The 115,343-nt window shown below is 55.8% G+C and carries 100 protein-coding genes (1 of these 100 only partly in view); 38 read left to right on the top strand and 62 right to left on the bottom strand.

The genetic code is table 11. From position 1 onward, the window contains the following. The first annotated feature begins 2 nt into the window (after window positions 1-2). Together VNX88_11735 and VNX88_11730 are read left to right on the top strand one after the other, a co-directional pair. Window positions 3-2,090 (top strand): galactose oxidase-like domain-containing protein, encoded by a 2,088-nt coding sequence (locus tag VNX88_11735; GenBank protein ID HWY69332.1) that lies wholly within the window; start codon window positions 3-5, stop codon window positions 2,088-2,090. Between the two features lie 36 nt (window positions 2,091-2,126). Next, window positions 2,127-3,263, top strand: coding sequence for an aminotransferase class I/II-fold pyridoxal phosphate-dependent enzyme (locus VNX88_11730; GenBank protein HWY69331.1), 1,137 nt, complete (start codon window positions 2,127-2,129; stop codon window positions 3,261-3,263). Between the two features lie 11 nt (window positions 3,264-3,274). Here the strand turns inward: VNX88_11730 and VNX88_11725 are convergent, their stop codons facing one another. The 3 genes from VNX88_11725 to VNX88_11715 form a co-directional block, all read right to left on the bottom strand. Next, window positions 3,275-5,959 carry an ABC transporter permease gene (locus tag VNX88_11725; protein HWY69330.1) on the bottom strand — a complete coding sequence of 895 codons (2,685 nt, stop codon included), beginning with the start codon at window positions 5,957-5,959 and terminating at the stop codon, window positions 3,275-3,277. Between the two features lie 74 nt (window positions 5,960-6,033). Beyond that, entirely contained in the window at window positions 6,034-8,697 is a 2,664-nt protein-coding gene (locus tag VNX88_11720; GenBank protein ID HWY69329.1) for an ABC transporter permease, read from the bottom strand. Between the two features lie 236 nt (window positions 8,698-8,933). Continuing rightward, on the bottom strand, window positions 8,934-9,263 hold the full coding sequence (locus VNX88_11715) for a PadR family transcriptional regulator (GenBank protein HWY69328.1): 330 nt from the start codon (window positions 9,261-9,263) through the stop codon (window positions 8,934-8,936). A 214-nt stretch (window positions 9,264-9,477) separates the two neighbouring features. Between VNX88_11715 and VNX88_11710 the strand changes: the two genes are divergently transcribed. Next, window positions 9,478-10,281, top strand: a complete 804-nt coding sequence (locus VNX88_11710; protein ID HWY69327.1) for a hypothetical protein — start codon at window positions 9,478-9,480, stop codon at window positions 10,279-10,281. 171 nt (window positions 10,282-10,452) lie between these two features. Here the strand turns inward: VNX88_11710 and VNX88_11705 are convergent, their stop codons facing one another. Further along, a complete protein-coding gene (locus VNX88_11705) occupies window positions 10,453-10,818 on the bottom strand; it encodes a hypothetical protein (GenBank protein HWY69326.1) in 366 nt (121 codons plus the stop codon). Between the two features lie 197 nt (window positions 10,819-11,015). On the opposite strand from VNX88_11705, the gene VNX88_11700 reads away from it, so the two are divergent. After that, complete coding sequence (locus VNX88_11700; GenBank protein ID HWY69325.1) at window positions 11,016-11,321, top strand: metalloregulator ArsR/SmtB family transcription factor; 306 nt, start codon at window positions 11,016-11,018, stop codon at window positions 11,319-11,321. Then, the gene (locus VNX88_11695) at window positions 11,321-12,262 is read left to right on the top strand and encodes an NAD(P)H-binding protein (protein ID HWY69324.1); all 942 of its coding nucleotides are present in this window, start codon (window positions 11,321-11,323) and stop codon (window positions 12,260-12,262) included. Before VNX88_11700 ends, VNX88_11695 begins: the two co-directional genes overlap by 1 nt. Before the next feature lie 178 nt (window positions 12,263-12,440). Here VNX88_11695 and VNX88_11690 read toward each other — a convergent pair whose 3' ends face one another. The 3 genes from VNX88_11690 to VNX88_11680 all read right to left on the bottom strand — a co-directional run bounded on the left by VNX88_11690 (window position 12,441) and on the right by VNX88_11680 (window position 14,667). Continuing rightward, on the bottom strand, window positions 12,441-13,457 hold the full coding sequence (locus VNX88_11690; GenBank protein HWY69323.1) for a site-2 protease family protein: 1,017 nt from the start codon (window positions 13,455-13,457) through the stop codon (window positions 12,441-12,443). Between the two features lie 19 nt (window positions 13,458-13,476). Beyond that, window positions 13,477-14,229, bottom strand: coding sequence for a hypothetical protein (locus tag VNX88_11685; GenBank protein HWY69322.1), 753 nt, complete (start codon window positions 14,227-14,229; stop codon window positions 13,477-13,479). A 207-nt stretch (window positions 14,230-14,436) separates the two neighbouring features. Continuing rightward, the gene (locus VNX88_11680; protein ID HWY69321.1) at window positions 14,437-14,667 is read right to left on the bottom strand and encodes a DUF2007 domain-containing protein; all 231 of its coding nucleotides are present in this window, start codon (window positions 14,665-14,667) and stop codon (window positions 14,437-14,439) included. Between the two features lie 294 nt (window positions 14,668-14,961). On the opposite strand from VNX88_11680, the gene VNX88_11675 reads away from it, so the two are divergent. The 8 genes from VNX88_11675 (at window position 14,962) to VNX88_11640 (ending at window position 24,304) form a co-directional block, all read left to right on the top strand. Continuing rightward, window positions 14,962-16,461, top strand: a complete 1,500-nt coding sequence (locus VNX88_11675) for a tetratricopeptide repeat protein (protein HWY69320.1) — start codon at window positions 14,962-14,964, stop codon at window positions 16,459-16,461. Window positions 16,462-16,587: 126 nt separating this feature from the next. After that, window positions 16,588-17,664 carry a hypothetical protein gene (locus VNX88_11670; GenBank protein HWY69319.1) on the top strand — a complete coding sequence of 359 codons (1,077 nt, stop codon included), beginning with the start codon at window positions 16,588-16,590 and terminating at the stop codon, window positions 17,662-17,664. Between the two features lie 15 nt (window positions 17,665-17,679). Further along, the gene (gene rnc / locus VNX88_11665; GenBank protein ID HWY69318.1) at window positions 17,680-18,468 is read left to right on the top strand and encodes a ribonuclease III; all 789 of its coding nucleotides are present in this window, start codon (window positions 17,680-17,682) and stop codon (window positions 18,466-18,468) included. Then, complete coding sequence (gene lepB / locus VNX88_11660) at window positions 18,465-19,364, top strand: signal peptidase I (protein HWY69317.1); 900 nt, start codon at window positions 18,465-18,467, stop codon at window positions 19,362-19,364. Before rnc ends, lepB (VNX88_11660) begins: the two co-directional genes overlap by 4 nt. Window positions 19,365-19,389: 25 nt before the next feature. After that, complete coding sequence (gene lepB, locus VNX88_11655) at window positions 19,390-20,187, top strand: signal peptidase I (GenBank protein ID HWY69316.1); 798 nt, start codon at window positions 19,390-19,392, stop codon at window positions 20,185-20,187. Beyond that, complete coding sequence (locus VNX88_11650) at window positions 20,188-22,731, top strand: AsmA family protein (protein ID HWY69315.1); 2,544 nt, start codon at window positions 20,188-20,190, stop codon at window positions 22,729-22,731. Between the two features lie 71 nt (window positions 22,732-22,802). Then, window positions 22,803-23,483 carry a hypothetical protein gene (locus VNX88_11645; GenBank protein ID HWY69314.1) on the top strand — a complete coding sequence of 227 codons (681 nt, stop codon included), beginning with the start codon at window positions 22,803-22,805 and terminating at the stop codon, window positions 23,481-23,483. Between the two features lie 110 nt (window positions 23,484-23,593). After that, a complete protein-coding gene (locus VNX88_11640) occupies window positions 23,594-24,304 on the top strand; it encodes a TrmJ/YjtD family RNA methyltransferase (protein HWY69313.1) in 711 nt (236 codons plus the stop codon). A gap of 19 nt (window positions 24,305-24,323) precedes the next feature. Here the strand turns inward: VNX88_11640 and VNX88_11635 are convergent, their stop codons facing one another. The 12 genes from VNX88_11635 to eno form a co-directional block, all read right to left on the bottom strand. Beyond that, a complete protein-coding gene (locus VNX88_11635; GenBank protein ID HWY69312.1) occupies window positions 24,324-24,704 on the bottom strand; it encodes a YciI family protein in 381 nt (126 codons plus the stop codon). Window positions 24,705-24,720: 16 nt separating this feature from the next. Further along, window positions 24,721-25,257, bottom strand: coding sequence for a hypothetical protein (locus VNX88_11630; protein ID HWY69311.1), 537 nt, complete (start codon window positions 25,255-25,257; stop codon window positions 24,721-24,723). A 333-nt stretch (window positions 25,258-25,590) separates the two neighbouring features. Next, entirely contained in the window at window positions 25,591-25,800 is a 210-nt protein-coding gene (locus VNX88_11625; GenBank protein ID HWY69310.1) for a rhodanese-like domain-containing protein, read from the bottom strand. 38 nt (window positions 25,801-25,838) lie between these two features. Beyond that, a complete protein-coding gene (locus VNX88_11620) occupies window positions 25,839-26,066 on the bottom strand; it encodes a hypothetical protein (protein HWY69309.1) in 228 nt (75 codons plus the stop codon). Between the two features lie 134 nt (window positions 26,067-26,200). Beyond that, a complete protein-coding gene (gene carB / locus VNX88_11615) occupies window positions 26,201-29,479 on the bottom strand; it encodes a carbamoyl-phosphate synthase large subunit (GenBank protein HWY69308.1) in 3,279 nt (1,092 codons plus the stop codon). A 20-nt stretch (window positions 29,480-29,499) separates the two neighbouring features. Next, window positions 29,500-30,630 carry a glutamine-hydrolyzing carbamoyl-phosphate synthase small subunit gene (gene carA, locus VNX88_11610; GenBank protein HWY69307.1) on the bottom strand — a complete coding sequence of 377 codons (1,131 nt, stop codon included), beginning with the start codon at window positions 30,628-30,630 and terminating at the stop codon, window positions 29,500-29,502. Between the two features lie 294 nt (window positions 30,631-30,924). After that, on the bottom strand, window positions 30,925-31,449 hold the full coding sequence (gene lepB, locus VNX88_11605; protein HWY69306.1) for a signal peptidase I: 525 nt from the start codon (window positions 31,447-31,449) through the stop codon (window positions 30,925-30,927). Between the two features lie 106 nt (window positions 31,450-31,555). Then, window positions 31,556-32,539, bottom strand: a complete 984-nt coding sequence (locus VNX88_11600) for a D-2-hydroxyacid dehydrogenase (protein ID HWY69305.1) — start codon at window positions 32,537-32,539, stop codon at window positions 31,556-31,558. A gap of 441 nt (window positions 32,540-32,980) precedes the next feature. Then, a complete protein-coding gene (gene gpmI, locus VNX88_11595; protein HWY69304.1) occupies window positions 32,981-34,585 on the bottom strand; it encodes a 2,3-bisphosphoglycerate-independent phosphoglycerate mutase in 1,605 nt (534 codons plus the stop codon). A gap of 11 nt (window positions 34,586-34,596) precedes the next feature. Further along, window positions 34,597-35,127: a DUF2059 domain-containing protein gene (locus VNX88_11590; GenBank protein ID HWY69303.1), complete on the bottom strand. Its 531-nt coding sequence runs from the start codon at window positions 35,125-35,127 to the stop codon at window positions 34,597-34,599. 9 nt (window positions 35,128-35,136) lie between these two features. Continuing rightward, on the bottom strand, window positions 35,137-35,730 hold the full coding sequence (locus VNX88_11585; protein HWY69302.1) for a DUF2059 domain-containing protein: 594 nt from the start codon (window positions 35,728-35,730) through the stop codon (window positions 35,137-35,139). Window positions 35,731-35,787: 57 nt separating this feature from the next. Further along, the gene (gene eno / locus VNX88_11580; GenBank protein ID HWY69301.1) at window positions 35,788-37,092 is read right to left on the bottom strand and encodes a phosphopyruvate hydratase; all 1,305 of its coding nucleotides are present in this window, start codon (window positions 37,090-37,092) and stop codon (window positions 35,788-35,790) included. A 181-nt stretch (window positions 37,093-37,273) separates the two neighbouring features. On the opposite strand from eno, the gene VNX88_11575 reads away from it, so the two are divergent. After that, on the top strand, window positions 37,274-37,618 hold the full coding sequence (locus tag VNX88_11575) for a 4a-hydroxytetrahydrobiopterin dehydratase (protein ID HWY69300.1): 345 nt from the start codon (window positions 37,274-37,276) through the stop codon (window positions 37,616-37,618). A 58-nt stretch (window positions 37,619-37,676) separates the two neighbouring features. Beyond that, complete coding sequence (locus tag VNX88_11570) at window positions 37,677-39,044, top strand: amino acid permease (GenBank protein ID HWY69299.1); 1,368 nt, start codon at window positions 37,677-37,679, stop codon at window positions 39,042-39,044. Here VNX88_11570 and VNX88_11565 read toward each other — a convergent pair whose 3' ends face one another. Beyond that, the gene (locus VNX88_11565; GenBank protein ID HWY69298.1) at window positions 39,045-40,361 is read right to left on the bottom strand and encodes an amidohydrolase family protein; all 1,317 of its coding nucleotides are present in this window, start codon (window positions 40,359-40,361) and stop codon (window positions 39,045-39,047) included. Window positions 40,362-40,448: 87 nt separating this feature from the next. Here VNX88_11565 and VNX88_11560 point away from each other — a divergent pair, with 87 nt between their 5' ends. Both VNX88_11560 and uvrB read left to right on the top strand, forming a co-directional pair. Then, entirely contained in the window at window positions 40,449-41,159 is a 711-nt protein-coding gene (locus tag VNX88_11560) for an HAD hydrolase-like protein (GenBank protein ID HWY69297.1), read from the top strand. Window positions 41,160-41,262: 103 nt separating this feature from the next. Continuing rightward, entirely contained in the window at window positions 41,263-43,251 is a 1,989-nt protein-coding gene (gene uvrB, locus VNX88_11555; GenBank protein ID HWY69296.1) for an excinuclease ABC subunit UvrB, read from the top strand. A gap of 71 nt (window positions 43,252-43,322) precedes the next feature. Here the strand turns inward: uvrB and VNX88_11550 are convergent, their stop codons facing one another. From VNX88_11550 to VNX88_11475, 16 genes are all read right to left on the bottom strand, one after another. After that, complete coding sequence (locus tag VNX88_11550; GenBank protein ID HWY69295.1) at window positions 43,323-44,060, bottom strand: response regulator; 738 nt, start codon at window positions 44,058-44,060, stop codon at window positions 43,323-43,325. Next, on the bottom strand, window positions 44,061-44,825 hold the full coding sequence (locus tag VNX88_11545; protein ID HWY69294.1) for a DUF4388 domain-containing protein: 765 nt from the start codon (window positions 44,823-44,825) through the stop codon (window positions 44,061-44,063). Further along, window positions 44,822-45,271, bottom strand: coding sequence for a chemotaxis protein CheW (locus tag VNX88_11540; GenBank protein HWY69293.1), 450 nt, complete (start codon window positions 45,269-45,271; stop codon window positions 44,822-44,824). The genes VNX88_11545 and VNX88_11540 overlap by 4 nt, the downstream gene beginning before the upstream one ends. Then, window positions 45,268-45,795: a chemotaxis protein CheW gene (locus VNX88_11535; protein ID HWY69292.1), complete on the bottom strand. Its 528-nt coding sequence runs from the start codon at window positions 45,793-45,795 to the stop codon at window positions 45,268-45,270. Before VNX88_11535 ends, VNX88_11540 begins: the two co-directional genes overlap by 4 nt. Further along, window positions 45,792-46,937 (bottom strand): chemotaxis response regulator protein-glutamate methylesterase, encoded by a 1,146-nt coding sequence (locus VNX88_11530; protein ID HWY69291.1) that lies wholly within the window; start codon window positions 46,935-46,937, stop codon window positions 45,792-45,794. The genes VNX88_11535 and VNX88_11530 overlap by 4 nt, the downstream gene beginning before the upstream one ends. 2 nt (window positions 46,938-46,939) lie before the next feature. After that, entirely contained in the window at window positions 46,940-50,041 is a 3,102-nt protein-coding gene (locus tag VNX88_11525) for a response regulator (protein HWY69290.1), read from the bottom strand. Continuing rightward, window positions 50,038-50,907 (bottom strand): protein-glutamate O-methyltransferase CheR, encoded by an 870-nt coding sequence (locus VNX88_11520; protein ID HWY69289.1) that lies wholly within the window; start codon window positions 50,905-50,907, stop codon window positions 50,038-50,040. The genes VNX88_11525 and VNX88_11520 overlap by 4 nt, the downstream gene beginning before the upstream one ends. A 39-nt stretch (window positions 50,908-50,946) precedes the next feature. After that, entirely contained in the window at window positions 50,947-52,398 is a 1,452-nt protein-coding gene (locus VNX88_11515; protein HWY69288.1) for a methyl-accepting chemotaxis protein, read from the bottom strand. Window positions 52,399-52,436: 38 nt separating this feature from the next. Next, complete coding sequence (locus VNX88_11510; protein ID HWY69287.1) at window positions 52,437-52,958, bottom strand: chemotaxis protein CheW; 522 nt, start codon at window positions 52,956-52,958, stop codon at window positions 52,437-52,439. After that, window positions 52,959-53,318 carry a response regulator gene (locus tag VNX88_11505; protein ID HWY69286.1) on the bottom strand — a complete coding sequence of 120 codons (360 nt, stop codon included), beginning with the start codon at window positions 53,316-53,318 and terminating at the stop codon, window positions 52,959-52,961. It abuts the gene before it with no gap. A gap of 15 nt (window positions 53,319-53,333) precedes the next feature. Next, entirely contained in the window at window positions 53,334-54,041 is a 708-nt protein-coding gene (locus tag VNX88_11500) for a hypothetical protein (GenBank protein ID HWY69285.1), read from the bottom strand. Next, on the bottom strand, window positions 54,038-55,450 hold the full coding sequence (locus tag VNX88_11495; protein HWY69284.1) for a hypothetical protein: 1,413 nt from the start codon (window positions 55,448-55,450) through the stop codon (window positions 54,038-54,040). The genes VNX88_11500 and VNX88_11495 overlap by 4 nt, the downstream gene beginning before the upstream one ends. After that, a complete protein-coding gene (locus VNX88_11490) occupies window positions 55,447-55,827 on the bottom strand; it encodes a hypothetical protein (GenBank protein ID HWY69283.1) in 381 nt (126 codons plus the stop codon). Before VNX88_11490 ends, VNX88_11495 begins: the two co-directional genes overlap by 4 nt. Window positions 55,828-55,998: 171 nt before the next feature. Next, a complete protein-coding gene (locus tag VNX88_11485) occupies window positions 55,999-57,396 on the bottom strand; it encodes a sigma-54 dependent transcriptional regulator (protein HWY69282.1) in 1,398 nt (465 codons plus the stop codon). After that, window positions 57,393-57,782 carry a response regulator gene (locus VNX88_11480; GenBank protein HWY69281.1) on the bottom strand — a complete coding sequence of 130 codons (390 nt, stop codon included), beginning with the start codon at window positions 57,780-57,782 and terminating at the stop codon, window positions 57,393-57,395. Before VNX88_11480 ends, VNX88_11485 begins: the two co-directional genes overlap by 4 nt. 33 nt (window positions 57,783-57,815) lie before the next feature. After that, window positions 57,816-60,179, bottom strand: a complete 2,364-nt coding sequence (locus VNX88_11475; GenBank protein HWY69280.1) for a PAS domain S-box protein — start codon at window positions 60,177-60,179, stop codon at window positions 57,816-57,818. Between the two features lie 330 nt (window positions 60,180-60,509). Here VNX88_11475 and VNX88_11470 point away from each other — a divergent pair, with 330 nt between their 5' ends. The 8 genes from VNX88_11470 to VNX88_11435 are packed head-to-tail and all read left to right on the top strand — an operon-like array spanning window position 60,510 to window position 68,487. After that, window positions 60,510-60,842 carry an energy transducer TonB gene (locus tag VNX88_11470; protein ID HWY69279.1) on the top strand — a complete coding sequence of 111 codons (333 nt, stop codon included), beginning with the start codon at window positions 60,510-60,512 and terminating at the stop codon, window positions 60,840-60,842. A 34-nt stretch (window positions 60,843-60,876) separates the two neighbouring features. Next, the gene (locus VNX88_11465) at window positions 60,877-62,874 is read left to right on the top strand and encodes a methyl-accepting chemotaxis protein (protein HWY69278.1); all 1,998 of its coding nucleotides are present in this window, start codon (window positions 60,877-60,879) and stop codon (window positions 62,872-62,874) included. Window positions 62,875-62,894: 20 nt separating this feature from the next. Next, window positions 62,895-63,365 carry a chemotaxis protein CheW gene (locus VNX88_11460; GenBank protein ID HWY69277.1) on the top strand — a complete coding sequence of 157 codons (471 nt, stop codon included), beginning with the start codon at window positions 62,895-62,897 and terminating at the stop codon, window positions 63,363-63,365. A 58-nt stretch (window positions 63,366-63,423) separates the two neighbouring features. After that, on the top strand, window positions 63,424-64,329 hold the full coding sequence (locus VNX88_11455) for a CheR family methyltransferase (protein HWY69276.1): 906 nt from the start codon (window positions 63,424-63,426) through the stop codon (window positions 64,327-64,329). Then, complete coding sequence (locus tag VNX88_11450) at window positions 64,326-66,392, top strand: chemotaxis protein CheA (GenBank protein ID HWY69275.1); 2,067 nt, start codon at window positions 64,326-64,328, stop codon at window positions 66,390-66,392. Before VNX88_11455 ends, VNX88_11450 begins: the two co-directional genes overlap by 4 nt. Further along, complete coding sequence (locus VNX88_11445) at window positions 66,389-67,486, top strand: chemotaxis response regulator protein-glutamate methylesterase (GenBank protein HWY69274.1); 1,098 nt, start codon at window positions 66,389-66,391, stop codon at window positions 67,484-67,486. The genes VNX88_11450 and VNX88_11445 overlap by 4 nt, the downstream gene beginning before the upstream one ends. A 54-nt stretch (window positions 67,487-67,540) precedes the next feature. Beyond that, complete coding sequence (locus VNX88_11440; protein HWY69273.1) at window positions 67,541-67,984, top strand: response regulator; 444 nt, start codon at window positions 67,541-67,543, stop codon at window positions 67,982-67,984. 2 nt (window positions 67,985-67,986) lie between these two features. Then, on the top strand, window positions 67,987-68,487 hold the full coding sequence (locus tag VNX88_11435) for a chemotaxis protein CheX (GenBank protein ID HWY69272.1): 501 nt from the start codon (window positions 67,987-67,989) through the stop codon (window positions 68,485-68,487). 179 nt (window positions 68,488-68,666) lie between these two features. Here the strand turns inward: VNX88_11435 and VNX88_11430 are convergent, their stop codons facing one another. The 6 genes from VNX88_11430 to VNX88_11405 all read right to left on the bottom strand — a co-directional run bounded on the left by VNX88_11430 (window position 68,667) and on the right by VNX88_11405 (window position 74,847). Then, window positions 68,667-69,971, bottom strand: coding sequence for a YncE family protein (locus tag VNX88_11430; GenBank protein HWY69271.1), 1,305 nt, complete (start codon window positions 69,969-69,971; stop codon window positions 68,667-68,669). 418 nt (window positions 69,972-70,389) lie between these two features. Then, window positions 70,390-71,544, bottom strand: a complete 1,155-nt coding sequence (locus tag VNX88_11425) for a cysteine desulfurase family protein (GenBank protein HWY69270.1) — start codon at window positions 71,542-71,544, stop codon at window positions 70,390-70,392. A gap of 26 nt (window positions 71,545-71,570) precedes the next feature. Next, window positions 71,571-72,008 (bottom strand): PIN domain-containing protein, encoded by a 438-nt coding sequence (locus VNX88_11420; GenBank protein HWY69269.1) that lies wholly within the window; start codon window positions 72,006-72,008, stop codon window positions 71,571-71,573. Continuing rightward, window positions 72,005-72,265, bottom strand: a complete 261-nt coding sequence (locus tag VNX88_11415) for an AbrB/MazE/SpoVT family DNA-binding domain-containing protein (protein ID HWY69268.1) — start codon at window positions 72,263-72,265, stop codon at window positions 72,005-72,007. The genes VNX88_11420 and VNX88_11415 overlap by 4 nt, the downstream gene beginning before the upstream one ends. A 281-nt stretch (window positions 72,266-72,546) precedes the next feature. After that, window positions 72,547-73,680 carry a citrate synthase gene (locus VNX88_11410; protein HWY69267.1) on the bottom strand — a complete coding sequence of 378 codons (1,134 nt, stop codon included), beginning with the start codon at window positions 73,678-73,680 and terminating at the stop codon, window positions 72,547-72,549. A gap of 324 nt (window positions 73,681-74,004) precedes the next feature. After that, on the bottom strand, window positions 74,005-74,847 hold the full coding sequence (locus tag VNX88_11405; protein ID HWY69266.1) for an amidohydrolase family protein: 843 nt from the start codon (window positions 74,845-74,847) through the stop codon (window positions 74,005-74,007). 121 nt (window positions 74,848-74,968) lie between these two features. Here VNX88_11405 and VNX88_11400 point away from each other — a divergent pair, with 121 nt between their 5' ends. Together VNX88_11400 and VNX88_11395 are read left to right on the top strand one after the other, a co-directional pair. Beyond that, on the top strand, window positions 74,969-75,214 hold the full coding sequence (locus tag VNX88_11400; protein ID HWY69265.1) for an AbrB/MazE/SpoVT family DNA-binding domain-containing protein: 246 nt from the start codon (window positions 74,969-74,971) through the stop codon (window positions 75,212-75,214). Next, window positions 75,211-75,615, top strand: coding sequence for a type II toxin-antitoxin system VapC family toxin (locus tag VNX88_11395; protein HWY69264.1), 405 nt, complete (start codon window positions 75,211-75,213; stop codon window positions 75,613-75,615). The genes VNX88_11400 and VNX88_11395 overlap by 4 nt, the downstream gene beginning before the upstream one ends. 6 nt (window positions 75,616-75,621) lie before the next feature. Here VNX88_11395 and VNX88_11390 read toward each other — a convergent pair whose 3' ends face one another. The 5 genes from VNX88_11390 to VNX88_11370 all read right to left on the bottom strand — a co-directional run bounded on the left by VNX88_11390 (window position 75,622) and on the right by VNX88_11370 (window position 81,673). Beyond that, a complete protein-coding gene (locus tag VNX88_11390; GenBank protein HWY69263.1) occupies window positions 75,622-76,632 on the bottom strand; it encodes an FAD binding domain-containing protein in 1,011 nt (336 codons plus the stop codon). 280 nt (window positions 76,633-76,912) lie between these two features. Continuing rightward, on the bottom strand, window positions 76,913-79,468 hold the full coding sequence (locus tag VNX88_11385; protein HWY69262.1) for a molybdopterin cofactor-binding domain-containing protein: 2,556 nt from the start codon (window positions 79,466-79,468) through the stop codon (window positions 76,913-76,915). A 10-nt stretch (window positions 79,469-79,478) separates the two neighbouring features. Next, complete coding sequence (locus tag VNX88_11380) at window positions 79,479-79,991, bottom strand: (2Fe-2S)-binding protein (protein HWY69261.1); 513 nt, start codon at window positions 79,989-79,991, stop codon at window positions 79,479-79,481. 335 nt (window positions 79,992-80,326) lie between these two features. Further along, the gene (locus tag VNX88_11375; GenBank protein ID HWY69260.1) at window positions 80,327-80,647 is read right to left on the bottom strand and encodes a rhodanese-like domain-containing protein; all 321 of its coding nucleotides are present in this window, start codon (window positions 80,645-80,647) and stop codon (window positions 80,327-80,329) included. A gap of 117 nt (window positions 80,648-80,764) precedes the next feature. After that, on the bottom strand, window positions 80,765-81,673 hold the full coding sequence (locus VNX88_11370; GenBank protein ID HWY69259.1) for a CoA-transferase: 909 nt from the start codon (window positions 81,671-81,673) through the stop codon (window positions 80,765-80,767). Window positions 81,674-82,054: 381 nt separating this feature from the next. Here VNX88_11370 and VNX88_11365 point away from each other — a divergent pair, with 381 nt between their 5' ends. Further along, the gene (locus tag VNX88_11365; GenBank protein HWY69258.1) at window positions 82,055-82,423 is read left to right on the top strand and encodes a hypothetical protein; all 369 of its coding nucleotides are present in this window, start codon (window positions 82,055-82,057) and stop codon (window positions 82,421-82,423) included. Between the two features lie 19 nt (window positions 82,424-82,442). Here the strand turns inward: VNX88_11365 and VNX88_11360 are convergent, their stop codons facing one another. The 4 genes from VNX88_11360 to VNX88_11345 all read right to left on the bottom strand — a co-directional run bounded on the left by VNX88_11360 (window position 82,443) and on the right by VNX88_11345 (window position 86,021). After that, complete coding sequence (locus VNX88_11360) at window positions 82,443-83,219, bottom strand: enoyl-CoA hydratase/isomerase family protein (GenBank protein HWY69257.1); 777 nt, start codon at window positions 83,217-83,219, stop codon at window positions 82,443-82,445. 53 nt (window positions 83,220-83,272) lie between these two features. Beyond that, complete coding sequence (locus VNX88_11355) at window positions 83,273-84,025, bottom strand: CoA-transferase (GenBank protein ID HWY69256.1); 753 nt, start codon at window positions 84,023-84,025, stop codon at window positions 83,273-83,275. Beyond that, the gene (locus VNX88_11350; protein HWY69255.1) at window positions 84,022-84,831 is read right to left on the bottom strand and encodes an enoyl-CoA hydratase/isomerase family protein; all 810 of its coding nucleotides are present in this window, start codon (window positions 84,829-84,831) and stop codon (window positions 84,022-84,024) included. The genes VNX88_11355 and VNX88_11350 overlap by 4 nt, the downstream gene beginning before the upstream one ends. 173 nt (window positions 84,832-85,004) lie before the next feature. Further along, on the bottom strand, window positions 85,005-86,021 hold the full coding sequence (locus VNX88_11345) for a YncE family protein (GenBank protein HWY69254.1): 1,017 nt from the start codon (window positions 86,019-86,021) through the stop codon (window positions 85,005-85,007). A gap of 282 nt (window positions 86,022-86,303) precedes the next feature. On the opposite strand from VNX88_11345, the gene VNX88_11340 reads away from it, so the two are divergent. From VNX88_11340 to VNX88_11330, 3 genes are read left to right on the top strand one after another with little or no spacing between them, the layout of a single operon-like run. Continuing rightward, window positions 86,304-87,698: a sigma-54 dependent transcriptional regulator gene (locus VNX88_11340; protein ID HWY69253.1), complete on the top strand. Its 1,395-nt coding sequence runs from the start codon at window positions 86,304-86,306 to the stop codon at window positions 87,696-87,698. 38 nt (window positions 87,699-87,736) lie between these two features. Beyond that, a complete protein-coding gene (locus VNX88_11335; protein HWY69252.1) occupies window positions 87,737-89,608 on the top strand; it encodes an ATP-binding protein in 1,872 nt (623 codons plus the stop codon). A 2-nt stretch (window positions 89,609-89,610) separates the two neighbouring features. Then, a complete protein-coding gene (locus tag VNX88_11330; protein ID HWY69251.1) occupies window positions 89,611-90,264 on the top strand; it encodes a hypothetical protein in 654 nt (217 codons plus the stop codon). Window positions 90,265-90,353: 89 nt separating this feature from the next. On the opposite strand, the gene VNX88_11325 is transcribed toward VNX88_11330, so the two are convergent. The 5 genes from VNX88_11325 to VNX88_11305 all read right to left on the bottom strand — a co-directional run bounded on the left by VNX88_11325 (window position 90,354) and on the right by VNX88_11305 (window position 95,213). After that, window positions 90,354-90,791 carry a response regulator gene (locus VNX88_11325; protein ID HWY69250.1) on the bottom strand — a complete coding sequence of 146 codons (438 nt, stop codon included), beginning with the start codon at window positions 90,789-90,791 and terminating at the stop codon, window positions 90,354-90,356. Window positions 90,792-90,823: 32 nt separating this feature from the next. Continuing rightward, window positions 90,824-92,398, bottom strand: coding sequence for a PAS domain S-box protein (locus VNX88_11320; GenBank protein HWY69249.1), 1,575 nt, complete (start codon window positions 92,396-92,398; stop codon window positions 90,824-90,826). 128 nt (window positions 92,399-92,526) lie between these two features. Further along, window positions 92,527-92,913 carry a response regulator gene (locus VNX88_11315; protein HWY69248.1) on the bottom strand — a complete coding sequence of 129 codons (387 nt, stop codon included), beginning with the start codon at window positions 92,911-92,913 and terminating at the stop codon, window positions 92,527-92,529. 294 nt (window positions 92,914-93,207) lie between these two features. Beyond that, a complete protein-coding gene (locus VNX88_11310; protein ID HWY69247.1) occupies window positions 93,208-94,656 on the bottom strand; it encodes a radical SAM protein in 1,449 nt (482 codons plus the stop codon). Window positions 94,657-94,796: 140 nt separating this feature from the next. Beyond that, complete coding sequence (locus tag VNX88_11305) at window positions 94,797-95,213, bottom strand: response regulator transcription factor (GenBank protein ID HWY69246.1); 417 nt, start codon at window positions 95,211-95,213, stop codon at window positions 94,797-94,799. A 240-nt stretch (window positions 95,214-95,453) separates the two neighbouring features. On the opposite strand from VNX88_11305, the gene VNX88_11300 reads away from it, so the two are divergent. Next, window positions 95,454-97,076, top strand: a complete 1,623-nt coding sequence (locus tag VNX88_11300) for an MASE1 domain-containing protein (protein HWY69245.1) — start codon at window positions 95,454-95,456, stop codon at window positions 97,074-97,076. Window positions 97,077-97,212: 136 nt separating this feature from the next. Here VNX88_11300 and VNX88_11295 read toward each other — a convergent pair whose 3' ends face one another. Together VNX88_11295 and VNX88_11290 are read right to left on the bottom strand one after the other, a co-directional pair. Then, a complete protein-coding gene (locus tag VNX88_11295) occupies window positions 97,213-99,972 on the bottom strand; it encodes a hypothetical protein (GenBank protein ID HWY69244.1) in 2,760 nt (919 codons plus the stop codon). A 269-nt stretch (window positions 99,973-100,241) separates the two neighbouring features. Then, window positions 100,242-100,928 carry a hypothetical protein gene (locus VNX88_11290; protein ID HWY69243.1) on the bottom strand — a complete coding sequence of 229 codons (687 nt, stop codon included), beginning with the start codon at window positions 100,926-100,928 and terminating at the stop codon, window positions 100,242-100,244. A gap of 898 nt (window positions 100,929-101,826) precedes the next feature. On the opposite strand from VNX88_11290, the gene VNX88_11285 reads away from it, so the two are divergent. Continuing rightward, entirely contained in the window at window positions 101,827-102,849 is a 1,023-nt protein-coding gene (locus tag VNX88_11285; protein HWY69242.1) for an MBL fold metallo-hydrolase, read from the top strand. Window positions 102,850-103,954: 1,105 nt separating this feature from the next. Continuing rightward, the gene (locus VNX88_11280) at window positions 103,955-104,128 is read left to right on the top strand and encodes a hypothetical protein (protein HWY69241.1); all 174 of its coding nucleotides are present in this window, start codon (window positions 103,955-103,957) and stop codon (window positions 104,126-104,128) included. 893 nt (window positions 104,129-105,021) lie between these two features. Here VNX88_11280 and VNX88_11275 read toward each other — a convergent pair. Then, window positions 105,022-105,585, bottom strand: a complete 564-nt coding sequence (locus tag VNX88_11275; protein ID HWY69240.1) for a hypothetical protein — start codon at window positions 105,583-105,585, stop codon at window positions 105,022-105,024. A gap of 205 nt (window positions 105,586-105,790) precedes the next feature. Between VNX88_11275 and VNX88_11270 the strand changes: the two genes are divergently transcribed. The 4 genes from VNX88_11270 to VNX88_11255 all read left to right on the top strand — a co-directional run bounded on the left by VNX88_11270 (window position 105,791) and on the right by VNX88_11255 (window position 109,939). After that, window positions 105,791-107,698, top strand: coding sequence for a winged helix-turn-helix domain-containing protein (locus tag VNX88_11270; protein ID HWY69239.1), 1,908 nt, complete (start codon window positions 105,791-105,793; stop codon window positions 107,696-107,698). Between the two features lie 122 nt (window positions 107,699-107,820). Next, window positions 107,821-107,976, top strand: coding sequence for a hypothetical protein (locus VNX88_11265; GenBank protein HWY69238.1), 156 nt, complete (start codon window positions 107,821-107,823; stop codon window positions 107,974-107,976). 15 nt (window positions 107,977-107,991) lie between these two features. Further along, entirely contained in the window at window positions 107,992-109,119 is a 1,128-nt protein-coding gene (locus VNX88_11260) for a hypothetical protein (GenBank protein ID HWY69237.1), read from the top strand. A 268-nt stretch (window positions 109,120-109,387) separates the two neighbouring features. Then, window positions 109,388-109,939 carry a hypothetical protein gene (locus VNX88_11255; GenBank protein ID HWY69236.1) on the top strand — a complete coding sequence of 184 codons (552 nt, stop codon included), beginning with the start codon at window positions 109,388-109,390 and terminating at the stop codon, window positions 109,937-109,939. 40 nt (window positions 109,940-109,979) lie between these two features. Here the strand turns inward: VNX88_11255 and VNX88_11250 are convergent, their stop codons facing one another. From VNX88_11250 to VNX88_11240, 3 genes are all read right to left on the bottom strand, one after another. Then, a complete protein-coding gene (locus VNX88_11250; protein HWY69235.1) occupies window positions 109,980-110,237 on the bottom strand; it encodes a hypothetical protein in 258 nt (85 codons plus the stop codon). 53 nt (window positions 110,238-110,290) lie between these two features. Further along, complete coding sequence (locus VNX88_11245; GenBank protein HWY69234.1) at window positions 110,291-112,336, bottom strand: M13 family metallopeptidase; 2,046 nt, start codon at window positions 112,334-112,336, stop codon at window positions 110,291-110,293. 103 nt (window positions 112,337-112,439) lie between these two features. Further along, a protein-coding gene (locus VNX88_11240) for a TonB-dependent receptor (GenBank protein HWY69233.1) crosses the window boundary here: on the bottom strand, window positions 112,440-115,343 show its 3' portion. The gene runs 507 nt beyond the window's last position; the window shows 2,904 of its 3,411 coding nt (coding positions 508-3,411); the start codon falls outside the window, past its right edge; the stop codon is at window positions 112,440-112,442.

Here is a 115,343-nt window from a genome sequence, read left to right as displayed (position 1 = left end):
CTATGCGCCATCGTATCGACAAGGTCTCAGTCTGCTCGTTTCTTGCATTTCTAGCAGTTGCGTTCACGACTCCATTCGCGTGGGGGCAAGCCAACGTAACCGGGAGTTGGTCTACGCTGCCCTACAACATGCCAATCAATCCGGTGCATGTCGCACTCTTGAACAACGGCAAGGTGTTAATTGTTTCAGGTTCTGGGAACGTGGCAGGCAACACGAATTATCGAGCGGGGCTCTGGGATCCCCAGGCCGGAACGATCACGACTCAACCAGTCGGGTGGGACATGTTCTGCAACGGCATGTCAATCCTTCCCGACGGACGTCCTCTGGTCAACGGCGGCACACTGCAATACGATCCATTTCACGGAGCGCTTAACAACTCCGTTTACGATCCTGCGACCAACACGTTTACCGACGTACAAAACATGGCGCATGGCCGGTGGTATCCCACCACTACAGTTCTAGGAGATGGGCGGCTCCTAACATTCTCGGGCCTGGATGAGAACGGCAGCACCAACACGACAGTCGAGTTCTATACAGCGGGCAGCGGGTGGAGCTCAGCATTTGCCGCTGGATGGACCCCTCCTCTTTACCCGCGTCTGCACGTGTTGCCCAACGGAAAGGTTTTCTATTCCGGCTCAACAACGCAATCGCGAGTTTTCGATCCGGGCGCGCGCACGTGGACGAACGTCGCCACAACTCGATATAGCGGCACTCGGACATATGGCACCTCAGTGCTCCTGCCGCTGACGCCGGCCAACAACTACACTCCACGCGTGTTGATCCTGGGAGGCGGCAATCCCTCGACTGCTACAACCGAGCTCATTGATCTTTCCTCTCCAAGCCCATCCTGGGTATTCGGGCCCGCTATGTCCCAACCGCGCATCGAAATGAACGCGACGATGCTGCCGGACGGTAAGGTTCTGGCTCTTGGTGGTTCGTACAACGACGAAGACACCGCCACTGCCAGCCTAAACGCAGATCTATACGACCCCGCGTCAAATACTTTTTCTTCTGCGGGAGCGAACGCCTATGCACGCTTGTATCACTCGGTCGCCCTCCTGATGCCTGATGCCACCGTGTGGGTCGCGGGCGGAAACCCGCAACGTGGCTCGTACGAACAACGCATGGAGATCTACAAGCCAGCGTACTTGTTCACGACTGACGGACTAGGCAATGTAGTACCTGCGACGCAGCCAACGATTACAGCATCTCCGGCGGGCATCAATTATGGTGGCGCTTTCACAGTGGACAGCCCAAATGCGGCTAATATCTCTTCTGTTGTGTTGGTGCGCGCAGGCGCCGCGACGCACGCGTTTGGTATGGACCAGCGGCTCGTCGGCTTGTCATTTTCAGTACTTGACGCCACTCACCTCAGCGTAACCGGGCCTCCGAACGGAAACATCGCGCCTCCCGGTTACTATCTTCTGTTTCTCCTGAACTCCGCAGGTGTTCCCTCAGTTGCGAACTTTGTTCAGGTATCGTCCATTCCCGACTTCAGCGTCTCGGCCACTCCAGCATCGCGCAGCGTTACACCTGGATCGAGCGCAAGCTACACGGTTAACGCCTCGGCCAGTGGCGGCTTCAACAGCGCAGTGAGCTTCAGCGTGAGTGGACTGCCTGGCGGAGCGAGCACAACGTTCAATCCAACTTCGGTGACGGGATCAGGATCCTCGACTCTGACTGTCAACACCACGTCATCAACCCCGCTCGGAACGTATCCGTTGACGATCACCGCTACTGGTGGCGGACTCGTGCACACTACGTCTGTCACATTGGTCTTGAGCGCGCCGACGGATTACAGTTTGTCCGCGACACCGACAAGCGGGACGATTGCCCGCAAATCTCAGGGAACATATACAGTTTCAGTGGCGCCAGTGAATGGTTTCGCAGGAACTGTTACGCTGAGCGTAAGTGGAGTTCCGAGCCGGACGAGTTCGTCGTTTAGTCCCTCTACAATCTCGGGCTCGGGCAACTCAACCTTGACGATCAGCGTGAATAAACCGGCGCAGCCCGGCACCTATCCGCTGGTTGTTACCGGAACCAGTGGCAACTTGAGCCACAGTGTGAACCTGACATTGGTGATTCAATAAGCACTGCTAACGTCGTGGGAGGTCAGGGGAGAACATATGCACGCATCACGTAGAGTGTTTCTGCGCGGTCTCGGCGTTAGCGCTGCTGTCGGGCTTACGCCGATACGGTCTTTGGCGAATGCGGCCGTCAGCTTTGAACCTGCTCGCACTGAAACCGCTCAGGGACCGATCCTGCTAAATAGCAACGAGAATGCCTACGGCCCCTTGCCCAAATCGGTAAATGCCCTGCAGAGCGCTTTGGGCCAAGCGAATCGATATCCGTTTGCGTTTTACGGAGAGCTGGGGGAAGAGATCGCTGCTTTACACCGCGTGCGGCCAAGCCAGATCGTGCTGGGATGCGGCTCAAGCGAGATCCTGCGCATGACGGCTATGGCGCTGCTCGGAAGCGGCAATCAACTTGTGCAAGCCACACCGACGTATGAAGCCATGGACCACTATGCGCGTGTGGCCGGGGCATCAGTTGCAAGCGTGCCGCTCACGCATGAGTACGCACACGACGTAGGCGCGATGCTCGCGGCGACAAAAAATGCAGGGTCGCTCATCTACGTCTGCAATCCGAATAATCCGACAGCATCGCTGACTCCCCGAAATGATCTCCAGGGCCTCATCTCTCGTTTGCCGAGCTCATCGCACCTACTCATCGACGAGGCCTACCACCATTTCGCCGCTTCGTCGCAGCAGTACAAATCGTTTATCGACACCCCGGTAAACGATGACCGCGTGATCGTCTCTCGCACGTTCTCGAAGATCTACGGACTAGCTGGACTTAGGCTAGGTTATGCTGTCGCATCGCCCGCGATCGCAGAAAGTTTGCGACGGTACGCCACTATCATCAACATCAATGCAATGGCGTCCGCAGCAGCGCTGGCTGCGCTGCGCGATAGCGAAAGCCTGGCCGCCGCGGCAAAACGCAATGCCGATGATCGCCAGGAATTCTTCAACCAGGCGATGGCGCGCATGCTGAAGCCCATTGACTCACAGGCGAACTTCGTGATGATGAATGCTCATCGCCCTGCCGAAGAAGTGATTGAACATTTCCGCAAGAACAACATCCTGATCGGGCGAAAATTCCCAGCGATGCATACACACGTCCGCGTGTCCCTGGGAAATCCCCAGGAGATGGCTGAATTCTGGAAGGTCTGGGACAAGATGGGCGGCGGCATGAGTATGTAGTGCACCGAGTATTACTCACAGCGCAAAGCTCTCAATGGATCGAGCCGGATGGCGCGCATCGTCGGCACGAAGCAAGCCGTGAGTGCGACAAAGGTGAGAAGTAAGACGATCCCGAGCAAAATCGCGGGATCGCCGGCGCTCACGGAAAATAGCACGCTCGAAAGCAGTCTGGCCACGACGAACATGAATGGCAGTGAGACCACGAGGCCAAACCCGACCAGCGCGCCGCCTTCGCGCGCGATCAGTCCAATGACGCTGCGAGGCTGCGCGCCCAAGGCCATACGCAAGCCGATTTCTCCAGTGCGCTGCGTCACCGAATAGGCGATGACGCTATAGAGGCCTATCGCCGCCAGGAACAGCCCAACTGCCGCCAGCATTGCCATGACTCGCGCGCTGAAGCGGTCGGAGGAGAGCACGGAATTCAGCATCGCGTCCATGCTGCTGACATCGAGCACGGGCTCGTAAGGATTGATGTCGTGGATCGATGTTCGTATGAAGTTGGCGGTCACGGATGGATCAGCCGTTGTACGTACAACCAAGCCCATTAAGACCCCAGAAGGTGGATTGGTGCGCTGAGCATATGGAATGTAGAGGACTGGCCGCGCAATGCGGAAATTTAGGCGATCCTCCTTTGCATCTCTTACGACTCCAACCACGACCAGCCACGGATAAATCGTGTCCTGCTGGCGGCCGCGTCGCAGGCGTTTTCCAATCGGATCGCCATCTCCAAAAGCCTGGCGCGCCATCTCCTCCGTGATAACAGCGACCGGTAGTGTGTCAGCCCGATCCTCGGCGGTGATCATCCGGCCCTCCAGCAGCATCAGACCCAGAGTCTCGGCGTATCCAGGGCTCACGTGCCGCAGCGCGGTAATTGGCACATCGGAAGGATTGCGAGGAGGACGGCCTTCCACGGTGAACACGGTGTCGGGTGAGAACTCCTGCATCGGGAGGCTCGTAGTGACTCCTGCCGCTTCGACTCCCGGCAAAGCGCGCACGCGTTCGAGAACCCGATCCAGGAATGCGACCTTCTGGGTCTCGTGTGGGTATTCAGTGACGGAGAGTGGCAACTGCATGGTCAGCAAGTGTTCTGGACGAAAACCTAAATCAAGCCCTGCCAAACCATAGAAGCTCTTAGTCAGAAGCGCGCCGCCAAAGGACAGCGAGACCGCAATAGCGATCTCTGCTACGACCAGGGCGCGCAACCATCCTCTGCGTGCCGCGGTGCCGCCGACGCGATGTTCGCGTTGCCGTAGCATTGCAATCACATTGCGCAGCTTCACCAGCTTCAACGTCGGCAGCAGGCTGAACATGAGTCCGCTCAGAATGGAAATGGTGAAACAGAAGATGAACACGCGTGTATCCATCCGGAAATCGGTGGCGACCTCACCGAATGAGTGAGGCTGGATAGGGTTGAGCATGCGGAAGACGGGGCGCATTCCCCAGGCGAGCAAGAGGCCGGCAGCGCCTCCGACAAACGCCAACATTGCGCCCTCAGTCAGCAACTGTTGCGCGATGCGCCAACTGGACGCCCCCAGCGCCACCCGAATCGCCAGCTCGCCTTCACGAACCACGCCACGAACCAGCAACAAGTTCGCGACGTTCACGCAGCAGATCAACAGCAGGAGGCCGATCGCCAGTACCAGCACGACTATTGCCCTCGTCATGCGTCCATCATCGTCGCCGATCGACCACTGACGCATGGTGAGCAGGCCGTAGCTCCATCCACGCTCTGTCGGAAACTGCTGTTCCAGGTGACGTACCGACTCCTTGCTCGCTTGAGCAGCCTGAAGGAGCGAAACCCCCTCTCGCAATCGTGCGACGAAGATGGAACCGTGCGCCGTGCGCAGTTGCATCGGTGCCGTTTCGGGATCGACTTCGAGCGCGACCCACGCCTGCGTTCGCGTCGGATAATCAAAGCCGGGCGGCATGACGCCAACAACCGAGTAACTGCGGTCATCCAGAACCAGCGACTGGCCGATGACATTCGGGTCGCCGCCAAAGCGCCGTTGCCAAAAGCCGTAGGCGAGCAGCACGGCTGCCGGTCCGCCCGGTCTGCTTTCTTCACGCGATAGGTCGCGGCCGAGAATTGGAGCGGTCCCGAGCGTCTCGAAAAAGCCAGGAGAAACCGCCGCTACATGAACCTGTTCGGCTTCTGTGTTCCCGCGCAGCAGAAAGGAGCGATCGATCGAAAGCGCCGTGCTGGCAAATGCCTTCTGCTCGCCGCGAAGCACGGTGTATTGCAACTGCGAAGTACCAGCCGGATCGAACCCTTCGCGCAAAGCTTCGCCCAGCACCAAGCGATCGGGATCCTTTACCGGCAATCCGCCGAACAACAACGCAGTCACGGCGCTGAACGACATTGTGTTGAAGCCAATGCCAACTGCGAGCGTCAAGACCGCAACGGTACTAAACGCCGGGTTCTTCGCCAGCATGCGAGCGCCGAAGCGCAGGTCGTGCCAGGTGGTCTCCACTAGTCCGACGTTGCGAGCTTCGCGACACTGCTCTGCGATTTGCGTTATTCCTCCCATCGCGCGCGAGGCGGCATACTTCGCCTCGTCCGGCTTCATGCCCGATGCAATGTTTTCGGCGATCTGTTCCTCAAGATGAAAGCGCAATTCCGAATCGAGCTCGCGCTCCACCGCATCGCGTTGAAAAAGGCTTCGCAACCGTAATCGCAATTTGCTCGACCAACGCATACGCACCTCAGGTGTGTTGCGGTCCCAACACCAATACCTGCTTGGCAATCTCCCAAAGCATTTTCGCTTGAACTTCACTGACGTAGAGCCCGCACGGGATCCGTTCGCGTCGCGCGCAAGGCGGGCACGAAGCAGGCTGCCAGTGCGGCAACGATCATGACTGCGAATGCCGATCCGAAAGCCAGCGGGTCGCGTGGGCTCACCTTATATAGGAGATAGCCGAGCAGCCGTGTCCCCGCCAGTGCGATCGTGGCGCCGACGATGACACCGGTGGCGGTCAGTGACAGACCTTGCGAGATCACGATGCGCAGCAGATCGGAGCCGCGGGCGCCCAGGGCCATCCTTAATCCCAGCTCGCGCGTGCTTTGCGAGACTGCGTAGGACAGCACGCCGTAGAGTCCAATCGTGGCTAGCAGCACGGCCAGGCTGCCGAAGATGGTGAGCAGCATTACTGCTGCGTGCTGTCCTGAGGTCGACCGTTCGATTTGCTCGCGCATGGTGATCACGGCGTAGGGCGCGAGGTCGGGATCGAGGGCGTGCACTTCGCGGGCTAGGGCTCTAGCGATCGCGTCCGCGGGTTGCTGGGTTCGCAGAACCAGGCCTGTCGTGGGTGCGAAGTTCTGGCGCAAGGGCACGTAGAAAAATGCCTTGGGCGCCTCCATGATGCTGCGATACTTCGAGAGTTTGGCTACGCCTACCACCTGCACCCATCGTCCATTCACCTGGAAGCGCTTGCCGACCGGGTTCTCGCCATACCAGTACTGCGTGACCATCGCTTCGTTCACGATCGCTACCGGGGGAGAGGTTTCGTTGTCGGCGCGCGTGAATTCCCGGCCGGAGATGAGGGGAATTCCCATAGTAGAAAAGTACGATGGGCCAACTTCGTTGAACGACAGCATTGGCTGCTCGTTCAGCGCAGGCTCATATCCTTCGACGGCGATTGGAGCCTCCGTGTAGTCGCGATAGCCGAGGGGTGCGACCCGGCCGTAGGCAGCCGATTCGATTCCGGGAATCGTCTGCACGCGGTCTATGAGGGCGTCCTGAAAGTTCTTCGCGCGCGGGGTGTCGTACCCAGCGGCCATCAGATTGACGGCTGTGCTTAGCACCCCGTCGGTGGAAAACCCGGGGCTTCCAGTGCGAATCTTCTCGAGACTCAGAACCACGAGGCAGGCGCCTACCAGCAGCACAAAGCTGAGCGATACCTGAACTACAACCAGGCCGGCGCGTATGCGTGCTCTTCCCCTCGCTCCAATCACGCTTCCCGATTCGGACTTGAGTGCCGAGGCGAGATCGACTTTGCTGCTCTCGAGCACCGGCACCAGCGCGAACAATACGGTGGAAATAAGGCACACGCCTGCGCTCAGCACGAGCACTCGCCAGTCCATCTGTCCCGGCAAAAAGATAGGACCGCTGCGTGGCGGTATCAGGACGACGAGAAGGTTACGACACCAATATGCGAGCACAATCCCGCCGGCTGCGCCGATTATGGAGAGGATCAGGCCTTCTGTGAAGAGTTGCCGCAGCACGCGGCCGCGCGTCGCGCCAAGCGCGAGGCGAGCAGAAATCTCGTGGCGCCGTGCGAAAAACCTGACCAGCAGCAGGTTGCTGACGTTCGCGCAGACGATCAGGAGCACAAACACTCCGATACCCAGCCCAATGCCCAACGTGGGAAGCATGAAAGACGCGCCGTTGAAGGGAGCCTTCCATAACGGCAGCACGTTAATGCCCAGGCCGCGATTGGTCGCGGGATAGTTGTTTTCCAGCCGCTCGGCGAACCCGGAGACTTCGGCCTGGACCTGCTCGGAGGTCACGCCAGGCTTCATGCGCAGGAATCCCTCGATCCAGCGCTCGCCGCGATTTTCCGTTTTGTATCCGCCCGGCTCGAACCTCTCCTGCATGGAGATGGGCACCCAGAGTTTCCAGGAGTACCCGATAAAGGTCCCATAGAACCCTTTCGGAGCAACGCCGACGATGGTGTGCGGCAGCCCATTGAGTACCTGCGTCTTCCCGACGATGCCGGGATCGCCGTGGAACCGGTTTTGCCATAGCTGATAGCTGATTACAGTTACCGGGTGAGCATTGCGACCAAAGTCTTCGTCGGGCTCGAAGCCGCGTCCGAGAATGGGACGAATACCCAGCGCGTCAAAATAGTTCGAAGAGACTAGGCTGCCTGCGCCGCTTTCGGCCCGGTCACCGATGCTGAGCGTGACGCCAACGATCTTCTCCGCAATGACCGCATCGCAGAGCGTGCAGCTCCGCTGAAGATCCAGGAAGTCGGGCCAGGAGAACCCGTTGTAACCGATTTCGCCGCGCCTGGTTGCCGCAAGCATGAGCAGTCGGTCCTGATGAGCGACGGCGGGATAGGGATGGAGCAGGATGCCTTCGATCCAGCTGAAGACCGCCGCATTGGAACCGATTCCCAGAATGAGACATAGGACCGCCAGCGTCGAAAAGCCGGGGTTGCGCCGCAGCATGCGCAGGCCAAAGTGGACGTCCTGCAGAACGTTCTCGATAAAGTTCACATTGCGCATTTCGCGGCACTGCTCCTTCACCGGCTCCAGGTGGCCGAGTTCGCGGAGGGCGGTGTACCGCGCAGTTTCAGGCTTCATTCCCTGCGCGACGTATTGGTCGATCAGGGATTGAAGATGAAACTGGATCTCTTCGTTCAGCTCGCGTTCAGCCTGTTCCCTGCGAAAGAGCGAGCGCAGACGGAGCGGCAATTTGTAGTACCAGCGCATGTGTCTCGACCGTACTTCCCAAATCTGTCATCCTGAGGCCCGATGTTGGCCGAAGGGCCTCCCGCGATGATTGGGAACGTACATGCCGCCTCCTGGCTTTTTGGCCAAGATCGTCGTGAAAGAGCCGGGACGCAGCAATCAAAGTCCGACTCATTCCGGGAGATCCTTCGGCCAACATCGGGCCTCAGTATGACAATTCCTAAAACCTGCAAACCCTGCCATCGCAGGGGTTCCGATTACATCGCCTCAAGCACCAGATCAATTGCCCCCGAAAGACGGCTCCACTGCGCCTGCTGTTGCCGCAGGGACTTAGCACCGTCGCGCGTGAGCGAGTAATACTTGGCGCGCCGATTGTTCTCCGACTCTCCCCACTTCGCCTGGATCCATCCCTGTTGCTCGAGCCGATGTAATGCCGGATACAGCGCCCCCTGGCCTACTTGCAACACTTCATTCGAAAGCTGCCGGATGCGCTGCGCGATTCCCCATCCATGCATCGGCTGTAGCGCAATCGTCTTGAGAATAAGGACGTCGAGCGTTCCCTGAACCAAGTCTGTGGGCTTCCCCATAGGTCTCCTGTCAATGACTGACAGGACGATAGCTTAGACTCCTGTCAACGGTCAAGGGAAGCAAAATGTGAGCAAATTCTTTGTGCTTTGGGAGGTAGTTACTCGGGGAGAGTTACTGCAGGAAGGAGAGCCATACGCAGTATGTCGTTGACATGCGGGGATGAAGCGGATACGGTGCGCACGCGAGTTAACTCGCACAGGAGAGAAACATTTAATGAAATCAGGCAATGCGATTCTTGCAGTGAGCTTGATCTGTTCGGTAGCTTGTTGGGCACAAGGAAGTTCCGGGAGTAGTGGTTCCTCCACGCAGCAGCTCAATGCACAGAATGCTTCCAATGTTTGCCGTATCTATTTCGTAAAGCCGAAGCCCGGCTCCGAGGCGCAGCTGGAGCAAGGGCGAAAGAAGCACATGCAGTTCCACAAGAGCCAGAATGACACCTGGACATGGACCACATTCGCGATTGAAACCGGCATGAATACAGGCGTGTATGTGACCTCCACCTGCGGACATACCTGGAAAGACTTTGACGATTGGGAGAAGCGGATGGGCAAAGCCGACACCGCCGATGCCACGGCAAACATGTCCCCACATGAGCAAGCCAGTTGGAACGGCTTCTATCTGTATCGGTCAGACATGAGTCTGGGTGCCGCCAATCGACCGCCAACGCCGATCACCGCTGTCACCATCTACGTGCTCCATCCCGGCGCGCAGAACGAATTCATGGATGCGATCAAGAAGATCAATGACGCTCTTGCGAAGCAGCCCGATTGGCCAAAGACGTCAGGATGGCTCCAACTGATCAATGGCGGTGAAGGACCGACATTTGTGCTGCTCAACGCGCGTCAGAACTGGGCAGACTTCGCCCCATTGCCCAAATCGGTACAGGATGTCGTAACTGAGACTTACGGAAAGGATCAGGCAGATTCAATCTACAAGACAATTCGAAACTCGACAGACCACTTGTTTACGGAGTCGGCGGTCTACAGGCCAGACTTAAGCTACTCCCCGGCAAAATAGATTTACAGCAAGAACCGATACGGATCACACGGAAACACGACGAACAAATACGGATCCGCAATTGCTTGGTAGCTACGACGATCCTCAAAGAATCCGTGTACGTCACTGCATCTTCCGCGCAATCCGTGTCGGATGTTGCTTTTGCTTTGGTCTGTTCGGACACCTGGAGATTCAACGATTTCGCATCCACGCGAGAAACTTGGAATCGATCTTCGGCGCGTCGGGATCGTAACCGTGCGCGATCATCTCACGCTTGAATTCCGAACAGTCCACCTCTGGGCGCTGCTTCATTGCCATTTGGACCATTGCCTCGCCAACGTCGTCCCTGTCGCAAGGAAGGCTCGCAGCCGCCTGGAAAACTTCGTCAGCGAAGTCGCCGCCATGTAGATAATCGCGCAACACATTTCGTTCGAAAAACGACCGCAGCAGGCCCAGACGAATCACCAGACCATGGAATTTGTCCCCGGGCGCATCGCCAATCTCCGAAGCATCAATACCGATGGTGCCGAGCCCGAAGGTTTTCGTCGCTTCGCCCATTAGCTCGGCTTCCCTGGTACGCTTCCACCTATATTCAAGCCATAGTGTTATACATAAGCTCGTCACAAGTAAGTCCTTTGAATTGAACGCGAAAGCCATCCGAATTGAAAAGATGTGGGCGCTGGCAAGGCGCTACCGAAACCGCGGAACGACAGTAACGTTGACTCACATTTAGCTATCTTGCTAAATTGCTACTAATGAAATCAGCCAGCCAAGCGTTCCGGGCTTTGGCCGATCCTACGCGGCGGCAGATTCTGCAGGAATTGAAGGGTGGCGAGTTGTCGGCGGGGCAGATTACCGCACTGTTTCCCATCTCCGGTCCGTCGATTTCCCGGCACTTATCGATTCTCAAGAATGCTGACCTGGTTTCTGAACGGCGAGACGGCAATCGCATCTTCTACAAGCTGAATGCAGAGCAGATCGCCAGTGCTTTGGGAGATTTCCTGAGCGCGGTCTGTCCTACACAGATTGCCTATCGTCGTCGTCGGCGCAAGGAGGCTTGATGAAGATCGCGATCACTGGAGGCACAGGCTTTGTTGGCCGGCATTTGGCTGAGCGTCTGGCCAGGGATGGCCATCACGTCGTGCTGCTCGCACGTGGCATAAGGGCTGATGGTTTCGGCCTTCGTGAACATCCCTCGGTCGATTTTGTCCCGGCCGATCTCTCAGATCCGAAGGCTTTGGCGTGCGCCTTTTCAGGATGCGATGCTGTCGCCCACTGTGCCGGTATCAATCGGCAGATCGGACAGCAAACCTATCAGCGAGTCCACATTCAAGGCACTGCTAACGTTACACAGGCGGCAAAGACTGCAGGCGTGCGAAAGATCGTGCTCATTAGCTTTCTGCGCGCGCGGCCAAATTGCGGATCGGCTTATCACGAATCAAAATGGGAAGCTGAGGAGCTGGTACGAAACTCAGGCCTGGATCATACGATTCTGAAGTGCGGCATGATCTACGGACGCGGTGATCACATGCTCGATCATCTCAGCCACACGATTTTCACGCTTCCCATCTTTGCCAAGGTCGGTTTGCGGGAAAAACCGATTCGTCCTGTGCCAATCCAGGACCTGGTTGACGTTATATGCGCTGCCCTGCTCGATGGACGGCTCTCGCGAGCCACAGTCGCGGTCACTGGAGCAGAGGAACTCTACCTTAGCGAAGCTGTGAGGCGGGTTGGGCGTGTGCTTGGCAAGAAAACTCTCATACTGCCCGCACCTGTTTGGTTCCTTTACACGCTTGCACACGTCTTCGAGCTGACAATGCGAGTACCGTTGATCGCGCTCGCCCAAGTGAGGATTCTCGAAGAGGGAGTAGTAGACGCCGCGCCTCCATGCGCTGCCGCTCCCAACGATCTCCAGCCCTCGCGTCGATTCACTCCAGAGCAGATTCGCACCGGACTTCCCGAACCGGGACCGTTCACGTTGCGGGACCTGCGCTGTGTGTAGCCAACGCGTCACTCGCAGCCACCGACGCGTAGGAAAGACTTAGTGATATGTCAAAGTTCGGCGAGTCGTGGTCGACGGCTCGAATGCTTCATCCGGGCTGTTGCGGTAGGAAGTGGTTCGCTCTGTCCAATTGCCATGAGTGTCATATCGATAAGGTTCAACACCGTTCATCTACAAATCACCGGCCGAAGCCCTCGCCGGGCATCAGGCGCATGACAAGGCCCAGGCCTGTCATCACCACGAGAAAGTAAGTCAACGTGCGAGGGCTGGAGTGTGCAGGAAGATCTTTGCTGAAGCTACGCCAGAGCGCTCCTAGTGCTACGAGAAAGAACACGTTCTCTCGCAGCAGAAGCCATAGCGCCAATGAACCGGTCAGCAGGATCAACCGTTCCATCTTGCTGAGTGCTGATGCTGCCTGTCCTCCATCCAGCATCCAGATCGGGATCAGGTTCATTATGTTGAGCCAGGCGCCTGCGCGGGCTAGTCCTCCCCACAGCGGATTTCCAGTTTCGAAATAGACGACGGCACAGACGGCTCCTGAAATCAATCCGGCTAGCGGGCCTGCGAGGCTGATGGCAGCGCGAGTTTCCACGGTTACGCCCAGCGCTTGCCAGCGGACGTAGGCTCCCAGGCCGGGCAAGAAGACCGGCATATCGGCAGGCAGGCCGCGGCGCTTGATGTCGATGAAGTGTCCCATCTCATGGAGCAGGATCAGGATCGCGAATCCGGCTCCGAATTTCGCGCCCCACAGCTTCCAATAGACTGCGATGAACCCTGCGAGGCTGAGCAGGAAGTTGAGCTTGAACAGCGCCAATAATCCTTTGCTCTTGGCCAGGATGACGGCGATGGGCGCCATCGGACCGAGCTTGCGTGCCCATTGATTCTCCTGTTTTGGCACCGGCACGCGGGCGGCATCGTTTTGAAGATCACGCGCATGCTGCTGGATCCACTCCGCCTGCTTCGCGTTCGGCGGCAGTAGAGGCAGCGCACTCAGCCAGGTGTCGCGCGCTTGAAGCAGCTCGCCACTTTCTTCCAGCAGTTTCGCCTGCGCCGAAAGCTGTGTCAGTTGCTCGCTATGCACCAGGGCGTTGCATTGATCGCAAACCAGCGCGCCTGCGGCCAGCTCACGGCGGCAACGCGGACAATTCGAGATGACTTGAGGAGTGATGGCCGACGTATGATCGATTGTGCCCATGAACTAGTTCAGTCTAAGTTCAGAATGGGCCATCGACAACCAGCGGTGGATGTCCGCGAGTGAGCTGCCACGCGATGCGAATGCCGACGAAGAGGATCACGAGTCCGATCAATCCATTCAGCGGAGAGGAACCAAGTTCGAGGAAAGGAGAGGCCAGTCCGAGAAGTGCGAGATAGCCGATGGCAGAGGCAAAACTCATGTGCTTACCCGTGGCGCCACTCTCGGGACTCGACGCTGCCGCTTGCCCTCCTTCCGGCGACGGACTCTGCGGATTTGCGTTGTCATTCGGCTGCGGAGCTTGGGCCTGGCTTTGTGCGCGCTGCTTCTTCTCCTTGGAAAATTCCGCGATTGCCATGGGGATCGCGGCCATCGAAACAGCTGCATACGTCAAGAGAACAGCGACCATCTGATAGCGACGCCCGCCGAGTCCGCCGGAGCCTTTCATCATGGCTTTGCCTACGAGCCAACCGACTGCCAAAGAGACGTAGCCAATCATCAGCCCGGTCACAATTCCGACCACGGCATAAAGCGCGAGGCCGGCGATTGCCGCTCCGGCACCAAAAGTGACTGCGCGAGCGAAGGCGGCATGGCTGTCCTTCGGAATCGAGCTCTTAAGGCGTTCCGTGCAGGCGCTGCACGCCATGTGATTGTTCACCCGATAGTAGGTGCCGGAGATCGGTTGATTGCAGACCGCGCAAGTGTCTGTTCCCGGCTTCGCCTGGAACTCTGCAGTTTCAAATTGAGGAGTGGCGCTGCCGTCGCCGATTTGCATGCCGCGACAAGGTAGCACAGGTCTGGCTTTGTTCCGAAATGATTCTGGAGAGAAAAGTCAAAAACATGACACGGATTGCACGGATATTTGTGTGAATGTCCGATTAACGATTAGATAAGAAATCCAGTTGAAGTCAAGAAACCCGGACGAACCGGCGCCCGCGGTGATCCGTGCTTTTATCCGTGTGATCCGTGTCGGGTTTTGCTTTTATTCTGGACGCACCCGCGACTCGAGAATTTCTTTAGCCTCTAGCGCGTCCTCCTCGCGCACCAGCACCTTAAATCCACCGCTGGCCCAGGCTATGTGTGGACGCATTCCTCCCGCGGTGTCGGCCTGAATGATGGCGTCGATCTCTGCAGCTTCCAGAGCGCTCAAGGCCATGTCGGCCTCAAACTGGTCGGAAAAGGTGTGGACTACGACGAGATCGTCATCCTGCATGTCCATATCTTAGGACGGTTATTCACCACGGAGACACGGAGGCACGGAGAACACCTGGGTGAAACCACGAAGGACACGAAGGGCACGAAGGTGAGCTGGCGGCTGGAAGCTAATAGCTGCTCTACAGTAAAATTGAGCATCCCCGTCCAACCGTTGAGGAGGCTGTCTCTGGGTTCTTATTCTCTCCGTCGTGCCCCTGTAGGGTTACCCCAAGTGCTGGCTCTGGCTTTACTGCTCACTTCCCTACTCTCTTGGACTGCTGTTGCTCAGAAGGCTGCGGCGCCGGCTGCTCCGATGTCTCACCCTGGACCGGTGGCCGATCCTGCGGGCAACAAGATCACTCTTGACGTAAGTGAGACTTTTTTCTCATTTTTTGCCGGGTTGAACTCCTGTGGTTATGACCAGGAGCTTTCCTCTTCTGATCCGCTCCGCAATCAAGTTCGGGCTGCGGTGATTCGCTCCGTGGCCGCCTCTGAGGATGCGCAGTTCCAGCGCAAGCAGCTTTGCGATTACATTCGGGATCATCAGGCCGCCGATCCTTCGCGGAATATCGCGCAGTATGTCTCGCTGGCTCTTTATACGACCGAGCCACCGGAGTTCAAGCCCACAATCAAAGAGGCCGATCTGCCTCCGGATGCGCAAAACGTGCTCGGGTACCTGTCGGTGCTTCAGGTCTTCTATCAGGCAGCGCATCTGCATGAGCTTTGGACACAGTACGAGCCGCAGTATCAGGCTTACGTTGATCGCTATCACAACCAGGTAGCAAACATGATTCTGGAGACCGACGCCTATCTGCGCTTGCCGATCAGCGGATACGTTAGCCGCAGCTTCGCGCTTTACATCGAGCCGCTGGTGGCGCCGGGAGAAATCAACGCGCGCAACTACAGCGTGAATTATTTGATGGTGATGGCGCCCGATCAGGGTGTTTTGAAGATGCAGCCGGTGCGGCACACGTACCTGCACTACACGCTCGATCCACTGGCCTTAAAGCGCTACAACCGTATGCAGGGCTTGAAGCCTCTGCTGCAGACGGTCGCAAATGCTCCGCTCGACGAGAAGTTTAAGACCGACATCGCACTCTTGGTCACTGAATCGCTGATTCGCGCGGTTGAAATCCGCACGACACCGGTTCCTCGCATTGACAATGAGGATCGCAAAGCGCGGGAGAAGCGCGTGGAGGCTATTTACTCGCGCGAGGTTGATGAGGCGATGCAACAGGGCTTCGTGCTGACACGCTATTTCTACGAACAGTTCGCCGATTTCGAAAAGGGTGAAGTCGGTTTCCAGGACGCCTTTGGGCCTATGCTGACGAATCTCAACCTGACCCTGGGACGCGAACAGAAGCGCGCCAGAGAAATTACTTTCGCCAAGCAGGGCTCTCCCGATTTGGTACGGGCAACACTGCGCGCACCCGGCGACTCGCTTGATGCTGCCGAAGAGAGTTTGATAGCAGGTGATGCCAAAGGCGCCGAGGAGATCGCCACGGGCGCGATCAGCGGCGGCTCAGGCGACCAGGCGCGTGCCGCCTTTATTTTGGCTCGTGCTTCGTCGTTGCAGGGCCGCATGAAGGACGCGATCGATAATTTCCAGAAGACGCTGCAACTAAGTCACGATCCACGTATGCTGGCGTGGTCGCATATCTATCTGGGCCGCATCTTCGATATTCAGGAAAACCGTGAGTCCGCGCTTAGGCACTACAATGCCGCGTTGAATGTAGGCGACACCGCTCCCGATACTAAGATCGCCGCCGAGCGCGGTCTGCAGAAACCGTACGAAGCATCGAGGAATAAATAGCTGCTAAGCTTCTAGCTCCTGAGCTCCTCAGCGATGGGTTGTGCAGCCTTGAAGGGGAGCTTAGAGACTTGGGGCCTTGAGACTTAGTAGCTCAACTTCCCACGAGCTGAGACCATATTGGAACTAATGAAGAATCGAATCTGCTCTTTTATGTTCGCGACAAGAATTCCGCCTGGCGCTTTCCTGTTGAACTGCGCGCGCCGCTACCGCAGCGGGTTCTGTAACAAGGCGGCAGCGGGTCTTCTTTGCGCTTTCCTGCTGCCCTCTTCTGGATTGGGACAGACGGCCCCACCGGCCCAGACTCCCCAGACTGGGTCGACGCAGCCGGTGCAAAAACCTGCCGGAACGGCTCCGCCGACGACCAATCGCCCGATACCGAGCCTGGTCGGTGGTCCAACTCCTCAGACTCAGGCTCCTGCAGGTCCGCCGCACAAGACTCCTCCGGCGGCTAAAACGAACGAGGAATTTGCCGCCTACAACGCCGCGGTTGCCAATCCGGACATCGCCGCAGCGGAGAAATTAACTGACGATTTCGCCACAAAATTCACCCAGAGTGACCTTCGCGGTCTGCTTTATTCGGCGATAATGCGCCGCTATCAGCAGGCGAATGACCCCGAAAAGACGTTAGAAATGGCGCGAAAGGTCCTCACTTATGAGCCCAACGACCCAGTAGCGCTGGTTATGGCGGCGACAGTGCTCGCGGAACGTACGCGCGAGGGCGATTTAGACCGCGAAGAGCGGTACGATGAAGCCGTAAAGTATGCGCAAAGGTCCCTGGAAAGCGTGAATAGCGACCTTATGGTGCCCTCGAACGCCAGCTCGGAGCAGATTGAATCCGCGAAGAAAGTGCTCAAGTCGATGGCACATTCTGCTGTTGGAATGGTGCAGCTAGACCGTAAAAACGACGACGCAGCCGCTCAGGAATTCCAGCAATCCATTGCTTTAAGTGTTCCCGGGCCGGTGGAACCGCTCACTTATCTCCGCTTAGCCTTGGCTCAAGACCACCTAAAGCAGTATCCAGCAGCATTAATTTCGGCGAATAAGGCCATGGAAGTGTCTCCGGCGAACTCTCCGGTGGCAATGTTGGCCAAGCAAGAGGTTGATCGTCTAACAAAATTGAACGAAAGTGGCGCACAACCGGCGTCAAATCCGGCTCCTGCTGCGCCTGCAACTAACACTCCCCCTAAATCAAATTTGCCGTAGATCGCGCATGCGTCGATGAAAATCGAAGATGTAGAACAACTTGAATCGGCGCTGGAGTACCACTTTTCTTCCCCGGAACTGCTCCGCCAAGCCCTTACACACAGCTCTTTGGCCCACGAAATGGAGACCAAAGCCGCAGCAAATGGCGGCGAAAGCGGCGCTAATCCCGCTAAAGATAACGAACAATTTGAGTTCCTCGGTGACGCTGTGCTCGGCCTGGTGACCAGTGAATTGCTGTTTCAACGCTTCCCGGCGCATCGGGAGGGCCAACTTTCGAAGATGCGGGCGCATTTGGTGAGCGCGCGGCATCTAGTAAAGGTGGCGCGGAACCTGCAACTTGGCCATTTTTTGCTGCTTGGACGCGGAGAAGAGCGTAGTGGCGGACGATCGAAACCGGGTCTTCTGGCCGATGGACTGGAGGCGCTAATCGCCGCGGTCTACTTGGACGGAGGCATGGAACCGGCACAAAAATTGATCGTAAGCCTCGTTCTGGAACCCGAATTAGCTCGGTTGGAGTCAAATCCAGATCTGAATGAGCACTTTACCGACTACAAATCGGCGCTTCAGGAGTGGGTTCAGGCGAAAGGGCTGGCGCAACCCGTGTATTCAGTCGTAAGCGAAACCGGCCCGGAACATCGGAAACTGTTCACTATGCAAGTTCGTATCCTTGAGCAAGGGGCCCAGGAACCGTTGTATGTGGCCTCCGGCGAGGACTCCACGAAGAAAAAAGCCGAACAGCAGGCAGCACGAATCGCGCTGGAATATCTCCGCTCTAATGAACCGGTTCAAGCGGGGCAGGCATGAACGAGCCCATGGAATCGCCCGCCACTCCGCTAGCTGAGCCAGGTGAAGGCGTTCAATCTCCTGGCTCGGTCGCGGTTTTTCCGTCGGAAACACCGGTCGGCGAGAGCGCCGCGGGCATTCCTGAATCTGAAGTGAAGGCTGCAGCTCCTGCAAAATCAGCAAAGCCTGCTCGCAGACGAGATGCCGACGACTGGATGAGCGGAATTCAATGGCTTTCATCCACGGTAGTCCTTGCCGTATTTGTCATCACATTCCTCGCCCAGGCGTTCCAGATCCCGTCCCAATCAATGGAAAAGACGCTGCTGATTGGGGATTATTTGCTGGTGGATAAGGTCCACTTTGCCGACGGCGGTATCTGGAATTCGCTTCTACCGTACTCGCCGATCAACCGGGGCGACATCATTGTCTTCCGATATCCGATTCAACCGGCGCAGCATTTTGTGAAGCGCGTTGTCGGAATTCCCGGGGATCACGTTCACTTGTATCGCGGAAAAGTCTTTGTAAACGGCAAAGCGATCGACGATTCGGCGTTTGCCATCCACAAAAGTCAGCAATTCGACTCCTATCGCGACAATTTTCCTGCAGGAAACTACATCAGTCCCGAAGTGAACTCGCGTTGGTGGGTGGAGATGCATAACGTCGTGCATCAGGGCGAGATCGTGGTTCCGCCAGGAAAATATTTTGTGATGGGCGACAATCGCGACGAGAGTTTAGACAGCCGTTATTGGGGATTTGTGCCCCGAGAGAACATTATTGGGCGTCCGTTCCTGATTTACTGGTCGGTCCAGCGCCCGGAGACCGCTGCGTCGGATGGTAAACTTGGACGTTTGCTCTACACGCTCGTCCACCTTCCGGAGGACGCTCGTTGGGACCGGACATTCCGTCTGGTTCGCTGATTCTGCCTAACTGGATTACTTAATCGTGAAAAGCGACGTACTTATACCCAAAGAAAAGACGCAAGCGGCGCCGCCCGAGAAGCCGGAAAAGAAGAAAGAAACGCCCATGGAGTTCATATCTTCCATGGCGGCAGTCCTGGTTACGGGACTCTTTATCATCACGTTCAACATTCAGGCTTTTGAAATTCCTTCGAGTTCGATGGAAAACACTCTGCTGATCGGCGATCACGTCTTTGTGGATCGCATTACCGTTGCTCCGCCGACGCGTTGGGCTCCGTTTGAGCATTATCGGCAGATCCGTCACGGCGACATCGTCGTATTTCTATCGCCACAAACTCCGGGACTCTACGTAGTGAAGCGCGTGATCGGGATTCCCGGAGACAAACTTCACTTGCGCAACGGTGTGGTGTATCGCAACGGAGAGCCGCTCAGCGAACCGTATTTAATTCACAAAGTCGGCGATTACAACCCGTATCGAGACAACTTTCCGGCAGTTCCAGCGATCCAGGCTTCAGCCCAGGTTTCACCTGAATGGCCAGTACAGGTGGGAGTTCTGAAACAGGGCGAGGATCTGGTGGTGCCTCCCGACAGCTATTTCGGCATGGGTGACAATCGCGACGAGAGTTACGACAGCCGTTACTGGGGCTTTATCCCTCGCGAAAACATAATCGGTCGTCCTCTATTTGTGTATTGGTCGTTTCAAACTCCGCCGGATCAGTGGCAAAAGACGGAGATGAGCGATCGCATCCAATTCCTTGGGCACGTCGCTCTGCACTTTTTCGACGAGACGCGCTGGCGCCGCATGTTCCAACTGGTGCACTAAATGTCCTCGTTAATTGCGCGAAAGCGAATCTACCTATTGCTAGCGTTCCTGCTGGTACTGGGATTTCTGCTTCCGCCCATGGTTAATCTGAATCACTTTCGCGCGCGATTCTCGGAGTCTCTATCACGGTCTCTGGGACGTCCAGTGACGATCGAAGATGTTCGTCTGCGACTGCTTCCGCTGCCTGGATTTACCTTTCGACAACTAAGAATCAGCGATGGCTACGAGTTTGGCGCCGAGCCGATTCTGCAGACCTCCGAGGACGCCGGCCAGAGCAGCGTTGCGACACTGCGTGTGTCGTCACTCTGGCGAGGAAGATTCGAGATCGCCAGCATCTCACTTACGCAAGCCAGCCTGAATATCGCGCGCTCTCCTGACGGCCACTGGAACCTCGAGCGCCTCATCAATCGCGCGGCGCAAGTTCCATCGGCACCAACTAACAAGAAGCAGCCAGAAACCAGGACGCGTTTCCCCTACATCGAACTCAACGAGAGTCGCATTAACTTCAAGTTTGGTGCGGAAAAGAAGCCCTTCGCACTCTCCGACGCCGACTTTGCGCTCTGGCTCGCGGCAGAGAATCGCTGGAACGTTCGCCTGAAGGCCATTCCTCTGAGAACGGATGAGCGCGTTACCGACACTGGCTCGATCAAGGTCTCAGGCTCATTCGATCGCGCACCTAAGTTTTCAGAGACACCATTCCACTTGCAAGTAACCTGGGAGCGGCCAGAGGTAAGCGCGATCACACTTATTGCACGAGGGCATGACCCGGGATGGCGCGGCGCTGTCGAACTTAGCTCCGAGCTCAAAGGGACTCCCACTGATTTCACGGCGAAGCTGAATGTCAGCATCGATGAATTCCGGCGCTATGACATCGCGCGCAATACCTCGTTTAACCTGCGGGTGAACTGTGAGAACCGCTTCCGCGCGGCTGCCCCGGATAGCGCGGCCAACCGACTTGAGTTCAACTGCCGCTTGCCCATGGAATCAGGCGTCTTGGCGGCGCAAGGCAATTTTCATTTACTTGGTGAGTCGCCAGACATCGAGCTCAGGCTCTTCGCCAGTAAGGTTCCGGCTTCGTCGTTGATTCGGGCTGCACTGCATGCCAAAAGCGCTCTGCCTGACGACCTGACCGCCGATGGCCTTATCGACGGCACGTGGTTGATCGAGCGCATTGGGGGAGCACCAGCGAAGTGGAGTGGCGCAGCCACAGCGAGCCGGGTAGTAATTCAATCTCGTGTGCTGGACTCTCCGCTCGCATTTCCTCGCGTCGTTAGCTTGAACTTCAGTTCTCCGCAGTCGGTGTTCCCAAAGTCGCGGCACCAGGTTGCACCTCAGCGCACGGCGTCGCGTGCTGTACTTGAGCCGTTCATGCTCGACCTTGGCGGTAAAGCCCAACTTTCGGCGCTGTTCGATGCGGATGGATATCGTATTGATCTAAATGGTCCAGTAGAGTGGCGGCGTTTGATGCAGGCCGCGCGCGTGCTTGGGCTGAATCCACCGAAAACCGATCTCGAAGGATCGGGAATGATTAGTGCACAGTACTCGGGTGAGTGGCAACATTTTGCTCCTCCGTCGGTCTCAGGCCACGCACAGATCAAATCCGCTGTATTGTCCTTGCGCGGAGTATCTGAACCTCTTACTGTCTCAGCCGGTTCCCTGAAGTTCGATGGCCAGAGCCTGCATGCTGAACAAATCCTGGGGAGCTTTCCCCATTCGGAATTCGCCTTCACGGGAAGCTTCTCTGCCGCAAGGCACTGTGAAGACCATCTCCTCTGCAACGCAACATTCGACTTACAGACTGAGAACCTCAGCGACGCTGCGCTGCTCAAACTGCTCAACGCCTCATCAGGATTTTCGATACCGTTCTTCAACCCGGCACGACAATTTGATGCGAAGTGGTTGCTCGACATTCCATGCGATGGCAACATCTCGGCTCAGCATCTGAATGTCCGGAACTTTCACGCACAGAACGTAAGCGCGCAACTGGAGCTCGCGCCTGGAAAAATTCTCGTAAGGCACTGGACCGCAGAGCTCTTTGGCGGTAAGCATTCGGGCGACATGGCGTTCGACTTCTCCAGCCAGCGACCTACCATCAGCGGTACAGGATCGCTCAAGCGCATTCGTATGGAAGATATCGATGGCGAACTCGAAGTGCCACTCGCTAGCGGGAACGTCGACGTCGATTACAAGCTCACCATGAATGGCCGAACGGTCGATGAGCTAGTTTCATCCACAAACGGCTCTGGCGCGTTTAGCTGGCACAATGGCGAAATTCGTAGCCTGCACTCCGATAGTGAAGCCGCGTCACCACTCAACTTCGCTGCCTGGAGCGGTCACTTTACGGTCGAGAAGCGGCGTATTGCGCTGCAAAATACCCGCATGACCTCGACCTCTGGCGTGCGCGAGGTGAGCGGGCAGGTCTCATTCAATCGCGAGTGGAATCTGAAGTTTTTGCGTGCTAACGGCAGCGGATTCATCGCCTCAGGCACGATTGCCAACCCCACCATTTCCAGCGAACCCGCGAAATTGGCCGAAGCACGTTAGTACCCAGGCCAACACTCGCGTAGGGTTAACAAATCAAAACACATCAGAGCAAGACGGGTTTGAAACTGATTATGAGAACTTTCGGACCACAAGAGCGGTTTCGACGCACAGCCACTAGTCGGGTCGATCGCGTGGCTGCCATAAGGGCAGTAATCCAACGCAGCCACATGGCAGGCGTCCTGTTCACAGTGATGCTTGTTTTCTCCGTGTTTCTTAACGCACAGGCTCCCATTGATACAGCGCACTTTTCCCCGGCTGCCAAGCGATGTCAGAGTAAATTCGATTTTCTGGAACGGAACGGAAAATCAAATCCCGTGCAGCGACGCTCGACGCAAATCAACGCGGATGAGCTGAACGCCTGGTTCCGCGAGGGAGGATATAAGCTGCCACAAGGCGTCCAGAAAGTAGTGTTTCACTCGCAGCCCGACACCATCAAAGCCAACGCGACCGTTGATTTCGACGCCGTAAAGGAAGGGCGACGCAACCTGAATCCGCTACTCTCAATGTTCAGCGGAGTACATGACGTGGAGATCAGCGCTACTGCTTCAGCCCAAAATGGGCAAGGTCATGTAAACATCCAGACGGTCTCTATCGATGGTGTTGATGTGCCTCATCTAGCGCTCGAGCTCTTCGTCAATAAATATTTGAAACCAAAGTATCCAAACATTGGCCTGGAAAACGAATTCCAAATGCCTGACCGCATCGACACCGCCACTGTCGGCAACGATAACACGCTGCTGACACAACGGTAGACTGCCTCTTTAGGCTGCATAGTAGAGACGCAGCATGCTGCGTCGATACGAGGATGCCGGCAGCTCCGCCGATCGTTCGAATCCCCGTCGGCTCGACTTACAATTGACTCTTGCCCAGCGCCCTCCAATCTCGTGTCCGAATTGTTCTGATTCGGCCACGCAATCCACTCAATATAGGCGCAGTTGCGCGCGCGATGAGTAATTTTGGGTTTTCTCAACTCCGTGTCGTGAATCCTTATGAGGTCGCATTTCGGGAAGCACGCTCCGCAGTCGGCGCCTCGCCCGTGCTTCATCACGCGCAGGAGTACAAGGCAGTACCTGAGGCTGTCAGGGACTGTTCACTAATCGTCGGAACAACCGCTCTTGGTCATCGGCAATCGCAGCATGCTGTCATGCGGCTCGATCAGAGCACCCAACTGATGTTGGGCAATGCTGCTCCTCTCGCACTGCTATTCGGATCAGAGAAGGTGGGACTCTCCAACGAAGATCTCAGCTATTGCCACTCGATCCTGCGTATCCCTACACGGGAAGAAAATCTATCGATGAACCTTGGACAGGCTGTAGCGGTGTGCCTCTACGAAATCACACGCGAACCGAATGTCGTCCTGGCTTCCGGCCAACGCGAGCCGGCCACCGGCGAAGAGATCGAGCGCATAACCGGCGTCTTATCGGATGCACTAAGGACAAGTGGTTACACCAAAAAGGGTGCCTTGCCATCGACTACGGAGAAAGTCCGAAGGCTGGTTTATCGTCTGAATCTATCCAGCAACGATGCCGAGCTTCTCCTCGGCATGTTGCGGAAGATATCCCGTCGAGAATGACTAATGAGGGACACAAATTTCAGCTTGCCCGTTTTGCATTCGCGGCAGCCACCCTGGCATCCACTTCTCGTACTTCAATCGTGCCGCCGTACTCCAGGTGAGGACAATCGCGCGAGGCTTCCACCGCAGCGTTGTAGCTGGGCGCCTCGATCAGGTAGTATCCGCCAAGCCACTCCTTGGTTTCACTGTAAGGCCCGTCAGTCGCCAGAACCTTGCCGCCGACATTGCGCAGGACCTTGCCGGGTTCGTTCTCTAGTTTGTGGCTGCCCAGGTAAAGCCCCTTGTCCCTCAGCTTCTGTCCCCAGGCCTGATACTTGGCCATGGCTTCCTGCATGAACTTGGGATCCAGTTTCGCTCCCGCAGCCCCATCCTGGTAAAGCAATAGTAAGTATTGCGACATGGTCGTCTCCTTGGAATTAATTTACTCGCGTGAACTGCGAGACTTCCTTGAATTTGGGCGAATGTCCTTCCATGTATTGCCATTCGGTGGAAAGATGATTCTCATCGATGAAGTGCATCTTAGCGCTGTGCATATGGCCTTCATCGCCAGTGGGCATATTGTCCCCACTCACGAACTCAAAATCGAGCTCGCCGGTCCTTGCATCGTACAGGGTTGCTCGCAGATGAGGTTGATTCCTGGCAATGCAATAGTGCGTAAGGACCAGTTCTCCGCGATCGACGTAATAGACCGTAATCATCTCACCGCTGTTCGGCGGAAGAGCTTCGCTCGAGAATCGCTCCATCACCGCCGACCCTCCCGAGATTACTTCGTATCCTAGTTTCGCGTGCTCCCCTTTTGATCCTACCGATTGCCATTCTCCAGCCAGACTCTTGAGCCTGGCAAGGGCTGCTGCTGACTGGATTTCAGCAGGCGTGGCCGGCGGCTTTGCACCGCTCGTGCTCGAAATAAGCAACAGGAGCCGTATGAGCGAGAACAGACTCTTGATGGTCATGGCGTTTCTCCTCGGACGGGCATTCCGTTACGCTTCTGCTCTGCCCGCTTCACACTATCAACGGATGGGAAGCATGAAAATCGACATTCTTCTGGGAGAAATTTTTCGGACGGTTTCGGGCCATGCTTCCTTTGATTAGGAAACTCAGGCGTTAAAGCGGATATCAGGTCAGCAGTATGTTTTTGTGTTAGCGAGCTAAGCGGCTTCCACCTTTGATTCGACGGGTAGACCTGCGTTTCGCCACGCATCGAACCCGCCCTGGAGCGCCAACGCATTCTTGAAGCCACGTGCACGAAGCTTTTGCGCCAAACTGGCGCTGGAGGCTTCGTTCGGTCACGTGCAGTAGGCAACGATCATCTTGTCTTTGGGAATTGCGGAGAGGTGCTTATCTGGGTCATCCGCAGGAATGCGCATTGCTTTCGGCAACATCACGTCAGACTGCGCCCACGCCTGCGGATTGCGAGTATCGACAAAGACGATGTCCTCGCCGGCTTTCACTCGTTTCCTTACTTCGTCAATTCCGATTCTGAGATTGTCCGGCATTTTCGGGGCTCCTTTGTGTTTACCCGCCGATGTTGGCCTTACGCGGCCCGTTTCAGATCTATGCTCGTGACGTCACCCTTCTTACCGATCACGCTGATTGCTAACGGGATCGTGGTGGCTGCTCCAACACCAACGAGCGCTAATCCCGCAGCCCTACGCTGATCGCGATTGAGCCTGTCAGAGATCAACAGGCCAATTCCTATGCCGAATGCCACCCGAGTACCGGCGATGAGAATGAGATCTGGGACGCTGAGTCTTCGTTCCATGACTTGCATACAACCTCCACTGAGAAATCTGATGCGGAGGCTGCGATTGGCGATCACCCGGAACCAGAACTTAAGTAAAGAGGTTTGCAGGGTTGTAACACCGATGTTGCGGGAAGTCGGCAGTTGTATGACGCTTATTTCGCTGCGATTGCGCGCTCGGCGTGCAAGTGCTGCAAGATTCGTACCGCAATCTGACCCTGTTGAAGCGAAGCTATGCCCTCGGCAGCAGCTCGAGCCGCGGCGATGGTCGTAAGCGTAGGAATCCGGTGCGTAACGGCTGCTCGACGAATCGCCTGCTCGTCGAACCATGGATCCTGCCCCTGAGGAGTGTTGACTACAAGCTGAATGCGATCACCCTTGATGAGGTCGACCACGTTCGGACGACCTTCTTTGACTTTGTAAACGCGCTCTACAGCCAGACCGGCGTTCTCCAACACGCTGGCAGTTCCGTGGGTAGCAACGATGGTGAAGCCTAGATCTGCAAAGCGATGTCCGAGATCGACAAGGCCGGCCTTGTCACGATCGGCGACGCTAATAAAGACGGTTCCGTTCGTGGGGAGTGTTTGCCCGGCCGAGAGCTGCGCTTTCGCGAAGGCTTCGCCAAAGCTTTGGCCAACGCCCATGACTTCGCCCGTCGACTTCATCTCAGGCCCAAGCACTGTGTCCACACCCGGGAACTTCGTCCACGGGAATACCGGGCTCTTCACGAAGTAACAGTCGCCGGTATCGAGGTCAGCAGCGCGTTCTACATACTCAGGCAAGAACTCACGCAGCTTGCGTCCAGTCATAAGGCGGGCAGCGATCTTCGCCAGGGGGACGCCGGTGGCCTTCGATACATACGGCACAGTGCGTGAAGCGCGCGGATTCACTTCGAGCACGTAAACCTTGTCCCTCTGAATCGCGAACTGGATGTTCATGAGCCCGATGACTCTGAGCGCGCGTGCCAGGCGAAACGTGTAGTCGCGCATTACATCGAGAAGATGCCGAGGAATATCCACAGCCGGCAGCACGCATGACGAATCGCCGGAGTGAATACCGGCCTCTTCGATGTGCTGCATGATGCCGGCGACAACCACGTCCTCCCCGTCGGAGAGAGCGTCCACATCCACTTCAATAGCGGCTTCGAGGAAGTGATCGATCAACACGGGACGCTCTTGCGAGTATTCAACCGCTTCCTTCATGTAGCGGATTACCGACGCATCATCGTAGGCGATGACCATCGCCCGCCCACCGAGTACGTACGAAGGACGAACCAAAACGGGATATCCGACGCGATTAGCACCTGCCACCGCTTCTTCCACGCTCGTGGCCAACGCGCCAGGAGGCTGGGGGATATCGAGCTCTTCGAGCAGCTTTCCGAAGCGCTTACGATCTTCAGCGAGATCGATCGACTCTGGCGAAGTGCCGATAATCGGCACTCCTGCGGCCTTCAGTGGCAGCGAAAGATTCAGCGGAGTTTGCCCACCGAACTGAACGATCATCTCCACCGGAGCTCCACCGGATGCTTCGTGCTCGTAAACCGCGAGCACGTCTTCCAGCGTTAGCGGTTCAAAGTACAGACGATCGCTGGTGTCATAATCGGTCGAGACCGTTTCGGGATTGCAATTGATCATGATGGTCTCGAAACCGTCGTCGCGGAGCGCGAAGGAAGCGTGGCAACAGCAGTAGTCGAACTCAATTCCCTGTCCGATTCGATTCGGACCGCTTCCCAAAATGATGACCTTCTTCTTCGGCGTCGGCGGCGCCTCATCCTCCTCTTCGTAGGTGGAGTACAGATACGGCGTGTAGCTCTCAAACTCGGCGGCACAGGTATCCACGAGTTTGAACACGGGCTTCAGACCGTTCTTAGCACGTAAGTGGCGGACCTTCTCAGCAGCTCCCTTGTTGTCTCCCATCTTCCACAAATCGGCGAGCCGCGCATCTGAGATACCCATGCGCTTGGCTTCGCGCACAATCTGCGGCGGCGTGGAATCGGCGGGATGCTTCTCGATCTCCTTTTGCATATCGGAGATCTCTTTCAGCTGGTGCAGGAACCACGGATCGATACCTGTGATGCGCGCAAGCTCCTTGATGGTATGACCCTCACGCAAGGCGTAGCGCAGATACATCAGGCGTTCTGGATGCGGAGTTACAAGGCGCTGCATCAATCGACGCGGCTCGATATCCTCGGCCGTCGCACGCTTTCCGGGGTCGAGCGAGCGGACACCTTTCATCAAGGCTTCTTTGAACGTACGGCCGATGGCCATCGCTTCGCCCACCGACTTCATCTGCGGTCCGAGTCCTTCTTCGGCGCCCGGAAACTTTTCGAACTGCCATTTCGGGATCTTTACAACCACGTAGTCGATGGTTGGCTCGAAGCAAGACGGTGTCTTGCGCGTGATGTCGTTCGGGATCTCGTCGAGCGTATAACCAACCGCGAGACGCGCGGCGATCTTCGCAATCGGGAACCCTGTGGCCTTTGAGGCCAGCGCCGAAGAGCGCGAGACGCGCGGATTCATCTCGATCACGACCATGCGTCCCGTGGTGGGATGAACACCGAACTGGATATTCGATCCGCCGGTCTCGACGCCGATCTCGCGAATTACGCGAATCGCAGCATCGCGCATATTTTGGTACTCGCGATCGGTTAGCGTCTGCGCGGGAGCAACGGTGATCGAATCGCCGGTGTGTACGCCCATTGGATCGAAGTTCTCGATCGAGCAGATGATGATGACGTTGTCTTTTAGGTCACGCATCACCTCGAGTTCATACTCTTTCCACCCGAGTACCGACTCTTCAATCAGGACTTCATGTACAGGCGAAAGATCCAAACCGCGCGCAACAATTTCGAGCAGTTCTTCGCGGTTGTAAGCGATACCGCCGCCTGATCCTCCGAGAGTGAATGAAGGACGAATAATGACCGGAAATCCGATCTTTCCTGAGAACTCGAGGCCATCACGCAAATTATTAACAAGTGCTGATTTGGGAACGCCGAGTCCGATACGCGTCATTGCGTCTTTGAATAGCAGCCGATCCTCGGCCATCTTGATCGCACGCAGTTGAGCGCCTATCAGCTCGACTCCGTATTTCTCCAGAACACCGGCATCAGCAAGTGCTACGGCCAGATTCAGCGCCGTCTGTCCGCCGACGGTTGGCAGCAGAGCGAACTTGCCGCCGGTCTTCATCTCGAATTCAACACGAATGATCTCTTCCAGGTATTCGCGCGTCAGCGGCTCGATATACGTGCGATCAGCAAGCTCTGGATCGGTCATGATGGTCGCTGGATTTGAGTTCGCCAGCACTACCTCATAGCCCTCAGCCTTGAGCGCTTTGCACGCCTGCGTACCCGAGTAGTCGAATTCGGCAGACTGTCCAATAACGATAGGACCTGAGCCGATAACCAGAATCTTCGAGATGTCGTTACGTCTTGGCATCGTTCAGAACGTAATCCGCGTCAACCCTTCCACTCCTGCATCATCTTCACAAAATCCCCGAAGAGGTAATGCGAGTCATGCGGGCCAGGAGAAGCTTCCGGATGGTATTGCACTGTAAAGAGCGGCATCGATTTGTGCCGCATGCCTTCCAGCGTGCCGTCGTTCAGATCGAAGTGCGTCATCTCAACTTCGCTCTGCTTGAGCGAATCAGGGTCGACCGCGAAATTGTGATTGTGGGCAGTGATCTCGATCTTCCCGGTGCGCTCCTGGCGAACTGGATGATTGCCGCCGTGATGCCCGAACTTTAGCTTGTAAGTCTTCCCGCCCAGAGCTAGACCTACCAGCTGATGTCCAAGGCAGATTCCGAAGATCGGAGTCTTCCCTGCCAGCTTGCGAATGCTTTCATGAGCGTAGGTGACCGGTTCGGGATCGCCGGGGCCGTTGGATAGGAACACGCCGTCAGGCTTGAGCGCGAGGACATCTTCTGCGCTCGTCTCTGCCGGGACAACCGTCACACTGCAACCTTGATCCACAAGCATTCGCAGAATGTTCTGCTTGATGCCGTAATCGTAAGCAACAACATGCAGCGCGCGCTCAGGATCAAACTCTTTGATCGGCTGACCAGCATAGGTCACGACCGGACCTTGATTCCACGAATAACGCTGCTTGGTGCTAACTACGCGTGCCAGATCGGTGCCATCCATCTTGGGAATGGAACGAGCTTTGGCCACTAGCTTGTCGGGATCCGATTCAATCAGCGAGACCACGCCGCGCATGACGCCGTAAGTGCGTAAATGTCGAACCAGAGCGCGCGAGTCGAGATCCGCAATTACGGGAATGTTGAAGCGCTCCAAATACTCATCGGCAGCCTGCTGCGAACGCCAGTTGGAACTGATTGGCGAGAATTCGCGAACGACAAGGCCCTCGATGAAGGGTCGAACGGCTTCGTTGTCTTCAGGATTCGTGCCGTAGTTGCCGATTTGCGGGTTGGTGAGTACTACGATCTGGCCGGCGTAGGACGGATCGGTGAAAATTTCCTGGTATCCGGTGAGAGAGGTATTAAAAACGACTTCCCCGTAGCACTCTGCTTTCGCTCCGTAGCCTTTGCCTCGGAAGATGCGGCCATCTTCCAGCGCAAGGATTGCTTGCACCTGTTTCTCCGGGGGTGGATTTTATAGAGTTTATCACGTGACAGAGAGGCGAACACGAAGGTCACGAAGGAAAGTTCGCGAGGTCACGAAGCTCAGGAATGTTAGGGACCGACGCACGACCTCGCGGGTTTCCTCGTTATGGCGAATATCCTCAATAGAACCAAAAGTGATCGTGATGTTCTTTGGATGTTGTGGGTTCCTTAACAAACACCCGGCCGAGGGCGGCCGCAGGTCCTTCAATCTAATCTTTGTGACCTTCGCTGTTTCCTTCGTGACCTTCGTGTTCGCTTTCCCTCAGCGAAGCACTCCCAACTTTTCCATCGGCCAATAGACAAAAACGGCTTTGCCGTAAATGTAGTTCTCGCCTACTGCACCGAAGTCACGGCTATCGTTCGAGAGTGATCGATGATCGCCGAGCACGAAGTAAGAATGCGGTGGAACGGTGATTTCGGCGAGTGACCGATAGTCGAAGTACTCGCCAGGCACATAAGCTTCATTGAGTGGACGGCCGTTCACGTAAACCTGTCCCTCGACGATGCGCACGCGGTCACCCGAAACGCCGACCACGCGCTTGATATAGCTCTTCGACGGATCGAAGGGATAGTGGAATACGACGATGTCGCCGTGCTCTATGGGCTCGAGCTTGTAGACGAACTTGTTGATGAAGATGCGTTCCTGGTCCTGCAGACCGGGAAGCATGCTGGTGCCCTCTACGCGCACCGGCTGATATAGAAAGACGATGAAGAGCGCCGAAAAAGCGAGCGCGAGAAGCAGATCGCGGCTCCAGCTCCAGAGAACTCGCTGGCGTTTGGACGGCATCGTGGTCGACTTCTCTGTGCTCGGCTCTATTGTCATCCTTCAAGACCCAACGTCCGGACGTGGGCGGCCAGATCCACGTTGGCTTCTCTCATTATAAGAGACGAAATCAATATCCCCTCCGTTTATCTACTTCCCCGAGCAGAGGGGTGCCCGCAACGTACCGGCGCAGGTTTTCCGTGATGCGGAGGAGGTGCCGATCCCATAGTTTTTCCGTAAGAGCCGCGCTATGGGGCGTGATCAGCAAGTTATCCAAATTCCATAGGGGAGACTCGAGAGGCAGAGGCTCGGTTTGGAAGACGTCGAGCGCCGCTGCACGAATCTTGCGCGACCGAAGAGCTCGCTCAAGGGCTTGCTCGTCGACCAGATCTCCCCGGCTGATATTGAGGAAACAGGCATCGCCTCGCATCTTCGAAAAAGCCTCATCATTGAACAAAGCCCGAGTCTTTCCGGTGAGAGGAGCCGCGAGCAGGACGTACTCGGCTTCGGCTAACAATTGATCGAGCTGAGTTGGACCAAAAACGCGATCCGAGCCTTCGCTTCCCTTCTCCGGATGCTCCCTCAAAGCCACTACACTCATGCCCAGCGCCTTTGCTAAGCGGACACACTCGCGGCCAATGGCACCTAAACCAATTACTCCCAAGGTGGCTCCGGCAAGTTCTCGGGGACGCAGCGGACTACTCCACAAGCCCTGTTGTCCCCAGTGGCCCTGCGTCTGATACCTGACCGCAAAGTTCAATCCTTTCGCCAGTGCGAACACTAAGGCAATGGCGTGTTCTGCTACGACTGGTCCGTGGATCGACGTGGAGTTTGTAACTCGCACATCGCTCGCGACCAGTTCGGGAAACATGAGTTGGTGCACCGCAGCCGTCGTGGCATGGATCCACCTTAATCTGCTTGCGGCCTTGAATTGTTCGGGGCGGAGCTGCCAGCCGATCAACACTTCAGCATCAGTGATCTCGGACACAAGTTGATCGAGGTTGGGGAGTTGGACAAATGTGTGCTGCGGGAATTCTTGTTGCAGCCGCGACCCAAGCCATTCTGGCGCATTCCAGAGGTCGAAGCGGTGATGGATGGCGAGGAGGACTTTCACAAAGGCTTCGCCGGTCTCCGCAAATGCTCCTGATTCCCAACGGCATAGGCCTTCGCGATGAGTTCACAGAAACGGCTGTCGATGTCTCCAACGTCGTTCAACACGAATTCGTGTACATGATTGCGTGGAGAAATGGTTTGGATTCTGGAAAATCGAGGATCCAGAGTACGTTCGGCCAGCACCAGGTGGCCTCGCAAAAAATCATTCCTAATCACTACCGCTGCAAAGCTCATACGAGTTTGGAACGCAATACGGGTCTTGCTTGAGATGACCGTTACCGGTCCGTTGCGTTTAACGGTTCTAAGCAGGCGCTTGAAGATTGCGACCGTTAATTTGGCACGTCCGCGGAAATGCTCCTCCAGAGGACGCGTCGAACACGAATGTGACTGATGCTGATTCGCAAATTCTCGACTGCATTTCGTGCACTTCCACATGGCGGCATCATCCAGGTATCACCCTCAAGTCATGTCCAGTCATTTCTCTCGGTTGCGAGATCCCGAGCATACCAAGCACAGTGGGCGAGATATCCTGGAGCGCTCCGTCCGCCCGAAGGCCAAACTTTTTGTCATCATCGCTGACGACAATGAACGGCACAGGATTGAGGGTATGCGCCGTGTGCGGCCCACCTGTTACGGGGTCGATCAGCATTTCTGCGTTGCCGTGATCGGCGGTGACGATCATTGCCCCACCTTTCTGCTTCACGGCTTTGTAAATGCGACCTAGACAGGCGTCCACGGTTTCTACACCCTTGACCGTGGGCTCGATTTTGCCGGAGTGGCCAACCATGTCAGCATTGGCAAAATTGACGATGATCACCTGGAACGCGCCGCGTTCGATTGCATCAACCACAGCGTCGGCTATTCCCTCCGCGCTCATCTCCGGCTTCAAGTCGTAGGTTGGGACTTTTTGTGAGGGCACCAGCACACGCTCTTCTCCGCCAAAAGGCTGCTCAACTCCACCGTTAAAGAAATAGGTTACGTGTGCATACTTTTCTGTCTCGGCGACGCGCAGATTATGCAGGCCCTCACCCGCCATCACGTTCGCCAGGATGTTTGTCAATGAATCCGGTGGAACGACGAACGGCAACTCGAACTGTTTGTCGTAGCGGGTCATGCAGACGTAAGTCAGGCTCTTTGGAGTCTCACTGGCCGGAATCATCTTCTCCAGCGATTCGGCATCCGGCAGGTCTCGACCATTCTGCTTGGTGATCCCGCTGTTCCGTGCCAGCACGCGAGTGATCTGGCGCGCGCGATCTGCGCGGAAGTTGAAGTTGATGCAGCTGTCCTCGTCCCGAATTGTGGCCAGGGGTTCACCACGATTGTCCACACAGACGAAGGGCACGACGAACTCGTCAGTCACATCGCGGTTGTACGATTCCTTCATCCCTCGAACCGGATCGATGTAAGTACCGCCTTCGCCCTTGCCCTTCACCATCGCATCAAAGGCTTTGCGTTCACGCTCCCAGCGCTTATCGCGGTCCATGGCGTAGTAGCGACCGCTGACGCTGGCAACACTTCCCGTTCCAAGCGAGCGCATCTTCTGCTGAAGTTGCTCAAGGTATCCGGCGCCGCTGGTGGGGAGCGTGTCACGGCCGTCCATAAATGCATGCACAAAGACGCGATCGACTCCGTTCTGCTTAGCCATGCGCAGCAACGCATAAAGATGATTCTGGTGCGAATGGACGCCGCCATCTGACAGCAGTCCGAACAAGTGCAACCGACGGCCGCCCGAGCGCGCGTTCTTCATCGCCGAGAGCAGCGCTGGATTCGAAAGGAGCTCGCCATTCTCAATCATCGCGTCGATCTTCGTGATGTCCATGTAGACCACTCGTCCGGCGCCGATGTTGAGATGTCCGACTTCACTATTCCCCATCTGTCCTGCGGGGAGGCCAACATAGCGGCCACTGGTGTGTACCAGCGTGCTGGGAAAATCGCGCAGCAGAGCGTCGTAATTCGGCTTGCGGGCGAGCGCGATCGCGTTCGCTTTGGTTTCGGCGCGGTATCCCCAACCATCAAGAATGATGAGAACGAGTGGAGTATTTTTCATTATTCAGGTCGTCATTGCCCGGCGGGAGAATCCGCAGAAGGCATCGACGACGACTTGTCGTAGCCCTTGTCGTGCAGCTTGCGCATGGCGCGATCGGCCACCATACGTCCCCACTCCTGTCCGGCATCGATCGCCTCGGCAGAGAGTTTGGGAAGAACTTTGATCGTCTTCTGACCGACTGGAGATTGATAGAACGTAGTCAAGTCATGAATTTCGGCACGTGTGTAGTACTTGTCGTAGATGGGGATAACGAGGTCTATCAATTCCTCGGAGCGGACCTCTTTGATGAACGTATCCCAAAACTCGTCGGGAACCTGGGGAAAACCTGCGCGTAAGGGCGAGATGATCTGCCGCAAAGCATCTGCCGATATGTTGGCCGCTCCGGTAAGTTCGATGAGCTGGCGGATCTCAGCTCTCTTCCCAGCCTGATCTTTGTCGGCCTGGGTTGACGAGGAAGCTGGCGTGGAGGCACCAGCCGGCGGATTCTGCGCAGCCGCTCCACAGCACAACAGTAACGCGAGGCCCATGGCGTACGGTTTCATATGAACGACCTACTTTGCCTTCGAATTCGTCCCCGGCTTCTGCGACGTGTTCTGCTGCGCCATGGCGTGCGCCCGGTCCTGCATGCGCTGCATCATCGTGGCCATCCATTGCTTCATTACGGGATTGGCCGCTTGCATCGCTTCCTTCGACATCTCCGGCATTTCGTTCAACATCTTCTGCCCAGTCGGTGTCTGGTAAAACGCGAGGATGTTGGCGACATCCATCTTGGTGAGGTGTTTCTGGTAGACGGGGATCATCGAATCCAACACATCCTTCATGGGATAGTCGCGGAAAATGTCCTCCGCCATCGCGTCGAGCTGTTCTTTGGGAATTTCGACGTTCTGTTGCTTCATCAGCTCTGGCAAATTGGTTTTCATCTGTTCGGCCACTGATGCCATCGTGACCTGCATCATGTGATCTAGCTTCAGAACGGCGAACAGATTCTCGACGTCTTGACGGGTCGCCTGTTCCCCATTCGCAGCAGCGGTTTGGGCAACAGCTTCAGTAGAAATAAATGGTAGCGACATTCCCAGCGCCGACTGCCCGAGCGCTCCGGCAACGCATAACAAGCTAATCACACACTTCGAGAAAAACCGTCTCATTATGGAACCCTCTCTTTAGGAGGTAGAGACGCACCATGCTGCATCTCTACCGATACTCTAAGCGGCTTTACCAATCGCTCCGTGATAGTTCAGAGCTTCAACTCCGAGGAATCCGGCCGCACGTCCCAGCTCTTCCTCGATGCGCAGCAGCTGGTTGTACTTGGCAATGCGATCTGTACGTGACGCGGATCCAGTTTTGATCTGACCTACACCCGTGCCAACCGCAAGATCGGCGATGAATGTGTCTTCGGTTTCGCCCGAGCGATGACTGATGATAGCCGTGTAGCCGTTGCGACGCGCGAGCTCGATGGCCTCGAGCGTTTCGGTCACAGTACCAATCTGGTTCACCTTGATGAGAATACTATTCGCACAGCCCTGTTCGATCCCGCGGCGGAGCCGTTCCGTGTTTGTAACAAAGAGGTCGTCGCCGACGAGCTGAATCGTGTTTCCAATCTCGTCCGTCAGCATCTTCCAGCCCTCCCAATCGTCCTCGGCAAGCGCATCCTCGATGGAGACAATCGGATACTTCTTCACCCAGTCGGACCAGAAGCGCACCATTTGCTGGGAGTCCTTCGTACTCTTATCCGACTTCTTAAAGACATACTTGCCGTCGCTGTACAGCTCACTAACGGCCGGATCGAGCGCAATCGCGATCTGCCCGCCGGGTTTGTAGCCCGCCTTCTCAATGGCTTCAAGTATTACTTCAATGGCTTCCACGTTAGATTTCAGAGAAGGCGCAAATCCGCCTTCGTCGCCAACCGCCGTACTGTAGCCTCGCTTCTTTAATACGCCCTTGAGCGTATGAAAGACCTCGGCACCCCACCGCAGCGCATCCGCAAAGCTCTCAGCACCGATCGGCATCGCCATGAATTCCTGAAAGTCGACGTTGTTGTCGGCGTGCGCGCCTCCATTGATGATGTTCATCATTGGAACCGGCAGGACGTTGGCGTTTACTCCGCCCAAGTAACGGTAGAGCGGCAGCTTCAAGTCGTTTGCCGCAGCGCGAGCGCAGGCCATAGAAACGGCAAGAATCGCATTGGCACCAAGCTGTCCTTTGTTGGGTGTGCCGTCGAGTTCGATCATGGTCCCATCGATCAGCCGCTGGTCGGAAGGATCCATACCGCCCAACGCCGGCGCAATCGCAGTCTCGATGTTTTCCACGGCTTTGAGCACGCCTTTGCCGAGATAATGCTGCGGATCATTGTCCCGAAGCTCGACCGCTTCGTGCTCTCCGGTTGATGCCCCGCTGGGAACCGCGGCGCGTCCCATGGTTCCGCTCGCCAAAAAAACATCGCACTCCACTGTTGGATTGCCGCGCGAGTCGAGAATCTCTCGCGCACGAATCTCTCGAATTTCGCTCATTCCTCTCCTTGTTAAGGCTGCCTGAGATCTTCCCGCTTCGCGTCCGACGGTTAAGGGGTCGCCACTGGACGAATGAATTGTGGTCAACACGTCGGACATACGAATAACTATTGCAAAGAAGCGATTATAAATGTCCGCAAACTCGGGCTCCCTCAGCGCGAATGCGCTATATTGCTGAGGCATGACCGACCTTGCAAACCGTACTTGTGTTCCCTGTAAAGGCGGAGTTCCTCCGCTTAAGGGCAAAGAGCTGGCAGCCCTAGTGCGTCAGGTGAAGGACTGGAAGGTAATCGACGAGCACCACATATCCAAGAGCTTTGCCTTTTCCGATTTCGTCAGCGCTCTTGAGTTTGTAAAGTCAATTGGTGCGGTCGCTGAGGAGCAAGGCCATCATCCCGACATCCTCCTGCGTTGGGGCAATGTGACCGTAACTATCTGGACGCACAAGATCGATGGGCTTACGGAAAGTGATTTCATTCTTGCGGCAAAGCTTGATGAGATTCCCCGCCCGCAGTCGAAGGGTTAAGCCGCTGAGCTCCTGAGCTGCTAAGCTCCTAAGCTAATCTGCGTCGCTGCCAATCACTGTGAGTACATCCCAAGCGCCCCTCCCTGTTTCGTCGATCGGCAATGAGACTGGACTGCGCGGCCAGCTAACTGCTGGCCAGATGGCCATGTTGGCGGTTGGAGGTTCGATTGGAACCGGGCTGCTGCTCGGTTCGGGCGCCGCCATCAATATCGCAGGACCGGCCGTCGTGCTGAGCTACGTGATCGGCGCTGCGATCGCCTTCACTGTCACTATGGCACTGGGCGAAATGGCTAGCGCGCATCCGGCGGCGGGATCGTTCGGCGTGTACGCCGAGCTTTACTTGAACGACTGGGCCGGATTCGTCGCCCGCTACGGCTATTGGTTTGCCGTAGTGATCGCGGTTGGGGGCGAGTTGGTCGCTGCCGCGACTTACATGCGCGTCTGGTTTCCCAATACAGCGCCAGTTGTGTGGATCGTCGTCTTCGCGGCGCTCCTCTTGGTCATCAATCTGCGTCCAGTCAAAGATTACGGAACATTCGAGTACTGGTTCGCGATGGTCAAGGTAATAACCATAGCCGCATTCATCTTGATCGGAGCGGCGTTGCTTCTCTCCAAACGAGCGCCCGCGCAGTATAACGTCTCCGGCGGGTTCTTTCCTCATGGCGCAAGTTCGCCACTTCTCGCAGCCTCATTTGCTCTATTCAGCTTCCTGGGGATCGAATTTGTTGCGATAGCTTCGGGAGAAGCAAAATCTCCAGCTTCCGTGGCTCGCGCGACGCGCATCATGTTCGCTCTGCTGGCGCTGCTTTACATAGGAGCGACCGCAGTACTGGTCGGCGTGATGCCTTGGACTCAGGCGGGAGTGGTTCAGAGTCCATTTGTAACCGTATTTCAGATCGCAGGAATACCTGCAGCTTCACTCCTAATGAATGTGGTTGTTCTCACCGCAGCGCTGTCAGGAGCAAACGCAAACATTTTCGCGGCCGGACGAATGCTGTTCTCCCTCGCGCGCAGCGGATACGCGCCGGCGGCTCTCGGGCGGCTCACTGGGGGTGGCTCTCCGCACGTCGCTCTCAGTCTTTCCGCAATCGGGATTCTGGTCGCGATCTTGACACAGACATACGCGCCTGAAGGAGCGTATCTCTACATCATCGGAGCCTCATTGTTCGGAGGCATGCTGGCATGGTGGATTACACTCGCCGCACACATCAACTTCCGAAAACGCTTCCCCGCCGATCAACTGGCACAACTGCCACTGCACGCTCCTGGCGGACGAGTGCTCTCCACCTTTGGATTCGTCGCGCTGATGGCTGCGATTGGCTCAACGTGGTTCGTGCCACAAACTCGGATCACTGTCGTGAGCGGCCCGTTTTATCTCTTGCTGCTCACTATCGGCTACTTCTTCGTTCGACGCGCGAAGCAGTAGCTATTCCAATCCGTACAGCTTCGCAGTGGTATCGTGCAAAACCAGATGCAAGATTTTTGATGCCTGCTGACGTGTGATCTCCCCATCGTTCATCATTCCGGTGAGGGCGATCGCAAGCGCCTGCCTTGCCGTCTGGTTCTCTACCCATCCGACTTCTTCCCAGTCGAGCTCCGGAGGACCGGGAGCAAGGTCCGTACCGTACAGAACCTTGTCGGGATACCATTCGAGCCAATCGCGCACAACGACGCTGAGCGCGCGCGGTGAAAGCAGCCAGGTCTGTTCCGACAGATCGGCATACACGTTCGGCTTGCTCAGCAGATAGGAAACTTCCTTGCTAAAGGTCTGTGCTCCGCCATGCACGAGAACAAACGTCGTCTTGCGAAGATTTGGATCGTCGATCAACGAACTCAGAAGAGTGGGATTCGAGCCCGGCAGGTCGAAATAACTTCCGCACCCGCCGCCAGTATGAAAGTGCACGGCCATACCGAGACGGCCAGCTTCGGCCGCCATATATCGCAGCAGGTAATTCTGCAGTCGCAAGTATTCATGGTCCGAAGGAACTCCACCTGAGACCGCCGCACGATAAATTGCATCAGCATCGGTAATCTGACTGATTGGAGGACCAAAGTCGAGCGACCGCAGATACGCAGCTTCCAACTTGATCGCAACAGCTCCGGCCTTTTTTTGCCGTTCCAACTCGGGAGTGACCACATGAGCCTTGTACTCTTGGAGACTCGATGGGAGTGCGCTGACACCCAACTCGTCGATGTAACGCTTCAGCAACTGACGCTCACGGCGATAGAAGTACTCGCGATCCGGAGAAGAAGGCGCCAAACCCTTGCCGGGAAACAGTAGTGGATCATCAAACGGTACCCACCGGAATCGCGGAGCCTGCAGCCCGCGGCCCATCGCAACTCGATTGGCAAACTGCGTTTGGATGCCGAGTTGATCCAGAACCCAGTTTGCATAGTTGTCTCCCTGCTGTTGCTTGATCCTCTGCTTCGCCGTAACTACAGCCTTTATGTGCTCTGGATCGAGGTCGTTATGCGGATATGCCCAAAGCGTCTTCCATGCTTGGAGAATTTGTGGATTCTCCGGACGAGTCTGGAATGGCGGATCCATCTGGCTGATCGGATCGCACGGCAGCGCGTCGAAATCATCGTCCTTCTCTCCCGGCGCGACAAGCTTCGGCGGGTGCGAGTGATTGTCGATGGCCTTAATGCGCAGGGCCTCCGCGAGAATTCCTGGGTCCGGGGTTTGAGCTGAGACGGCACAAGTGAGCAACATGACGGTGAGGAATCCATGTGGTGTATTCATCGGTCTGAAAGAATGTCGGCGAACATCATAGACGCAAGACAATAGTCGGACTTACCGGGCTCAGCTTCCACAGATAAACTGAAAGCAATGAAGATTAATCGTGAAATTCCTGTTCGCCAGTTGCGGCTCTTGATCTTCGACCTTGACGGCACCCTGGTTGATTCCCGCCAGGACCTTGGAAATTCCGTGAACGCGATGCTGCGCCATTTCGGACGGCACGAACTGCCCCTGGAAGTAATTGCGACCTACATCGGAGATGGAGCCCCTATGCTGGTTCGCCGGGCTTTGGGCGATCCCAAAGACGAACACTTCCTGCACGTGGCTTTGCAGTTCTTCCTTGACTACTACCGCAAGCACAAACTGGACCACACATACGTGTATGACGGCGTAATCGACGCGCTGAAGGCACTCTGCTTCACGGATACCCTCCCGCGCAAGATGGCCGTGCTGAGCAACAAACCTGTGGGACCTTCACGAGCAATCGTTGATGCACTCGGAATGAATGAATTCTTCTTCCAGGTATATGGCGGAAATAGCTTCGAGACAAAAAAACCCGATCCATTTGGTGTGCGCAAGCTGCTTCGCGAAGCAAACTGTGAAGCCTCGGAGGCAGTGTTGATAGGGGATTCGGACGTGGATGTAATCACGGCTCAGAACGCTGGGGTCTACTCCGTTGGATGCTCGTATGGTCTTGCACCCCACACTTTGGAGACTGCCCCGCCGGACGTGCTCGTGGATAGCCCGCGCGATTGGATCAAACTGTTCAAGGGCAAGAAAGCGCTGCACAGCGCGAAGTGACTTGTGCTGTCTAAGTGTCTCGATCGCAGAGCTGGACTTGGTGATTGTGTCACAATAGAGAGATGCCCACTTACTGATTTTTCGTTCTGTGGGCCTTCTGCTTATGGATTTTAAGCTGGTAAGCGATTACAAGCCGGCCGGTGATCAGGGCCGGGCGATTGAGGAATTGTCGCGAGGTCTTTACGCTGGCGAGAAGCATCAGGTCCTGCTTGGCGTGACCGGATCGGGGAAGACCTACACGATGGCCAAGCTCATCGAGAGGTTCAACCGTCCGGCGCTCGTGCTTGCGCATAACAAGACTCTGGCCGCGCAGCTCTACCATGAATTCAAGCAGTTCTTTCCCAACAACGCAGTTGAGTACTTCGTTTCCTATTACGACTACTACCAGCCTGAGGCCTACATTCCTTCTGGCGACGTTTACATCGAGAAGGAAGCCACTATCAATGATGAACTCGACAAGCTGCGGCTCTCGGCAACCAAGTCGCTGTTTGAGCGGCGAGATTGCATAATCGTCGCCTCAGTTAGTTGTATCTACGGTCTCGGCTCTCCGGATGCGTATTACGGCATGCTTCTGTTCCTGGAAAAAGGCCAGAAGATCAAGCGGGAAGACATCACGCGCCGGCTGGTGGAAATTCTCTACGACCGCAACGAGTCGGACTTTCGGCGCGGCACGTTTCGAGTGCGCGGCGACGTAATTGAGATCTTCCCTACGTACGACGACATGGCGTACCGGATCGAGCTGTTTGGCGACGAGATTGAGTCGCTCTCGCAGATTGATCCGCTCTTTGGGACAGTGAAACAGAAATACGCCCGCTTGCCGATTTATCCCAAGAGCCACTACGTGCTGCAGCCGGACCGCAAGAAGAAGGCGATCGATTCCATCCTGGAAGAGCTGGCCTGGTGGGAAAAGGAACTCGAGCAGCAGGGCCGCCTGGTTGAATCGCAGAGAGTTCATCAACGCACGCGTTTCGACCTGGAAATGATCAAGTCTGTCGGATACTGCCACGGCATCGAGAATTACTCACGGCATTTTTCCGGCCGCCTGCCGGGAGAGGCACCGCCGACGTTGCTGGACTATGTGCCTCGTGATTTCCTGCTGTTCATCGACGAGTCACACCAAACCGTTCCGCAACTACATGGCATGTGGCACGGAGATCGTTCCCGCAAAGCCAATCTCGTCGAATACGGATTCCGTCTGCCGTCCGCGATGGACAACCGTCCCCTGCAATTCGAGGAGTTCGAGACGCGCGTGAACCAGGCCATCTATGTCTCCGCGACACCGGGGCCGTACGAGCTGACGAAGTCGGCCGGAGTAGTAGTGGAGCAGATCATCAGGCCTACCGGATTAATTGACCCTGAAGTTGAGATTCGTCCTGTAAAAGGCCAGATCGACGACCTCTTGCACGAGATTCGACTGCGCGCTGAGCGCAAAGAGCGCGTGCTGGTCACGACTCTGACTAAGCGCATGGCCGAGGATCTCGCCGAGTACTACAGCGAGGTCGGCGTGCGCTGTCGATACATGCATTCGGAAATCGAAACCCTCGAGCGCATTAAGATCCTGCGCGATTTGCGTCGCGGTGAGTACGACGTGCTCGTTGGAATTAACCTCCTGCGAGAAGGATTAGATCTACCCGAAGTATCGCTCGTAGCTGTGCTGGACGCCGATAAAGAAGGTTTTCTCCGCTCCAGCGGATCTCTTATTCAAACCATCGGTCGGTGCGCAAGACATCTGTATGGCCGGTCGATTCTGTACGCGGACGTAATTACTGACTCCATGCGGCGCGCGATGGATGAAACAGAACGTCGTCGGGCGATTCAGCGCGCCTACAACGAGGAAAATGGGATTACGCCGGAGTCAATTGTCCGTCCGCTCGACTACTCATTGGCGCAAATCGTCGATCCCGATGCTACTGAACTGACGGAAGCAGTCGAGTCAGTTCCCGAATTCGGATCTCAACAAGATTTGGACGGTTACATAACGCGTCTGGAAGAGCAGATGCGTGCGGCGGCCAAGCGATTTGAATTCGAAAAGGCGGCGAAACTGCGGGATATGATCAAGGATCTGCGATCGAAAGAGATTCTGATCATGTAGCCGTTCAACTCTTGCCGCAGACTCCTCGCCTTCTGGTCTGCGGTGGGCACGCCATCCATGGCGGATTTCCCTCAACCCTGCTGCGCAGTCTTGAAGTGTTCCTCGAGTGAGCGGACGTATTCGCGCTCCGCAGCCAACTCCGATTGCAGCTTCTTTACAAGACCTTCCAGGCGGGCAATCTCCATCTTGAGCTTACTGACGTCGCCCGACGCGGCTATCGGTCCTTTCGACGTACCTCCGTTACCTGGTGGCTGCCTTGCTGGCACCGCCGCGGAAATCGGCTCCTGAGCTGTAGGCACGGTAGCGGCTGCCGTGAATTGCGGTCCCGTGGGTGTTTGCCGCGGTTTTGTGCTGCCATTCGCAGCCGGTGCCGTAGAGAAAATGCTGCTGAGTGCCGCGGCGGCGTTGCCTTGCCCCTGCGGAGCCGGACTCGCGTCAGACTTGAGCAAATGTTTCACACGAGTAATCAGATCCTGCGGCTGAAACGGCTTACGAATGAGTTCGTCAGCTTTCACCGAAAAGGCTTTCTCGGCGACTGCGCGATTCACGACTCCCGACATGAGAATGACTGGCGTGTTGTTAAGTCGCGGATGCTGTTTGATATGCTGGCAAACTTCGTAACCATCTTTGTCCGGCATGATCACATCGGTGATCACGACGTCAGGGTTGCTCTGCTCAATACTCGGCAGCGCGCTGGCGGCATCGGCATAGGCAACCACCTCGATGTTTTCGCGGCGAAACGCGATCTTGATGACCTCGCGCATCGTCGCGCTGTCATCGATAAACACTACTGTAGGAGTGCTAGCCACCTAAACCTCCCCGTCGAGTAAGCTTGCGCTTTCATCTAGCTCACGCAGAGCGTCAAGCATAAGTTCGGTCGCAGATCGCAGCACGGTGCGAGTTGCTGCCGTGGCGCCCGGAACGAACTTGTACACTCCGTTCTCGATTCCGTTGGTACGCTTTACGATTTCAACCACGGCGTCGTCGCCAATGCGCTCTCCGGCTTCCGCATGGGAAATGTCGCCCGCATCAAAGAACATCACTCCATCAAGATCGGCAGCGTTGATGTGGAGAGCGCCTGCCTGCCGCGAGTGCAACAACATCTGTATGACTCCAAGAAGATCCAGATGCGATAGGCTGCCGCTCAGTGCCGTGTCCGAGCCTCCCAGCATCTGCGTTGGCTGAAAACCTTCTTCGTGACTCTTCAGGAACGCGCGCAGATGCGATGCGATGTGCTCGGGGCCCAGCTTGCGATCCACATAGTCATCGCAGCCGGCGCGGAAAGCCGCCATCAAAGCATGGTCCCCGCCGTCTCCCAGTGCCACAATAGGAATGTGCGCCGTTTTCGTGTCGCCATGAACGATCCGAGGCAGGTCAAACGCATTCATCTCGCGCAAATTTGTCGCGCACAGAATGGCGGCTGGGGCATCCCATTCCAGCATGGTCAGCGCATAGGCTGCCTGGGTGCTGTGCGTCACTTCCATACCTTCCTGCTTCAAAGCCTCACTGAGACGTTTGGCGAAGAACACATTGCTATCGATAACGAGAATCTTGGCAAATGCCTGCGAACTCATGCTCGCACCTCGGCGGCCATCAGGCGTTCAAGATCGAGCACCTCGACAATCTCATCATTGAAGGAAAGCAATCCGGAGACGTACGGCGGCAGCTTGCCGCTTGCCGGCAGACGTTCGGCTTCGGCCAGTTCGCATTCTCCCGTAACGGGAACTGCGGCCCGATTCACCTTGCCTCGCGCACTCAGGTTCACGATCAAATAAAACTTCCGCTCCGGAACTTCAGGGCCGATCAATGCTGACGCTATATCCGCCACTGGGACAATCTGGTTGCGCCGCACAACAACACCAGTGAGCATTCGCGTTGTATGGGGAAAAGTCTGCTGTTCGACTTCGCCGTGCTCTGTAGGGCGCGACAACTCGCTTACTTGCTCAGCAATCAAGGCAAAGCGCTTCTTTCCTAACGGAAAGACAACAAAGCTGTCTCGTGCTTGACTTCTCTTTGTCATGCTCTCGACACCACTTGTCCCGCCGTCTCGCGATCACGCATGGACGCTTCTATGAGCGCAACTTCCACCTTGCTCAAAAATGCCTCTGGTCGAACAACTGGAATCACTCTTCCCTTCACCAGCGCCAAGCCCCTGTACCAATTGCGCTCCTCGCCTGAAAAAGCTCGAGGCAGTGCTTGCATGGAATTCAGCTCATGCATGCAATCGATAGCATCCGCGATCACCGCTGCCCGGGCGTGCCGCAAGATCAATACTCTGGATGGACGAACCGCCACGAGATGAAAATGTTCGCTCGTGTCCACGACAAAGTAGCGCTGCCCCTGGCGTTCGAGCGTTTGCTTCACTTTTGCAAACCTCTGCTGAACTCCTAACCCAAGCTTTTGTAATCCGGCTAGATCGCGAATTTCTTCCACAGCACTTGCGGCAATCGCAAACTTCGCACCGCCAACGGAGAACAGGATTACCGTCTCGCCAGAGCGCGGCTTGAATCGGCTGCCGATATTTCTGGATCGAGAAGAGTTCATACCGCACCTGCGCGGGCTGCACTCTGAACGTAGAGAATCCTTTTTTCAATTGCTGCAAAGATGTCGTCGATGGGGAGCACTTGATCGACTACGCCGGCTCGAATTGCTTCCCCGTTCATTCCAAAAATCACCGAAGTGGCCTCGTCCTGTGCGATCACGTAGCCACTAGCATCCTTCACCGCCTGCGCGCCACGCACGCCATCATTTCCCATTCCGGTAAGGATCACTCCAATGCACATCGCTCCAGCATACGCAGCAGCACTCTCCAGGGTTACATCCGCGCAGGGACGGTACCCGAGAATTCGTGGACCCTCATCAAGCATGACGCGGCCCGTGGATGAGACACGCATGTGGTGCGACCCTGGGCAAACGTAGATCGTTGCCGGAGCGAGAATCTCGCCAGCCTCCGCTTCTTTCGCGCGAATGGAGCAGGTCTCCGACAGTTGCTGACTGAACTGTGAGGTGAAATTACCCGGCATGTGCTGAACCACGATTACCGCCCCGGGAAAATCGCGTGGGAACAGCGGAAAAAACTTCATCAGCGTGGCCGGACCACCCGTCGAAGCTGCAATCACTACGAGAGGAAATTTGTTCTGAGAACGTGGCGGAGCAGACGACCCGTTGGAGCGTGACTCTTCGGATTTCGCGCCGGCATTCGCTGCCGGCTCGGTACGCGGAGCCGAGCTGGCAACCTCGTGTCCCAGTTTGGTTCGCGAAGCGGTCCTGACGACACGCACTTTTGCTGCCACTCGCAGTTTTCGCACTAGCTCCTCACGCACGCTGCTCATGTCGAGATCGACACCGCTTGTCGGCTTCGCAACAAAATCGATGGCGCCAAGTTCGAGCGCCTTCAACGTCACTTGAGCGCCTTCGCGGGACTCGGAGCTCACGACGAGAATCGGCCGCGGATTCGTCGACATGATCTGTTCGGTCGCCTGCAATCCATCAATGTGAGGCATGTTGATGTCCATAGTTACGACATCTGGCTTCAGCGCCTCTGCTTGAGAGATGGCTTCGCGGCCGTCACGCGCCTCGCCTGCAACTTCGAATCCGGGTTCTGCAAGCAGAATGCTGTGCAGCACCTTCCGCATAAACGCGGAATCGTCAGCGATGAGGACCCGAATTTTGCGCGAGCCAGTCATGCTCAAACCGTTTGTGCCATGCTCAGCGTGCCACCGTGCGCTGCACCGATCAATTCTTGTACTGCGGCGATCAGTTGCTCATCCTGCACCGGCTTAGTCAGAAACGCGGAGGCACCTTCTTTCATCGCTCGATCGCGATGCTTTTCTCCTGCTCGTGAAGTAACTACCATCACAGGAATGTGCTTCGTCTCGGGAGTCTGGCGCAGGTGCATCATCAACTCGTAGCCGTTAGTCCGTGGCATTTCGAGGTCCGTGATAATCAGATCGCAATGGCCCTGCAGAGCAATTTCCAAAGCTTCAAGTCCGTCTCCGGCCAATCGCACGCGATACCCGGCCTTCTCTAACATCCGGCCAACGAATCTGCGGACGCTGATCGAATCGTCGGCCAGGATCACTACCTTTTCCGTCGCAACCTGTTCGATGGCTCCGCTGGGAATGTGTCCGGCAGCCACTGCGGCGGCGCCCGGCGCGAAGATTCGCGCTGCAGTCGCTCTAGTCATCAGAGGACGCTTTTCGATCGACTCTCCCGCCACCAGGCGGTTCACATCGATGAGCAGGATCAGACTGCCATCGGGAGCGATCGTGGCTCCCGGAAAGAGCTTTACATTGTGCAGGTATTCGCCCAAATTCTTGATGACAATTTCATCTTTACGAATCACTTCGTCGACGATCACTCCAACAGAGCGACCGGCAACGCTCACGAGTACCAAGTGATAATAGCCACTCACAGGCTCGGACTTTGACAACCCAAGTTGGGAATCGAGGCGGACGACTTCTGTAACTGAGTCGCGAACTTTGGTCAACAGCTTGCCGCCGACTTCTTCTACGGTTCCCGCAGGCACACGTCGAATCTCTTCTACGAAGGAAAGCGGCACTGCAAAGCTCAACTCGCCGCAGCGTACGAACAGCGCTTGGGAGATGATGAGCGTCAGCGGAACTTTCAACGTGAAGCGCGTACCAACGCTGGCCTGCGTATCAACATCGATCTCGCCGTTTAACGCTGTTAAGTTGGCACGAACTACGTCGAGCCCAACGCCACGTCCGGCGAGCTCGGTCTTACGCGATGCAGTTGAGAATCCCGGATGGAACAGCAGCTCCAACAGCTCACGCTCGGCAAGTCGATCGGCCTGCTCTTGCGTGTAAATTCCCTGATCGACAGCGGCCTTACGTACACGCCCGTAATCGATTCCCTTTCCATCGTCCTCAACTTCTATGTAGATGTGATTCCCACGATGGTACGCACGAACGGCAACATTGCCATGATCGGTCTTGCCTGCCCGATAGCGTTCTTCTGTGCTCTCAAGCCCGTGAGCAACGGCATTGCGAACCAGATGAATTAGCGGATCGGATATCTGCTGGATGATGCTGTTGTCGAGTTCCGTTTCGGCGCCAGTCAAGCTTAGTTCAACCAGCTTGCCGGCGGCCTTTGCAGCATCGCGCACCGTGCGTGAGATGCGAGTGTAGAGGTTCCCAATTGGAACCATGCGTGCTTGAGTGATTTCATCTTGCAGCCGGTGAGCCAAGCCGGTGAATTCGTCGATGTCTGAATCAACCCGCCGCACAAAACCATCGAGCTGTGTGAGAACCTCGGTGACGTCCGCAGAGATTTCAGTGAGTGATCGCGAAAGAATGTTGTAGTCGTCGTAGCGATCCATCTCGAGCTCGGTGAATTCGGAATGATCCTGAAAGCCGGCGGCCGACGCGGCGATTCCTTGGGATGAGTACGAGGATGTAAACCCGCCTACGATGCGGTTGAATTCGTGCTTCTCCTGGAACTCGCCGATCTTGTCGGACATTCTTCCCTTGGAGAAATTGAGGACATCAGCGAGACGCTCGAGTTCCGCCAGGCGTCCTAGCATACGCGTTCGGTTAATGACTAACTCCCCGACTACGTTCATCATGCTGTCGAGACGATCCAGTGCGATGCGGACCGACTTCGATTGCGGCACCGCAGCAGTCTCCATGGTGCGCAGTCCAGTAATAAACTCTGGCTCAGCGTCGAACTCAGATACCTCGGGAACATGCGGTTTTGGAACTTGGGGGCGCTCCTGATTCGGCAACGAACCCGACACCACAGGCGCTGGCTGCGTGGTTTCTACGGGCACTCCAGAGGCCTGGGGAGCTTCCTTGTGTTCAACCCCCGCGAGTTGCCCGGTCGGTGCGACTTGCTTCAATCGACCAAGTAACGATTTGATGCTGCTCTGAAGCGTGCTCTCGTCTGGCCATTGTTCATAGACAAGCTTCTTGATCGCATCGACCGCTCCGAGGCAAAGATCGATTACCTGCTGTGTCGGCTTGATCTCTCCGTCGCGAACGCGGCCGATTAGATCTTCGGCACTGTGCGCAACACGAGAAATGCGTTGCAATCCTACCTGAGCTGCTGAGCCTTTGATTGTGTGCATCGAGCGGAACAGGCGATGGACCGTTTCAGGATCGCTCGATGTTTCAATACCTAAAAGGCAGTCCTGAACCACCTGTAGATGCTCTTCCGCTTCTGGGACGAAGAACTCCAGAATCTCAGGAGGAATTTCTCCATCGGGCTCTAGGTCGGCGATTTCAGATGGCTCTGCACCAGGAGTTTCCTGAACAATGACTGGCGGCGCTGAAGGCTGCACAGTCGGCGCATGCTCAGCCGCAAGTGGAAGGTCTGGCGTTTTGTGCAGATGGACCGGCGCAACATATTCCTCGACAGGCTGCTGCGCCGCCGCCGTGGGTTCAAAGGCAAACGCATATCGCTGCTTGAACGCCGCGATCTCCTCTGCGTTCTCGACTCCATTGGCGCTGATCATCAGCAGGTCAGACTCGAGTACCGCAATGCCTTCCGAGATAAATTCCACTAGAGCAGTGGTTGCATCAGGCGCAATCACGGCATTCATCGCGTACTGAAAGATATGGCTCAGTTTGCTGGCGACTTCGCGAAACAGCGGATAGCCGTAGGAGCCGGAGCTGCCTTCCAGCGTGTGCGACGAGATGTAGAGTCGATGAATGTCCTCGGGAACCGGATAAGGATCCTGGAGAATCCCGGAGTATTCGCGCAGGAACTGCAAGTGCTCGGACGCCTCCTGCAGGAAGACTTCGACGAATTCTGGTCCAGGCGTGCTCACAAACTCTCCTGCAAGGTCCTCGCCGATTTGCGATAGATAAGCGAATCGCTGATGACAATCGGTTCAAGATCTACTTTCGCTTTCGCAACGGATTCGGCGTGGCCGAGAAACAGATATCCATCGAGTTCCAGACACTCGTGGAAGCGGCGTATCAGTGTCGCTCGCAATTCTTCCGAAAAGTAGATCAGAACGTTCATACAGAAAATGCAATCAAAACGTCCCATGTACACCATTTGCGTCAGATTCATCTGCGCAAAGGTGATCATGTTCCGCAACCTCGATTTCACGCGATACTGGCCACCCGCTACAGGCACGAAATAAGCGCCAAGTTGCTCCGGCGTCAATGACGCCAGATCCCGTCGCGAGTATTGGCCGCGTTGCGCTACGTCGAGCGCGTGGCGGCTGATGTCAGTCGCCAGGATCTCGACGTTCCACGCTTCCGGAAACTCCAGCGTCTCGAGCACACTGATTGCGATCGAGTACGGTTCTTCTCCTGTGGAACAGCCCGCACTCCAGATTCGCAACGATCGCGGGTTATGCCAAAACTTTTTGCCATGCAACTCAGGCAACACTCGCTTTTGCAGCGCCTCGTATACGGCGGGATAGCGAAAGAACGAGGTCTCCTGAGTGAGCAATACCTCCAGCAGAGCTTCGTACTCTGTATTGGAAGCACTGATCAACCGCAACAAATCCGTACCGCGCGCCAGTCTTCTGTGCTTCAGGTGCTTTGCGACGCGGTTCGATAAGAACCGTGTGCGCGATTCGTCAAACAAAATTCCCGAACGGTGCTCGATGAACAGACGAATCTCCGCGAGTTCGTGCTCGCTGATTGCCGCCGGATTTGCATCGTCCACCAAGCTCTTCATTCAAAGCCCAAAACCGCACAACTACTCGCTCGTTCGCATTCAAGCCTTGATTGCGTGAAACGCCGCAGTCGTTACGCCTCTCACCTCCACGGGTCCGCCTCCAGTAGTACGGAACTGTGAAAGCGCTTCGTTCAACTGTTCCGACAACTTCACCATGTTCTCCACGGTGCGCGCCGTCTGCCTGGCTCCCTGTGAGGTTTGGCGGGTGATGTTGGAGATGATCTGCATCGCGTTGGCAACACCTTCTGTGCCGCGCACCTGCTGCTTCGACGCCAGCGAGATTTCCTGCACCAACTCCGCGGATTGCCGTACTACGCTCGAGATGGCGTCGAGCGCTTTACCGGCCTGATCTGCGAGCCGCGCTCCAACTTCCACTTCTTTTGTGCCTTCCTCCATCACCACTACGGCTTCGTTCGTTTCAGCCTGAATGGCCTTGATCAAAGCCGCAATGTCCTTTGTGGCTGTACGCGAGTGCTCAGCCAGTTTTCGGACTTCGTCGGCGACTACCGCAAATCCTCGTCCCGCCTCGCCGGCTCGAGCTGCCTCGATGGCAGCATTCAGAGCAAGCAAGTTTGTCTGCTCGGTGATGTCATTGATCACGTTGATAATCTCGGAAATTTCCAGCGAACGATCGCCCAGCGACTTAATCTTCTTCGCCGTGGCTTGCACCGAAGAACGAATGCGTTGCATGCCGTCGAGAGTGTCGCGCACGGCTCGGTTTCCTTGTTCTGCAGCATCGAGAGCCCTGCGCGCCGCTTCGGCAGAGGCTTCGGCGTTGTTCGACACCTGCTTCATCGACACCGTAAGTTCTTCCACCGCCGATGAAGTATTGGTAATCTCCTGGTCCTGCTGAACGGCGCCGCTGGCCATATCTTCCGAGGAGAGCAATATTTCGTTCGCGCTGGATGAAACATCGACGGCAGCCTTACGTACGCGCTCGAGCACCTTCATGAAGTTCTCAAGCATGTAGTTCACGGAATCGACAACGTTGCCAAGGGCGTCGTTGGTGACGCGTCCGCGCAAAGTGAGGTCCCCACGCGCGATCTGACTGACAACGGTCAGAAATTCCGTGACGCTCTTCTGCAGATTTTCCTGAGCTTCGTGATTTGACACCGCACGCGAAATCTTCTCTGAGCTGCGAGTAAAGTTCTCGGCGATCAGCCCGAAGTCATCATTCGAATCGATCTGCGGCCGGCTGCTGTATTCGCCCTTTGCGAACTTCTGGGAGTAGTCCACCAGCTCGTTTACGGGCTTGGCCACTTTGTTCGAAAGCACGAACAAGAACGCGCATGTCATTGACAGGCAAATGAAAATCGCGACGAATAGAAGCATCGGCGCTTTGCCGCTCGCCGACATCGCGTCGCCAATGCCCATACCTGTGGCACCATTGGCACTCGCGCCTGCCGAGTACGCTAGATAGAGGACGACAACGAGCGCGATCGCATTAATCGTGCCCAGCGTCCAGATGGCTTGATTCAGCCGACCTTTCATAACCGCCTCCGAAACCTAAACTCGAACGATTCCTTCAATCAGATCACCGGGACTGGAAATACTTCCACCAGCCGTTGCAAATCGAGCGTCAATGCCAGGCGGTCTTCGTGCCTCAGCATGCCGCAGCAGTGCGGAACCTCGCGTGGCGCATTTGCCAGAATCAAGGGCTCCGCTGTACTAAATGTGCCGAACAGCTCATCGACGGCAATACCAACTCGTACGTCGTCGTGGATCTCGTTTCCGGCCAGCGATGCAACGACTACGTGACGCGGCGGGAGATCCGGCCGTCGTCCTTCCGTAAACGCGATATCCACGACGGGCACTATCGAGCCACGCAAGTTAAAGATTCCCATAAGGAAACTGGGCGACAACGGCATCTTGGTCACCGACGGCCATTCAACTACCTCTTCAATGTCCAACATAGCGAGGCAGAACCGTTCGCGGCCGGCACGAAACACGCAGTACTGCCGTTCGGGCAGAGTCTCTTCCGTCGGCGGAAGGTCATTCTGCTCCGGCGACATCGGCTCGAGCTGCTCCGGTATTGTTGGCTCTTCGTGCACCTATACAAACCTCTGCACCGCTCCCAGCAGTTCTGCCGGAGTGAACGGTTTGATCACGTATCCATCGGCGCCTTGTTGTTGGGCCCAAAACTTATCGCTGTCTGTATTCTTTGAGCTGACGATTACTACTGGAATCCCCCGCGTTGCGTCGTTCCCTTTGAGTTCGCGGCAGGCCTGAAAACCGTTGCGCTCAGGCATTACCACGTCCAGCAAAATCAAACTGGGGCGCTCCACTGCCACAGTAGCTTCAATCTTGCGTGGATCGTGCAATGCGACGGGCCAGTACCCAGCCTTCTCCAGCACAGCCTGCATCAGTTTCACTTCAGCCAGCGAATCATCGACGATAAGAATCTTCTTCACTTTGTTTACCTGCAGCTAAACGCGCGTTGCGTATGAAATGGAATCGATTGTCTTCTCGGAGCGCGACGACTTCTCTGCGCATTGCATTTCGACCTCGAGCGAAGTAAAGCGCTGCATCATCTCGTGCATCCTCAGAGTCATGGCGTGCAGAGTTTCCAGCTGGTCACGCATACTTGGCTTGAGGGTAGTTGTCTCTAACAGCAGAAGTTCTGCATTTCCCAACACCGACGTGAGAGCGTTATTGAAGCTGTGGCGCATCTCCACCATGTATCGTCCGAGTGTAGCGTGCTTCTGTCCCGCCCTTGCACCATCTTCCACACGACTGATATGCGCGGAAAGCTCGGCTCGCCTCAGAATCTCTTCGGTTAGCAGGACAACGGTATCGAGCCACGCATCATGCCGGGAGACCACAATCAATCTCGGATAATCTCGGCGAAACGTGTGCACCGGCTCACCAACGGAGGCCACATATACAGTGGGAATGGAGCCCTGGTTTAAGTGTGACAGGACTGCCGCAGTTCTCTCCGGTCTTACATCTCCTACAATCGCTACATCAAAGGGTAAGGAAGCGGCGCCGCGCAACAGATCGCTGCTGAGCGCGGTGAATTCCGGCACATGCGGCTGCATCTGCCATCGCGCGATCAAATCGCGCGAAAAACCGTTCTGATCGGAGCTGACCAGCACCTTCTGGGGAACGGTTGTGCCGTTGGTTCTCTGCTTCATGCTTTCAACTTCTCCGTCTCATCAATGACTGCGAGCAGGCGCTTCGACGTCGCGGCCAGGCTGACGGCCGAGTCGATATCGCCGCGGTCCTTCGCTTTTGCGACCTGCTCTTGAATTACTGCGGCCTGCACGTGAGCGCACTCCAGCGCCTCAATCAGTTTGTTTGCCTGGCCGCGCTTGACTTTTTCAGCAGACTCGAAGAGCAACGCCCGCGCTCCTACCCCTCGCTGGATGGCCACGCACGCAGCATCGTCTCCTCCGCGCACAAATGCATTGACCTCCCATGATGCCAGCACTTGCTTTGACTCTCCGACCGATACTGTAGAAACCGTAGTCTTGTGTTTGCTACCAAACAATTGCTCTGAAATCGATTCCAACAACTGCTCTAGATTTCCGAAATGGGCATGATCCACATCGCCGTTCTTAGCCGCAGGTAGTGGCAACACCGGTTCGAGAGTGACTGGTGGGGGAGGCACCGGGGCCACAATGCCCTGGGCCGAGTCGGAAGCCGCTTTGGCTTTTTTTGCCCAATGCGCCATAACTTTCTTCGAAAGGATGTTGCGCACGATGCCGAGTTGTCGAAAGGACTGGCCAGCCTTGTAGGCTTCGCGGAACGGCTTTTTCCATTGATGACAAAGCGTTCGCAGAGTAGCCAGGGGCTCTTCGGTGCCCAGCCCAGCCTCTCTGCAGTCCACGGTCACGACGCCCATCGCCTCCAGTTCCTGCAGAGCGTTGCGAATCGAATGCAGGTCGGAGTGCATGAGACGGAAGAATCCCAGTCGCAAGCGAAAATTAAATCGTGTGACTTCAATCAGTGCAGCCGGCTGGAAGTAGGATTCGCCCAAACCGCTCTTGGCGTTACGGCCGAGTTCTACCAGGCCACTGTCCAACAATTCCGCGAGCGTTGCACAGCCGTCCACAGCATCGGCTACCTTGTCGAGTTCTTTTGTCCACGGAAACTGTTGAAACTGCACGTGTCCCAAAACGGGCTGTAGAGCCTCTTGAACCTCCGCGGAGGTGACATTCTTCTCATGCGGGTGATGCGGTGCTACCGCCGCGAAGTACTGCACCAGGAGGTAATCGAGTTTCTCGCGCAGATTCTCGTCTTTATGGTCCTGCGGAAGGTGACGAAGGAGAAGAGCTCGCAGCATCGCCTCTTCGCCGAAATGCCGGCTCTGCAGCATCTGGCGGATCTGCGCCACCTGAACCTGACGATCGACATTCGTAAACCACTGTTGGACCCGCCCCAGTACTTCGTGCTCTGGGCGGTCAACCGGATTTTCCAGATCCTTCGAATGCGGTACATCGAGCTGAAACTCCCGAATCAGCGCGGAGTAAAAGGGATAAAGCCTGCGCGCGGTGCGCCATTCAGCGGCGATCTCAACCAGGGACACAGTCGCGGTGCTCATGCTTTGATAATCCAATTAGGAATTTCGGTGACGAACCTGACAGCAACCAATGTTTCCGATTTACCGATCTGCACAGCCGTTACTTCCGCCTCTGCGTCGAGCGATCCATCTTTGTTCCTGAGCCTCACGCGATCGCCGAATTCCATTGGCAGAGTGCACCGGAAGATGACTTCGCGCGAGGTTCCATATTCGAGAACTGTCTTCGACGTCTCTGACCCGAGCGGTAAACGCGCTACCTCCACAGGCATCTTGACCTTGGTACCATCCGGAAAAAACTGTGCTAACCGGTCAATTTCTGCGCTTCCAACGTTGTGGCGAGCCTCGGTTCCACCGTTCGCGCCGAGCCCTTGTTTTTCCGCTTCTCTGAGGAATCCCATTCACAATCCTCATTCTTTGCCCGAGGCAGATTGCGACAGCCAAATACGTGCAAAGCGGGTGCCAAACCGGCTTTTTGCGTAAGTGCCTGATTTGTCTTGGGGAGTCTCAACCGATCAGTCATGAGACTGGCGCGTTTGTCTCATACTGAAACATCTGTCTCACCTTTATAGCTAGCCCTGGGTGCTAGCCACGGCGTCGACTTTGCTCGCGGAACCGATACTGTAGCGTTTGAGCTTGCGGTAGAGAGTCGCTCGGCTGATCCCCAGCATCTGTCCAGTGAGTGCCTTGTCTCCCTTGGTCTGCTCAAAAACTCGCATGATAGTTTCGCGCTCGAGTTCCTCCAGGTCAGTTGCGTTCATGGGCTCAGGTACAAGCGCCGTGTCCTCGTCTCCGGAAAGCCTTCGAATTGCTGGAGGGAGATCGTGGACGTCGATCACGTTCTGACTACCAAGGGCAACTGCGCGCTCGATGCAGTTCTCTAGTTCGCGCACATTTCCTGGCCACTCGTACTGCAACATGTCACGCATGGCAGCCTGAGTAATCTGAATCGGCTGACCTGGCGCGAACCGATTTGAAAACCAATGCACCAGCGCTGGGATGTCGGCTTTCCTCTCACGCAGCGGTGGCAAGTGAACCGTAACGACGTTCAACCTGAAGTACAGATCCTTGCGGAAGGTGCCTTCGCGATATGCGGCTTCCAGGTCGCGATTGGTTGCTGCGATTACGCGCACGTCAACTTTGATCTTGTTGTTGCTCCCGACTGGCCTTACTTCTTTTTCTTGCAATACTCGGAGAAGCTTGGCTTGCATCTCGAGAGGCAATTCCCCGATCTCGTCCAGGAAGATCGAGCCGCCGTTCGCGCTTTCAAACAGGCCTTCTTTGCTTTTTGCTGCCCCAGTGAAGGCACCCTTTTCGTAGCCGAAGAGCTCACTCTCAATCAGCGTTGGCACAAGCGAACCGCAATCTACTGCGACGAACGGACGCTTTGCATACTGTCCACGGAAGTGAATCGCGCGAGCGACCAGCTCTTTTCCGGTACCGCTCTCGCCTGTGATTAGAACTGGAGTCCGTGTGTCTTTCAGGCGAGCGATCATTCGTAACAGGTCCTGGATCTTCGCCGACGATCCCACGATTCCGTCCAAATCCATCTCCGTGTTCACGCGGTCACGAAGAAACAGGTTTTCCGTGACCAGCTCGACCTTTTCCTGCATTCTCTGCAGAAGAAGTCTCAGCTCCTCGATTCGAAACGGCTTGGTGATGTAGTCATACGCTCCAGATCGCATCGCCTGGACAGCGGTTTCGATCGAGCCATGTCCAGTCATGATCGCGATCTCTGTGTGCGGCAACATGCGCTTTACTTCGGTGAGGAAGTCGAGCCCCGACATGTTGGGCATCATGAGATCAGCGAGGATCATCTCCGGAGCTTCAGCTTCGAGCCGGGCAAGCGCGACTTCAGCACTCTCGGCTTGCGTGCAGTTCAATCCCAGTGAGGAGCCTACCGTCACGCAGAGTTTACGAATGCTCTCCTGGTCGTCGACGATCATGAGATGAAGCTTTTCGTTGGTCATGGCTGTTGCCCTCTACGCGCGACCAGCATCTCTACGCTCTTAAGCAGTTGCCCAACTCGAAATGGCTTCTCGATGCATGGAGCTCCTGTCTTCTCGAGGATCGCCATAGTCTCCTGATTTACGGTATCTCCGGTAATGAAGAGGATTCGATGCAACAATTCCGGACGATTTGCGCGAATCCAGGCATGGACATCTGCGCCAGTGACGCCGCCCGGTGTGCGCATATCGCTGATAACTCCCATGTAGCTTCCAGTCGCGAGCAGCTTCAATCCCTCCGCTCCCGATGAAGCACCGACGATTTGATAGCCGTTCCGTTCCAAAGCGGCACGCAGGAACGACATGACGGCGGTCTCGTCTTCAATCACTAGGAGTGGAAGCTTGCTCATTTTGTCGTTGTCCTTATCGATCTATCTGGTTCCCTAGTGAGCCACGGCAGCTTTCGCCATAGGTCTGGTCGGTTGGCCCTGCACAAAAGGGAGGTGAATCGAGAACGTGGCGCCTTCAGAGTCACGGTTATTGAAACAGACGATCTCTCCGCAATGCTCGCGCACAATCCCGTAGCAGATGCTCAATCCGAGCCCAGTTCCCTTTCCAACCTCCTTAGTTGTGAAGAAGGGATCAAAGATCCGCTCGGGATGTCTGATGCCGCTTCCGTTATCGCGAAAGTGGATTTCGACCAGTCCCGCCGAGTGTCCCGTTGCTACAACGATTCGCCCGCGACGTTCTGTCTCACGCACCGCGTCGCAAGCGTTGTTGAGAATGTTGAGAAATACCTGCTGCAGTTGATGCGCATCCCCCACGATCTCCGGCAGGTTCGAATCGAACTCCTCGATCAGCTCAATGCCGTGACTCGACATGTCGTAGGCGCGGAGTGCAATTGTTCGCCGGAGTACTTGATTCACCTCGACCCGCTGTTTTTCGGGCGGCGTCTGGCGCGCGAAACTTAAGAGATTCTGGACAATCTCCCGCGTGCGTTGTGATTCCTGCACAATCACTTGCAGATCATCTTTCACTTGATTGTTGAGCTCGGGGTTCTCGAGAAGTAAATCGGCAAATCCCAAAATGGCAGTCAGAGGATTGTTCACTTCGTGGGCCACCCCGGAAACAAGTTGACCTACAGCGGCCATCTTTTCCGTGTGCATGAGTTTGGCTTGGAGAATGGCGACGTCAGTAATGTCGGTCATCACCGCCACCAGACTGTTCACTTCCCCACCTGGGCTCCGCATCGGGCTCAGGTTTACGGAGAAGCTGCCGATAATCTGCCGACCTCTGGCGAGTGGCAGCTCCAGATTATTTACGGCTTTGCCTTCGAGAACACATTCGATCGCGCCACGCAGCACCGGCCGGTGAGTCGGCAACACAATATTTTCGAGACGCGAGCCCACGAGATCGCATTCTTCGCTGCCCGCCACCTCACAGCAGCGACGATTGGCATAGCTGACAAGGCCAGCAGTATCGATCACTGCGATCAGGCTCTGAGTGTGATTCAGGATCTGGGTGTTGAAGTCGTGCTCGCGCAAGAGTTGCGACTGCACGTTCTTCATCTCGGTGATGTCGAGAAGAACACCTCTGTACTCCAAGACCTGACCAGCATCGTCGCGAACGACAAAGCTGTTTGCCAGCACGTAAATGATCGAACCATCCCGGCGCAGCAAGGCGAGTTCGTGATTCCTGAGACGACCAAATTGATTCAGCGCCCGCGCCATCATCTCCCGGTGCGCGGGTTCAACGTACAGATCCTGCGCTGTGACATTCAGCAACTCTTCCCGGCTGTTGTATCCGAGCATGCGTACCAGCGCATCATTCACCTCAAGTAAACGGCCATCTGGAGCCGAGAAGTAAGCGCCTTCCTGAATGTTGTCGAACAGTTCGCGATACAGTCGTTCAGCCTGCCGGCTCACAGTGACATCCTTGAGAACGTGCACAATCTGCTGCGATTCTTCCGCGACTCCGCGCAAACGCGATGAGGAGACCAGATAGGTGTTTCCCGTCTTGGGCTCTCGGAATTCCTCGCGAAATTCGTGGCCTCGAAGGTTGAGACAGAAGGGACACGCTGGCGCACTAGAAGACAGCCCAAACAGGTCACGCACCGGCAGTCCAAGCACTGCGGCAGGATGCTTACCTAACTTCTCTGAGAGGGAACGATTGACCCGGACAATCCTTTGCTGCTGATCATGCAGCAACATGAAATCGGAGATCGAATCGAACATCTCCGCCCACTGCCGGCTCGACCGCGTGACACGCATGAACAACTGCGACAGCTCTTTTTCAGCCAAGGCTATTGCCCCAACTTGGGCGAGAGCCGCAACAAAGGTGCGCTCGGCCTCTTCGACGACTTGGTCAGCCGCAAGCAAAACTGCCAGCACCGCGCTTGACTGAGAAGTGCGAATTGGAGCGCTGTAGACAGCGCGGAAACGCGGCCCGGAAGGATGGACCGCATGAAGTCCCGGCCGATCGCCGTTGAGCGTCTTGCGCACAGCTTCACTCAGTGCCCCATGCGGCTTGGCTAAGTCCTCCTCGACAGCAATCCGGTCAGCTCTCTCATCCTGAGACGCAAATCCGACCAGATAAAGTCTTCCGTCTTCCTCTGAAATCACTGCGGCTGGCAAAGGGAAGAAGTTTGTATGTGTCTGTTCCGCAATAGTTTGAGCAATGGCCTTGGGGCCAGGTCGAGCTTTCAGCAGCTCAACAAAACGCAGCAGAAACTCCACGCTGCCGACCTCGCAGGCAACTGTCTCGCGTGACTCCCAATCGCGAGGTTTTGTAGGCGAAAGATATGTCATTGAAGGTGCGGGGTCTGTCTCAAAACGAACCAATCAAAGATGCGACGGTAGCTTGCATTCTCAATTTGAGTCAATACGAAACGCGGCACGGGCGCACCTAAGGTAACCAGTTACTTCCCTCAGGTTTCTCACGCTGAGACACCGGGCTGACAGAATCTGGCTGCATGAGACGGTTTGCGGCCTCCCGCGGGCGCTACGCCATTCTGATCGTCTCCCCCTAATCCTGTGAAATCAGCAGCTTGCGATGAGTTGCGTTACCGAGGTCACTTCAGTCCGTCCGTGGCAGCGCCCGTGCACTCTTGTTAGCTGAGTACCTCTAAGGAGACTGCTGTGTCTAACCTCTTCCAAAGATCGTTGCGTCATATCGCCCTTGTTTCCTGTGTCTTGGGATTCACCCTGGTTTCCCACGCTGATGACCCAGCCAGAAAGGTCAAGACCAAGGTCAACCCGCAATATCCGGAGCTCGCCAGAAGAATGAACATTACGGGCGCAGTGAAGCTGGAGTTGCTCGTGGCTCCGAACGGCCAGGTAAAGGCAGTCAAGACCCTGGGCGGACATCCGCTCCTGATCGATGCCGCCCAGACTGCAGTCAAGCAATGGAAGTACGAACCCGGTCCGGAGGGGACGGAAATCGTGGAAATCCGTTTCGCCAGTAAGGATTGATCTCAGCTCTGCAAAGCGAGCAGGTGGATAGGCAATGACAATCGCAAAAAAGCTTTACTTGGGATTCGGCGGCATGATCGTGCTCGCACTGGTCCTCTCCTCGATAGGTTTATTCGGGCTGTGGCGCGAGGGGGCGGCCAAACGCAAAACCAATCGTTCGTTCCAGGTGTTGCGCGACACTTCGACTCTCCAGTACTTGTTGAGCGAAAACCAGATTCACTTGAACAACTACTTGCTGAGTGGAGATTCCAGCGAAGCCGATAAAGTTCTGAACGGCGTCACTCAGCTTGACGAAGCTATCCACCGCACCGAGGTCAAAGCCACAACCGAAGAGCAGATTCCACTGGAAAGGCTCAACGAAGCGGTCCACGACTGGACTGAGCACTTCGCCCGTCCGCTGATCGAGAAACGCAGGCAGGTAGATTCCGGGAATGGAACCGTTGCTGAGCTGCAGATTTTCTATCTCCAGCTCAATCCCGGCGACTGGATGAAGAAGGTCAAGGAGCCGATCGACCAAACCATCGCCGCCACAGAACTGGACCTGCAGGACCAACAACTCTCCGACAGCACGAAGGGCACCATCACGCAATGGGGATTCATCCTGGCTGTCGTGCTTGCAATAGGCGGCGGGCTCTACATTGCCTACAGGACCGCACTCTCAATCAGTGAGCCACTCGTGCACCTGATGATGGTCGCTCGTGAAATTGGCGAATCCGGCGACCTGGATCAAAAGATCGACATCGACCGTAAAGATGAAGTCGGCGAACTCAGCAAGACCTTCAACAAGATGATCGCCTACCTCAAGGAGATGGCATCGGTCTCCGAAGCCATCGCCGGTGGAGACCTCACGCTTCAAGTCCAGCCTCGATCCCAGAGTGACACTCTTGGAAAGGCCTTCTCCGAGATGACGATCGGCTTGCGTCAACTCGTAAGGAGCGTTCGCGAGAGCGCATCGCAAGTTGCGGGCGGATCAAACGAAGTAGCCAGCGCTTCCGATGAATCGGCAAAGATCAACATTCAGGCTGCATCGGCCATCGATGAAGTCACCAGCACTATGCACGAGATGAGCATCAACGTGCAGAACATGGTGAAGAACACGCAGACTCAGGCTTCGAGCGTGAGCGAGACTTCGGCCTCCATCGACCAGATGGTCGCGTCCATTCAACGCGTCGCCGACACTGCGAAGGTGTTACTCGACATCTCGCAGCGTTCGCGCGAAGAAGTGCACAGCGGCATTCAGACCATGGACAAAGCCACCGATGGTCTAAACCGCATCAACACGTCGATTCAGAACTCGTCGGTTATCATCGGCGATCTCGGCGCCCGGGCAGACAACATCGGCAAGATCGTGGAAGTAATCGACGATCTTGCCGAGCAGACCAACCTTCTTGCTCTTAACGCTGCCATCGAGGCGGCCCGAGCCGGAGAACACGGACTCGGATTCGCCGTAGTTGCTGATGAAGTTCGCAAGCTGGCTGAAAAGTCCGCGCAGTCGACGCGCGAGATCTCCGATTTGATCCAGAGCATTCAGAAAGAAGCCCGCAAGGCCGTCGAGAACATGGAGAAGAGCCGGACGATCGTCAACGACGGGCTATCACAGGGGACAGATCTCAATACAGCGCTCAAGAAGATCTCGAACGTCGTAACTGAAGTCTATAAGTTCGCTCAGGAAATCGGCGCGGCGACCAATGAACAATCGAATGGCTCATCGCAGATTGCGCGTGCAACAACCCGACTTAACGAAATTACTCATGAGATTAATTCATCCGTAGAAGAGCAGGCATCGGGCGCCCAGGCGGTTGTGCGAGCGATGGAGAAGATGCGTGAACTGATCCAGCGTTCCACTTCGGGATCAACCGAACTAGCTGCTTCTGCGGACCAGATGTCCAAGATGTCGCGCACATTGCTCGATGCTATGGACCGTTTTGTTTTGGAATCCTTGCACCCAAATGCGAACGGGCATCGCGGCAATGTCAACGGAAGCGCGAAGGACTTCAGCACGTCAAAGCGCTACTCGACAAGCATCAACTAGCGTGGCGGCAGAGGATTCGGATGGCGAAAGACCTCCAACTCGTTGGTTTCCGCATCGGCAAAGAGACCTTCGGCGTTCCGATCGGTCTCGTGCACGAGATTGTTCGTGTACCCGACATTACCGCTGTGCCCGACGCTCCCGACTACGTAGAAGGCGTGATCAATCTTCGCGGAAAAATCATCTCCGTCATCGATTTGAGGAAGCGCTTCGGCGAAGTACAGATTGAGTCCAGCCGAAAGAATCGCATCCTGGTTGCCGAGATAGAGAAGAAGCTCGTGGGACTCATCGTCGACGCGGCTTCCGAAGTCATCCGTCTACCACACGGTGAAATCGAAACTCCCCCTGAAGTGTTCGAAGAAAACGAAGTCAAGTACGTGACCGGAGTAGGCAAGTTGAACGGGCGCCTCGTGATCCTGATCGACCTTACGAAGATTTTGCAGCAAGGCGAATTGCGACGGCTGGGAGATCTCGCCGTCGAAGCAACAGCCTGAATGCGCGTCGAAGCCTCTCCCAAGCGTTAGAGCAGTGAATAGAGTTTAAGAGAGCTCAATGGCCACTATCAGTGTTCCTGTCGTTATCAGCGACGCCGAACTCAAGCTCCTGCAGACGCTTGTTTACCAGGAATGCGGAATGCACTTCGACGACCGCCGCATACATTTTCTTCAGGATCGTCTGCAGCGCCGCCTGAAGGCCTGCAGTCTCGACAGCTTCTACAGCTACTACCGTCTGCTCACCAGTCGCGACGGGAAATCGGAACTAAGTTCTCTGCTCGAAAACCTCACTGTTAACGAGACTAGTTTCTTCCGCAATCGTCCGCAGCTCGACCTCTTCCAGAAGACCATTTTGGAAGAGATCCTGCACCGCAAGCAGTCGCGGCGCGACTGGACACTGCGCTGCTGGAGCGCCGGATGCTCCACAGGGCAAGAGCCATACACCATGGCTATGCAGATTGCCGACGCGCTGGCGTATTACTACCTTCGCAATCCTCTGCCATTCGAAATGCCGTCGCCAAAGCCGCTGATTCCGCCGCCGTGGAAGGTCGAGATCCTGGCTTCAGACATCAGCTACTCGGCACTGCGCACTGCGCAGGAAGCTTCTTACTCCGATTTGCAGATGGAGCCCGTCGACTATGGCTATCGTCTGCGTTATTTCGACAAACTCGGGGATCGTTACGTTATCAAGAAAAGCTTGAAGGAACTCGTGCATTTCGACTTTCACAATCTCAAAACCGAGTTTCTGCCGCAACGCAACGACGTAATTTTCTGTCGCAACGTGATGATCTACTTTGACGAAGCCGAGCAGAAGCGCCTGATCGACAAGTTTTATCGCTGTCTCAATCCCGAGGGGTATCTCTTCGTGGGTCACGCGGAGAGCCTGTTTGGACTGACAGACAAGTTCCGCATGATCCACCAGAACAACGGCACTGCCTATCAACGGATCGAGGCCACAGTTTGAGCTTGTTTCCTGATGAACGGCAATCCGAGCTGAAGGATCTCTTCTTTGAGACCGCCGCTGAGTTGTTGCAGGCGCTCAATGAAGAAGGACTGAGCCTCGAGCAGCGCACCGGCGACGCCGAACTCGTGCGCGAAGTGCGCCGTACCGTTCATACGCTCAAGGGTGACTCTGCGGCCTGCGGTTTCGAAGAGCTGAGCAGTCTGGCCCACGATCTGGAAGACGTGCTCACTCCGCAGATCGCCGCCAGCAGCGGTGGCAAGCTGGCGGAAATCGTTCTGGCGGCGGCAGATGTCTTCGGATCGATGCTGGATGCCTACCGCGGAAGCACCCCGGTGCCCTCTGCTGCTCCAATTCGGGAACAGATTCGCCAGCTCGTCGCTCGTCCCGAACCGAAAAACATCGTTCCTTACAAACTCAGCGGTCGCTTTGCCTGGACAGAATATGAGCAGATCGCCATCCAGCGAGCCGCGGCTCAAGGACAGAACATTTACAACATCGCTATGGCCGTCGATCCGAATTGTCCGATGAAGAGCGCCGCGATGCAGCTTGTAAAGAATGTTCTTTGCCAACTCGGAGAGGTACTCGCCGCGTTTCCCGATTCCTCGATTCCGCCTGAACACATCGATGTAATGGAGTTCGCGGTTGCCAGTTCTCAAGCGAGCGACGTATTTACAAAGAAGTGCCGCGTTCCGTCAGTCATCTCCGACGTTCTCGTCGAAGTAGTGAACGGCGGTACAGCCATCGAGCAACCGTCAGATCCTCCGCTGCACGAAGACTCTGCCGACGTGCTTGGCATCGCCGACGCGAACAGCGAGTCAGGCGAGGTCTCCACCAGCGCATCATCACAATTCACCAACGTTAAGTTGCGAGTCGATGCCGAGCGCATTGATGCGGTGCTGAACCTTGTGGGCGAACTCGTGATTGGGAAGTCGATGCTGATGCAGAACCTCGGCGAGTTCGAAAAACGCTTTACGAAAGATCCCTTAAGAGCCAGGTTCGCCGATGCCATGGCGTTTCAGGCCCGCGTTCTCAACGACCTGCAGAAGTCGGTCATGAAGATTCGCATGGTGCCGGTCGAGCAACTCTTCCGCCGCTTCCCTCGCATGCTGCGCGACGTAGCCAAGGCGTGCGGCAAAGACGTGGCGCTGCAGTTCTCCGGCGAAGAGACCGACTTGGATAAAAGCATTCTCGACACACTGGCCGAGCCGTTGTCGCACCTCGTACGCAACTCAATCGACCACGGAATCGAAACTCCCGAGCATCGCGTCGCAGCCGGCAAACCTGCGCAGGGCACGATTCGCTTGAACGCCTTTAATCAAGGCAACCAAATTGTCATCGAGTGCTCCGACGATGGCGCGGGCATTGATCGTTACAAGCTTGTAAGTAAAGCGGTCGAAAAAGGAATCATCACTCACGATGAAGGCGAGAGAATTTCCGATGGCGAGGCTCTGCATCTCATCTTCCACCCTGGATTGAGCACTGCGGCCGCAGTAACGGCGATTTCAGGCCGCGGCGTTGGCATGGACATTGTTCAAAATGTAATCGAGCAGTTGAAGGGAACGATCTCGATCGATTCGAAGCCTGGTGTGGGCACAACGTTCCGGCTGAAAGTTCCACTCACGCTGGCGATTATCAAGGCGCTGATGTTCCGCGTCTCCGATCGGCTATACGCCATTCCGCTGGCTTCTGTTCTTGAAATCGCGCGGGCCTCTGCTGCTGACGTGCATCGCGTCGATCAGCATGAGGTCATGCAGTTGCGCGACCAGGTGCTGACTCTAGTGCGCATGGGACAGCTTGCCAAGCGCGGGCCATTGCCAGTCAACAAGAAAATATTTGTGGTGGTTGTCGCCATCGCCGATCGCAAATTCGGCCTCATCGTTGACCGTCTCGTCGGTGAGGAAGAGTTGGTAATCAAAGCTTTGGACGATCATGTGGTCGCGACCGAGTTTGTAAGTGGCGCGTCGATTTTGGGAGACGGAAGTGTGGTCCTCATTCTGAATCTTCCGGCGGTAGTAGCGAGGCTCGGGAAAGCTCCGGCCCTGATGGAGGCAGTGACGGCGTGAACAACGGCTCCCCCAAGGTTCGCGTTCTGGTAATTGACGACTCGGCCCTGATGCGAAAGCTGATCCCGAAGATCTTGTCGCGGGATCCCGAAATAGACGTAGTGGGTACGGCAATGGACGGCAACTTCGGCTTGAAAAAAATCGAAGAGCTACGGCCCGATGTGGTCACGCTCGATCTCGAAATGCCGCGCATGGACGGGATGGAGACGCTGCGTCAGCTCACGCGCAAGCACCGCCTGCCTGTGATTGTAGTGAGCGCCCATTCAGTGAACGGAGCAGCGGCTACCTTCAAAGCTCTGTCGCTGGGAGCCTTTGACTTCGTACCCAAGCCCTTTGACGCATCGCAGGCGCGCATGGATGGAATCTCCGAGCAGCTTACGGCCAAGGTGAAGGCCGCCGCCCATTTTGGAATTCCCCGCAACCGGCTCACTGTGCCCGAGGACTTTCGTCCGCAGAAGCCAGTTCAGCGACCCAGCAAGGCTCCGACCAAGGTTGTCGCGATTGGAATTTCTACCGGCGGACCGAATGCTCTTCAATATCTGCTGTCGCAACTACCCGGGAACTTTCCCGGAGCAATCGTCGTCGTACAGCACATGCCTGAAGGTTTTACCGACTTATTTGCTCGTCGCCTGCACGAGTGTTGCGCGATCGACGTAAAAGAAGCTCATTCCGGCGACGTACTCCTTGCCGGGCGAGCTCTGATTTGCCCCGGCAATCGTCATATGCGTGTGAAACGTATGCCACTGGGCGACGTGGTAGTGCTCGGAGATGACGACAAGGTCAACGGACACCGTCCGTCGGTGGATGTGCTCTTCCGCTCCGTTGCGCACGAATTTCGCGTCAATGCGATGGGTCTTCTCATGACCGGAATGGGAGAGGACGGCGCCGACGCGCTCGGAGAAATCAAAACTGCAGGCGGGCTCACGGTTGCACAAGACGAGCACTCCTGCGTCGTGTTTGGTATGCCCAAGGCTGCGATCGAACGCGGGCATGCTACGCGGGTGGTTTCGCTGGAGGCGCTCGCGAATCTCTTGATTCGCTACTGCACTCCCTCGAAGCAGCCCGAGCAGACAGAAGTTGGGTTGGAAGCATAAAGGCAAAGCCGGGACCATTCCGGCACAAAGGCAAAGCCGTAAGGAGAAACGATTATGGAGCAATTTGCTGCATTGGTTCGAGCCAAGGACAACAAGCCAGTGCGCTTTCTGATAGTCGACGACTCGATCTTCGCGCGCAAGAACCTCGCCAAGATGCTGGAGTCCTTTGGTGGCGAAGTTGTGGGCGAAGCGGGCGACGGCTGCACTGCGATCACCGAGTACGAGCGACTCCATCCTGATTTGGTGCTGATGGACATCACCATGCCTCAAATGGAAGGCATCGAGGCCGCGGAACGCATCGTTCGCCAGTATCCACAAGCGCGCGTCGTAATGGTCTCCTCGGTGGGCTACCAGGAGAACATCGTCGCTGCCCTGCAAAAGGGCGCTCGCCATTTCGTGCAGAAGCCGGTAAAGGCCGACGTTCTCTATGAAGTGCTCCGCTACGTGATGGGCGACGATGTGCTCACCGCGCAAACTGTGGGCGCGGGAGGAAGCTAGCCATGAAGATGGAGCTGATCCAACCGTTCATCAATTCCGCCGACGCTGTGCTCGCCGAGAGCCTGCAGTGCGAGACTCGTATCGGCGACCTAAGCATGGAGGAGGAAACCTATCGCCGCAAAGGCGTAGCCGCCATCATCGAGATCAATGGCGACATCGAAGGACGCATCATCCTCGATACCAATCCGAAGACAGCCACACAGATAGCTGCGCACTTAGCGGGCGGCGAAGTGCAACCTTCAGATGACCTGGTGCGCGAAACCGTCTGCGAGCTCGCCAATATGGTGATCGGAAATGCCGTCACCAGCCTCAACGATCAGGGATTCCGTTTCAAGATCTCTCCACCCCAGATCCACGCAGCCGAGCAAGGTCTAAGCGGCAATGAAGAGACCGAAGCGCTAGTGATGTGCTTCGACACCGCAAAAGGTGGCGTGTACATGAACATCGCCATGCACTACAACCGCCGAAGGAAAGAAGAGCGGACCGCCGCTGTGGTGGGGTAGCTTCTCGCGAACTGCCCTTTCACCACGGAGACACGGAGAAAAGCAGAATCGGGAAACTCACTTCCCGCACGCCGTGCAACCAGCGACTCCCCTCTGCGAGCCCTATAAGTCTGTCAGGTTGGAATTACTTAAAAAGGCCGTTCTCCGTGACTCCGTGTCTCCGTGGTGAAAAGACTTCCTCACCCGCCGACGGCAATAAACACCGGACTAAGCCTCACGCACGAAGCTCCCGCACAAGTAGGATCGAAGTTTGGAGCCGGTATGCGAATCGGCTTGCCCGCCGAATCCGACAGCTCCGAGTCGGTTGAAGTCAGGATCACGGATGCATTCCGGGAATCACGATTCGCAGTAAAGACCTTCAGGCTCTGCGAATCTGAGGCGATCCAAACTGGGCTCGGGGTCTGATCGGCCGCGGTTATGGTCGAAGAAAGCGAAATCGTCTTCGACACCGCAAGACTCAGGCTGTTAATAACACTCACCGAATTCGAGCCGGTATTCGCGACATAGATGCGGGTACCATCGGCCAGCGCAGTCACTGAAACAGGATTCACTCCTACTGCCACATTCGTCACGTTGTTGAACGCTGGCGAAGTAGGATCGGCATTGATCACGCTTACCGTATTCGAACCTGGATTCGTAACCACAACACGCTGATTCCTCGCATCGAACACGGCGTAGTTAGGCGAACTTCCTACGGTGACGGTAGCGATGACTGTGTCGCTCGTGGCGTCGATAACACTCACACTTCCGGAACCTTGATTCACGACAAACACGCGGCTGCTATCGGCGGAAGCAACGGTCCACGCCGGGCCTGATCCAACCGGAATCGTCGCCACTACGTTGTTGTTAGCCGTTGAGATTGCCGTTACGGAGTTGGAGCCTCGGTTCACGACATAAACCTTGCTGGAGTTTGGCAGCAAGCCGAGATTTACGGGGTTTGTCCCAACCGGAATCTCGGTTGTGAGGGCGAGAGGAAATCCACCGACCACGCCAACCACGCCACGGCCGAACTCCGCGACGTATAAGGCGCCGTTCGCACTGGCGAGCGAAATCGGCTGGGCTCCTGGCGGAAGGCCGATCGTAGTGGGAGCGGACACAACGCCTGCCGAATTCGCAGTAATGTGATTGTCCGTATGTTGTGAGACCGTGTCGTTGTCAAAGTCTGCAGTTGTGATGACGGCAACAGCTCCCGAGTTCTGCACAAGGGCAAACAATGGACTTCGACCGACGGGAACAACCCCCTCTACGCTATCTCCGGAAACGTTTATATCGCTGACCTGACCCGTGGCTCCGCTAGGATTACACGGAGTTAGTCCTCCGGGTCCAAGTTCGCACGCAGTCATCACTGCCAGACGAAAGGGCTGAGGATCAGGAGAAGGTTGCGGCAGCGGAGTCGCTACCGGCCGAAATGTATCGCCACATCCACTAATCAAAAAGCAAACAACCACCGCCGACGCGACGGCGGCCAAGCGCGGAAACTTCATCCCTACTCCCGAATGTATTTGGTCCACTGTTTCGATTGTAAATAGACGTGAGCACCCGCGCTACTTTCAAGCCCGTCTATCTTGAACATCATGGTAACAACAGAAACGAACCCGGGCGCCCTCCGCCGTAGTTCCGGCCGCCGCCGGACGGATTTTTGCCAGAACATCGAGAATGGAGGATCAAACAGAGTCGCGCGCCTCCGGCGCTCCGTCTCGCCTCGCCAAACTAACCCAGGGCTTCCGCCACTGGGCTGACCTTTAGCCATCGGGCCTACGGCCCTTAGACTCCGGCTCCGATGGGGTGACGCTCTTTCATTCCTTCTGGTAGCGGACTGCTGCACACAACGCATCGCCCAACAATGCGAGGGCGGAGGCCCGGTGGCTAAAGGTCAGCCCAGTGGCGGAAGCCCTGGGTTAGCTAGGTCGCGGTGTATGTCGGCGAGAGTTCACGCAGGCGCGTAAGCGTAGCCGGAATAACAGACAGCGCAAAATCAACGTCTTCCTCTGTGTTCTGCTTTCCTAAACTAAAACGAATGCTGGCACGCGCTCTCTCCGGCGGAAGGCCCATAGCCGTCAGCACATGCGACGGCTCAATCGCGCCTGAAGAACACGCCGCTCCGGTAGAAACGGCGAGCCCCTTAAGATCCAGTGCAATCACCATCGCCTCGCCTTCAATGTGATCGAAGTAGACATTGCTCGTGTTTGGAACACGCGGAGCCCCACCACTATTCACTCCCGCGGCGTCAATCTGGTCGAGCAACGTGGATTCCAGGCGGTCACGCAATTCCGCCACCCGAGAAACACCGCCATCAGCAAATCCATGCATAGCAATCTCAGCCGCGCAGCCCAAACCGATGATGCCCGGCAGATTCTCCGTGCCTGCGCGCCGCTGGCGTTCGTGATTTCCGCCGAAAAACAGAGGCTCGATCAACGTTCCCCGCCGAACAAACATCGCGCCGGTACCTTGCGGTCCATGAAACTTGTGTCCCGAAATGGAAAGCAGGTCGCAACCGATCTTCTTCACATCGATCGGAACTTTCCCTGCCGCCTGCACTGCGTCGGTATGAAAATAAACATCCGCTTCAGTCGCAATCCGCCCAATCTCTTCCACCGGCTGCAGAACTCCGGTCTCGTTGTTCGCCATCATGATCGAGATGAGCTTGGTATTCGGCTGCAACGCACGACGCAGCTCATTGGGATCGACGAGCCCCCGGTCATCTACGCGCAAATACGTAACTTCGAAGCCTCGCTGCTCCAGCCGTTTGCAAGCGTTGAGCACGGCATGATGCTCAATCTGCGAAGTAATGACGTGGTCGCGGGCCCGCACTAAGCCGAAGACGGCAAGGTTATCCGCCTCTGTGCCGCCACTCGTGAACACAACCTCGGCCGCGCGGCATCCCAGCAGTTTGGCGACTGACTCGCGCGCTCGTTCTACTGCAGCCCGCGCGTGCTGCCCGTGATGATGGATGGACGAAGCATTCCCGAATTCCTCTAGGTAATACGGCCGCATCGCCTCAAACACTTCGGGCAGAAGCGGCGTGGTCGCATTACTGTCGAGGTACACGCGGTGCATGGATCTATTGTAGGCGAATGGTCTAACTACTGTGGCATGACAATACGGCTGCTCAGGTTCGGAGCAAGAACTTGAAAACCCCGCACATCGAACGTGTATATTCGCTGGCAGCCTGCCTTCTCGGCGGCACGCAAGTGCGCGAGATCATGAACGCGACCACTTACGAATCCCATGCTCGCGCAGTCTTGAACGATGTTTCGATAATCACTGTTGCTTAGCGCAACGAATTGAAGCGCGGGAAGAATATCGTCTACTAGAATTTGCCAAACATCGATTGGTCGGAAGCGCGGAACGAAAGGTGTTCGAGTCATCACGGAATAGATTTCGGTTAGACCGTGCCCGCTGATGAAACCTTGATACTTTCCTCTGCCGATGTCGTCCATCAGCGGCTTGCACTGCTGATAGTGGATGTGAGTATCCACGATACTGGCGACAACGATGTTGGTATCGACGTAAACCTTCACCGCTCGAACAGTTCCCTGTCGCGAAGTTCGCGGTCTTCTTCAACGAGACGCTCCCAATTGATTTGCCGAGGAGCCTTGCCGGTGTAGACCCATCTTCCGTTGCGCTTGACCAGACTACTTCGGGAGACAGTTGGCCGCAGGAAGAGCCCTTCGGTGTTTTCAGAGATCTCAAGACTAGCGCCGGCCTTTAGTCCCAGACGATCCCGCACCGGCTTGGGAAGGACGATTCGCCCCGCCTTATCCACCCGAATATTCATAGACTTATTATGCCATTTCAAAATGGCAAATGCCACTTGGATATGCCATTCCGCGTGGCCGGGAGAGACAGAACCCCTCTATCCCTGACATCCTGAGGCCCTCTTTTGGACGAAAGACCTCCCGGAACGCATCCAGCTTACTCGCCATATCCCGGCTTTCTGGTTGAGAATCTGGGCCAAAACGCCATGAGGCAATCTAGCCTTAAACATCAAGGGAGATCCTTCGGTCAACGACGGGCCGCAGGATGACAGTGCAGGGGGCACGAAGAGAACGCCCATGCTTACCGCCTTTCCATCGGCACGTACTTACTCGGATAACGCGGCCCAATATACTCGGCACGAGGACGAATCAGGCGATTGTCATCGAGTTGCTCGATTACGTGCGCGGCCCAGCCTGAAATCCGGGAGACGGCAAACACAGGAGTGAACAGATCGACGTCGAGTCCTAAAGTGGTATAGGTCGAGGCAGAATAGAAGTCCACATTGGCATTGAGCTTCTTTTCAGCGTTGATGTACTTCTCGATCTTGCGCGACATCTCGAACCACTTCGGATTGCCGCTGGAGCGTCCTAGATCCTCCGACATCTTGCGCAGGTGCGTGGCGCGCGGGTCTTCGGTTGTGTAGACGCGATGCCCGAATCCCGAGATCTTCTTCTTCTGTGCCAAGAGACCTTTCACATGCTCCACCGGGTCCTGCCCTGCCTTATCCAGCGCGAAGAGCATGCGCATCACCGCCTCGTTTGCCCCGCCGTGCAACGGCCCTTTTAATGCACCGATTGCACTGGTAATGGCGGAATGCATGTCTGATAACGTCGCGGCCGTCACCCGAGCAGCGAAGGTGGAAGCATTCAGTTCGTGGTCAGCATGAAGAATGAGAGCGATATCGAGAGCTTTTTCTGCGGTTGAAGAAGGTTTCTCGCCGGTAAGCTGCAACAGGAAGTGGGCAGCGTGGGAAAGCTTCGGATCGGCATCGACAACCTTCTTCCCTTTTCGGATTCGATCATAAGTCGCAACGATCATCGCGATCTGCGAAGTAAGCGCATACGCTTTGCGCACATTCGAGTCGTGATCGACTGCCTTCTCGTCGGGATCATAGAAAGAGAGCGCCGAGACTGCGGTTCGCAGAACCTCCATCGGCGTAGCGTTTTTGGGGAAGTTCCGCATCATCTCGATAACGCCGGGATCGAGTTTCCGCGACTCTCCTAGCCGCTGCCGGAAATGCTCTAGCTCTTCCCTTTTCGGAAGATTACCGAACCACAGGAGGTAGCAGACTTCCTCAAAGTTGGAGTTCTGAGCGAGTTCGTGGATGTCGATGCCGCGATAGGCGAGAACTCCCTCGTCTCCATCGATGTAACAAATCCCCGAATTAGCGGCTACGATTCCCTCAAGACCCTTTGTGGCTGGCGTGGTGGACATGGAAACCTCGAACGCTCTCGATTCGAACGAAGGCGAGCACGCGAACACAGTGAGTCGCATCGCGCAGAGAGCAACTCATTGTTATAAACGAAAACTCTTAGACCCGGCAAACCGACGAGGCGAACACGAAGGTCACGAAGGCAACAACGGAGGTCGCGAAGCTTGGTTGAAGTTGTCTAGAGCCGCGTTTTGCTACAGCATGTGCTAAACAATGTTGGAACAGAGATCTATCGGCCCAGAACCTAAGTCCCTGCTGTCTTCGTGACCTCTTCAATTCCCTTCGTGACCTTCGTGTTCGCCTCGTCCGTGTTCGCCTCGTCGGTTTTAGGCCGGCCAGATCGACAAAGCCGTCCTACTCAGGATCTGCTGTTTGACCGCCTCACTAATGGCCAGACTGCGAAAATCCTCGAGGTTCTGCTTGATCTCGGGCACGCCTGGCCCCGGCCAGTCCGTACCGAACAGCGTCTTGTCCGCAATTTCTTCCAGCCGAGGAAAGTACTTGAGCAGAGTCTTTGGAGGGATGCCGCTTATGTCTAAGTAGACATTCTGATGCCGCCGGACCAAAAAGAACGCTGTCTGCATCCAGAGCGGACGTCCGCCATGGGCAAGCAGGATTTTCAGTTCAGGAAAATCGACTGCCACATCGTCGACATAGATCGGATCGCCGTATTTATTTCGTGCTCCAGGAAAAATCGACGTTCCGGTATGAACCATTATGGGAATGCCGTTTTGTTCGGCTACACGATAGATCGTCCCCAACTCTTTCACGCCGTTCAAGTAATCGTTGGGATAGAGCAATTGGTGAGGCGGATGCACTTTGATCATGCGTATGCCGAGCCGCACAATCTGCTTCATATCCCGCTCGACATTGCTAGTGTGTCGCGGGTGCACGCTGCCACACGGGATCAATCGCTTCGGGTCTTCCTTCACATACTTGGCAACAAACTCATTGACCTCAGGCGTAAAACCCATCAACTCCGGGGCCACATAGTTGATGAGGACCGCCCGATCGACGCCAATCTGATCGAGGTGATGAAGAAACTTCTTAGGCGACCGGCAGAATTCGACGATTTCGTCGAAGTTCGCCCGCTTCTTCTTCATCACAGCCAAAGCCGCCGGCTTGAACATCTCCACAGGCTGAATGTGAACGTGGCAGTCGGTGATCATCTCGTTTCAGAGTTCACGGAACATCCAAGCGATGATACGGAGACCAGCCTCGACAAGCGAATGGCTACTGAGTGACATCCTCAGAGGACTCTTACATCTTACTTCTGATATAATGTAAGGCATGAAGGATCTAAGTGCTACCTTTACCTCTAAAGGCCAACTTGTGGTCCCTGCAGAACTTCGGCGGAAGCATGGGATTGAGACCGGCACCAGGGTCAGATTTTTGGAGGATCATCTAGGCCGCATTGTCCTGCAGCCCATTACAGAGGAGTACGTCGACCGGCTCATGGGATGTTTGAGCGAAGGGCCAGACCTGCTGGCCGGCTGGGAGAAGGAGCATCGCGAAGAAGGCAAGCGCGACAAGTGAAGACATACGTGTTGGATGCCAGCGCCGTGTTTGTTTTTCTTCAGAAAAAACCAGGCGCATCCAAAGTGAACGACGTTTTGAAAGAGGCAATGCGGGAGCACGCGCAGGTACTGATGTCAGCAGTGAACTATGCCGAAGTCTACGGCAAAATCGCGCGCGAGCATGGCTCGAACCAGGCTCAGGTAACGATGAACGCGGTACGATCTTTACCCATCAGCCTTCTCGATGCAACTCTTCCCAGGTGCGTTCAAGCCGCCGATCTTAAGAATCAATACAAGCTTTACTACGTCGATAGCTTTGCTGCTGCGCTAGCGATCGAGCACAAAGCTACGCTTGTAACCAGCGACTCCGATTTCCGGAAACTAGGACATAGCTTCCCGGTCCTCTGGCTGAAGTCATGAGTCATATTAGGCCCAGCTTGGAGTTCCATTCTTCGTAGTCCCGGCGCCAAGCACCGCGCGTTTCGCAAACACGCGAATCATTTCGCGCCGATACTCAGGAGTAAGCAACGATGTTGTAAGCGGCTTAGCCACTTTCGCTGCTAACTCACCAACCACAGCCGCCGAGTGATCGTTGACCACCTTGCCTGCCAGCGCGTGCCGCGCTTCGCTCACCAGCAGCGGGGCCGGATTCACTCCAGTAATCGCCACTTGCGCGTCTTCGATGAGGCCTTGCGCATTCTTCTTGAGCGCGGCAGCGACTCCCGCGAGCGGATAGTCGATCGATCCCCTTAGCCGCAGCTTTTGATAGACGCCGTCGTATCCCGCCATGCGTTCTGGAAGAAAGACACGGGTCAGCATCTCGTTCTGCGCCAGCTTCATACGCGCGTCGCCGATGTTGGTGTAGAACTGGGCTAGCGGAACACGGCGCTTGCCGGTTGGCCCGGCGATTTCCAACTCCGCTTCGAGACATAGCAACGCCGCCGGCGAATCTGCCGAAAACACTGCCCAGCACTTCTTGCCTCCGGGAGCAACATGGCACAGATCGCCATCCTTCTTTATGCAAAAACCGCAAGATTTGCGCCAGGTGAGCGATTGGTTGTACCAGAGGCAACGCGTATCAAGACAGATATTGCCCCCGATCGTGCCCATATTGCGCAGGATCGGCGAAGCAACGGTAGCCACCGCTTCGCGTAACACGCGATAACTCCGACGAATGAACTCAGAATCTTCGATCGTACTGAGCGTGACCAGTGCGCCGATCTCGGTACCGTGTCCCGGAATGGAACGGATACTACGCAGCTCGTCGATACCACGAATGTCCAGCAGATAATTCGGAGCAAACAGCCGCTGCTTCATCGACGGCAGCAGATCGGTGCCGCCAGCGATGATCTGAATGTCGGGAGCGTGTTCGGAGAGATACCGAACGGCATCTTCGATTGTTCGTGGACGCAGGAGTTTGAATGGGGGGAGGCTCACGCGGGATTCCTGGTTCTTCGAGTGTCGTTCTGCCGAGCACCCTGAACACCCCTATGCACTGTCATCCTGAGGCCCTCTTTTGGCCGAAGGACCTCCCGGGATGCTTCAAACTTAATTGCGCTTGATTGGCTTTTCGGCCAAGAACGTCGTGGAAAAGCCGCGATACGGCGTTTAAGTCCGAAGAATTCCGGGAGGGCCTCAGGATGACAGGCGTTGAGAGTCCCTGCTAGATGAGACGAGCAGTGGAAGGACGGGTCATTCCCGAAACGGGCCGATAACATTAATCGTCCCCCGCCACCGGTTCAGTCGTCGTTCCAGCCCGAGCCGGGTCTGCCGGATGGCGAATTGGCCCGCGTCCTTTGAACCACAGACTGCCGCCGTGCTCGCGAAATTGGGTGGGCTTTACAGCCTCATTTGTGCCTCGAAAACCTGTTTTTTCTGCCTCATTTCGCGCCTTAATTGCCGCTAAAACGCGGTCTGGAGTGAACGGAGCTTCCCTCAAACGCACGCCGATCGCGTCGAAAATTGCGTTGGAAATGGCGGGAATGCACGCCGCGAGTGATCCTTCCGACGCTTCTTTGGCGCCAAAAGGGCCCTCGGGATCGACGCTTTCGACGATATAAGTGACGATATCGGGCGATTCAACCGCCGACGGAGACTTGTATTCGAGCAGTCCAGGGTTCATTAACAGGCCATCTTTCCACACCATTTCTTCCTGTAAGGCCTGCCCTAAACCCATCCAGACGGAGCCAATGACCTGTCCTTCGACGCTGACCGGGTTCAAAGCGCGTCCGCAATCGTGCGCAGCCCAGATTTTGTGGACCGTAACGGCCCCCGTTTCCTCGTCCACACTGACCTCAGCGACCTGCGCAGAGTACGAATACGCCGGCGAAGGACCGACTCCAGCGCCCTTATGTTTGCCTCCACGAGCCTCTGGAGGCGGCGCATAAGACCCCGTTCCCGTAAGCGCACCGCTGAAATCGATGGCCGCAACAACGGCTTCCTCGAACGACATGCTGTCCTTAGGGCCTTCATCCTTGCGCTTTTGCTGCACAGAATGGCGCAGAATCTGCCCTTCGACGCGGCCGGAGACGGTGGTTTCGGTGGCCGGAAGTACGGAAGCCGTGCCGATTGTGTTCACCATATCGTCGCGCATAACGACATTTTCCGGCGCACAAACCATCTTCTTAGCAGCCGCAGAAACAATCTTTTGCTTCACACCTTCCGCCGCCCGCTTGGCTGCGTTGCCATTCATGAACGTCACACGGCTCGAATAAGAGCCTATATCGACCGGCGTAAGGTCCGTATCGGCCGCTACAACCTTCACTCGCGATAGCTTGCAGCCGAGCACTTCAGCCACAATTTGGGCGATCATCGTGTCCGATCCCTGGCCGATGTCCGATGCGCCGGTGTATACAACGACGCCACCGTCACGATCGATCTTGATATTCACTGTGGAATGCGGCATATCCGACCGGATAATCGAGTTAGCAGCGCCGCTTACATAGTGACTACAGCCCATGCCGAGTCCGCGTCCGTGACCCAATTTCCCCTTTCGGGAGGCCCATTGCGAGCCCTCAAGAACCCTGTCTATGCACTCCGGAAGCCCATAACTCTGCACGCGGAGGCCGTTAACCGTGATGCATGGGGGCTTCAGCAGGTTCACACGACGAATTTCAGCAGGATCCATGTGGATCGCCGCCGCCAATTCATCGAGTTGCGATTCAAAGGCGAAGCGGACGTTTACCGTGCCATGTCCGCGCATGGCGCCGCATGCGGGCTTGTTTGTGAGGACCCGATATCCGTCATAACGGATGTTGGGAATGTCGTATAACGCTCCTAAAAGCGCCCCTGAATAGAGGATTGTGACTACTCCATAGGAGCAATAAGCGCCGCCATCCTGAATTACGCGCGCCGCAACAGCCATAATGCGGCCGTCTTTCTGGACTCCCGTCTTAAGATCAATGATGGTTCGCGGACGTCCCCGGTGCGCCCAGAAGACCTCTTCTCGTGTGTAGGTGATCTTCACAGGAGCTTTAGCTTTGCGAGCCGCGACCGCCGAGATGATCTCCAACGGAATAATCTCGCTCTTGCCGCCGAAACCCCCTCCAACAAGCGGTTTAATGACCCGAATCTGCGCCATTGGTATCTCCAGCACAATCGAAAGCTTGTGCTGGAGGTAGTACGGAACCTGGGTTGACGACCAGACGGTCAGGCGTCCCGGCTGCCCAGTTTGGGAATCAAACTCGAAGCTAGCCAGCGTAGAGTGAGGCTCCATGGCTGCGTGCGTCACCTCGTTCGCCAGATATCGCCCTTCGAGAATGTACGCTGCCTCGCGAAAGCCTTGATCTGGATCACCAAAGAGGTGGTGATAATCCTTCTCGATGTTGTTCGGCTTTTCCGGATGAATGAAGTCCGACGTGGCCTTCATCGACTTTTCCGGGTCGAAGTACGCGGGCAATGGCTCGTATTCCACATCAATGAGTTCGATCGCGCGCTCCGCAATCGACTCCGATTCAGCAACTACGCAAGCCACGTTGTCACCGACATAGCGCACTTTATCTACAGCAAGCGCGGTTTCGTCGTGTCCAACGGGGAGAATTCCGTACTTATTGGGCGCGTCCTGTCCGGTGACAACGGTAACGACGCCATCGAGGGCACGAGCGCGTGTTGCATCGATGCGCTTGATCACGGCATGCGGATGGGGTGAATGCAGGATCTTGCCGATGAGCATTCCGGGAAGGGAGAGATCGTCAGCGTACTTCCCTGCTCCGGTAGTCTTCCCCGCAGAGTCGATGAGCGCGACCGACTTTCCAATAACTGAAAACTCTGACATGTTCCCTTTGCTATCTTCTCGCCGCAGCGATCCCTTCCTGCTCGGCGCGAATCGCGGCTTTGATGGCCTGATACATCTGCGTATAGCCAGTGCAGCGGCAGAGGTTGCCGCTAAGGGCGTGGCGAATGTCTTCGTCGCTCGGTTCGGGATTGCGCTCGAGCAGGGCCTTCACAGTCATGATGAACCCGGGCGTGCAATATCCACACTGGGCCCCTCCCCAATCTCCGTACGCCTTCTGGATCGCCGCCATAGCGCCGTGCTCGGCAACGCCTTCTACGGTCGTGATCTCGGGGGCCTGGCCCTCCTCGTCCGTCGAGAACGAAGCAGCGATAATCGTGCACGAGAGCATCGGAGTGCCGTCGACCAGTACCGTGCAGGCACCGCATGACGAGTCGTCGCAGCCACGCTTCGAACCGGTAAGCTGAAGGTCCTCGCGAAGGGTGTCGAGCAGCAGCTTCGAGGGCTCGATGGCGACTTCGCGCCTTCGGCCATTCACTCGCAGTTCGATTAGCTCTTTTTTCATTAGGAAAACTACTAAGCATACATCCCTTCTCGCTGGCGGCTTCGGCGTACGAGCTCTTTCTGGAGGAAGGGGTAAGGTGTTTACTTTCGAGTACTCACTGCACATGCTCACTGGTCATTCCAGAACGGATTGTTGGAGCTTGTCCCGCTGTCCCAAGCCCCTAGGAGGTTGGGACAGCGGGACAAGCTTAAGCTGCTGAAAACACAAGAGAGGCTCACGGGACAAAAACACCCTTGTCCCGAGCAGATTAATAGTAACTCTAGAGTAAACTATCCAACTCTTCGATTACGCGCTGCCAAAGCCATCGTGGGAACGAATCGCAAGCCTGGATTCGCTCAATAGGTCGGAACCTTGGAGTCCACGGTCCGTGACCAGCGGTCAATGCCGCCGGAGACGGATTGCGCCTTTTCGTATCCCTGCTGGCGCAGCCAGGCGGTTACGTTCATCGAGCGCACGCCGTGGTGGCAGATCACGATGATGCGGTCATCCGGATCAAGCTCCTGAAGGCGCGCCGGAATGTCCTGCATGGGAATGTGCTTCGTGCCCTCGATATGGGCAGCCTGATACTCCCAAGGCTCGCGACAATCGAGAAAGGTAAACTCCTCGCCCGCATCGCGCAGGCGCTTTACTTCTTCAGGTTGGATTTCGTAGTCCATGCCTTCAACCCGGGAAGAGCGAACACGAAGGGCACAAAGGCTAAAACAAGAGGTCACGGAGGTTCTTTGTGACCTCCGCTTTTATCCTTCGTGACCTTCGTGTTCGCTCTTCCCCGGTCAGTATCCGTAATCAGCAGGCGCAGAATAGGCGTGCTTCTTCACACCCAGACTGTTTATGCGCTGGTCTCCTAGTAGTTTCAAGTATTCACCGCGGTCCTGCACTCCATCAACCCATTTTGATCGCCACTGCATAAAAGTTTCGGGGCTCTTCGTTTCGGAGTGATATGCGCGAAAGAACTCATTATCGCGACTGTAATAGCCCTGCACCGGCGAAGGATGAGCGCCGAAAGGCTCGTGCACGACCGCCGAAACGAGAAATCCGGGGATCACCGTGCGGTTAGGGTCGCTTGCGATCACTTCCGGATCGACAATCTCCTCCGCAACGACGATCACTTTTTTCGCTGCGCGCACTGCCTCAACCATCACTCCGAAGTTTCCCCAGCAATGTGCATTGCCCTCGGCATCCGCGCGCTGGACGTTGACGATGGTCACGTCGGGCACGATTGCGCGCACCGCGAGCAACGTCTCCTTTGGCTCAAAAGGGGAAATGATCTGATAGAAGAAGTGATTGCCTTTAGGTACGTCACTACCCATTGCTGTCCGGGTTGGCAAAAAAGGCACACCCATCGCTCCAGCCTGCAGGCCGAGCGCAATCGTGAAGTTTGTCATGTTGAAGACGCGAACCTCGCCGGCCTCGACCGCGCGCCTAAAGTTGTAGGCTTGCCCCATCATGACGTTGCCGACCCAGGCGGCAACGATGTCCTTCACGCATCCTGCACCAATGAGCTGATCGAACAGGCAATCGGAGATGGGCCCAATCAGCCGCAGATCGCGTCGTTCCTGTCGGATCATCTCATGACCGGCAGCAAACGGAATCATCTGCTCAAGCTGCAATCCAAGCGCGACGGACGCGCCATCGGGTACGAACTCTGCGACGGCGTCGTGCATGGAACGAAGTTTAGGCATCGGTCATCATCATAACGAAGGGGTGTTTAGGGCTGGGCTCATCCATCTCAATGGCGCCCATTGGACCGATTTGGCACAAGCAAATGAACAAATCAGGCAGCAGATTACTTTAGTGATGCTGTTCCGCAGAGAGCTTTGGCATAGCATCTTTGCCCATGACGTCCCCCATTCGTCTCCTCTCTATCCTGTCAGTCGCTTGTCTAGCCCAAGCTGCTATTTGGGCGCAGTCTGCTCCTGCAAAGTCACTCGCGGAGATGGCGGCTCAGGCGAAAGCACATAAAACGGGTCAGGCCCATGTCGTTTTGAACGACGAGTCGATTGAGAAGTCATAGACCGCTTATTCCCGATGTCGCTGCCACCGCCGACAACACTGAAGAAATCATGAAGGCTAGCAGTGAGTTCCGAAAGAGCCACACGCGCGCCGAGACCGAGAACGTGCTTCACGAATGGTACGACAAGCACGATGGTCTGGTAGCGAAAGCGGCAAACGAGAATGAACGCATCAACGCTCGAGAACAAGCTCATCAGAACGTGAATGGGTACGGTTATCGCAGCGCAGGAGAGTACCAGGCTAATTACGAATCAGATATGCGTTCGGCCCGCGAGGACTATCAGCGGATGCGAGAGAACGCAATGCTTGCCGGGCGAATTCAGCAAGCGTTAACGAAGATCCGCGGTCAGCTCCGCACCCAAGGCATGGACTTCGACTGGTTCAAACTGCGGTGCGGAACCAGTTATTGCAATCAGTAGCTCCAGCGGATTGTGACAGCTATTTTCCCTTCCACTGCGGTTTGCGCTTTTCCATCCAGGCGAGAATCCCTTCGCGCGCGTCTTCAGTCTGAATGAGTTCTTTCAGGTAGATATCTTCGGCACGCGCCAGACCCTTTTCGAAATGAGCGGCGTCCCAGGAATAGAGAGCGCGCTTGGCGTGGGCTAACGCAGTGGGGCTAAGGACCTTTAGACGCTGTTCGTAGTCCAACACTGCTTCGGCCAACTTGATGGAAACTGCTCGGTTCGCGAGGCCCAGCTGTGCAGCTTCTTTGCCGTAAAAGGTGCGTCCGGTGAGTACCAGCTCTGCGGCGCGCTTCTGACCCACAATCGCCGCGAGGGCAGCCGCAGCAACCGGGGGATAGCAACCGAGCTGAATCTCAGGAAATCCCCAATGGGCGCTCTCCGCAGTCACAACAATGTCACACACCATCGCCAATTCCGCGCCTCCGCCCAGGCAGTAGCCACGCACGACCGCGAGTGTCACCTTCGTCGTTCGGACGAGTCGGCGAATAACCTCGTGAAACTTCCCCAGCATCTCTCCAGCTTTGTCGGGAGTGTGCGAGGGGATATCAACGCCCGCAGAAAAATGTTCACCTACTCCAGAGAGGATGATGGTAGAGATGTCGGATTCAGATTCAATGTCCGCCAGAGCTTGGGCCAGCTCCTCCATCATCTGAACGTCGATGACATTCTGCTTGCCATGGGTCAGCAACACGCGCGCGAAGGGAGGTTCGCTGAGGAGTTGAATTCGTCGCGTTGATTGGGAGTCTGGCATCTGCTTAGCCCAAGAACATTGAAGGCAATTGGTACATTACCGTGAAGCTGCTCTCAGGAGGTCCAGAATCCCTCTTTGTCATACTCACGAATTGATTTGAGCTCTGCCGCTGTGGGCGGTCGCGTTTCACCTACGTCTTGGGGCACTCGAAGCTTCCATCCCGTCGCGGCAATCACGTTATCGATTGCCACGTCCGGGTGATGCGAATGCAAGTATGCCTCGCCGTCTTCACCGAAGCGAAGTACTGCTTTAGTCGTGATCACTGCTGAAGGACCGCCACGCGGAAGGCCAGCGCGCTTGCGGAATCCGGCTCCATTCCCATTACCGGGACTCGTGATGTAGGACACGCGCTCCGGCAGACGATGCTTCTCATGGTCGATCATGGCGACAAAGCGATGCGCCAGCGACGCGATATCGCATGCGCCTCCAGAGCCCGGCAGGCGCACGATTCCCTGTTTACCCTGAACCTGTGTGGAATTAAGATTCCCGAAACGATCCACTTCAGCAGCACCCAGAAATCCGAGATCAACGCGGCCAGACTGAAGCAGACTCATCACACCAAGCATGTCCAGACATTGCGTAGCGTTCAACAGATTCGGCGGATCCGCCATCGTGTAGATCAATTCTGGCGCAGGTTGGGTGCGGATTACTCCGTTCTCGAACAGCCCTACGCAATTCGGCGCATGAGTGTGCTTGGCCACTACAAACGCAATAAGCGGCAAGCGCATACCGACGAAGACGACTTCTCGATCGCGAATCTCGCGCGCGGTCGCTGCAACCATCAGTTCGCCGAGCGTATAGCTCATTTGGCGGTGAAGACTGCGGAACGCTTCTCGATGTAAGCGTTGAGTCCTTCTTTAGCGTCGTCACTCTCGAAAAGAAGTTGCTGGTTCTCGCGCTCCAAAGCCAGGCCCGATTCGATCGGTATCTCCCACCCGCTCTGCACCGCGCGCTTGATGCGACCAACAGCCAGCGCTGCCTTGTTCGGAGGACAGAACTGACGGGCATATTCGAGCACATTTGGCATGAAGTTTTCGCGCTCGAAGACGTCGTTCACGATACCGAGTTCCTTGGCTTCGGCAAACATGAACGTCTTTCCCAATGCCATTAGTTCAATGGCCTTCGATTTTCCCACGAGCCGAGACAGTCGCTGCGTTCCGCCTGTGCCGGGCAGGACTCCAAGGTTCACTTCGGGAAGACCGATTTTGCCAGCGTCCTTCCGCGCGATTCGAATATCCGCCGCCATCGCGATCTCAAGGCCACCGCCGACGCAGTGTCCATTGATCGCAGCAATCACCAATTTCGGCGTGTTCTCCAATCTCAGCAAGGTCTCGTTCGCATGCAGGCAGAAATAGTACTTGTAAGTCGGGTCGACGCTAGTGAGCATGTTGATGTTGGCGCCGGCCGAGAAGAATTTGTCTCCGGCCCCGGTGAGCACGATCACGTACACATCCTGATCCATTCGCGCCCGCAGAATGCCTTCGTCGAGCTGCCGGTTCATCTCGTACGTATAAGTATTCGCTGGCGGATCGTTGATTTCGAGAATGGCAATGCCGGCGTCGGTACGGTAGTTAATCAACGTCTTTTGCGCTGATTCGATAATCGCGGACATGGCAGACCTCCTGTTGAGGACTTTGCGGCCCCGGGATGAACCTTGCATTGTAGCTGTAGCTGCTCGATGTTTCTTCGCGTAGGAATTCTGACCTTCACAGCCGATGTGATGACAGAAACAATTTGTGAGGAACGCTTAAGACGCGTTCAGTTCTGGGATCTGATGCTCAGCGGCTAGTGGGTTCCCGACACGGCCGCAGTGGCTACTTCTTCAGAGACCATCGGCAAAGCACCGAACTGCTTGAGGATAACCATCTTCGACCTGCCCTCGCTGCCACCAGGAACATAGATCAGTTTCCGCTCTGGATCGAAGGCTAGGCTATGGCCTTTTACGTCTGTTTTCAATTCACTGTCGTACTGCAGCTGGCGGCCATTGACTCGCATCGTCGTAACAGTGCCATCGCTCGATGCGGCATAGAGGGTGTTTCCAGGGGAATCCAGCCATAAGCGATCCGTGCCAGCGGCCACAGGTATGCGGCTCAGTTCGGCTCCGGAATCAGCGTCGAGAGCGAGAACCGCGAATCGTACGGCCACGAACAACGTGCGCGTTGTAGGAATCAGGATGATTCCCGTTGGTTGAGAAGCCTTCAACTTGATCGTGTGCAGCGGCTTAGCGTCGCGTTCCAGGGATGCCGGATATGCGACCACCGCATTTTGATCTTCCACCGTAACGAAGATAGCGTTCCGAATCGGATCGTACGCCATCAGATCGGGATCGCCGCCGATATTGACGATCTGCATTTCGCGATTGATCTGCCGGCTTACCAGCGTGAGCGAACGGTCGTAAGGATTAGTCGCTACGATGTTCGTCGTGCCGGGGAGAAGGAGCAAATTTTCCGGCGCTCGGCTAAGCGAAATGCGTTCCTCCACCTGCCAGTTGCTGCTGTTAATCACGTCGATTGAATTGGTACCAGCGTCGGCGATGTAAACGCGTCCGCTCGCGTCGTCAACCGCTACGCCGCGGGGGCTCACGATGCCGGAAATTTCCGCGACAAACCGCCGCTTGGCAGGATCAAAGATATCGACCTTTGCAGCCCCGTCGTGAGCCATCACTAAGTAACCCTTGGCAAAGGCGAGCGTCTCAAAACCTGGACGGCCGGAGATATCCAGCACGGCAATCTGGCGCAACTTGGCCGCAAATAGAGACAGCGGCAACATCATCAGCAAAACGGCAGCTTTGGAAAAACGCATCACCCATCCAGGATAGAGCAGCTATTTACGTCAACAGCTTAGGATGCATTTCAGAGTTGTTCTGCTGCCCGGAGAGCCAAGCCGCAACCAAGGAATGACCTTTAAGCCAGCGGTTCTGCATCTCAAGTTTGTAAGGCATCAGTTTTCGAAGCTAGTTTTCGAAGCTAAATGACGGTCGTCAATCGAGTTCCCCCTGCGGGCAGCAGAGCTGGATGATAGCTTGTACACTGAAGCCTGTAAAACGCTGAAAGCTGGGAATTGAATGCTTTTAGCCCTTTTCGCATGCCCGAGAAAGTACTGATCGTTGATGATGAAGAGCCTGCACGCACAGGCGTCGCTGAATTGGTGGCTTCATGGGGCTACCGCACAGAAATGGCCAAAGATGGACTTGAGGCCTTGGACAAGGTCATTACGTGGTCTCCCTCCATCGTAGTGACCGATCTGGCCATGCCACGTATGGATGGCATGGAACTGATTCAAAGGCTGGCCGAACAGCCCCAGGAGCTCAAAGTAGTCGTGGTTACCGCCAATGCTGAAATATCCGCGGCGGTAGAAGCGATGAAGATGGGAGCGTACGACTACATTACGAAGCCACTCGATTTCAAGCGTCTGAAGGCGATTCTGCAGAATGCGTCCTTGCTCCAGGATACCGAGCGCGAGCTCGAAGTTACTCGCAGGAACCTGCGCAATTCCGGTGTACTCGGCCGCTTGGTGGGGAAATCAAAGAAGATGCAGGAGATCTTCGCATTGGTTGAGCGCGTCGCTCCTACCACGGCGTCGATTCTCATTACGGGTGAGAGTGGAACGGGAAAAGAGGTAGTCGCGCGCACTCTGCATGATCTAAGTTCGCGAAAGGCGAAGCCTTTCATCGCAATCAACTGCTCGGCGATTCCGGAAACGCTCATCGAGAGCGAGATCTTCGGTCACGAAAAAGGAGCTTTCACTGGAGCTCTCGAGCGGCGGGCCGGATGTTTCGAGCTTGCGGAAGAAGGCACGCTGCTCCTGGATGAAATCGGCGAGATGCCCATTGCCACGCAAGCCAAACTGCTACGTGTCCTGGAAGACAAAAAGTTCCGGCGCCTGGGCAGCAAAGCTGAGACTGAAGCGAATGTTCGTGTGTTGGCGGCAACCAACAAAGTTCCAGAAGAGGCGGTTGCAGCGGGCCAGTTGAGGAACGATCTTTACTATCGGCTCAATGTGTTCAACATTCACATGCCCCCACTGCGCGAACACAAAGAGGATTTGCCTGATCTGATCGAAGCGTTACTGAATGATCTGAACGAGAAGCATGGCACGGATGTATCTGCGGTTGATGAGTCCGTAATGAAAACGTTTCAAAGTTACAGTTGGCCAGGAAATGTCCGCGAGCTGAGAAACACGATCGAGCGCGCCGTGATCCTGGCGAGCGGCAGAGTAGTGGAGATGAAGCAGTTACCGCCCGGATTCGGTACAGCGCAGGTGAGGACCGCAGAGATGGATCCCAACGCAATACATCTCGGCGTGGGAACAACCGTCGAAGAAGCGGAAAAGCAGTTGATTTTGCGTACACTGGCTAGCACAAGCAACAACAAGACACGGGCAGCAGAGATTTTGGGCATCAGCCTGAAGACTCTGCACAACAAACTGAAGGAGTACGGTTCCAACGGCAGCAGTGCGGTGGAAGCTGCCAGCCAGTAGCTCTCCGCGCGCGCTCTGACCGGAAGTTGTGAAGTCCAATGCGACTAAAGACCAAGTTGGTAATCGCAATCAGCCTGATGGTGGTTGCGGTGGTCGTAACGCTTTCGACCATCTACGTCGCGCAGCTTGTTCACCACGTAATCAACGACGGTGTAAGTGACGGCGAATTTGCGGTCAACCAGATTGTGCACTTCACGCGCGGCGCGATCGACCGGGATCTCAACGCTACCCGAATCGATCCCTCGGATCAGAAGCAGGTGAATGATTTCGTCGAAGAGAGCCTGCAGATGGATGGTGGACTCAACGATCTGCTTGAGTCTCAGATCGGCTATTCCAAGATCATCAGTGACGCTTCAGTAGTCGGACCCGATGGTCGCGCGATTCTCCATAGCGACTTTCTTCTGGTCGGCAAACCGGTGCCCGACCGGCCAGACTTTCATGAGCTCGCGCGTGCGCGTTTCTGGCGTCAACTGCAACTTGTCTACGGCCCGATTAAGACCTACGCCATCAAGATCCCGCTCGATCGCAACAACCAGCCTTTTGGGTCGGCGCAGGTTGGCATCTCTTCGGTATTTATCAAGAACACGCTTCAAGACTCTTTGAACCGCGCTCTAACGTTTTCCGCCATCGCAATTCTGGTCACATTGATCCTCGCTGCGGGACTCTCGAACTTCGCGCTTCGTCCGCTGGCCGCGATCTCGCGCCGCCTGGATGAGATGAGCGCAGGCGCAATCGTGACGGCACCTCCGACCGAACTCACTCGAACCGACGAATACGGCAACGTCAGCTCGAAGATTGAACGCATTGGAAGGCAGATGCGCACGGTGAACGAGGTCTTTACGGCGCTGCAGGAGAACGTCGATCAAATCATGGCCAATCTTCAGGATGGTCTGATGCTGTTCACACAAGACCAGCGCGCTGTCCTAGTAAGCGCCTCGATCGAGTCGTTTCTCGGCAAGCCTCGTGCGGAAATGTTGGGAAGTTATGCAGAGCAGATTTTTTCGCGCCACACCCAGCTTGGTCGCGCCGTGTTGAATGCTTTCGCCGCCCACGAGCCCATGAACATGCGAGAGATGACCGGCGACAATGGCACTGAGGTGCAGGTCTCACTGGATTTCATCGAGGAGGACGGCCAGCAATTGGGCGGGCTGCTCACCATGCGCGACATGGAGTCGGTGCGTAAGATCGAAGGCGAGATCGAAGTTTCCCGCCGTATGGCCAACATCGGCAAGCTGACCTCTGGCGTGGCCCACGAAGTGAAGAATCCGATCAACTCCATCGTTGTGCATTTGGAGATTCTGCGCAATAAGCTGCATGAACCCGATGCCGACACGCAAAGACATATGGATGTTATCGGCGCGGAAATTCAAAGGCTCGACCGCGTAGTTCAAACTCTCGTGGACTTCACGCGCCCGGTGGACCTGCGGCTGGCCGAGACAGACCTTCGCACATTGGTCGAGCAAGTTGCGTTCGTCGCAAAACCAGATTGCGAGCGTCAGGGAGTACACGTCGAAACCGAAATAGGCGCCGAGCCACTGCCGGCTAAGGTTGATATCGACTTGATGAAGCAAGCGCTGCTCAATATCGTGATCAATGGAGCGCAGGCAATGGAAAATGGAGGAACCCTCACGCTCCGAACTCTGCGCTCCGATGGTGAAGCTCAACTTGAGATCCAGGACACAGGTCCGGGCATAGCGCCGGCGATCCGCGACAAGATCTTCAACCTTTACTTCACCACCAAAAAAAGTGGCAGCGGCATCGGTCTGGCGATGACGTATCGCATCCTCCAGTTGCATAATGGATCAGTGCACTTCGATACCCGCAGCGGTGAAGGCACAACGTTTTACCTAAATCTCCCGTTAGTTAGCTCCGAGCAGGGACAGCAGCGCGATCTGGTGGCACAGTCATAAGCATGCAATCTCCTCTTTATTCGCGCTCCTGCATGATCGCGCTGGCGATCGCCCTCTTGCTGCTCTCGGGATGCAAGAAGAAGCAGCCGCAAGTGCCGCCGGCCCAGGCTCAAGCGCCGACCGTTACTGAACCCGCTCCACAGCAGCAGCCCCAGACAGCGCCCACTCCTGCCCCGGAGACTACCGCTCCAACCACTGAGCCACCAGCTACGACGACCCCGACACCGACTCCTGAGACCAAACCTCAAAAACCGTCGCCGATCAAACGGCGGAAGAGTACGGCCACCAACGGGCAGAAGCAGGCCACAGCCCCAGCTACAGATAAGAAAACACCGCCGACAACGCCCCCAGCTACCAACCCTACAGTTGCGAAGGCATCGCCCCCACCGGAGCCGGGAGTGGGACAGATTTCGCCGGACATGTCACAGGCGGCGGCCTCAAAAGCGCAGCAGACGACGACTCAGCTGCTCGATTCCACCGAACAGAATCTGCGCAACCTAAATCGCACCCTGACCAATGATGAGCTGAACATCGTGTCACAGATCCGCAGTTACATTAACCAAGCCAAGTCGGCGCTAAAAGACCAGGATCTGGAGCGTGCTCACAACCTCGCACTCAAAGCGCGGCAACTCTCGGACGGGCTGCTCCACCCATAGACTGAGCTACTCGACTAGGTTCAGGAATCTCAAAGACAAACCCAAGGACGGGCATTGGCTTCAACGGGGAGTGGGTAATCCACAAACTCCTAAGAACGCAACTTCTTCAGCAGCTTGTCCGGGTGCAGGGGTTTGGGAAGCAGTTCGAATTCATGGCCGTTTGCACGCGCGCGCTGCAAGATGTTCCCAGTGCCGGCCTGCCCGGAAAAGAGGAAGATGCGGATCGACGGACATATCTCACGTAGAGCAAGAACTGTGTCGACGCCGTTTAGTTTGGGCATCACAACGTCGGATAAAACGATATCCGGACATTGCTCACGGGCATAATCAACAGCCTTCTGACCCGCATAAAATGCACGTGCCTCGAAGCCGTGCGACGTCAGAATCTCGGCCAAGCTATCTGCGATCGAGGCCTCGTCATCGATTACGAGAATACGCCGAGACTGGACCTTGGCGTTGACCGACCTAGACTGCGATTCGACTTCTGCACTGAAAAAGAGCGTCGGGGTTTCGGAGAAAGAGGGCACTAAGGAAGAAGAACTAACGATCGTTCCAATCACTAGGCGGCGGCTCCCGAATTTGTCATTGACGTCGTCATCGGCAGAAAGATGCTCATTGCCGTACCTGAGCGAGCAGATTGGCTGCTGCGGAAACGGATGTGCCCGCCTCTCTTGTTGAGGAGATCCCTCGTGATCCAGAGCCCAAGGCCAGTTCCGACCTCCTTCTTCGTGCTAAAGAAGGGGGTAAAGATTTTGAGACTGTCCTGAGTTGAAATTCCAACACCATTGTCGGCTACGGTGATTCGAATGCCCCGACGATGCGATCGATAGTCCTCGGACTCGCGAGCGCGAATGACAATTTTCCCGCCTTCGTCGCAGGCATCAATTGCGTTGGATACCAGATTCGACAACATCTGTTTGAGTTCTCCCTGCAATGTGCAAGCGGCAAGGCCACTTTCAATGTCTCGCTGAATAGTCAGGTCTTTGTACGCAAACTTGCGCTCGTAGATGGCGAGAACGTCTTCGATAACATCGGCGATAACGAGAGGTACCGGTTGGGAATTGTCGCGATAGAATCCGAGCGTCTGCTGCGCAATATGCGTGACGCGGGCGAGTTCACGATCCGCAGAATCGAGATAGCGTTTAAGTTTCCCTGAGAGGTCAGGGTGCTGTTTGGCCAAATAGATGTAATTGGTTATCGCTTCCAGAGGATTGTTGATTTCGTGCGCTACTGTGGCGGCCAGCCTGCCCACAGATGCCAGCCTCTCGCTGGTGTGCAATGCGGTCTCCAGCTTTCTCTGCTGCGTGATATCTCGCGCAGTTTTGGCCGCGCCGATGATTTTGCCGTCCCGATCTTTGATCGGCGAAATCGTGAGCGAAATCTCAACCCGATCTCCGTTCTTCGCGACGCGCTGAGTTTGAAAGTGATCGACCCTCTCTCCGGCCCTGATTTTTGAGATGATTTGAACTTCTTCCGCCTGGAGTTCTGCAGGAATAATGGTCGTGATTGGCTTTCCAACGATTTCCTGCGCCATGTAGCCAAAGATCCGCTCGGCGCCCTTGTTCCAGCTTTGGATGATTCCGTTCAGGTCCTTGCTGACGATGGCATCATCGGACGATTCCACGATAGCTGCCAGTCGGAACGCAGCTTCTTCACTCTTTTTCTGTTGCGTGATGTCTCGAGCAATTTTTGCCGCGCCGATAATCCGTCCCTGTTTGTTCTTTATCGGCGAAACTGTCAGCGAGACGTCGACGCGCGTCCCGTTTTTGTGCAGACGCACAGTTTGAAAGTGTTCGATTCTTTCCCCCGCTCTGATCTTGGAGAGGATCAGGATCTCGTCATCCTGCAACTCCGGCGGGATGAGCAGCGTGATCGAACGCCCTATGATCTCCTCGCCGCTGTAGCCGAAGATGCGTTCAGCGGCTGCGTTCCAGCTGGTGACGATTCCGTTCAAATCTTTGCTCACGATCGCGTCGTCGGATGACTCAACAATCGCGGCCAATTTCGTGCGTGCGTCCTCAAACTGTTCTCTATGTCTGACCTGACCCATCTGAATGCCGATACCTGCCATCATGTTCATGAATTCGTCGTCGGGTTGACGAACCTGCGAGGAGAAAAACTCGATAACGCCCACAACTTTGTCTTTGACAGAATCCCAAGAAGCAGCAGGCCGTTGGGGGAGAAACGGCCACCAAAGAATGATGCACCCCAGCGAGAGAGAGTTGCCACTCTTGCCGGTTGAGGCTCAGGAGGCTCTAATTTCTAAGCGGCATGCATGAGCGTCTCTTCCAACTTCTTTAATAGAGATGCTGGATGCAGGGGCTTAGGTAGCAGCTCGAATCGATATCCGCGACTAGTGAATATCGGGCCATAGTCGGAAGCGAGCTGTGCAGTGCTGGCTTGCCCTGAGAACAGGAGTAGGCGCGCACCTGGACACAACTGTTTAATCTCTAATGCCAAGTCAAAACCGTTCTTTCCAGGCATGAGCACATCAGTGAGCAGGATATTTGGGCAAAAGTCCGAGGCCTTGGCGAGAGCGTCGGCTCCGGAATACGCAGCTACTGCCTCATATCCGGCGCCACCAACGATTTCTGCCACACTGTCGGCGATGGAACGTTCATCATCGACAACAAGAATCTTTATCGCCACTGATTGCCCAGCTCCTCCGGCTAAGAACGAGTTTAGCCTTAATACACCACGGTCCTGTGTTAAGAAAGGACCTTAATCAGAATAGATGTCTTCGGCAACTTTGAAACTTTGTTTTTGGAAGCCGACCATAGGCGGTGTCAAACCTCATTGGTGTGCTGGACTCCCAGTTGGATCTTGAAAGTGGCTTCCACCCCGATGGAGGTGCCGTTAAATGCAATCTTTGGATGAATCCGCGTGCTCGCCATCCTCTGCGTCTCCTTGCGACAGGTAGTTATTCAGACGCGACTTCGAACTTCATCGATCGTATAGGTCGGCAGCCGCAAGAATCGGGACGGACTGCTCTCCCTGTAAAGCCGAGGTTTCAGGGTCGTGCGGCCTTTCGGCCTGGCGGAAATTGTCCAGCACGGCTTCGAGAAATGGGAGTATCCGATTCACTTGTTTGGTGCGGATGATCAAATCCCACAGTGGCTCGAATTTCTTCCACGCTCCCGCGTATGCGATGTGGCGAAGACTTCTTAGCAAGGTTGGCTTTGCGCGAGCGCCGCGCAGGATGGAGCCCCAGCGATAGAAGTCTTCGTACGCACGCCAATATCCTTCTTCTAGTTCCTGCGGACGAAGTTTTCTGGGCTTGAAGACGCAGTGCCGCGTATCGTAGTCGTCCCAGTTGCTGTGAAGCAGCCTGCCATCCGCTGCCATGCGTTCGTACAACGCTGTGCTGGGATACGGCGTAAGGATATGAAAGGTCGCCGTCTCGATGCCCTGGCTGACCGCCCAATCAATCGTGTGCCGGAACACTGATGGATCGTCATGATCCATGCCAAAGACAAAACTGCCGTTCACCATTACGCCGAGATCGTGCAGGCGCTTGACTGCCGCATTGTAGTCGCGCCGGATGTTCTGCACCTTGTGCTGCTCTTGCAGATTGTCGGCGTTCGTCGTTTCAAATCCGACGAACAGGCTGCTCAAGCCGCAGGCGACTGCCTTTTCCAGCAGATCAGGCGCGAGCACAGAATTCACCGTGCCGGCCGCCTGCCACAGACGTCCCATGCCACGCATGCCCTCAAACAGCGCCGTTGCAAAGCGCACGTTGCCAAAGAGGTGATCGTCGAGAAAGTACAGATGCTTGCCCGGCAGACGTTCGATCTCGGCTAGCGCCGCGTCTACGGTTTGCGTGTAGAAAGATTTGCCGCCGCGAAAGAACGCTTCCTTGTAACAGAAGTCGCAGACGTAAGGACAGCCGCGCGAGACCACGATCGAGTTCGGCACCAGATATAAATGCCGTTTGATCAGATCGCGTCGCACCGGTGGCAACTCGAGCAGGCTCCTCTGTAGCGACTGATAACGCTTCTTCGGCTGCCGGTTGCGAAAGTCGCCCAGAAACTGCGGCCAAGTATCTTCGCCCGGACCAAGAAAGATGGTGTCAGCATGCTGCGCGGCCTCGTCCGGCAACGAAGTAACATGCAGTCCGCCCAACACGACATAGCATCCCCTGGCGCGATATGAATCGGCAATACGATACGCGCGCAATGCCGACGTGATGTAGACCTGGATAACGACCAGGTCTGGCTGATCATCCGTCCTGAGTCTCTCGACGTGCTCATCGGTAATCGTGACCCTGTCTTCCGGATCCGCATACGCCGCCAGCGTGGCCAATCCCAATGGCGGAAAGAGTGAGTACTTGATCGGACGGAACAGAGGGCTTGTGGCTTCGGTCAGCGCAGGCAGAATCATTCTGATACGCATGGCAACATCTTACTGTAGTGTACTTTGCCATGTAAAGTCTGCATTGGGAACTACGCGCCTCTGGTTGACTTCTGCGCAGTCGCATTCGGCTCGATTGACCGCTACGATTCTGCAAATCAGCGGTCCACCTCAGCAAGCACTCAGGAGTTCTTTGTTGTTGTAATCCTCGAGACAAAAACATATCCCTGTGCCGCGGCACGCATGGCGGGAAGCAGGTCCTGCGACAGCCGCGACTTTGCCACAAAAGCCATGGCTCCGGCCGCGATTGCAGCTTTGGCCAGTTCGGGATCGTTGTAGCCGGTCATGATTACTGCTACGGTTCTGGCGCCGGATGTTTTTAGAGTTCTCGCAACGTCCAGCCCATTCATTCCAGGCATGTAAAGGTCTAGAAGAGTGATGTCTGGATCGAGGCGGCGCACACAATCCAGAGCAGACATACCGTCGTGCGCAGTCGCTACGACGTCAAACTCCGTGCCCAGCAAAGATGCCACTTGATTCACAATCCCTAAATGGTCATCGGCGATAACCACTCGAGGGGCAGCCGGTTTGTCAGTCATTCGCCAACGACTCGGAAGGGATTAAACAAGCGCAGTCCTTGGATGACGCATTGCCGGAAGAGTGGACGCTGGAACATGGGCCTCGTTACCCAGAAATCGCTAATAGTACACCTTCGGTTTCTGGAAGAAAATCCATTGCCGGAATCAGGAAACTGCACTAAGATGCCTCAAAATTCGTGCTTGGCCGATTTTGGTCTTGCATGCACGTTCTCTCTGCTCTCCTTCCCCTGAGGTAGCTGCATGATCGGCCGTACGTTGACTTTGAGCCTACCGCGGGTGGGAGGTCCCAGACTTGTCCGGGATAACCACTCAGTCATTGCTTCCCTGTTAACAGGCTACCCGCGCCAAGTCCTGTTCTCTCTTCTGGTCGCGGCTGGCTACTTTATTGGCACGCGAATCGGCTTCGTACTGAAGCTGCACGACACGCCGATCTCCACGTTCTGGCCACCGAACGCGATTTTGCTCGCTGCATTTCTGCTGGCTCCTGTACGAATGTGGTGGATCATCTTGCTGGCAGTATTTCCTGCTCACCTTTTGGCTCAGCTGCCGGCGGGCAGACCTCTGCTCACAGTCTGCGGATTGTTCATCAGCAACAGCGCTGAGGGCCTGGTCGGCGCCGCATGCATCCGGCATTTTAAGAAACCAGAAGAGCTGTTTGAGGACGTGTCTGGCGTGCTCGTGTTCCTGGGGTTCGCGATCTTCTTTGCCCCATTGGCATCGTCGTTCGTTGATGCTGCCGTAGTTGTAAGCACTGGGTTCGGAAATGGGTATTGGAAGCTTTGGACATCGCGCCTGTTCTCGAACATGCTGGCTGATATAACGGTGGCGCCGACGATCATTGTCTGGACCCTGAATGGACGTCGATGGCTGCGGCATCTTACTCCAGCGCGGATAATCGAAGCGGTTCTGTTGGGCGCAGGAATCATTTCCGTGAGCAATGCCGTTTTTGGCATTGCGCACCCAACCATTCCTGCGCTCATGTTCAGCCCGCTGCCGCTAGTGCTCTGGATCGTTGTGCGCTTCGGAGTGGCTGGACTCTATCCGTCGCTTCTTGCAATTTCAACCATTTCAATCTGGCACGCTACGCATGGCCGAGATCCATTTATCTTCGCGCCTATGGCGGAGAGCATCCTCGGCATACAAATATTTCTGTGCACGATTGCTCTGCCGATGATGCTACTGGCAGCCGTGCTCGCCGAGCGGAACGCTGTAGAAGAGACATTGCGTCAAAGCAGAGGCAAACTCATCGACGCACAAGAGCAGGAGCGACGCCGCATCGCGCGAGAACTACACGACGATATCGGACAGCAGCTCACCCTGCTCGAACTGGAACTCGACCAACTCAGGGTTCAATCAAGCGAGGAATTGAAGCCAATTATCGACAAGCTGTATCGCCAGGCTGCCGACACCTCCGCCGCCACACGTTCACTTTCTCACGATCTGCACTCAACTCACCTTGAATTTCTGGGCCTTGTCTCCGCGCTTCGAAATCTCTGCGAGACCGTTACTCAGGAAACTTCGATTGAAGTCTCGTTCGCCGAGGAGAACGTCACGGCAAACCTGAATCCGCAAATCTCGCTTTGTCTCTACCGGGTAGCGCAGGAAGCGCTGCATAACGTTGCCCGGCACAGCCATGCTCACACAGTTCAAGTTCAACTACGCGGGAGAGGTGAACGGATCTCCCTGCATATCGCGGACGACGGAATTGGAATTCCCCCAGAGCGTGAGCGTTCTGTGGCCTTGGGACTTGCAAGCATGCGAGAGCGCGTTACTTTGGTAGGCGGAACATTCACGCTCTGCTCAGAACCGATGCGCGGCACCATGATCGAAGCTGACATTCCGATAAAATCGGCACAATCCTGAAGGGCAACACTCGCTGCCGAGCCGCTATCACGGCGCTTTGCCGCAGCTTTCGAAACAGCCTTGGTCGTAAGTCACGGTTCTCGAAGCTGAGCCTTGTTCCCAACCAGACAAACACCTGCAACAGAAGCTCAAGAGTCTATCCGGCAGCCTTTCGAACTCCCGCAACCTGGTCGCGCGTCATGCGCGCCGCGAGATCACTCTTGGCGACGTTCAGCCAATCGGCGGCGCTCCCGCGGGCGAACAAATCAATGTTGCGAGCGATGATTCCAGTCCATCCAGTCTGATGGCTGGCTCCCAGTCCTGCACCGTTGTCTCCGTGAAAGTATTCGTAGAACAGGATGTAGTCCTTCCAATGCGGGTCTTCCTGGAACTTCCTGGTTCCTCCATACACTGGACGCTTGCCGCTGGCGTCGCGGAGGAAGATGCTGTTCAGCCTGCGGCCAAGCTCCTTCGCCACCTCATACAACGTCATCTTTTTTCCCGAGCCGGTAGGACATTCGACCTTGAAGTCATCGCCATAAAACTGGTACAGGTTCGCGAGCGCTCGTATCAAGAGCCCATTCACCGGCATCCAGACCGGACCGCGCCAGTTGGAATTGCCGCCGAACATTCCCGTGTTCGACTCTGCGGGGAGATATTGCACTTTGTATTCCTGTCCGCTGAGATTGAACACGAACGGATGCTCCAGGTGATATCTCGAAAGTGATCGGACTCCGTAAGGACCTAAGAACTCATTTTCGTCGAGCAGGTACGCCAAAATCTGCTCGAGCTTCTTTTTGTTACACGTGGACAACAACGAGCGTCCCGCATATCCGGTGAACGTCGCATCGCCGGGGGCAATCTGCTTCAGTAAATCTGGATGCCGCTTCTTGAATGTTTCGATCAGCGCCTTCAACCGAGGACTTCGCGCCACAATGCCGGTTGGTTCCAGGACGGTGGACGCGCACAATGGCAGCAAACCCACCATCGAGCGAACTTTCAGCCGCATCGTCTCCCCATTCGGGAAATGCAGCAAGTCGTAGAAGAACCCATCCCTCTCATCCCACATGTCATCCTGGTTCTCTCCAATGCGATCCATGGCATATGAGATCCAGAGGAAATGTTCCAGGAACCGGAATGCGATGTCCTGATATACGTCGTCATATTCGGTCAGAATGAGAGCGATCTCCAGCATGCACTGGCAATAGAACGCCATCCAGGCAGTGCCATCAGCCTGGTCCAGGAACCCACCCGTGGGCAGCGGAGCGCTCCGATCGAAGACGCCGATGTTATCGAGTCCGAGAAAACCGCCGGCAAAAACATTCTTGCCTTCAGGATCCTTACGATTGACCCACCAGTTGAAATTCAGCATCAGTCCCTGGAATGACTGCTCGAGGAACCGCAGATCTGCCCGGCCCAGTCCCTTTTCAATGTTAAAAAGAAAGAGAGTCGCCCAGGCGTGTACCGGCGGATTCACATCGCTGAAATTCCACTCGTAAGCTGGAATCTGTCCGTTGGGATGCGAATACAGATTCCGCAGCATCAGTAGCAGCTGGTCCTTGGCGAAATCGAAGTCTACTAATGAGAGCGCAATCGTGTGAAAGGCCAGGTCCCATGCCGCATACCATGGATACTCCCATTTGTCGGGCATTGAGATAATGTCCTTGTTCAGCATGTGGAACCACTCGGTATTCCGGACCTTCCGACCCCTCCCACTCATCAGAGGGTGAGAATCGTGCTCATCCAACCAACGGTCTAGATCGAAGTAGTAGAACTGCTTGCTCCACAACATCCCAGCTAATGCCTGACGATGCACGCGGCGTTCGTCCTCACTCAAGGAAGGGGGCGTGATGCGATCGTAAAATTCATTTGCCTCAGCGAGACGCGTTGCGAAGATCTGGTCAAACTTGGCAAACGCATCGAGGCCCGATTTGGTACTCAGCATCAGCCGGACGACCTTGCTCTCGCCTGCGGGCACCTGCAGACGATAAACGGCGGCAGCCTTGGTACCCAGCTTCCCTGGATTCACTGCTGCGGTCTTGCCTGAGATCAGGTACTCATGAAAAGCATCTTTCACGTAAGGCGATCGATTGGGCTGTCCCCATAGGCGGCTAGCGTTGGATTCATTTTCGGTAAATAGCAATTCGGGGTGGCCATCACAGTGCAAGGTTCGATCACCCAGTTCCCCGTGTGATGCCACAATTCTTGCGCCATTCAATTGACGCAGCGTGGGCTTGGTCGTGCCGTCTTCCCAGGACCACGTGTTGCGAAACCAAAGTGTAGGAAGTACATAAATGTCTGCGGCCTCCGGTCCACGGTTGTGAACCGAAATGCGGATCGCCAAGTCCTCAGGGCTCTCCTTCGCGTACTCGACGAACACGTCAAAATATCGATCGTCATCAAAGATCCCTGTATCGAGCAGCTCGTACTCCAACTCTTCTCGAGAGCGGCGACGATTCGCCTCTACCAGGTCACGATAAGGAAATTCCCGCTGAGGATACTTGTACAGATACTTCATGTAGGAATGGGTCGGTGTGCTGTCCACGTAGAAGTAATATTCCTTCACATCTTCGCCGTGATTCCCTTCGCCGTTCGTCAATCCAAACAGGCGCTCTTTCAAAATGGGATCGCGTCCATTCCACAGGGCAACAGCAAAACACAATTGTTGCTCGTCATCGGAGATCCCGGCGATGCCATCTTCTCCCCAGCGATAGGCGCGGGAGCGTGACTGATCGTGACTGAAATAGTTCCACGCGTTTCCATCCTGACTGTAGTCTTCACGGACGGTCCCCCACTGCCGCTCACTTAAATAAGGTCCCCACTTCTTCCAAGGAACTTCGGCTTCGCGGGCTTGATTCAGGCGTTTCTGTTCGCTCGTTTCGGCGTAATTAATCGGAATTTGTTGTACCGGGTGCATAGATGTCCTTTAGCCGGGTTAACCCGACACAGGTGCGCCAGGATCGAGTTGATGCAAGCGTGGAAGAGCTACCGGGACAGACTTGCAAGTAAGCGCAACCTTATGTAAGCGTCAGGACGACTGCGCTACAACTGTCACTCTTTACAGGAGCCGGGTTCGAGTATCGAAATGACGCAAGATGAAGAGTCGTGCGGGGTGAAGGGGGCGTTAGAAATTGAAACGGACGAGCAGGTTCGCTCGTCCGTCCCTCGGCCAGGTCATATAGCAGGTTACGGGTTGCAGGCTGTCGCGTGTGTGTCGTCGTTGGGATCGGTGCAGAGTGGTCCCAGACCGCTCTTGGTCGGAAGACTAATCATTGCGAATGGTCCCGCATTATGTTCGCCGTTGAACGGAGTGGTTTTCGTTGGGTCACCGCATCCAGTAATATCCTGGGGGTTGTTGAACCAGAATCCGACGTGGAACGTATTGGTCGGAGGAAGAGCGACGTCCGGATCGAATCCGAAGATCTGATCCAGAAGAATCGTCTTGATGCGAACGTGACCGTCGTCGGTGTTCTTGCCAATTTGGATATCCGACTGATACCAGGCGAGTCCGAAACTACCCTTGAAAATGTCCTTGAATTTGGGGTCAGGACTGCCGTCGGCGAGGAATGGGCTGCGCTGAACCGTGAAAAGATCGAATCCCAGACCTGGCTTGATACCATCCAGATCAAGGACCAGAGTATCGTTCAGCTTGCCGCGAACCACGGTAGCGTGTGCTTTCGGCGTCTCGGAATCATTGGCCCGAAGGCAGTTGATCACCGCCGGGTTTGGGACTAAATCGAAGCTGATTTCGTCCACTTTGTCTTGAGCAATAGCAGCGCCAGAGAGTGTTACTACGGCGAGCGCCGCGAACAACCCACGAGCAAGTTTCTTTGTCACTCCATTATTCATGCAGAGTGCTCCAATACCTTTCATGTTCACCTCGGTCTCCTTGTATGAATTTGAGATTTCGATTTCGACGAGTGCTTGTCGAGCTCCGCGTCGTTCATGCGGCTAATCTAAGCAACCGGCCGCGTGCAGTCCTTAAGAAGGGCCAGCAGTTTTCCAAATGCCTTCTAAAGATCCACACAAGAGCTACTCTGGATGAATAAACCGAATTGATTGCAATCAGTTCGTCACCGGGCTGTAAACAATGAGGAGACGACATACTTCTGCGGGATGTAAGTGTAATTCCCGTTATGGGATGTAACTGCGATGCAGGTGCGCGGGGATACGCGCCGCATGGCCGTCCCTAAATGGTGTCTACATTCAGGAATTTGTGAGCGCTAGAAAAACGACCTTGCAAAGCCCTCATGCCGCCGGCGCGCCGCATTCATGAGTTCTTCATACTCTCTGTCGGGTCGGAAGGAAACTGTCAGCTGAGCCGAGCAGGATCGCAAAGTTCTCGAAGGTCTCGCGCACCTGATGAACAAATCCAGCTAGCTCTTACGGAGCGGCTTGCACTTTAAACCCAAACCCCGATGAAACCACGAAGGACACGAAGGGACACGAGGGAAAGCAACTTCGACTGCTAGAAGTCCTTTGTGATCCTTCGTGTCCGGAGCCTGCCCTGAGCGCAGCCGAACCGGTGGTTAGCTTTATGCCTTTCTCGGTGTTCTCTGTGTCTCCGTGGTGAAAAGGATTCTAATAAAACAAATATAAGGGGATGCCCACCTGATCGCCGATCACGTCCTGTCGCTTTTTGCCTCATCACGTCTCTGCTCTCGATCCTCTTCTTTGCATTTTGGCCCGTTAACGCCATGCTTTGCTCTGTGGCAACCTTGTAGTACTCTCGCTCGCGCGTCTGCAACTTCAACCTGGGAGGAACGAGCTCATGAAGCCGCGCTTTGCTCTGTTCTTTTTCCTGCTTTTCGTGGTGCCGGCGTTTGCTGCGGACGACCTGTTCGACATCAAGCCGGTGGCTGATGGCGTGTACGCGGCCATCTCCAAACGCGCCCACAAAGTGAACTGCAATGCCGCCATTATCCTGCTCGACGACGGCGTGCTGGTGGTGGACACGCACTCCAAACCCTCGGCGGCCCGCGCTCTGATCGAGCAAATTAAGAAGCTCACGCCCAAGCCAGTGAAATTCGTAGTGAACACGCACTTTCATTGGGACCACTACCAGGGCAATGAGGCCTATCCCAGTTCCTGGCCCGCCGGTGTCGAGATCATCTCGTCTGAAGCCACGCGCGCAAACATTGAGCGCATCGGCATACCCCGCATCAAGAATGAGATTTTGACGCTGCCTCAGGAAATTGCTGCCCTCAAAAGCAATTTAGAAAAGGCGTCCAGCGCCGAACAGAAAAACACAATTCAAGAAAATCTTCGCCAGGCTGAAGCGTACTTCGGCGAGCTTAAGCTCATGCAAGTGACTCTGCCGACCATGACCTTTGACCACAGCCTGATTCTGCACCGCAAATCGCGCACGGTAGAGATTCTGTGGCTCGGCCGAGCGCATACCGACGGTGACGTTTTCGTCTTCCTTCCCAAGGAGAAGGTGCTGTGTACCGGCGATGCGCTGCACGGCTGGACTCCCTTTATGGGCGACAGTTATCCGTATGACTGGATCAAGACGCTGGACGCCGCGGAAAAACTCGGCGCCGATTCCATTATCGCCGGGCACGGCGACGTGATGCACGGCGCGCAAAAGTTCGAGTTGTGGAAGGAGTATTTTCAGGAACTGATGGACCGCACCGCGTCGGCATATGCCCAAGGTGCTTCCCTCGATGACGCCAAAAAGACCGTCTCGGACGCGCTGGTTAAGAAATACGCCGACAGATTCGGCCCGACCTTCTCCGGCGGCGTCGCGGCGAATGTCACCAAGGCTTATCAGGTGATTGCTTTTCCTCGCTAATGCTGGCTGCCAAGGGTTCCTGAGGCCGCCCCCCTTTTTCTAAGACTGTCATTCTGAGGCCTCTTTTGCCGAAGAATCTCCCGCGATGTCTCGGAACTGAATTGCTGCTTACTGGCACTTCGGCCAGCCCCGTTTTGTGGGGTTGAATTTCAGGCCTCAGGCGACAGACAAAGGGTTCCTTGTGAAAGTGCCCTACTGGCGGCAATCAAGTCTGATGCATCGCGGGAGATTCTTCGGCCAACATCGGGCCTCAGAATGACAGATTTGTTGCGTTTCTTCGTCCGAGCAACTCGCGTTAGGAGCAAAAGGGGACAGCCTGAGAACCTGTCGGAGAGAACAATTCCCGAACCAGGAATGAATGACTTACAGACATCGAATGACGTGCGTAGTTGTTGATTCTTCGTTGAAGAAAATCTATCTCCGACAGGCTCTCAGGCTGTCCCCCTTTCGGTCCCCTTTTGGTCCGTGTTGACGCGAGTGATGAGGATTCGGGAACCTCGCTTCTTCAATGTTCCTCTTCGGATTCTACGGGCTAGTTAGGCAGCTTTTCGTCCCAGAGTCTTGCGGCGAACGGATTTCCCAGATTGAACTGCTGCGCTAGAATTTGTTTCCATGAGAATCACTCCGAACTGCCTTCTGTTGGGCTCGCTGCTCCTCATTGCGCTTCTCTCAGGGTGCGGGGCGAAAAGCTCCCAAGACTGCTCTTTCACAGCATTGAATATCTCACCGCAAAGTGCCAGTGCTGATCACACGGCTGCTCCTCCAGCCAACGCTCAACAGTTCTTGGCTTTTGGAACTGGGTTGCAGTCTGGTTGCTTTAGCACTCAGTCCAATCTACTGAACGTCACTTGGTCGCTTTCGGACTCAGTCAATGCCAAAATCAGCAATGCTCAAGATCAGAATTTTGGAGGAGCAACCTGCACGGGAACAAGCCCGACACCAATCACGGTAACAGCAACGCTGGATGCTGGACACAACAATGGAAAGACAGTTAGTGGTTCGGCTTCCTTCACTTGCAAGTGACCTTCGTCCGGCCGGGTGACGCACCCGCATTTTGGAATCCCCAAAAAAGGAATAAAGCAAAACAGAACCGAGGAGAAAGGGTGTGCCACCCGTCTACTACCGCGAAGAGGTTCTGAAAGACTGGCGTAAGGGCGTCATAAGGTGGGAGGAACTGTCGCCCATGATCCAGAAATACATCATCGACCACGGCATCCTACATCGTCAAAAATCACTTGATCCCTTGCTCTCTGCCCAATGGCAGTTCCCTCCATCTTGAAGTGAAAGGCGACACGATCGAAGGGACGTATACCCTCGGTGATGGAAGGCTGTGGCGGAACATCAGTCTCCGTAGAGCTGAGCACTGAGTCAGTACCGTTCGCGGTAGCGAATGGGTGCGGCTCTCTAGTACCAGCGGCTCAACCCAGCGGCTACCTCCACCCCAGCAACCGCAACAGCGGCGCTCGCCGCCATCCCAGATTGGGCAGAGGCGGCCCAATCCGGGAGCCCTGGTGCTGGGGACCCCGGATCCGCCGCCGGTACTGACCTCGGCTCGAGCGGCACTCAGCATTCAGGAATACCAAACAGCCAAAGTCAAGACCGATTTCCACAGCGAGCGACGGTACAACTCTTGACGCGCCGCTCACAATCGGGGTACCAACGAGAGAGGAGGATGGTGTGGGAGAGATCAGCCCTATGCCCGGTCCGCCGCGGCGGACAACACCTCACCCCACGAACGCCAAAAAGCAGGCCTTCGTGGGGACCCGAATCGGCGGTTGCCGGGGACCCCGTCTCACACCCCATCAACCGCAACAGCGCCGGGTGCTGGGGACCCCGTCCCGCACCCCATCAACCGCAACAGCGCCGGGTGCTGGGGACCCCGTCGCGCGATGGCGATGACACTGCGAGGGTCGTTTCGATTGCAGTCCCTGCTGATTCACTGCAAGTTCCCTGCCTCTTCGGGCTTGCCCCAGTGTTCATGCGGGTTTTATGCGGTGGAAAACATTCACTGTTATTTTCACTGATAAATTCGCTGTTCATTCACTGTTAGCCCCCTGATCAGTGAATGAACAGTGAATGGGAAACCTGGGAAGCGTGGGTGGCGCCACTTTTTAGAAATCGCAAGCAAGACTAGGACAATGGCGAAAGCTGCGCCACCCGCCCCCGATCGATCTATTGATTTTCGCAACTCACCTCATTGTTCCAGTCCACGAAGGCACCATTAGGATTGTCCCGCCATGCCCAGACGTGCAACTCGAAGAATGCCGGTATGCCGTAGCGGTTCGGACTGTTAACGAACTGGAAGGCTTGGCCTTCGAGCATTGGTGGAGCGCCGTTGTGATGGGCAAGCCAGGTGGCCGCGTCTACGATGTACTCGACGCCCACCAGCCGTCGCCGGTCTCCCACGGGCTCATAGATCAGCGCCTCCGGGTGCGCAGCATCGATCTCGCCATCGCCCACGAGCTTGCCGTTGATGTAGTGAATGCCCATGGCCCCGTGATCCGGGCCGCTCACGCAGCCAAACGCAGGTCCGTAGTCGGGGCCAGCATTGTTGACGTCAATGAACTGCCGCGTGGCGTCGCGCACGATTTGGACAAGCTTGGCCGGAGCGTCATGGTCGTGTTTGGCCTGGCCTACGGCTAGCGGCGGCACAGATGCGACAAGGCTGCTCAGCAATGCCAAACGGAGAATATTCTTTGTCGATGTACGAATGAGAGTCGTGAATTCTGATGTCATGGTTTTCACCTTCTGGATTTTTCAAATTCTTTGCGGATTCCCGCCATTTGCGAACCCAATCCTGCTAGAGCCATCCGTCGGCCTGCAATGGCGGCACCTGAAGATTTCCTTAAGCCGCATGAATTCGTAAGCTGCTGAAACTATTTGGGCTGCTTGGAATTACTGCAGCCGATGTAGAATTGCCGCCTCCCCTTGAGCGTGGATAATGGCGTCTGAGCTAGTCAACATCGCCGGCTCGATCCGATTTGGCGAGGATTTTGAGCTGGACTTACGTTCCTACGAGCTGCGGCGTGCCGGCCGGATGCTTAAGCTGGAGCGCATTCCCGCGGAACTGCTCGTCCTCTTAATAGAAGAGAGAGGGCAGTTGGTCAGCCGCGACCGAATCATCGAGCGCATCTGGGGCAAGGACGTCTACCTCGATACTGACAACAGCATCAACGCCGCCATGCGCAAGATTCGCCAGGTGCTGAAAGATGATCCCGAGAAGCCGCGCTTTGTGCAGACCATCACCGGAAGGGGATACCGGTTCATTGCGCAGGTGGAGGAAGTCGGACCCCAGCCATCCCTGGCCGCCTCACTGCCCGAGCAGCCCATTCACCAACCTGCTCCGCCGAAGCGCAACTGGAGTCGGCTTCCATTAGTTCTAACGCTGCTCGGCCTCGTGATTGCCGGCGCGGTCCTCTGGCTGGTGCAAAAAATTTGGCATGCGCCAAGTGCAGTTCCCCCGATACACTCTATCGCCGTCCTGCCACTCGAAAATTTCTCCGGCGATTCGTCGCAAGATTACTTTGTAGACGGCATGACGGATGAGCTGATAACCGACCTCGCCAAAATCAGTGCCTTGCGGGTGACCTCCCGAACCTCGGTGATGCGTTACAAAGGCACGAAGAAAGGTCTTCCGGAGATTGCACGCGAATTGAACGTCGACGGGATCGTCGAGGGATCGGTCACGCGCTCCGGAAAGCGAGTGCGAATTACAGCTCAACTGCTCTATGCTCCCAACGATCAGCACCTGTGGGCTGAGACGTATGAGCGCGATCTCGGCGATGTCTTCAGACTGCAGAGTGAGGTTGCGCAGGCGATCGCACAGCAAGTCCGCGTAGAGTTGACTCCGCAGCAGCAGGCCCGGCTCCGCTCTGCCCGTCCAGTGAACCCAGAGGCTTACGAACTTTATTTGAAGGGCCGTTATTACCTGTCAAATCAGTTCACCATGGCGGGACCGCTCAACATGGCGAAGAGCTACTTCGAAGAAGCGGCGCGAAAAGATCCTGGCTTCGCACTGGCCTATTCGGGGCTGGCAGATTCCTATATCTATTTGGGATTTTTTCGACAAATCTCTCCTGAGCTCGCATCCAGGTCCGCGAAGGAAGCACTACAAAAGGCAGCGGAACTGGACGATAGCATCGGCGAAGTACACGACACCCTCGGCGAGCTAAGTTGGCGGTATGAGTGGAACTGGGATGCCGCCGAACGCGAGTTCGATCGCGCGATTGCACTGGCGCCGAGTTACAGTTGCGCTCATGAGGATCGCTCAATCTTTCTTGCTTTCAGGGGCCGGCGCGACGAAGCTCTGGCCGAGCTGGCTAAGAGTAAAGAGATCGATCCTAGTCCCACTTCCGTCATGACCGAAGAGTCCGTCTATTATCAATTGCGGGATTATGCGGGCTTGCTCGAAGCAGGCCGGCGCGGAGTGGCTTCGGATCCGAATCAGTGGGTCCAACACTACAATCTTGCCATCGGCTACGAAGGTACAGGAAAGAGGCTGGAAGCTGTCTACGAGTATCAAAGAGCAGTTGAGATGTCGAATGGCGATGATGACGCTACTGCATCCCTGGCACACGCGTACGCCTTGATCGGCAAACCCGCCGCAGCCAAAAAGATCCTTCGTGATTTGGAGCAGAAATCGAAGAGTGCCTATATTTCACCATACATCCTGGCAACCATATATGCGGGACTTGGCGAGAAGGGCAAAGCATTTGAGTTCTTAGAAAGAGCTTATCGGGAGAGATCCCTGGAAATGAATTGGCACCTTAAAGCTGACCTGCGCATAGATAACCTCCGCTCCGACTCGCGCTTCCAGAACCTGCTGAGCCGCGCCGGAATCTCAAATTAAGCCGGGAACGTCATTAGACATCCTCGTGATCAGTTACTCAAGGCCGACTGGCCCGAACAGACCTGCGGACATGCTCCGAGTTGCTCACGTTCGCCCCATCGAACCGTCATTCCTGCAGTGCAATGAAAAGGCGATTGCTGTCTCTGTTGATCCTTGCCGGTTTTACCTTCCCGCTGCTCGCGGAACTGCCGTTCATCCAGGACAACTACAAGCAAGCCCTGGCGCAGGCAAAGCAACGCAAGCAGCCGATTTTTGTCGAATGCTGGGCGCCGTGGTGATCGAGCTGCCGCCTGATGAGGACCATGCTTGCGCATGCCGACCTCAACAGGTATGCCGGACAGTTTGTCTGGCTGGAAATGAACTTCGACAAGTCGGAAAACCAGGAATTCTTTTCCCATTTTGAGGCCAGCGGGACTCCCACCTTTTATGTGATCAACACCGAAGGCAAGGTCCTGGCCGATCAACCCGGAGCTATGTCGGAGCCGGAGCTCAGAGCATTTCTCGACCGAGGAGTGAGTCTCGCGCAAAACCGGAAGACGGCTGCGGACGCCGCGCTGGAACGGGCCGACGCACTTCTTAGCACCAAGTCGCCGGAAGCAGTCGCTGCCTATGAGGAAGTGCTGCGCCTCGGCCCGCCGGATTGGCCGCGACGTCCATTCGCGCAGTATTCGCTCGTGACCGCACTACAACTAAACCAGCAGAATCAGCAATGCGCGGAGACTGCCGCCCGCGAAGCGTCAGTCATGAAGCATGACAATACTTTCGCAAGCACCGTGGTTGCCGGAATGTGGTGCCTGGTTCAAAGCAAAGACGCCCAGGGTGACGCAGCCGCCTCGTGGCGGACTGCGGCTGTGGGCAAGTTAGAGCCTCTGGCGAAGCAAGCCCTTTCCTCTCCCGAGACGGTCCGCGATGAGCGTAACGAGCTTTACCGCACGCTCATGTATCTCGCTATTTTCCGAAACGAGAACGCGCAGGCCTTAATGTTGGAAGATAAGTGGCTCGGCGAGCTCGACGCAGTCAAGCCTGCGGACGACGAGGAGCGCTCTGCCGTGGACATCGCTCGCGTCGAGGCCATTCAGATCTACGGCGATCCTGAACGCATCCTTCCGGCGCTGCGAACCTCCGAACAGACGATGGCGCACAACTACAACGCGTCGCTGCGGGTGGCGCAGATGGAAAAGGCAGCCAAACACTACGACGCGGGCATCGCTGCATGCGATCGGGGGCTCTCACGCGAGCCCGGCGCACTAGGCCGCTCGTGGCTACTGCAAACCAAAGCCGACGCGCTGAAACAAAAAGGCGACCCTGCCGAAGCCCGCGCAACCCTCGAGCAAGCCCTGAAGGCCGCGCAAGAGATCCCCAGCCAGAGCCAGCGCGAGAACAACGTGAGAAGGATCAAGCTGGCGCTCGGAGGGGCGTAGTGACTACTTCGCATTTTGATGCTCGCTGTGAACAGGACAGACAGAACGTTCTCTGAAGATTGTTCCCAGACTAGGAAAACTTTCTGTCTGTCCACGATTTTCCCGCCCTGCTCGCAATCGGCTTCCGAACCAGACGTTCCATTGAACGATTCTGACTGAAGTTCCTCACTGGAACTCAGCCCCCCGACGTTACCAGCGTAATTTTGCGCTCTGCGGGGCACTGGGGTACCGTTGGAAGGCAAACCCTGAGCTTCTGTCTGAGGGAAATGTGAGCGTTGTGCGGCTAGTTCCGGTCGTTGGGTTGGTGTTGCTGCTGGGGTGCGCCCTGTGCGCCGGTCAGTCCCTGGGTGACGCTGCACGTCAGAACCGCCAGCAAAAAGAAACGCGCGGGGCGACTGCCAAGAAAGTCTATACCGCGGACGACGTGACCGATCCCGGGTGTGCACGTGCCCAGGAGCCTAAGGACCTGTCGGGCACCTGGAGCTTCACCCACTTTGATGATCGCTTCCAAGGATGGATTGCCCTATGCCAGTCAGGATCGACGCTACAAGGTACGTGGCATACCAGCAGCGGGAAATCCGAACCCGACACGTTGGTCACCGGTAGCGTCATCGGAACGGCAGTTACGCTTAAACGATTCCTCGGCCCGAACCAGCAGAGTTACGCTTTGACTCTCTCGTCGGATGGCAACCGGCTGGATGGTTTTGGCGAAGGTTATTTTTTGCACCACACAAATCTCAACATGACGCGCAGTGGAGACGCTAAGCCCGCGACGGCTGCACCCAGCACAACCTCCACGGCGCCGTCCGCAAAACATTAGATAAACAAGGACGGGTAACGCACCCGCCTATCAAACTGATTCAATCGACTCTGTAGCCATTGAGAGTTATCGCACTTCCATCAACCACTCCGTGGAATTCTTTGCCGTGTTTGACCACCACGAAGTGAAAGTTTATGGGGGGAGCACCCGGGCCTGTCGCGAGCGACCCCTTTCCTGTGCAATCCGCATTCATCTTGTAAGTCCAGTTGCCGGGCCTCCACTTTTCCACGGGAAGCATTCCGTTGACCACGACATAGTCAACCGAGGTAACATTTCCTTCCCCATCAAAGTGGGCCATGGAGATGGTGCGTAGCGGCAGGTTTGGTCCGAGTATCGTACCCTCGATTTGCGTTACCAGATCTTGACGCGATCGTCAGGTCGCAGGGAGAGTTTATCGCCTGGCGCGACCTTATACGTGTCATACCAGGCATCGACGTTGCGCACTGTGTCGCTACGATATTCTCCCGGCGAGTGGGTATCGGTTTTGAGCTGCTGACGCAGCGCAGTTTCGGTCTGGAGTTTGCGCCATCTCTTTGCGAACGCGAGGAAAAAGCGTTGTTCGCCTGTCAATCCGTTAATGATGACATCATCCTTGCCTTTGAGGGAAAGAAGGTAGGCGTCATGAGCCACTAACAGCCCAGCCAGATCGGCGACATTTTCAGATGAGACGTGTCTCCCATTGACGCAAAGGTCGAGAAACGGACAGTACCGGTTGAATTGCCCGACAAGCTTCTCAGCCAGCTCGCCATACCTGGCGCGATCCTCTGCCGTCCACCAAGCCCCGAGGCGGCCTTTTGCGTCGTAAATATTTCCCAGTTCATCGAAGCTGTGTGTGATCTCATGCGCCATCGCAGACCCAGCTGAACCGTAGTTAGAAGCAGAATCACCCTCGCTGTCGAAATACGGCGGCTGCAGTATCGCGGACGAGAAGAACTCCGCATTCGGGCTGAACATGATGACTGCACCGGGAACCTGCGGATTGATTGGCCACTCGATCGGATTCACCGGTTGTCTCAACTTGGCCAAGTTGCGCGCACAATTAAGAGCCTCTGCCCGTCGCATATTGCCGAAGGCGTCACCACGCGCAACATCGAGCGATGAATAATCTATCCACAGGTCGGGGTAACCGACGATCACCTGAAGAGCAGCCAATTTAGTTAAGGCCTTTTGCTTTGTTTGCGGCGACATCCAAGTGAGATTTGAGATGCGCCCGCGATACGCAGTGACCAAGTTGTTGGCCATCTTCTGCGCTCTTATCTTAGCTTCCGGCGGAAAATACTCTTGCGTATAGAGCTGACCGACAGCCTGACCGAGAGCACCATTCGTGGCAACGATGGCCTCCTTGCTTCGGTCCGGCATTTGCCGGGCCCCTGACAGGATCGTCCCGTAGAAGGCGAAGTGCTCAGCGGCTATCGCCTTGGGCAAAACGCTCGCGTAGTGCTCCAATAAATGAAACCGAAGGTAGTCCTTCCACACGTTGATAGTCTCATCGCGAACGAGTGTGGAAACTCCAATCACCGCAGATGGTTGCCACACGATGAAGTCGCGCTGTTCGGCAAGTCCGGCTGATTGGAAGTACGCGCCCCAGTCGAGGCCGGCAGCCTTGGCATCAAAGTCGGCGCGCTTCCATGGGTTGTTCTGCTTAAAGATGTCAGCTGCGTCTGAATCCGGAGCGAAGGCTTGTGCAATCCGGGTCTCTAACGACAGAATCCGCACGGCCTTGTTTTCAGAATCTACATCTCCTGCGAGCGTCAGTATCGCCTTAATGTGCGCTTTGTACCGATTGCGCAACTCTCCCATTTTGGGAGACGAGTCGAGGTAGTCGTCACGATCGGGCATTCCCAGGCCGCCCTGCGAGATGTGGGGAAGATTGTGGTCTGAGTCCTCAAAACCTTGGTTGATCCAAATGCCAAAAACATGATCCGCGTTGGCAGTGAGTCCTTCGACCTCACTATTTAACGTGGTGCCGAGATACGCGGACAGCGATGTTTTGTCTGTGATGGCAGCAATCCTGCCCATCTCGTCAGCCAGCGGGGAGAGTCCTTTGGCGTCGATACCGCTCTGGTCCAGGTAGCTGGCGTAGTAGTCGCCGACTTTTTGTACAACGGTGCCCTTGGCGGCGTGAGCGGAGGCTGCGCCTCGAATAAGGTCTCGCACTTGCTCGTTTGCTTTCTCCGCCAGCATTGCGCGCGTATCGTAGCTTGATTGACCGACGGGTATTGTGTTCGCTTTGAGCCAGCCTCCATTTGCGTACCGGTAGAAGTCGTCCCCTGGATTGATGGAGATATCCATGTCATCTGTCGTGGGATTCTTAGTGGCAGATCGAGCGATTGCGACTGCGAAGGCGACCAATGCGAGCAGGGCTATTAGGCGTCTGCTTGGAAAGCGGAGCCGCACATTGTTTTCCATGAATATCTATGCGCTTATGTGATGGGTTATTGCTGTCGGTGTTTTATGCAGCCGCCAGAGGGAACCTGTCAGATTCCCTCCGGCTCCTCTCTCAAAACACGAACCTAGCTGTGAGATTCACCTGCCGGTTCCCTCCACTAAATATCTTGGAGTTCAGAAAATTGGAATCGGCAATGTTCACATATCCGGGATTTGAAGTTGCCGCTGTTACTCCGGATGCGCTGAACACATTGCCGTTACTGATGGTGTAGTTCTTGTGATTGAGTACGTTGTTGAAGTCAGCTTTGAGCTGAAAGTAAGCAGACTCCGTTATCTTTAGTTTCTTGCCGAGCGACAGGTTCGCCACTCCGAAACCTGGGGATCGGAAACTGTTTCGCCCAAGGTTTGCTTTTACGTCGGGCCCTGCGATTACAAATTTTGCGGTCGGATCTGCTGCGAGATATCCAATCGAAGCGCCAGGACAAGATCCGCCGTTCCCCACCGTATCGCCGGCCAAAGAAGTAGTGCCGTTTGGATTAGCACATACAGGGATCACATCGGAACCCTTCAGTGATGTGCCGAATGGATTCAGCACGCCACGATCTCCAGCCGTATCTCCGTTTCCATTCGAATCGATACCCGCCAGACCAGACTGGAGAGTTACCGGCTGGCCAGTCTGAGCGAGGTAAACTACTCCGAGACTGTATCCGTTCAGCAATGTCTTAACAGCCCTATTGTCGGAGTGGATGGCAGGTGTTTCATAGCTTGCGGATAAAGCAAACTTCTGACGCACGTCTAAATCAGAGTCGGAACGGTCCTGCCCGATCTGATTTGTGTCTTGCCCTCGCCGCGGATTCAGAAGACTCGTAAAGAATTCGTTCGTGGCATCGTCAATCGCATGCGACCAGGTGTAGTTCGCGTTGAACGACAGCCCGCGCCATGCCCGCTGTGTATAGTTCCAGGAGAGTGCATGATAGACACTGCTTCCTAATGGCGGATCCGACGTGACATTTGCCAAGAAGCCAAAAGGGCGATAGATATTGTTGCCGCCGCTGGCCAGAAAGGCGTTGAATGCGGCGTCTGTGGGCGTGCCGGCATTCCAGGTTGCCGGGACATCGGATGCTTTGAAGAACGTGGGTATTGCATTGACTCCTGCGTCAAACGCGCTAATACGGTTACGGCGGAATTGAACTGGCAACTCCAAGCCGCGCGTTCCCAGATAGCGTACCTCGAATAAACCATTGCGGTAGAGTTCGCGCTGGATGCCGAAAGACCACGTAAGAATCTTCGGCATTACGGTATCGTCGATATACGCCGTGGTTAGAGCTCTTGCTTCTTGCTGATTTGCGGGAGGCAAGTACACCGACGGCAACCCACCGGCTGCGAGGAAGGGCGACCCGGTTCCATTCGATCCCGGCTTGTTCCCAAAGTTGGCACACCAACCCGGCGGAGTGCTTAGGCCACACGCCGACGCGGGATCCATTTCGCTCTGGGTTTGAGGAGGAAGCGTAATGGCAGCGAAGTTCTGGAACTTCCATCCATAGGAAATGCCAAAACCTCCACGAACCGATGTCTTTCCGCTCCCGAACGGATCGTAAGCAAAGCCAATTCTTGGAGCGAAGTTGTTGGTATCCGTCTTCGGTTTGCCGAATGTAATGACGTTGGGAACACTCGATATGGCATTGAGTGCTTGTGTCTCGCCGCCTACCGGATTCGTCCAGTATTCGTACCGGAGTCCCAGGTTCAGCGTCAGTCGCGGGGTCAACTTCAGATCGTCCTGAAGGTATCCTGCGAACAGACTTTCTGTTCCGAGGAAGCTGCCGCTGCCGGCGCCTCGCAACGTACGTCCTGGTACCGAGGCCAGGTTGTCGTTCACGAGGTCCTGCGCTGTCTTGTACCAGTAGTCCCCATTGCTCCGCGGCAGAAAGAACTGAGGATAGATGTAATGCGTGTATTCTCCTCCAAACTTCAGCGTGTGCTTGCCCACAACCCGGGAAAGACTGTCCTTCACCTGGTAAGAATTCTGCTTCTGATGCTGGTTATCTGAGGGGCCTACAGTCGTACTGCCCAACTCCTCAATCGTGACCTCTGGCGGACAAGTCGTGCATGGGTTGACCGACGCCAGGGAGAAATACGAATACTGTAGGCGAAGGTCATTCACTGTGTGGGCGTTTAGCGTCCACGTATCATTCACAGATATCTTGCGACTACGTACCGGCTGGTCCTGGTTGAATTGTGATTGCGTTGAGTTCACCGGGACAATGAACTTAGTCTGGTTGAGAAGGAAACGGAAACCAACCTGGTGCTTACTCGCCGAATAATCGATATTGGCAATTGCATCGTGCTCCCGCTGTAAGAGCGGGCTGATAAGCACAAGCGGACCTACAGGAATCGACTTTCCGTTTACTGTAATCGCAAGGCTTGGATCCGCAGTTGGAGCTACGGGATAATTCTTTAGAACATCTCTTACTGCCTGATCGGCAGCCAGGCTTTGCATGGTCGCCAGTCCAGTTGCGGTGGGAGCATCCAGGAATGTGGCATTTCCGTCGCCGTGCAGGTCCGTGTATTCGTAATTGCCGAAGAAGTACAGCTTGTTCCTCACGATTGGGCCACCAAGATTCGCTCCGAAGCGATTGTTGTCATACGCGGGCTGGCCCGGAATCGTCTTGGCTGCAATAGCAGCCTTGGTCAGGTTGTCCATTGCGTTCAGGTTTCGATTCTGGAAATACTCGTACGCCGAGCCGTGAAAACTATTCGTTCCCGTTTTGGTAACCAGGTTGAATTGGCCGCCGGAAGAGTGTCCTGTGTCGGCGCTGAACTGGTTGGTTTGCAAGGTAAATTCGGCCACGGCGTCGGGAATCACCGTTGAATTTGGTCCCGTAACACCGAGATTGTTGTCATCCACTCCATCGACGCTGAAGTTGTTCTCACGAGGACGCGTGCCACCAACTGACCCGCCTACTCCGGTAACGCCGCCCGGCTGTGCCACAACGTTGGGGACCAGCACCGCAAGATT

Source organism: Terriglobales bacterium (assembly GCA_035567895.1).
Lineage (GTDB): Bacteria > Acidobacteriota > Terriglobia > Terriglobales > Acidobacteriaceae > Gp1-AA112.
This window is presented reverse-complemented; position numbering and strand designations above follow the sequence as displayed.

Coding starts and splice junctions, on each gene's coding strand:
- VNX88_11270 (HWY69239.1), top strand. CDS start 105,791: ATGGCGTCTGAGCTAGTCAACATCGCCGGCTCGATCCGATTTGGCGAG.
- VNX88_11365 (HWY69258.1), top strand. CDS start 82,055: ATGAAGGCTAGCAGTGAGTTCCGAAAGAGCCACACGCGCGCCGAGACC.
- VNX88_11285 (HWY69242.1), top strand. CDS start 101,827: ATGAAGCCGCGCTTTGCTCTGTTCTTTTTCCTGCTTTTCGTGGTGCCG.
- VNX88_11455 (HWY69276.1), top strand. CDS start 63,424: ATGGCCACTATCAGTGTTCCTGTCGTTATCAGCGACGCCGAACTCAAG.
- VNX88_11300 (HWY69245.1), top strand. CDS start 95,454: ATGATCGGCCGTACGTTGACTTTGAGCCTACCGCGGGTGGGAGGTCCC.
- VNX88_11685 (HWY69322.1), bottom strand. CDS start 14,229: ATGCAAATCGGCGACGGCAGCGCCACTCCTCAATTTGAAACTGCAGAG.
- VNX88_11630 (HWY69311.1), bottom strand. CDS start 25,257: ATGACCATCAAGAGTCTGTTCTCGCTCATACGGCTCCTGTTGCTTATT.
- VNX88_11625 (HWY69310.1), bottom strand. CDS start 25,800: ATGCCGGACAATCTCAGAATCGGAATTGACGAAGTAAGGAAACGAGTG.
- lepB (HWY69306.1), bottom strand. CDS start 31,449: ATGCCGTCCAAACGCCAGCGAGTTCTCTGGAGCTGGAGCCGCGATCTG.
- VNX88_11250 (HWY69235.1), bottom strand. CDS start 110,237: ATGGCCCACTTTGATGGGGAAGGAAATGTTACCTCGGTTGACTATGTC.
- VNX88_11585 (HWY69302.1), bottom strand. CDS start 35,730: ATGAGACGGTTTTTCTCGAAGTGTGTGATTAGCTTGTTATGCGTTGCC.
- VNX88_11380 (HWY69261.1), bottom strand. CDS start 79,991: ATGAAAAAAGAGCTAATCGAACTGCGAGTGAATGGCCGAAGGCGCGAA.
- VNX88_11400 (HWY69265.1), top strand. CDS start 74,969: ATGAAGGATCTAAGTGCTACCTTTACCTCTAAAGGCCAACTTGTGGTC.
- VNX88_11425 (HWY69270.1), bottom strand. CDS start 71,544: ATGCACCGCGTGTACCTCGACAGTAATGCGACCACGCCGCTTCTGCCC.
- VNX88_11290 (HWY69243.1), bottom strand. CDS start 100,928: ATGAAAGGTATTGGAGCACTCTGCATGAATAATGGAGTGACAAAGAAA.
- VNX88_11675 (HWY69320.1), top strand. CDS start 14,962: ATGTCTCACCCTGGACCGGTGGCCGATCCTGCGGGCAACAAGATCACT.
- VNX88_11480 (HWY69281.1), bottom strand. CDS start 57,782: ATGAGCAAGCTTCCACTCCTAGTGATTGAAGACGAGACCGCCGTCATG.
- VNX88_11465 (HWY69278.1), top strand. CDS start 60,877: ATGACAATCGCAAAAAAGCTTTACTTGGGATTCGGCGGCATGATCGTG.
- VNX88_11405 (HWY69266.1), bottom strand. CDS start 74,847: ATGATCACCGACTGCCACGTTCACATTCAGCCTGTGGAGATGTTCAAG.
- VNX88_11575 (HWY69300.1), top strand. CDS start 37,274: ATGACCGACCTTGCAAACCGTACTTGTGTTCCCTGTAAAGGCGGAGTT.
- gpmI (HWY69304.1), bottom strand. CDS start 34,585: ATGAAAAATACTCCACTCGTTCTCATCATTCTTGATGGTTGGGGATAC.
- VNX88_11725 (HWY69330.1), bottom strand. CDS start 5,959: ATGCGTTGGTCGAGCAAATTGCGATTACGGTTGCGAAGCCTTTTTCAA.
- VNX88_11295 (HWY69244.1), bottom strand. CDS start 99,972: ATGCACCCGGTACAACAAATTCCGATTAATTACGCCGAAACGAGCGAA.
- VNX88_11700 (HWY69325.1), top strand. CDS start 11,016: ATGAAATCAGCCAGCCAAGCGTTCCGGGCTTTGGCCGATCCTACGCGG.
- VNX88_11645 (HWY69314.1), top strand. CDS start 22,803: ATGAGAACTTTCGGACCACAAGAGCGGTTTCGACGCACAGCCACTAGT.
- VNX88_11310 (HWY69247.1), bottom strand. CDS start 94,656: ATGCGTATCAGAATGATTCTGCCTGCGCTGACCGAAGCCACAAGCCCT.
- VNX88_11565 (HWY69298.1), bottom strand. CDS start 40,361: ATGAATACACCACATGGATTCCTCACCGTCATGTTGCTCACTTGTGCC.
- VNX88_11705 (HWY69326.1), bottom strand. CDS start 10,818: ATGGGCGAAGCGACGAAAACCTTCGGGCTCGGCACCATCGGTATTGAT.
- VNX88_11415 (HWY69268.1), bottom strand. CDS start 72,265: ATGAATATTCGGGTGGATAAGGCGGGGCGAATCGTCCTTCCCAAGCCG.
- VNX88_11560 (HWY69297.1), top strand. CDS start 40,449: ATGAAGATTAATCGTGAAATTCCTGTTCGCCAGTTGCGGCTCTTGATC.
- VNX88_11305 (HWY69246.1), bottom strand. CDS start 95,213: ATGACTGACAAACCGGCTGCCCCTCGAGTGGTTATCGCCGATGACCAT.
- VNX88_11275 (HWY69240.1), bottom strand. CDS start 105,585: ATGACATCAGAATTCACGACTCTCATTCGTACATCGACAAAGAATATT.
- VNX88_11695 (HWY69324.1), top strand. CDS start 11,321: ATGAAGATCGCGATCACTGGAGGCACAGGCTTTGTTGGCCGGCATTTG.
- VNX88_11635 (HWY69312.1), bottom strand. CDS start 24,704: ATGTCGCAATACTTACTATTGCTTTACCAGGATGGGGCTGCGGGAGCG.
- VNX88_11710 (HWY69327.1), top strand. CDS start 9,478: ATGAAATCAGGCAATGCGATTCTTGCAGTGAGCTTGATCTGTTCGGTA.
- VNX88_11520 (HWY69289.1), bottom strand. CDS start 50,907: ATGAAGAGCTTGGTGGACGATGCAAATCCGGCGGCAATCAGCGAGCAC.
- VNX88_11410 (HWY69267.1), bottom strand. CDS start 73,680: ATGTCCACCACGCCAGCCACAAAGGGTCTTGAGGGAATCGTAGCCGCT.
- uvrB (HWY69296.1), top strand. CDS start 41,263: ATGGATTTTAAGCTGGTAAGCGATTACAAGCCGGCCGGTGATCAGGGC.
- VNX88_11490 (HWY69283.1), bottom strand. CDS start 55,827: ATGGGATTCCTCAGAGAAGCGGAAAAACAAGGGCTCGGCGCGAACGGT.
- VNX88_11430 (HWY69271.1), bottom strand. CDS start 69,971: ATGAAGTTTCCGCGCTTGGCCGCCGTCGCGTCGGCGGTGGTTGTTTGC.
- VNX88_11730 (HWY69331.1), top strand. CDS start 2,127: ATGCACGCATCACGTAGAGTGTTTCTGCGCGGTCTCGGCGTTAGCGCT.
- VNX88_11330 (HWY69251.1), top strand. CDS start 89,611: ATGCAATCTCCTCTTTATTCGCGCTCCTGCATGATCGCGCTGGCGATC.
- VNX88_11530 (HWY69291.1), bottom strand. CDS start 46,937: ATGACTGGCTCGCGCAAAATTCGGGTCCTCATCGCTGACGATTCCGCG.
- VNX88_11540 (HWY69293.1), bottom strand. CDS start 45,271: ATGACAAAGAGAAGTCAAGCACGAGACAGCTTTGTTGTCTTTCCGTTA.
- VNX88_11335 (HWY69252.1), top strand. CDS start 87,737: ATGCGACTAAAGACCAAGTTGGTAATCGCAATCAGCCTGATGGTGGTT.
- VNX88_11535 (HWY69292.1), bottom strand. CDS start 45,795: ATGAACTCTTCTCGATCCAGAAATATCGGCAGCCGATTCAAGCCGCGC.
- VNX88_11355 (HWY69256.1), bottom strand. CDS start 84,025: ATGAGCTATACGCTCGGCGAACTGATGGTTGCAGCGACCGCGCGCGAG.
- VNX88_11690 (HWY69323.1), bottom strand. CDS start 13,457: ATGGGCACAATCGATCATACGTCGGCCATCACTCCTCAAGTCATCTCG.
- rnc (HWY69318.1), top strand. CDS start 17,680: ATGAAAATCGAAGATGTAGAACAACTTGAATCGGCGCTGGAGTACCAC.
- VNX88_11680 (HWY69321.1), bottom strand. CDS start 14,667: ATGCAGGATGACGATCTCGTCGTAGTCCACACCTTTTCCGACCAGTTT.
- VNX88_11440 (HWY69273.1), top strand. CDS start 67,541: ATGGAGCAATTTGCTGCATTGGTTCGAGCCAAGGACAACAAGCCAGTG.
- VNX88_11620 (HWY69309.1), bottom strand. CDS start 26,066: ATGGAACGAAGACTCAGCGTCCCAGATCTCATTCTCATCGCCGGTACT.
- VNX88_11350 (HWY69255.1), bottom strand. CDS start 84,831: ATGTCCGCGATTATCGAATCAGCGCAAAAGACGTTGATTAACTACCGT.
- VNX88_11485 (HWY69282.1), bottom strand. CDS start 57,396: ATGACCAACGAAAAGCTTCATCTCATGATCGTCGACGACCAGGAGAGC.
- eno (HWY69301.1), bottom strand. CDS start 37,092: ATGAGCGAAATTCGAGAGATTCGTGCGCGAGAGATTCTCGACTCGCGC.
- VNX88_11340 (HWY69253.1), top strand. CDS start 86,304: ATGCCCGAGAAAGTACTGATCGTTGATGATGAAGAGCCTGCACGCACA.
- VNX88_11545 (HWY69294.1), bottom strand. CDS start 44,825: ATGAGTTCGCAGGCATTTGCCAAGATTCTCGTTATCGATAGCAATGTG.
- VNX88_11590 (HWY69303.1), bottom strand. CDS start 35,127: ATGAAACCGTACGCCATGGGCCTCGCGTTACTGTTGTGCTGTGGAGCG.
- VNX88_11375 (HWY69260.1), bottom strand. CDS start 80,647: ATGGACTACGAAATCCAACCTGAAGAAGTAAAGCGCCTGCGCGATGCG.
- carB (HWY69308.1), bottom strand. CDS start 29,479: ATGCCAAGACGTAACGACATCTCGAAGATTCTGGTTATCGGCTCAGGT.
- VNX88_11345 (HWY69254.1), bottom strand. CDS start 86,021: ATGCGTTTTTCCAAAGCTGCCGTTTTGCTGATGATGTTGCCGCTGTCT.
- VNX88_11385 (HWY69262.1), bottom strand. CDS start 79,468: ATGTCAGAGTTTTCAGTTATTGGAAAGTCGGTCGCGCTCATCGACTCT.
- VNX88_11720 (HWY69329.1), bottom strand. CDS start 8,697: ATGCGCTGGTACTACAAATTGCCGCTCCGTCTGCGCTCGCTCTTTCGC.
- VNX88_11260 (HWY69237.1), top strand. CDS start 107,992: ATGAGGACCATGCTTGCGCATGCCGACCTCAACAGGTATGCCGGACAG.
- VNX88_11265 (HWY69238.1), top strand. CDS start 107,821: ATGAAAAGGCGATTGCTGTCTCTGTTGATCCTTGCCGGTTTTACCTTC.
- VNX88_11650 (HWY69315.1), top strand. CDS start 20,188: ATGTCCTCGTTAATTGCGCGAAAGCGAATCTACCTATTGCTAGCGTTC.
- VNX88_11370 (HWY69259.1), bottom strand. CDS start 81,673: ATGCCTAAACTTCGTTCCATGCACGACGCCGTCGCAGAGTTCGTACCC.
- VNX88_11360 (HWY69257.1), bottom strand. CDS start 83,219: ATGCCAGACTCCCAATCAACGCGACGAATTCAACTCCTCAGCGAACCT.
- VNX88_11495 (HWY69284.1), bottom strand. CDS start 55,450: ATGAGCACCGCGACTGTGTCCCTGGTTGAGATCGCCGCTGAATGGCGC.
- VNX88_11735 (HWY69332.1), top strand. CDS start 3: ATGCGCCATCGTATCGACAAGGTCTCAGTCTGCTCGTTTCTTGCATTT.
- VNX88_11475 (HWY69280.1), bottom strand. CDS start 60,179: ATGACATATCTTTCGCCTACAAAACCTCGCGATTGGGAGTCACGCGAG.
- VNX88_11515 (HWY69288.1), bottom strand. CDS start 52,398: ATGAAAGGTCGGCTGAATCAAGCCATCTGGACGCTGGGCACGATTAAT.
- VNX88_11500 (HWY69285.1), bottom strand. CDS start 54,041: ATGAAGCAGAGAACCAACGGCACAACCGTTCCCCAGAAGGTGCTGGTC.
- VNX88_11460 (HWY69277.1), top strand. CDS start 62,895: ATGGCGAAAGACCTCCAACTCGTTGGTTTCCGCATCGGCAAAGAGACC.
- VNX88_11715 (HWY69328.1), bottom strand. CDS start 9,263: ATGGGGAAGCCCACAGACTTGGTTCAGGGAACGCTCGACGTCCTTATT.
- VNX88_11670 (HWY69319.1), top strand. CDS start 16,588: ATGAAGAATCGAATCTGCTCTTTTATGTTCGCGACAAGAATTCCGCCT.
- lepB (HWY69317.1), top strand. CDS start 18,465: ATGAACGAGCCCATGGAATCGCCCGCCACTCCGCTAGCTGAGCCAGGT.
- VNX88_11435 (HWY69272.1), top strand. CDS start 67,987: ATGAAGATGGAGCTGATCCAACCGTTCATCAATTCCGCCGACGCTGTG.